Annotated in this window: 101 protein-coding genes and 1 pseudogene (1 of these 102 running past the window's edge); 42 read left to right on the top strand and 60 right to left on the bottom strand. The window is 56.4% G+C overall.

Annotated features, from left to right (window positions below):
* Positions 1 to 54: the 5' end (the start) of a cupin domain-containing protein gene (locus tag H1S06_RS09680; protein ID WP_181739615.1), read on the bottom strand. 297 nt of this gene lie to the left of the window's left edge; 54 of the gene's 351 nt are visible here — the first part of the coding sequence; the start codon lies at positions 52 to 54; its stop codon lies off the left edge, out of view.
* 32 nt (positions 55 to 86) lie between these two features.
* A complete protein-coding gene (locus H1S06_RS09675; RefSeq protein WP_181739613.1) occupies positions 87 to 1,394 on the bottom strand; it encodes an NAD(P)/FAD-dependent oxidoreductase in 1,308 nt (435 codons plus the stop codon).
* A gap of 143 nt (positions 1,395 to 1,537) precedes the next feature.
* On the opposite strand from H1S06_RS09675, the gene H1S06_RS09670 reads away from it, so the two are divergent.
* Positions 1,538 to 2,515, top strand: a complete 978-nt coding sequence (locus H1S06_RS09670; protein WP_181739611.1) for a LysR family transcriptional regulator — start codon at positions 1,538 to 1,540, stop codon at positions 2,513 to 2,515.
* A gap of 1 nt (position 2,516) precedes the next feature.
* On the opposite strand, the gene gcvA is transcribed toward H1S06_RS09670, so the two are convergent.
* Entirely contained in the window at positions 2,517 to 3,440 is a 924-nt protein-coding gene (gene gcvA / locus H1S06_RS09665) for a transcriptional regulator GcvA (protein ID WP_181739609.1), read from the bottom strand.
* 117 nt (positions 3,441 to 3,557) lie between these two features.
* Positions 3,558 to 5,258 carry a BCCT family transporter gene (locus H1S06_RS09660; RefSeq protein WP_181739607.1) on the bottom strand — a complete coding sequence of 567 codons (1,701 nt, stop codon included), beginning with the start codon at positions 5,256 to 5,258 and terminating at the stop codon, positions 3,558 to 3,560.
* Between the two features lie 402 nt (positions 5,259 to 5,660).
* On the opposite strand from H1S06_RS09660, the gene H1S06_RS09655 reads away from it, so the two are divergent.
* The 4 genes and pseudogenes from H1S06_RS09655 (at position 5,661) to H1S06_RS09645 (ending at position 9,807) form a co-directional block, all read left to right on the top strand.
* Complete coding sequence (locus H1S06_RS09655) at positions 5,661 to 6,845, top strand: aromatic ring-hydroxylating oxygenase subunit alpha (RefSeq protein WP_220183835.1); 1,185 nt, start codon at positions 5,661 to 5,663, stop codon at positions 6,843 to 6,845.
* Between the two features lie 62 nt (positions 6,846 to 6,907).
* A complete protein-coding gene (locus H1S06_RS09650; RefSeq protein ID WP_181739605.1) occupies positions 6,908 to 8,350 on the top strand; it encodes an aldehyde dehydrogenase family protein in 1,443 nt (480 codons plus the stop codon).
* A 92-nt stretch (positions 8,351 to 8,442) separates the two neighbouring features.
* Positions 8,443 to 8,604: pseudogene (locus tag H1S06_RS15580) on the top strand (rubredoxin); the annotation flags it as partial.
* A complete protein-coding gene (locus tag H1S06_RS09645) occupies positions 8,593 to 9,807 on the top strand; it encodes an FAD-dependent oxidoreductase (protein ID WP_328515330.1) in 1,215 nt (404 codons plus the stop codon). The pseudogene H1S06_RS15580 and the gene H1S06_RS09645, both read left to right, overlap by 12 nt.
* Before the next feature lie 609 nt (positions 9,808 to 10,416).
* Here the strand turns inward: H1S06_RS09645 and H1S06_RS09640 are convergent.
* The gene (locus H1S06_RS09640; RefSeq protein WP_328515329.1) at positions 10,417 to 10,872 is read right to left on the bottom strand and encodes a GNAT family N-acetyltransferase; all 456 of its coding nucleotides are present in this window, start codon (positions 10,870 to 10,872) and stop codon (positions 10,417 to 10,419) included.
* On the opposite strand from H1S06_RS09640, the gene H1S06_RS09635 reads away from it, so the two are divergent.
* On the top strand, positions 10,814 to 11,299 hold the full coding sequence (locus tag H1S06_RS09635; RefSeq protein WP_181739868.1) for a hypothetical protein: 486 nt from the start codon (positions 10,814 to 10,816) through the stop codon (positions 11,297 to 11,299). The genes H1S06_RS09640 and H1S06_RS09635 overlap by 59 nt on opposite strands.
* Positions 11,300 to 11,446: 147 nt before the next feature.
* Here the strand turns inward: H1S06_RS09635 and H1S06_RS09630 are convergent, their stop codons facing one another.
* Positions 11,447 to 12,076 (bottom strand): hypothetical protein, encoded by a 630-nt coding sequence (locus tag H1S06_RS09630; protein WP_181739599.1) that lies wholly within the window; start codon positions 12,074 to 12,076, stop codon positions 11,447 to 11,449.
* A gap of 88 nt (positions 12,077 to 12,164) precedes the next feature.
* Positions 12,165 to 12,944, bottom strand: coding sequence for an FCD domain-containing protein (locus H1S06_RS09625; protein WP_181739597.1), 780 nt, complete (start codon positions 12,942 to 12,944; stop codon positions 12,165 to 12,167).
* A gap of 207 nt (positions 12,945 to 13,151) precedes the next feature.
* Here H1S06_RS09625 and H1S06_RS09620 point away from each other — a divergent pair, with 207 nt between their 5' ends.
* The 3 genes from H1S06_RS09620 to H1S06_RS09610 all read left to right on the top strand — a co-directional run bounded on the left by H1S06_RS09620 (position 13,152) and on the right by H1S06_RS09610 (position 18,874).
* Positions 13,152 to 14,846 carry an L-lactate permease gene (locus tag H1S06_RS09620; protein WP_181739596.1) on the top strand — a complete coding sequence of 565 codons (1,695 nt, stop codon included), beginning with the start codon at positions 13,152 to 13,154 and terminating at the stop codon, positions 14,844 to 14,846.
* Positions 14,847 to 14,910: 64 nt separating this feature from the next.
* Positions 14,911 to 16,053: an FMN-dependent L-lactate dehydrogenase LldD gene (gene lldD / locus H1S06_RS09615; protein ID WP_181739594.1), complete on the top strand. Its 1,143-nt coding sequence runs from the start codon at positions 14,911 to 14,913 to the stop codon at positions 16,051 to 16,053.
* 19 nt (positions 16,054 to 16,072) lie between these two features.
* Complete coding sequence (locus tag H1S06_RS09610) at positions 16,073 to 18,874, top strand: FAD-binding and (Fe-S)-binding domain-containing protein (protein ID WP_181739592.1); 2,802 nt, start codon at positions 16,073 to 16,075, stop codon at positions 18,872 to 18,874.
* 198 nt (positions 18,875 to 19,072) lie between these two features.
* Here H1S06_RS09610 and H1S06_RS09605 read toward each other — a convergent pair whose 3' ends face one another.
* Entirely contained in the window at positions 19,073 to 19,261 is a 189-nt protein-coding gene (locus H1S06_RS09605; RefSeq protein ID WP_255483006.1) for a cysteine-rich CWC family protein, read from the bottom strand.
* Between the two features lie 245 nt (positions 19,262 to 19,506).
* On the opposite strand from H1S06_RS09605, the gene H1S06_RS09600 reads away from it, so the two are divergent.
* Positions 19,507 to 20,073: a hypothetical protein gene (locus H1S06_RS09600; RefSeq protein WP_181739589.1), complete on the top strand. Its 567-nt coding sequence runs from the start codon at positions 19,507 to 19,509 to the stop codon at positions 20,071 to 20,073.
* Positions 20,074 to 20,083: 10 nt separating this feature from the next.
* On the opposite strand, the gene pdxR is transcribed toward H1S06_RS09600, so the two are convergent.
* Positions 20,084 to 21,541 carry a MocR-like pyridoxine biosynthesis transcription factor PdxR gene (gene pdxR / locus H1S06_RS09595; protein ID WP_181739587.1) on the bottom strand — a complete coding sequence of 486 codons (1,458 nt, stop codon included), beginning with the start codon at positions 21,539 to 21,541 and terminating at the stop codon, positions 20,084 to 20,086.
* Positions 21,542 to 21,650: 109 nt separating this feature from the next.
* On the opposite strand from pdxR, the gene H1S06_RS09590 reads away from it, so the two are divergent.
* Positions 21,651 to 22,427: an aldolase gene (locus tag H1S06_RS09590; RefSeq protein WP_181739585.1), complete on the top strand. Its 777-nt coding sequence runs from the start codon at positions 21,651 to 21,653 to the stop codon at positions 22,425 to 22,427.
* Positions 22,428 to 22,448: 21 nt separating this feature from the next.
* The gene (locus H1S06_RS09585; protein ID WP_181739583.1) at positions 22,449 to 23,327 is read left to right on the top strand and encodes a dihydrodipicolinate synthase family protein; all 879 of its coding nucleotides are present in this window, start codon (positions 22,449 to 22,451) and stop codon (positions 23,325 to 23,327) included.
* 132 nt (positions 23,328 to 23,459) lie between these two features.
* Here H1S06_RS09585 and H1S06_RS09580 read toward each other — a convergent pair whose 3' ends face one another.
* The 7 genes from H1S06_RS09580 to H1S06_RS09550 form a co-directional block, all read right to left on the bottom strand.
* Positions 23,460 to 26,279: an AAA domain-containing protein gene (locus H1S06_RS09580; protein WP_181739581.1), complete on the bottom strand. Its 2,820-nt coding sequence runs from the start codon at positions 26,277 to 26,279 to the stop codon at positions 23,460 to 23,462.
* A gap of 530 nt (positions 26,280 to 26,809) precedes the next feature.
* The gene (locus H1S06_RS09575) at positions 26,810 to 27,526 is read right to left on the bottom strand and encodes a YebC/PmpR family DNA-binding transcriptional regulator (RefSeq protein WP_181739579.1); all 717 of its coding nucleotides are present in this window, start codon (positions 27,524 to 27,526) and stop codon (positions 26,810 to 26,812) included.
* A gap of 183 nt (positions 27,527 to 27,709) precedes the next feature.
* Positions 27,710 to 30,250 carry a DEAD/DEAH box helicase gene (locus H1S06_RS09570; protein WP_181739577.1) on the bottom strand — a complete coding sequence of 847 codons (2,541 nt, stop codon included), beginning with the start codon at positions 30,248 to 30,250 and terminating at the stop codon, positions 27,710 to 27,712.
* Positions 30,251 to 30,255: 5 nt separating this feature from the next.
* Positions 30,256 to 31,182, bottom strand: a complete 927-nt coding sequence (locus H1S06_RS09565) for a HamA C-terminal domain-containing protein (protein WP_181739575.1) — start codon at positions 31,180 to 31,182, stop codon at positions 30,256 to 30,258.
* Between the two features lie 512 nt (positions 31,183 to 31,694).
* A complete protein-coding gene (locus H1S06_RS09560) occupies positions 31,695 to 32,876 on the bottom strand; it encodes a thiolase family protein (RefSeq protein ID WP_181739573.1) in 1,182 nt (393 codons plus the stop codon).
* Positions 32,877 to 32,954: 78 nt separating this feature from the next.
* Positions 32,955 to 34,106, bottom strand: a complete 1,152-nt coding sequence (locus H1S06_RS09555; RefSeq protein ID WP_181739571.1) for an acyl-CoA dehydrogenase family protein — start codon at positions 34,104 to 34,106, stop codon at positions 32,955 to 32,957.
* A gap of 31 nt (positions 34,107 to 34,137) precedes the next feature.
* Complete coding sequence (locus tag H1S06_RS09550) at positions 34,138 to 34,899, bottom strand: SDR family NAD(P)-dependent oxidoreductase (protein WP_181739569.1); 762 nt, start codon at positions 34,897 to 34,899, stop codon at positions 34,138 to 34,140.
* A gap of 273 nt (positions 34,900 to 35,172) precedes the next feature.
* Here H1S06_RS09550 and H1S06_RS09545 point away from each other — a divergent pair, with 273 nt between their 5' ends.
* A complete protein-coding gene (locus H1S06_RS09545) occupies positions 35,173 to 36,360 on the top strand; it encodes an acyl-CoA dehydrogenase (protein ID WP_181739567.1) in 1,188 nt (395 codons plus the stop codon).
* Here H1S06_RS09545 and H1S06_RS09540 read toward each other — a convergent pair.
* From H1S06_RS09540 to H1S06_RS09525, 4 genes are all read right to left on the bottom strand, one after another.
* Complete coding sequence (locus tag H1S06_RS09540) at positions 36,345 to 37,004, bottom strand: class I SAM-dependent methyltransferase (protein ID WP_181739565.1); 660 nt, start codon at positions 37,002 to 37,004, stop codon at positions 36,345 to 36,347. The genes H1S06_RS09545 and H1S06_RS09540 overlap by 16 nt on opposite strands.
* Positions 37,001 to 37,909, bottom strand: a complete 909-nt coding sequence (locus tag H1S06_RS09535; protein ID WP_181739563.1) for a bestrophin family protein — start codon at positions 37,907 to 37,909, stop codon at positions 37,001 to 37,003. The genes H1S06_RS09540 and H1S06_RS09535 overlap by 4 nt, the downstream gene beginning before the upstream one ends.
* A 66-nt stretch (positions 37,910 to 37,975) precedes the next feature.
* Positions 37,976 to 38,257: a hypothetical protein gene (locus tag H1S06_RS09530; RefSeq protein WP_181739561.1), complete on the bottom strand. Its 282-nt coding sequence runs from the start codon at positions 38,255 to 38,257 to the stop codon at positions 37,976 to 37,978.
* A gap of 476 nt (positions 38,258 to 38,733) precedes the next feature.
* The gene (locus tag H1S06_RS09525) at positions 38,734 to 40,902 is read right to left on the bottom strand and encodes an esterase-like activity of phytase family protein (RefSeq protein WP_181739559.1); all 2,169 of its coding nucleotides are present in this window, start codon (positions 40,900 to 40,902) and stop codon (positions 38,734 to 38,736) included.
* Positions 40,903 to 41,107: 205 nt separating this feature from the next.
* Between H1S06_RS09525 and H1S06_RS09520 the strand changes: the two genes are divergently transcribed.
* Both H1S06_RS09520 and H1S06_RS09515 read left to right on the top strand, forming a co-directional pair.
* A complete protein-coding gene (locus H1S06_RS09520) occupies positions 41,108 to 41,767 on the top strand; it encodes a YccT family protein (RefSeq protein ID WP_181739557.1) in 660 nt (219 codons plus the stop codon).
* 47 nt (positions 41,768 to 41,814) lie between these two features.
* Positions 41,815 to 42,747, top strand: coding sequence for a porin (locus H1S06_RS09515; protein ID WP_181739555.1), 933 nt, complete (start codon positions 41,815 to 41,817; stop codon positions 42,745 to 42,747).
* Positions 42,748 to 42,846: 99 nt separating this feature from the next.
* On the opposite strand, the gene H1S06_RS09510 is transcribed toward H1S06_RS09515, so the two are convergent.
* A complete protein-coding gene (locus H1S06_RS09510) occupies positions 42,847 to 44,484 on the bottom strand; it encodes an acyl-CoA synthetase (protein WP_181739553.1) in 1,638 nt (545 codons plus the stop codon).
* A 201-nt stretch (positions 44,485 to 44,685) separates the two neighbouring features.
* Here H1S06_RS09510 and H1S06_RS09505 point away from each other — a divergent pair, with 201 nt between their 5' ends.
* Positions 44,686 to 46,203: a PAS domain-containing sensor histidine kinase gene (locus H1S06_RS09505; RefSeq protein ID WP_181739551.1), complete on the top strand. Its 1,518-nt coding sequence runs from the start codon at positions 44,686 to 44,688 to the stop codon at positions 46,201 to 46,203.
* On the top strand, positions 46,200 to 46,808 hold the full coding sequence (locus tag H1S06_RS09500; RefSeq protein WP_181739549.1) for a response regulator transcription factor: 609 nt from the start codon (positions 46,200 to 46,202) through the stop codon (positions 46,806 to 46,808). Before H1S06_RS09505 ends, H1S06_RS09500 begins: the two co-directional genes overlap by 4 nt.
* On the opposite strand, the gene H1S06_RS09495 is transcribed toward H1S06_RS09500, so the two are convergent.
* Genes H1S06_RS09495 through H1S06_RS09485 form a run of 3 tightly spaced genes read right to left on the bottom strand, consistent with a single transcriptional unit; the run spans position 46,793 to position 49,722 of the window.
* Positions 46,793 to 47,617 carry an alpha/beta fold hydrolase gene (locus H1S06_RS09495; RefSeq protein ID WP_181739547.1) on the bottom strand — a complete coding sequence of 275 codons (825 nt, stop codon included), beginning with the start codon at positions 47,615 to 47,617 and terminating at the stop codon, positions 46,793 to 46,795. The two genes, H1S06_RS09500 and H1S06_RS09495, sit on opposite strands and share 16 nt — an antisense overlap.
* The gene (locus H1S06_RS09490; RefSeq protein ID WP_181739859.1) at positions 47,614 to 48,033 is read right to left on the bottom strand and encodes a PaaI family thioesterase; all 420 of its coding nucleotides are present in this window, start codon (positions 48,031 to 48,033) and stop codon (positions 47,614 to 47,616) included. Before H1S06_RS09490 ends, H1S06_RS09495 begins: the two co-directional genes overlap by 4 nt.
* 48 nt (positions 48,034 to 48,081) lie before the next feature.
* Positions 48,082 to 49,722 (bottom strand): AMP-binding protein, encoded by a 1,641-nt coding sequence (locus tag H1S06_RS09485; RefSeq protein ID WP_181739545.1) that lies wholly within the window; start codon positions 49,720 to 49,722, stop codon positions 48,082 to 48,084.
* Between the two features lie 226 nt (positions 49,723 to 49,948).
* Here H1S06_RS09485 and H1S06_RS09480 point away from each other — a divergent pair, with 226 nt between their 5' ends.
* From H1S06_RS09480 to dmeF, 3 genes are all read left to right on the top strand, one after another.
* Positions 49,949 to 50,425 (top strand): DUF523 domain-containing protein, encoded by a 477-nt coding sequence (locus H1S06_RS09480; RefSeq protein ID WP_181739543.1) that lies wholly within the window; start codon positions 49,949 to 49,951, stop codon positions 50,423 to 50,425.
* Positions 50,426 to 50,500: 75 nt separating this feature from the next.
* Positions 50,501 to 52,213 carry a proline--tRNA ligase gene (locus H1S06_RS09475; protein ID WP_181739541.1) on the top strand — a complete coding sequence of 571 codons (1,713 nt, stop codon included), beginning with the start codon at positions 50,501 to 50,503 and terminating at the stop codon, positions 52,211 to 52,213.
* Positions 52,214 to 52,336: 123 nt separating this feature from the next.
* Positions 52,337 to 53,311, top strand: coding sequence for a CDF family Co(II)/Ni(II) efflux transporter DmeF (gene dmeF, locus H1S06_RS09470; protein ID WP_181739539.1), 975 nt, complete (start codon positions 52,337 to 52,339; stop codon positions 53,309 to 53,311).
* A 4-nt stretch (positions 53,312 to 53,315) separates the two neighbouring features.
* Here the strand turns inward: dmeF and H1S06_RS09465 are convergent, their stop codons facing one another.
* The gene (locus H1S06_RS09465) at positions 53,316 to 53,915 is read right to left on the bottom strand and encodes a TetR/AcrR family transcriptional regulator (RefSeq protein ID WP_181739537.1); all 600 of its coding nucleotides are present in this window, start codon (positions 53,913 to 53,915) and stop codon (positions 53,316 to 53,318) included.
* A gap of 114 nt (positions 53,916 to 54,029) precedes the next feature.
* On the opposite strand from H1S06_RS09465, the gene H1S06_RS09460 reads away from it, so the two are divergent.
* On the top strand, positions 54,030 to 54,671 hold the full coding sequence (locus H1S06_RS09460) for a glutathione S-transferase family protein (RefSeq protein ID WP_181739535.1): 642 nt from the start codon (positions 54,030 to 54,032) through the stop codon (positions 54,669 to 54,671).
* Positions 54,672 to 54,741: 70 nt separating this feature from the next.
* Here the strand turns inward: H1S06_RS09460 and trpA are convergent, their stop codons facing one another.
* The gene (trpA, locus tag H1S06_RS09455; RefSeq protein WP_181739534.1) at positions 54,742 to 55,569 is read right to left on the bottom strand and encodes a tryptophan synthase subunit alpha; all 828 of its coding nucleotides are present in this window, start codon (positions 55,567 to 55,569) and stop codon (positions 54,742 to 54,744) included.
* A 10-nt stretch (positions 55,570 to 55,579) separates the two neighbouring features.
* The gene (gene trpB, locus H1S06_RS09450) at positions 55,580 to 56,794 is read right to left on the bottom strand and encodes a tryptophan synthase subunit beta (protein WP_181739532.1); all 1,215 of its coding nucleotides are present in this window, start codon (positions 56,792 to 56,794) and stop codon (positions 55,580 to 55,582) included.
* A gap of 103 nt (positions 56,795 to 56,897) precedes the next feature.
* On the opposite strand from trpB, the gene H1S06_RS09445 reads away from it, so the two are divergent.
* Entirely contained in the window at positions 56,898 to 57,776 is an 879-nt protein-coding gene (locus tag H1S06_RS09445) for a LysR family transcriptional regulator (RefSeq protein ID WP_181739530.1), read from the top strand.
* Here the strand turns inward: H1S06_RS09445 and H1S06_RS09440 are convergent.
* Together H1S06_RS09440 and H1S06_RS09435 are read right to left on the bottom strand one after the other, a co-directional pair.
* A complete protein-coding gene (locus H1S06_RS09440) occupies positions 57,766 to 58,044 on the bottom strand; it encodes an acylphosphatase (protein WP_181739528.1) in 279 nt (92 codons plus the stop codon). The genes H1S06_RS09445 and H1S06_RS09440 overlap by 11 nt on opposite strands.
* A 2-nt stretch (positions 58,045 to 58,046) precedes the next feature.
* Positions 58,047 to 59,288, bottom strand: coding sequence for a YihY family inner membrane protein (locus H1S06_RS09435; RefSeq protein WP_181739526.1), 1,242 nt, complete (start codon positions 59,286 to 59,288; stop codon positions 58,047 to 58,049).
* A gap of 82 nt (positions 59,289 to 59,370) precedes the next feature.
* Here H1S06_RS09435 and arsC point away from each other — a divergent pair, with 82 nt between their 5' ends.
* The 5 genes from arsC to H1S06_RS09410 all read left to right on the top strand — a co-directional run bounded on the left by arsC (position 59,371) and on the right by H1S06_RS09410 (position 63,411).
* Positions 59,371 to 59,721 (top strand): arsenate reductase (glutaredoxin), encoded by a 351-nt coding sequence (arsC, locus tag H1S06_RS09430; protein ID WP_181739524.1) that lies wholly within the window; start codon positions 59,371 to 59,373, stop codon positions 59,719 to 59,721.
* The gene (gene wrbA / locus H1S06_RS09425) at positions 59,718 to 60,326 is read left to right on the top strand and encodes an NAD(P)H:quinone oxidoreductase (protein ID WP_181739522.1); all 609 of its coding nucleotides are present in this window, start codon (positions 59,718 to 59,720) and stop codon (positions 60,324 to 60,326) included. Before arsC ends, wrbA (H1S06_RS09425) begins: the two co-directional genes overlap by 4 nt.
* Positions 60,326 to 60,715 (top strand): DUF2069 domain-containing protein, encoded by a 390-nt coding sequence (locus H1S06_RS09420; protein WP_255482984.1) that lies wholly within the window; start codon positions 60,326 to 60,328, stop codon positions 60,713 to 60,715. Before wrbA (H1S06_RS09425) ends, H1S06_RS09420 begins: the two co-directional genes overlap by 1 nt.
* On the top strand, positions 60,712 to 62,370 hold the full coding sequence (locus H1S06_RS09415; protein ID WP_181739518.1) for a SufS family cysteine desulfurase: 1,659 nt from the start codon (positions 60,712 to 60,714) through the stop codon (positions 62,368 to 62,370). Before H1S06_RS09420 ends, H1S06_RS09415 begins: the two co-directional genes overlap by 4 nt.
* Positions 62,371 to 62,490: 120 nt before the next feature.
* The gene (locus H1S06_RS09410) at positions 62,491 to 63,411 is read left to right on the top strand and encodes a LysR family transcriptional regulator (RefSeq protein WP_181739516.1); all 921 of its coding nucleotides are present in this window, start codon (positions 62,491 to 62,493) and stop codon (positions 63,409 to 63,411) included.
* A 67-nt stretch (positions 63,412 to 63,478) separates the two neighbouring features.
* Here the strand turns inward: H1S06_RS09410 and H1S06_RS09405 are convergent, their stop codons facing one another.
* The 3 genes from H1S06_RS09405 to H1S06_RS09395 form a co-directional block, all read right to left on the bottom strand.
* Complete coding sequence (locus H1S06_RS09405) at positions 63,479 to 64,912, bottom strand: aldehyde dehydrogenase family protein (protein ID WP_181739514.1); 1,434 nt, start codon at positions 64,910 to 64,912, stop codon at positions 63,479 to 63,481.
* A 123-nt stretch (positions 64,913 to 65,035) separates the two neighbouring features.
* Entirely contained in the window at positions 65,036 to 66,973 is a 1,938-nt protein-coding gene (locus H1S06_RS09400) for a DNA topoisomerase III (protein WP_181739512.1), read from the bottom strand.
* A 160-nt stretch (positions 66,974 to 67,133) separates the two neighbouring features.
* A complete protein-coding gene (locus H1S06_RS09395) occupies positions 67,134 to 68,084 on the bottom strand; it encodes an HsdM family class I SAM-dependent methyltransferase (protein WP_328515328.1) in 951 nt (316 codons plus the stop codon).
* Between the two features lie 206 nt (positions 68,085 to 68,290).
* Here H1S06_RS09395 and H1S06_RS09390 point away from each other — a divergent pair, with 206 nt between their 5' ends.
* The 4 genes from H1S06_RS09390 (at position 68,291) to chrA (ending at position 71,658) form a co-directional block, all read left to right on the top strand.
* Positions 68,291 to 68,737 (top strand): DoxX family protein, encoded by a 447-nt coding sequence (locus H1S06_RS09390; RefSeq protein ID WP_181739510.1) that lies wholly within the window; start codon positions 68,291 to 68,293, stop codon positions 68,735 to 68,737.
* Between the two features lie 45 nt (positions 68,738 to 68,782).
* Positions 68,783 to 69,775, top strand: a complete 993-nt coding sequence (locus H1S06_RS09385; RefSeq protein WP_181739508.1) for a glutathione S-transferase family protein — start codon at positions 68,783 to 68,785, stop codon at positions 69,773 to 69,775.
* Positions 69,772 to 70,371 (top strand): NAD(P)H:quinone oxidoreductase, encoded by a 600-nt coding sequence (gene wrbA / locus H1S06_RS09380; protein WP_181739506.1) that lies wholly within the window; start codon positions 69,772 to 69,774, stop codon positions 70,369 to 70,371. Before H1S06_RS09385 ends, wrbA (H1S06_RS09380) begins: the two co-directional genes overlap by 4 nt.
* A 96-nt stretch (positions 70,372 to 70,467) precedes the next feature.
* Positions 70,468 to 71,658: a chromate efflux transporter gene (gene chrA, locus H1S06_RS09375; RefSeq protein WP_181739504.1), complete on the top strand. Its 1,191-nt coding sequence runs from the start codon at positions 70,468 to 70,470 to the stop codon at positions 71,656 to 71,658.
* Positions 71,659 to 71,707: 49 nt separating this feature from the next.
* On the opposite strand, the gene H1S06_RS09370 is transcribed toward chrA, so the two are convergent.
* Complete coding sequence (locus tag H1S06_RS09370) at positions 71,708 to 72,196, bottom strand: Lrp/AsnC family transcriptional regulator (RefSeq protein ID WP_181739502.1); 489 nt, start codon at positions 72,194 to 72,196, stop codon at positions 71,708 to 71,710.
* 227 nt (positions 72,197 to 72,423) lie between these two features.
* On the opposite strand from H1S06_RS09370, the gene leuA reads away from it, so the two are divergent.
* Positions 72,424 to 74,121, top strand: coding sequence for a 2-isopropylmalate synthase (gene leuA, locus H1S06_RS09365; RefSeq protein WP_181739500.1), 1,698 nt, complete (start codon positions 72,424 to 72,426; stop codon positions 74,119 to 74,121).
* A 120-nt stretch (positions 74,122 to 74,241) separates the two neighbouring features.
* Here the strand turns inward: leuA and H1S06_RS09360 are convergent, their stop codons facing one another.
* Entirely contained in the window at positions 74,242 to 74,931 is a 690-nt protein-coding gene (locus tag H1S06_RS09360; RefSeq protein ID WP_220183834.1) for a hypothetical protein, read from the bottom strand.
* Between the two features lie 90 nt (positions 74,932 to 75,021).
* Entirely contained in the window at positions 75,022 to 75,390 is a 369-nt protein-coding gene (locus H1S06_RS09355) for a hypothetical protein (RefSeq protein WP_181739496.1), read from the bottom strand.
* A gap of 347 nt (positions 75,391 to 75,737) precedes the next feature.
* On the opposite strand from H1S06_RS09355, the gene H1S06_RS09350 reads away from it, so the two are divergent.
* Entirely contained in the window at positions 75,738 to 75,917 is a 180-nt protein-coding gene (locus H1S06_RS09350; RefSeq protein ID WP_181739494.1) for a hypothetical protein, read from the top strand.
* Positions 75,918 to 76,140: 223 nt separating this feature from the next.
* On the opposite strand, the gene H1S06_RS09345 is transcribed toward H1S06_RS09350, so the two are convergent.
* From H1S06_RS09345 to alaC, 5 genes are all read right to left on the bottom strand, one after another.
* Positions 76,141 to 76,338 (bottom strand): putative motility protein, encoded by a 198-nt coding sequence (locus H1S06_RS09345; protein WP_181739492.1) that lies wholly within the window; start codon positions 76,336 to 76,338, stop codon positions 76,141 to 76,143.
* 85 nt (positions 76,339 to 76,423) lie between these two features.
* Positions 76,424 to 79,285 (bottom strand): RNA polymerase-associated protein RapA, encoded by a 2,862-nt coding sequence (gene rapA, locus H1S06_RS09340; protein ID WP_181739490.1) that lies wholly within the window; start codon positions 79,283 to 79,285, stop codon positions 76,424 to 76,426.
* A gap of 84 nt (positions 79,286 to 79,369) precedes the next feature.
* Positions 79,370 to 79,945 carry a uracil-DNA glycosylase family protein gene (locus tag H1S06_RS09335; protein ID WP_181739488.1) on the bottom strand — a complete coding sequence of 192 codons (576 nt, stop codon included), beginning with the start codon at positions 79,943 to 79,945 and terminating at the stop codon, positions 79,370 to 79,372.
* Entirely contained in the window at positions 79,942 to 80,550 is a 609-nt protein-coding gene (locus H1S06_RS09330) for a GDSL-type esterase/lipase family protein (RefSeq protein WP_181739486.1), read from the bottom strand. The genes H1S06_RS09335 and H1S06_RS09330 overlap by 4 nt, the downstream gene beginning before the upstream one ends.
* 108 nt (positions 80,551 to 80,658) lie before the next feature.
* Positions 80,659 to 81,888 (bottom strand): alanine transaminase, encoded by a 1,230-nt coding sequence (gene alaC / locus H1S06_RS09325; RefSeq protein WP_181739484.1) that lies wholly within the window; start codon positions 81,886 to 81,888, stop codon positions 80,659 to 80,661.
* A gap of 397 nt (positions 81,889 to 82,285) precedes the next feature.
* On the opposite strand from alaC, the gene H1S06_RS09320 reads away from it, so the two are divergent.
* The 3 genes from H1S06_RS09320 to H1S06_RS09310 all read left to right on the top strand — a co-directional run bounded on the left by H1S06_RS09320 (position 82,286) and on the right by H1S06_RS09310 (position 87,565).
* Complete coding sequence (locus tag H1S06_RS09320) at positions 82,286 to 83,332, top strand: efflux RND transporter periplasmic adaptor subunit (RefSeq protein WP_181739482.1); 1,047 nt, start codon at positions 82,286 to 82,288, stop codon at positions 83,330 to 83,332.
* Entirely contained in the window at positions 83,329 to 86,547 is a 3,219-nt protein-coding gene (locus tag H1S06_RS09315; RefSeq protein ID WP_181739480.1) for an efflux RND transporter permease subunit, read from the top strand. Before H1S06_RS09320 ends, H1S06_RS09315 begins: the two co-directional genes overlap by 4 nt.
* Positions 86,548 to 86,614: 67 nt before the next feature.
* On the top strand, positions 86,615 to 87,565 hold the full coding sequence (locus tag H1S06_RS09310) for a 2-hydroxyacid dehydrogenase (protein WP_181739478.1): 951 nt from the start codon (positions 86,615 to 86,617) through the stop codon (positions 87,563 to 87,565).
* 3 nt (positions 87,566 to 87,568) lie between these two features.
* On the opposite strand, the gene H1S06_RS09305 is transcribed toward H1S06_RS09310, so the two are convergent.
* The 8 genes from H1S06_RS09305 to trmH all read right to left on the bottom strand — a co-directional run bounded on the left by H1S06_RS09305 (position 87,569) and on the right by trmH (position 101,203).
* Positions 87,569 to 91,294, bottom strand: coding sequence for a sensor domain-containing protein (locus H1S06_RS09305; RefSeq protein WP_181739476.1), 3,726 nt, complete (start codon positions 91,292 to 91,294; stop codon positions 87,569 to 87,571).
* 120 nt (positions 91,295 to 91,414) lie between these two features.
* Complete coding sequence (locus H1S06_RS09300; protein ID WP_181739474.1) at positions 91,415 to 92,260, bottom strand: MliC family protein; 846 nt, start codon at positions 92,258 to 92,260, stop codon at positions 91,415 to 91,417.
* A gap of 142 nt (positions 92,261 to 92,402) precedes the next feature.
* Positions 92,403 to 93,608: an L-2-hydroxyglutarate oxidase gene (gene lhgO, locus H1S06_RS09295; RefSeq protein ID WP_181739472.1), complete on the bottom strand. Its 1,206-nt coding sequence runs from the start codon at positions 93,606 to 93,608 to the stop codon at positions 92,403 to 92,405.
* A gap of 12 nt (positions 93,609 to 93,620) precedes the next feature.
* Positions 93,621 to 95,744, bottom strand: a complete 2,124-nt coding sequence (locus H1S06_RS09290; protein WP_181739470.1) for a TRAP transporter permease — start codon at positions 95,742 to 95,744, stop codon at positions 93,621 to 93,623.
* A gap of 71 nt (positions 95,745 to 95,815) precedes the next feature.
* The gene (locus tag H1S06_RS09285) at positions 95,816 to 96,844 is read right to left on the bottom strand and encodes a TAXI family TRAP transporter solute-binding subunit (RefSeq protein WP_181739468.1); all 1,029 of its coding nucleotides are present in this window, start codon (positions 96,842 to 96,844) and stop codon (positions 95,816 to 95,818) included.
* Positions 96,845 to 97,024: 180 nt separating this feature from the next.
* Positions 97,025 to 98,392, bottom strand: a complete 1,368-nt coding sequence (locus H1S06_RS09280; RefSeq protein ID WP_181739465.1) for a sigma-54-dependent transcriptional regulator — start codon at positions 98,390 to 98,392, stop codon at positions 97,025 to 97,027.
* Complete coding sequence (locus H1S06_RS09275) at positions 98,392 to 100,479, bottom strand: ATP-binding protein (protein WP_181739463.1); 2,088 nt, start codon at positions 100,477 to 100,479, stop codon at positions 98,392 to 98,394. The genes H1S06_RS09280 and H1S06_RS09275 overlap by 1 nt, the downstream gene beginning before the upstream one ends.
* A gap of 19 nt (positions 100,480 to 100,498) precedes the next feature.
* Positions 100,499 to 101,203 (bottom strand): tRNA (guanosine(18)-2'-O)-methyltransferase TrmH, encoded by a 705-nt coding sequence (gene trmH, locus H1S06_RS09270; RefSeq protein WP_181739461.1) that lies wholly within the window; start codon positions 101,201 to 101,203, stop codon positions 100,499 to 100,501.
* Between the two features lie 112 nt (positions 101,204 to 101,315).
* Here trmH and H1S06_RS09265 point away from each other — a divergent pair, with 112 nt between their 5' ends.
* Complete coding sequence (locus H1S06_RS09265; protein ID WP_181739459.1) at positions 101,316 to 102,179, top strand: prephenate dehydratase; 864 nt, start codon at positions 101,316 to 101,318, stop codon at positions 102,177 to 102,179.
* A gap of 270 nt (positions 102,180 to 102,449) precedes the next feature.
* Here H1S06_RS09265 and trhO read toward each other — a convergent pair whose 3' ends face one another.
* From trhO to hda, 4 genes are all read right to left on the bottom strand, one after another.
* Positions 102,450 to 103,439 carry an oxygen-dependent tRNA uridine(34) hydroxylase TrhO gene (gene trhO, locus H1S06_RS09260; protein WP_181739457.1) on the bottom strand — a complete coding sequence of 330 codons (990 nt, stop codon included), beginning with the start codon at positions 103,437 to 103,439 and terminating at the stop codon, positions 102,450 to 102,452.
* Positions 103,440 to 103,524: 85 nt separating this feature from the next.
* Positions 103,525 to 104,322 carry a tRNA cyclic N6-threonylcarbamoyladenosine(37) synthase TcdA gene (gene tcdA / locus H1S06_RS09255; protein WP_181739455.1) on the bottom strand — a complete coding sequence of 266 codons (798 nt, stop codon included), beginning with the start codon at positions 104,320 to 104,322 and terminating at the stop codon, positions 103,525 to 103,527.
* Entirely contained in the window at positions 104,315 to 104,539 is a 225-nt protein-coding gene (locus tag H1S06_RS09250; protein WP_181739454.1) for a C1 domain-containing protein, read from the bottom strand. The genes tcdA and H1S06_RS09250 overlap by 8 nt, the downstream gene beginning before the upstream one ends.
* 84 nt (positions 104,540 to 104,623) lie before the next feature.
* Positions 104,624 to 105,310, bottom strand: coding sequence for a DnaA regulatory inactivator Hda (gene hda, locus H1S06_RS09245; RefSeq protein ID WP_181739857.1), 687 nt, complete (start codon positions 105,308 to 105,310; stop codon positions 104,624 to 104,626).
* A 182-nt stretch (positions 105,311 to 105,492) separates the two neighbouring features.
* Between hda and purM the strand changes: the two genes are divergently transcribed.
* The 4 genes from purM to H1S06_RS09225 are packed head-to-tail and all read left to right on the top strand — an operon-like array spanning position 105,493 to position 108,187.
* The gene (gene purM / locus H1S06_RS09240; RefSeq protein WP_181739452.1) at positions 105,493 to 106,551 is read left to right on the top strand and encodes a phosphoribosylformylglycinamidine cyclo-ligase; all 1,059 of its coding nucleotides are present in this window, start codon (positions 105,493 to 105,495) and stop codon (positions 106,549 to 106,551) included.
* 1 nt (position 106,552) lies between these two features.
* On the top strand, positions 106,553 to 107,203 hold the full coding sequence (gene purN / locus H1S06_RS09235) for a phosphoribosylglycinamide formyltransferase (RefSeq protein ID WP_181739450.1): 651 nt from the start codon (positions 106,553 to 106,555) through the stop codon (positions 107,201 to 107,203).
* A 13-nt stretch (positions 107,204 to 107,216) separates the two neighbouring features.
* Positions 107,217 to 107,924 (top strand): DUF3108 domain-containing protein, encoded by a 708-nt coding sequence (locus H1S06_RS09230; RefSeq protein ID WP_181739448.1) that lies wholly within the window; start codon positions 107,217 to 107,219, stop codon positions 107,922 to 107,924.
* A complete protein-coding gene (locus H1S06_RS09225) occupies positions 107,921 to 108,187 on the top strand; it encodes a YfcL family protein (RefSeq protein WP_181739447.1) in 267 nt (88 codons plus the stop codon). The genes H1S06_RS09230 and H1S06_RS09225 overlap by 4 nt, the downstream gene beginning before the upstream one ends.
* 44 nt (positions 108,188 to 108,231) lie before the next feature.
* Here the strand turns inward: H1S06_RS09225 and H1S06_RS09220 are convergent, their stop codons facing one another.
* The 8 genes from H1S06_RS09220 to H1S06_RS09185 form a co-directional block, all read right to left on the bottom strand.
* Complete coding sequence (locus H1S06_RS09220; RefSeq protein ID WP_181739445.1) at positions 108,232 to 109,788, bottom strand: phospholipase D family protein; 1,557 nt, start codon at positions 109,786 to 109,788, stop codon at positions 108,232 to 108,234.
* 50 nt (positions 109,789 to 109,838) lie between these two features.
* A complete protein-coding gene (locus H1S06_RS09215; protein ID WP_181739443.1) occupies positions 109,839 to 110,258 on the bottom strand; it encodes a GNAT family N-acetyltransferase in 420 nt (139 codons plus the stop codon).
* A gap of 49 nt (positions 110,259 to 110,307) precedes the next feature.
* Positions 110,308 to 110,877, bottom strand: coding sequence for a 1-acyl-sn-glycerol-3-phosphate acyltransferase (locus H1S06_RS09210; protein WP_181739441.1), 570 nt, complete (start codon positions 110,875 to 110,877; stop codon positions 110,308 to 110,310).
* Positions 110,878 to 111,088: 211 nt separating this feature from the next.
* Positions 111,089 to 111,445, bottom strand: a complete 357-nt coding sequence (locus H1S06_RS09205; RefSeq protein ID WP_181739439.1) for a hypothetical protein — start codon at positions 111,443 to 111,445, stop codon at positions 111,089 to 111,091.
* Between the two features lie 337 nt (positions 111,446 to 111,782).
* A complete protein-coding gene (locus H1S06_RS09200; RefSeq protein WP_181739437.1) occupies positions 111,783 to 112,178 on the bottom strand; it encodes a hypothetical protein in 396 nt (131 codons plus the stop codon).
* Between the two features lie 210 nt (positions 112,179 to 112,388).
* Positions 112,389 to 112,751 (bottom strand): hypothetical protein, encoded by a 363-nt coding sequence (locus H1S06_RS09195; protein ID WP_181739435.1) that lies wholly within the window; start codon positions 112,749 to 112,751, stop codon positions 112,389 to 112,391.
* 32 nt (positions 112,752 to 112,783) lie between these two features.
* Positions 112,784 to 113,086: a hypothetical protein gene (locus H1S06_RS09190; RefSeq protein WP_181739433.1), complete on the bottom strand. Its 303-nt coding sequence runs from the start codon at positions 113,084 to 113,086 to the stop codon at positions 112,784 to 112,786.
* A gap of 158 nt (positions 113,087 to 113,244) precedes the next feature.
* Positions 113,245 to 113,643, bottom strand: a complete 399-nt coding sequence (locus H1S06_RS09185; RefSeq protein WP_181739431.1) for a GFA family protein — start codon at positions 113,641 to 113,643, stop codon at positions 113,245 to 113,247.
* A 188-nt stretch (positions 113,644 to 113,831) separates the two neighbouring features.
* On the opposite strand from H1S06_RS09185, the gene H1S06_RS09180 reads away from it, so the two are divergent.
* Positions 113,832 to 114,875, top strand: a complete 1,044-nt coding sequence (locus tag H1S06_RS09180; protein WP_181739429.1) for an IS110 family RNA-guided transposase — start codon at positions 113,832 to 113,834, stop codon at positions 114,873 to 114,875.
* Positions 114,876 to 115,343: the final 468 nt, after the last annotated feature.

The following is a 115,343-nucleotide window of genomic DNA, read 5'->3' as shown; positions in this document are numbered from 1 at the left end:
ACCACCACGGTGCATATAGGTCAGGCTGCTGCCTTTGATCAGTTTTGCAGACATGTTTTTCTCCATTAACAAGGATGAGTTGAACATCAGACTTCAGAACGGCTGGCAAATCGTGCCATTGCCAATCGCATCGGCACCCCGATGCGCAACAGAGGTTTCGGCGGCAGACGCGACGGACAGCCGGAAACATTTTGCATATCACACAACAAATCGCTGCGCCGACCACAGGCCATATCCGCCAGCATCATGCCGGAGATCGTGCCGCGAGCTGCACCCACACTCTGGTCACAGCAGGACGCAAAAATATTGCTTTCAAGTTCACCAAAGTAGGTTTCAAAATTGCCGGACAGCCCGCTGGCCCCGCCCCAGGTGTACTCAAACGCCACATCCGACAGCTGCGGATAGCGCTCATCGAAAGCCTTACGATGGCGAGCGGAGACCTGGGGGATCAATGCCTGCGGGGTGTTATAGTCATGGGCATAACGGTAGGAGTTGCGTACGATCAAGCGCCGATCCTGGGTCATGCGCAACGTGGTGCCCGCATGGTCTGCCGGCGTTATCCCCCAGTCGAGCCGTCCGCCATAACGTCGCAACTGCTCATCGGTCAGCGGAGCCGTCATGCTGGCAAAGGTCATGATCGGCAGAATACGATCCGCCATGTAACCCAGTTCGGCCGTGAAGATGTTGGTTCCGAGAATCAACTGGCGACACCGAATATGCGCCCGTCCGGCCATCAGTTCAAAACCGTCACGCGTACGCTTGATTGAGGTCACCGCCGTGTTCTCGGCGATCTCCACATTGTCCGGCATACTGTCGGCCAAGCCACGCATCAGGGCAGCCGGTTGCATCAACGCACCGCCCGGCGTGTGGATCGCTGCCGAATAGAAATCGGTGCCAAACACCGAGCGCATCTCCTCCCGACTCAGCCGCTGGTAGGCCTCGCCCCCCTGCTGCAGCAGCTGTTCATAATGATCCAGATGCTTGCGCCCGCGCGGCCCGACCGCTGCCTGATACTTACCGGCGTGAGACCATTGGCAGTCAATGCCGAAGTGCTCGATTTGCGTTTCCAGGTACTCCACGGCCACCCGGTTAAGACGCACGATTTTTTGCTTCAGCGCCTCGTTACCGCTTTCCAGATCACGCTTGTGCGGCTGATCGATCACAAAACCCGAGTTGCGCCCCGAAGCCCCCTGCCCAATCTTCAGCGCTTCGAGTAACAGCACCTTCGCATCAGGCCGGTTTTCCGCCATACGCCTCGCGGCGGCACAGCCTACAAAGCCTCCGCCTATCACCACCAGGTCGACCTGCCTGTCACCGTTCAGCGCGGGGAAATCGGATACCTGATCAAGCTGTTCATACCAGCCACAACGGCTGTCATATTGAGGAAGAATCATGATGGTGCCACTCGGCTTAAAGGATTCGATCACGGCGCAATTCGGTACGCCTCACACCATCGATTATTGCAGTCTGCATTAATTTATCTACAATAAATAACAATATCGACAAAATCTAAGATCAATCATTAATTAAACTTATAATGAAAGCCTCACCATTGATCGACACCCATGCCCTTGCCTGCTTTGTCTGTATCGCCGAGTCCGATTCGCTCACCGATGCCGCACAACGGCTGAATGTGACACAGTCCGCCGTCTCGCAAACGCTCAAGCAGCTGGAAACTCAACTCGGGACGGCACTGGTAATCCGACGTACCCGTCCCTTGCGCCTTACCGCAGCCGGCCAGGTATTAAAACAGCAGGCCGACACCCTGCTCGGCGACCTTCGTCGCCTGGCTAATCAGGTCCGCGGCGCGGCACAACAAGGCTTGATTCAGTGCCGCCTGGGGCTGGTAACCTCCTGTTCGGAAGTCTTCGGCAGCCGCCTGATTGCACAAATGGGAGCGCGCATCGAACAACTGACACTGCGCAGCGGGCTGACCCCTTCGCTGACCCAGTCGTTTCTCAATCGGGAAGTGGATATTCTGGTGTCCAATGCCCCCTTGCCTGACATTGACGGGCTGGAACGCCACCTGCTGTTCAGGGACCCTTTACTGCTGGCCATTCCCGAACATATCGACCTGCCGACCACGCCCCTGTCACGAGACACCTTGGCCCACCTGGCCCTGATGCATCCTTTGATCCGCTACGGGCGCAACACCCATATCGGCGCCATAACAGAAGTCGCACTCAGGCGCATGGGATTACTGGCTCAGGTACGTTATGAAACCGATGACACCCATACATTAATGCGGTTTGTGCAGGACGGACACAGTTGGGGCATCATCAGCGCACTCTGCCTGGCACAGGTTGCCCCCCATACCAGGGGGGTTCATTTGCTGCCACTGGATGACAGCCGACATGCACGCCATCTGCATTTGCTGGCCCGCCGAGATGAGCTGGGTGATATTCCGGCGACTATTGCCCGCCATATTCATCAGCAGATGCTGGGACCAGTGCTGGGCGACCTGCAACACCATGCCCCCTGGCTGGAATACCATGCCCTGGAACCGGCCGAATAACTCAGACCGACACACCGGTTGCCATCTGCTCCGCCGTAACCAATTCCAGCAACCATACCCGGAATTCATCCACACCGGGCTTACGGCGGAAGGTCATCTCCGGTTCCAGCATGTAGAAACAGGCTTCGGTGTTGAGTTCGGTCGGCACCGGTCGAACCAGCAGGCCACTGTCCAGGTAATTGCAGATCAGCTGCTCCCAGCCCAGCGCCACCCCCTGCCCGTTCAGGGCGGCCTGAATCAGCATTGGGTAGTTATTGAGGTTGAGTCGCCGTTTGGGCGGTGCCGGCTTGAGATCGACTTGCTGAAACCACTCGGTCCAACCCAGCCAGTCCTTGTCGGAATCCAGCCACAGCAGCGTGGTCGAGAAGATTTCTTCAGGCACATCCAGCTCCTGCCGTTCGAGGAACTGCGGGCTGCACACCGGAAATACCCGCTCCCGAAACAGCGGCGTGGCATCCATATCCGCCGGTGGCTTGCGGTAGTAGAACAACGCTACGTCAAATTCGGACGGCCGCACCCCTTTCAGGGTGTCATTGGCAAAAATGCGCACATCGATATCGGGGTGACGCTCCTGAAAGTCCGCCAGTCGCGGCAACAGCCAAAGCGACGCCATGGCGTTGGAGGTCACGACCGTGATCTGCTTGTTGTCCTGCCACTGCAGCACCTCTCCGGTGGCATTGGCCAGCAGCTGCAGCGATTGCTGCACACTGAAGAAGTAGTCCTCGCCGGTCTGGGTCAGCGACAGGCTGCGCTTGTCGCGGATAAAAAGCGAGCGCCCCAAGTAGTCTTCAAGGTGGCGAATCTGGCGGCTAACGGCCCCCTGAGTCACACTCAACTCAATCGCCGCCTGGGTAAAACTGAGGTGTCGGGCGGCCGCTTCAAAGGCCACCAGACTGTTGAGGGGGGGCAGTGGTTTGATTTTCAACTGCGGTATCTCTGTCAGGTTGGGTCATTATTATTGTGAAGGGCCCGACAGACGGGCCCTTGTTACACTGTATTATAGAAAGGATCGGGATAACGAGCCCAGCGCGTCCGTCACTTTTCAGTCACCGCTGGCCCTGAGCAATACCGGCGCCGGTTCCAGCCGATTGCCGGCTTCGGCACGCGCTTCGAACCGCTCCACCGACGGGGTGGGTACCGGTGCCCGATGGCCCGGCAAGGGCGCCAGCACCGGATCTTCCTGTCGCAGCGCTTTGATGAGCGCGATGGACATGACCAGGGTCAGCACGGCGATCGGCAGACCCGCTGCAATCGAGGCGGTCTGCACCGCCTTGAGGCCACCTGCATAAAGCAGTCCCCCGGCAATGAATGCCTGCATCACGCCCCAGACCACACGCAGCACCATCGGCGGCTCGGGACTGCCACGCGAGTTCAGAGTACAGAGCACCAGCGTACCCGAGTCGGCCGAGGTGATGAAGTAGGTCGCCAGCAGCAACACCACCATCAAACTCAGCATCTCACCCAGAAAACCCTCATCGATCTTTTCAAACAGCGTGAACACCGCCGATGTAGTTTCTGCCTTGGTCGCCAGCAGAATGTCGCCGCCCTTGAACTCGGCATCCGCGCCAACCAGTTCACCGGATTCCACCTGCGCCTGATGCGCCAGCCGATCATTCTGCTCCATTTTCAGGGCTGAGCCACCAAACACGGACATCCAGACAAAAGTGACCAGTGTGGGCACAATCAAGGCCCCCATGATCAGCTCGCGGATGGTGCGGCCACGGGAGATACGCGCAATGAACATGCCCACGAACGGTGACCAGGTCATCCACCAGGGCCAGTAGAACGCGGTCCACCAGTTCTGCCAGCCGCTGTCATCCTGAGCATCGCTCCAGATACTGAGCGATACGATGTTGCCCAGATAGTCACCAGTGCCTTCAATCAGGGTGTGCAGAATGTAGCGGGTCGGACCCACGGCCAATACCACCAGCACCAGCAAAATCGACAGCAGCATGTTCCACTCGGACAGCAGACGGATACCACGGCCAACGCCGGACAAGACAGACAGAATGGCCAGGAAACTGATCAGGCCGATCATGATCAGCTGGTTACCCACGCTGATCTCCATCCCCAGCACATTGTTCAAGCCGGAGTTCATCTGAATCACGCCCAGCCCCAGCGACTGGGACACACCAAAGGCGGTAATGGCGACCGTCAGGATGTCGACGGTGTGACCGATGGGACCGTAGATGCGATCGCCGATCAACGGATACAGCACCGAGCGCATGGTCAGCGGCAGCCCCTTGCGGTAGGCAAAGTAGGCCATGGTCAGCGCCACGATGATGAAGATTGCCCAGGGATGGAGGCCCCAGTGGAAGAAGGTGATCCGCATCGCCGTCTGGGCCGCTTCATTGCTGAGCCCCGCTTCGGCAAACGGATTACCGGCGTAGTGCCACATCGGCTCGGCCACCGACCAGAAGATCAAGCCAATACCCATGCCACCGCTGAACAGCATCGCCAGCCAGGAACGGTAGCTGAACTCAGGGGTTTCATCGTCCCGCCCCAGGCGGATATGACCAAAACGGCTAAACATCAACCAAACCAGCAGACAGAGTACGCCGCTAACAAGGCTCAGGTAGAACCATTTGAAGTTGTTGAGGATGCTGTCAGACACCTGCTGGAAGAAAGCGCCCGCCTCCTTCGCCATCAGGCCACAGAAAATCACGAAGCCAATGACCAGGATCTTGGAAATGATCGTGACCGTGGGATCGATGCCCCGCACAAGGCCGGAGTCGTTTTTCATTGGGTCGTCTCCATCTAATTATTATTGTCGGCACCCGGCCAGGCCGGGTGCGGCTACCACCCGAACCCGAGGCTCAGCGGTAACAACCACATGCGTGCAACATGCAGTGGAAGCATCCTGCGGAAAATATTGACCTGCATCAAACTAATTTTGCGAATGGGTTAATGAGCTTTGGTAATGACTCTGTAATCAGCCCTGATCATTACGCACATGCAAAAACGAGCGTTCCGGGAGGGTCATGAGTTTTTGTAATGCATGCAGGGCGTAAAAATCGTTTGTGACGAATGTGTGTCTATCCCAATATCTGCTCCACAGGCAGCCGGTATTTCCTTGAGCCCTGTCAATGCAACCGGCTTTTTTTAAAACACCCAAGCCATCACTGGCGGTATGTGGAGAGACATCATGACAATAACATCTCACACCATCCCGATGACCACCCTGGACGACGTGCGCAAGCCTCTGGCTACAGCTGCCGGCATGCCCAATGCGGTCTACACCGACGAAACGCTGTTCAAGCTGGAACGCGACGAAGTACTGGGCAAAACCTGGGCCGCCCTTGGCTTCACCAGTGACCTGCCGACCAACGGCTTTGCCAAGCCGGTCGATTTCATGGGCCTGCCGCTGGCGATCATGCGCAACCGCGACGGCGAGTACAAGGTGTTCCACAACGTCTGCAGCCACCGCGGCATGATCCTGCTGACCGAAGAAACCGAAGTGGAAGGCATGGTGCGCTGCCCCTACCACTCCTGGACCTACGACCTGAATGGCAACCTGAAAGGCACCCCGCACATCGGCGGCGTCGGCGTTCACAAGGCAGAAGGCTTTGTCTGCGAGAAGCATGGCTTGCGCGAAGTACGTTCCCATGTGTGGGCCGGCATGGTGTTCATCAACCTGTCCGGTGATGCCCAGCCGTTCGCAGAACATATCGAGCCGCTGATACAGCGCTGGAGCGAGTTCTGTGGCAAGGATGGCTGGGACAACCTGCACATCGCGCCAACCGGCAGCCAGATGCAACTGGAAGTGAACTGCAACTGGAAACTGGCGATCGAAAATTACTGCGAAGCCTACCATTTGCCCTGGGTACACCCGAGCCTGAACACCTACTCGCCGCTGGATCAGCACTACAACCTGATCATCAACGACGACATGTCCGGTCAGGGCAGCTACAACTACAACCTGTCCGACGTGGCCGGTACCCGTCTGCCGCGCTTCCCGAGCTGGCCACAGGACCGCCTGCGTCATGCCGAGTACGTGTCGCTGTACCCCAACGTGATGCTGGGCATGCAGGCGGATCACTTCTTCGCCATCATTCTGGAGCCGCGCAAGAAGGACGTCACCGTCGAAAACCTGCGCCTGTTCTACGTCGGTGAAGAGGCCTGTGGTGACGAGTACGCCGCCTGCCGCCACTCCCAGCTGGAAGCCTGGAAAGTGGTCTTCGGTGAAGACATCTTTGCCGTTGAAGGCATGCAGGCGGGACGCCAGTCACCGGGCTTCACCGGCGGTGTGTTCTCGCCGGTACTGGACGGCCCGACCCACCACTTCCACGGCTGGGTTGCCGACAAGTACGCCGCCATCAACAACGACTGATCCATGACGGGACCGATCCGGCGGTGCGCCGGGTCGGCCACTGACGGACGAAGGACAGAATTATGCTGAACAACGAAAATCACTGGCTCAACTTCATCGGCGGTGAATGGCGCGACAGCGCAACCCGGATTGAAGTCCGAGACCCCTCTACCGACAGCGTGTTTGCCACCATCGCCAGCGCTACGCTGGACGATGCTGAAGATGCCGTGCAGGCCGCACGCACATGCGTCAAATCCGGCGTCTTGACCCGCCAGCGTCCGGCGCGTCGCTCCGAGCTGATGTACCGTATCGGTCAGGAGATCCGCAAGCTGGTCGAAGAAGGTGCCGTGCTGGCCTCCCGCGAAAACGGCAAATCCGTCAATGACGCCCGCGACGAGTTCGAAGAAGCCGCACGCTACTTCGAGTACTACGCCGGCATGACCGACAAGATCGAAGGCAAGTCGATCCCGCTGGGTGAAGACTATGTCGACTTCACCACCTACGAGCCTCAGGGCATCTCGGTGCAGATCGTGCCCTGGAACTTCCCGGTCTCCATCTGCGCTCGCTCCCTGGCTCCGGCCCTGGCCGCCGGCAACGCGGTGATCGTCAAGTCGCCGGAAATCTCGCCGCTGGCGATCACCCTGCTGGCGACAGCCTGCGAACGTGCCGGCCTGCCCAAGGGCGCGCTGAGCGTGCTGGCCGGTCCCGGCCGCAAGATCGGTGCCGCGCTGGTGTCCCACACGGAAACCAACCAGATCGTGTTCACCGGCTCGGTGCCGACCGGTCGCTCCATCATGCGGGATGCGGCCGAGAACTCGGTTCCCTGCATCATGGAACTGGGCGGCAAGTCCGCCGCTGTGGCTTTCCCGGATGCCGATTTGGACCAGCTGATCAGCAGCGTGCGCTGGGGCATTTTCTTCAACGCCGGTCAGGTTTGCTCCGCCATGTCGCGCCTGCTGGTTCACCGCGACATCTATGATGAAGTCGTCGGTCGCGTTGCCGAACTGGCCACCGGCCTGAGTATCGGCGCCGGCAAGGACAACCCGGATCTGACACCCGTCGTCTCCATGCAGCAGCGTGACGGCATCCTCAAGATCTGTGCTGACGCCATCGAAGACGGTGCCCGTCTGGTCTGCGGCGGCAGTGCCGTTGAGGGCCTGCCCGGTGCCTTCGTACAGCCGACTGTATTCGCGGACGTGACCACCGAGATGCGCCTGTTCACCGAAGAGGTGTTCGGTCCGGTGATCGCCATCACGCCGTTTGATACCGAGGAAGAAGCCTTCGAACTGGCCAACGCCACCGACTACGGTCTGGTTGCGGGTGTGTTCACCCAGGACATCAGCCGTGCCATGCGCGCCTCCCAGGCACTGGATGCGGGTCAGGTGTTCGTCAACGAATGGTTTGCCGGCGGCATCGAAACGCCGTTCGGCGGCAACCGCCTCTCCGGCTACGGCCGCGAGAAGGGTCAGGAAGCCCTGTACAGCTATGTGCGTACCAAGAACGTCGCCATTCGTGTCGCTCGCTAAGCGCACAGATGTTCAAAAGCGTTAACTGCAACAGAAAAAAGGGTGCCGTCACGGCGGCGCCCCTCTCTAATAAGAAAAGGTAGGGCCGAATCATGAAAAAGTGGTTATGTGTCGTTTGCGGACTTATTTATGACGAAGCCAAGGGTTGGCCAGCTGACGGAATCGCTCCGGGCACCCGTTGGGAAGACGTACCCGACGACTGGAAATGTCCCGACTGTCTGGTCGGCAAGGCCGATTTCGAAATGATGGAGATCCGCCAGGACCTGAAAGTCGAGGTGCCGGTTATCAATGTCGCCACCCAGCAGCCGCCGATCGTCATCATTGGCACCGGTTACGCCGGTTACGGCCTGGCAGAGGCGCTGCGCCAGCGCGACCAACAGACACCGATCATCATGTTCACCGCAGACGACGGTCACAACTACTCCAAGCCGGGCCTGTCCACCGCCTTCACCCGCGACAAGGCCGCCGCCGAGCTAGTGACGGAAACCCCGCTGGCGATCGAGGCCCGACTCAACATCCGCATCCATACCCGTTGCCCGGTGTATGGCATCGATGCGAAGAACAAGACCCTGTCCACCGCCTCCGGCGAACTGACCTACGGCAAACTGGTACTGGCCCAAGGCGCCGCACCAATCCGCCTGCCGCTGAAGGGCGATGGCGCCAACGACGTGATCAGCGTGAACGATCTGCAGGACTACCGCCGCTTCCGCGAACGCCTGCAGGGCCGCAAGCACGTCAGCATCATCGGCAACGGCCTGATCGGCTGTGAATTCGCCAACGATCTGGCCAACGCCGGTATTGAAGTGGACGTCATCGGCCTATCGGCCTGGTCAATGGATCGTCTGATCCCGCAGGCCGTGGGTGAGCAGCTGCAAAGCCGCCTGCAGGACAAGGGCGTACGCTGGCGCCTGAACACCACCGTGGCTTCGGTTGAGCGTGAAGGTGAAGGCTATCGGCTGACACTGGAAAACGGCGACCGCATCGACACCGACCTTGTGCTGTCGGCGGTGGGCCTCAGGGCGCGTACCGAACTGGCGGCCGCCGCCGGTGCCGAGGTGAATCGCGGCATCAAGATCAACGGTGGCCTGAGAACCAGCCTGCCGGACGTCTTCGCCATCGGTGACTGTGCCGAAATCAACGGCCAGTTGCTGCCCTATCTGGCCCCGATCAATGCCGCCCTGCCGGCACTGGCCGATGGCCTGCTGGGACGCCCGACCATGGCGCATTACCCGCTGATGCCGGTGATCGTGAAAACCCCCGCCTGCCCGCTGACGCTGCAGGCACCCGCCGCTGATCTGGATGGTGATTGGCAGATCGAACAGACCGATCGCGGCACCCGAGCCCTGTTCATCGACGCCCAGCAGCTGCTGCAGGGCTTTGTCCTCACCGATGAACTGGGCAGTGAGCGCCAGTACTGGCTGGACCGCATGGGCAGTCCGCTGGAACAGGTGGCTTAACAGGCAGACTCGATATACCTGTCTCTTCCCCGACGCAGGAAGCGTTGTTCTTTGCCAGTCAGCCGAAAGGCTGGCTGGCGTTTTTATATCCCCCGGCACCGAGTTAACTTCACACTGGCTGGCTACACAGACTTGAATTGTCTTTCCATGCCGGCTTTCCTAATTCGCGCTCAACCTTGCAGACGAGCTGCCACATCGGCAGAAGTCGGGACTCAGTTACGCCATCGCTCTGAACTTACTGAACCTGATCGCGCTGGGTATGAATTACGATTTCTAAACTGGCGGATTAAAAAGCTCGACACCCCTGACCTTACTTTACCCCTTCAGTGAGGTTCCGGGTGTTGAGTTTATAATCACGAAAATACCCGACAAGGTACTTTCCTGTTCCTGTGCACTTATGGGTGCTTTGGGGAACCTGCCTAGGCTCAAAACACGGCATACCGGCCAACCGACATACCAGGCCACCACTTCAAAACATAGATCCCAAACCAGAAACAGCAACAGGCGTACAACACCGCCCAGCAAGCGCAGCAGTCCCCCTGAAGTCGCCTTCTACCAACTCTTCCATGACAACTCCTCACATACACATCACAACTATCAGTAAAGCTTTTAACGCTGCACCCGATACAACCTCACCGGCCGATCATGAAACTCAACCAGACGGTAATCGCTGAACCCTGCTTTCTCCGCCACCCTGAGCGAGGCGTGATGCTCGGGCTCGATAATCACCACAACAGATTCAAGTGCAAGCCCAGAAAAGGCGTAATCCATTACGCCCCTGACAGCTTCGGTGGCGAAGCCCTGATGCCAGAATTGACGGGCCAGGCGGTAGCCCAGATTGATCTCCTGCTGCCCTTCAACCGGCTCGGGACTTACCCCGCAGAACCCCACCAGCTGACCACTGGCCTTTTCTTGCAGAGCCCAGGGGCCAAAGCCGTGCGCTTCATAGCTCGACCGACACCAATCATAAAACTGACGCAACATCGGCTTCTGCTCACCATCTTGAATGGCAGGCGCTCTCGGGCTGGGCCTGGCCGGTGTTCTGGGGTATGTCGGCCTGTCCATTGTCATGCTGGCACTATTTGCCCGCCACCCCGGCACCCGACTCACCTGCGTTGCCATCCTGCAACTGGTGATTATCGGTCCGGAGCTGATTCTGGCACTGGATGATACCCTGCTGATGCTCAAGCTGGGTGAACATGCCGCCTTGGTGCTGATTACGCTTCATACCCTGATCATGGTGTTTGTCTATCCACAATACGGCCACCGTCTGTTGCCGTACGCAACCTGGAGCCTGGTGCCACTGCTGCTGGCATTGGCCATGCTATGGTTTGAACGTGACCATGCATTCGCATACAGCCAAATCAGCCCCAGAGATTTTGAGCTACACAACTGCACCAGCCAATCCGTCCATCCCCGCGGTTACGATCGCGCTGTTACCTATCAAACCTGTGATGTCCGGTTGTTCATGGGCGGGACATGCACGAACTGAACGGCATGATCGTTCCCTATAGCACCATCGATCACATGGAAGTGCGCCATGCGCTGTTTGATCATTACCGGATGCGTGTCCACGATACGGAAAAGGCCCCGGACTGATTGATCCGCCTGGGGCCGGTAACACATTATCCGCAGCTGGCTATTGCGATGGCCGTTCAGTGACTGACGGATCAGCACGATTGCCATTCATCTTGATCGGACGAATATGGGTGATGCGGTAAGGCTTGCCCAGCTTTTGCAGCCCTGCATGGATCATGTTGGTATTGACCATGGCCCGGCTGGGCGGATGGAAGCGGCTGCCATCCTTGAGGACGATGACATTGCCGTACAGGCATTTGTAAAACGGGCCCGGAGCCCAGTTTTGTTCCGTTCCAATGCACTCGACGCGGGACAGCGGCAGGAAGAAAGAGGCCTCCAGCGATTCATCCGGCGAGCGCCAATCCAACCCCGAGCGATCCAGAGTCACCGTCCACTCCCCCGGCGTTGCCAACGTGACCAGAGCGGTCTTCAAGGCAGACCAGCACAGCAGGCTCCAGAGCATGACAAACAGGATGATCATCTCCATGGGAATCTCAAACTCAATCATGCCCCAGCCCAGCAGCAACATTATAACCACCATGATGCAAAAGCCGATCAGGTTATGGCGCCCGAGTGTTTTGGTATCACAGGTCTGAACCAATGGAAACTCGATCAGCGCCAACTCCTTTTCTGTCGCCGGTCCTTTGGAAAAGGCGAACGGGGTACCTTTTATTGCCTTGCTAAATGACATTATCCACCTGTCAAAGTCCGTTTTTCGGGGACCGCCACCATCAGCCCCCTCTGCAACAGGGTAGCAAAGGGTTCCTTAACACCCTCATTCAGCCAAAGGCTTCACGCCGCTCACGTCGAAGGGCACGCGCCTGTCGCTGGCTTTCTTCCAGGCGTTCCTGCAACACCTCTTGAACATAGTTGATGTGTTCACTGGCAATCCGTTTCGCCGTGTCGGCCTGTCCCTGCATAATAGCTTCAAAAAGCGCTTTATGCTGCTGAATCAACATGTTACGAGACTCATCTCGCAAGGCATACATGCCACCGATGTTGGTGACGACGTTGCGCTTCAACAGGTCAAACAGACACCGAATGGTGTGCAGCAATATGACATTGTGACTGGCCTCGGCGATGGCCAAGTGAAAACGGGCATCCGCAGCCCCTTCCTCGGCGCGTGAGGCTTTGCCTTCCTGTGCATAGCAGGCCTGAAGCTCGTCAAAAGCTTGCTGCAGCTGCTCCCGATCAGGCGCAGTGGCACGAAGTGCCGCATAGTACGCACAATCGGCCTCAAGTGTGTGGCGGAATTCAAGCAGATCGCGATGCGATTCGGGGTGAGCTTCCAGCAGCCCCAGCAGAGGATCACTGAAACTGGAGCCAAGCGATTCACTGACATAGTTGCCACCGCCCTGGCGGCTGACCAGCAGCCCCTTGGCCACCATTTTCTGCACGGCCTCACGCAGTGACGGACGGGACACGCCAAATTCTTCAGCCATCACCCGCTCTGCCGGCAGCTTTTCTCCGGCCTGCAGGGTGCCCTCCAGAATCATGGTTTCTACCTGTTCAACGATCTTATCGGATAGCCGTTTCTGGCGTACCACACCTACATCCATTACTTGCCTCTTTGGTCTTACCAATCCTGCGAGAGAGAGTACCTCTCGAGGATATTTGGATCAACCGCAAGCACCCAACCACTACCAAAGTCCAAGCAGACTCTGTTTGACATGGGCAAAGCTCTTTCTTAATCTGATCAAATCAGATTGTAAATTGGTATTACCAATTAGAGCAAGTCCGATAAAAAATAACTACAGGAGCGCTCCATGTCTTCGGGATTCCTCGCACTGCTGGCTTTTACCCCCATCCTTCTGGCTGGCATTCTACTGCTGGGTCTGCGTTGGCCGGCACGCCGTGCCATGCCTCTGGTCTATCTGACCAGCGCAGCAATCGCACTCTTCGGATGGGATATGAGTTTCAACCGGGTGGCAGCTTCAACCCTGCAGGGCCTGATCGTAACGGTCAGCCTGTTGTGGATTATCTTCGGCGCCATCTTCCTGCTGAACACGCTTAAACATTCCGGCGCCATCACGGTGATTCGTGCCGGTTTTACCACCATCAGTCCTGACCGCCGAATTCAGGCGATTATCATCGCCTGGCTATTTGGCTGCTTCATTGAAGGCGCATCCGGATTCGGCACCCCGGCCGCCATTGCTGCCCCTCTGCTGGTCGCAATCGGCTTCCCCGCCATGGCAGCGGTACTGATGGGCATGCTGGTACAAAGCACACCGGTTTCCTTCGGTGCGGTGGGTACTCCGATCATAGTCGGGGTCAGCACAGGTCTGGACCAGGCAACCATTACGGATCAGCTGGTCGCCAACGGCTCCAGTTGGGACGCCTATCTGCAACTGATCACCAGCGAAGTCGCGGTGATTCACGCACTGGTCGGTACGCTTATGCCGCTGATCATGGTACTCATGCTGGTACGCTTCTTCGGCCGTGACCGCAGCTGGCGCGCGGTCTTTGAGGTGCTGCCCTTTGCACTCTTTGCCGGTATCTGTGTCACCCTGCCCTACATGCTGACCGGTATCCTGCTGGGACCCGAGTTCCCGTCACTGATGGGTGGACTGATCGGCCTGGGCATCGTGACCACTGCAGCACGTGCAGGCTTCCTGGTACCCAAGAAAACCTGGGATTTTGCTGACCGCACCGAATGGCCCGAGACCTGGATGGGCAGCATCGAAATGAAGCTGGAAGACCTGACCGCGCGTCCGATGAGCGGACTGCGGGCTTGGCTGCCCTACCTGCTGGTAGGTGCCCTGCTGGTGGTCAGCCGCGTCTTCCCTGAAGTGACTGCTCTGTTCAAATCGGTCTCCATCGGCTTTAGCGACCTGCTGGGCGAAACCGGCGTCAACGCAGGTTTCCAGCCCCTGTACCTGCCGGGCGGCATCCTGGTGATGGTCGTCGCCGCCACCTTCTTCCTGCATCGGATGACGCTGAGCGAACTGGGCAAGGCCGCCAAAGAGTCCGGCGGCATCCTGCTCAGCGCGGGGTTTGTATTGCTGTTTACTGTACCAATGGTACGAATCTTGATTAACTCGGGTGTAAACGCCTCGGACCTGCCCAGCATGCCGATTGTCATGGCCCGCTATGTGGCTGATACCATGGGTAGCATCTATCCGCTGTTTGCCCCGATGACCGGAGCACTGGGAGCCTTCCTGGCAGGCTCCAATACGGTATCGAACATGATGTTCAGCCAGTTCCAGTTCGGTGTCGCCAGTAACCTGGGCCTGTCCACCGCCCTGGTCGTCGCCGGCCAGGCCGTAGGTGCGGCAGCGGGCAACATGATCGCCATCCACAATGTGGTGGCAGCATCGGCAACAGTCGGCCTGCTGGGCCGCGAAGGCGCAACCCTGCGCAGAACCATCTGGCCAACCCTGTATTATGTTTTGCTGAGTGGCATCATCACCCTGCTTGGTGTCCTCGTATTTGATTTCAGCGACCCCTTGCTGGGCCACTGAGCACTGTCGATGCCCGGTATGGCTTGCCGGGCATCGACCTGTACAGTTTTCAGGAGAATCTGAAATGATCATCTCTGCTTCAACCGATTATCGTGCAGCAGCCAAACGACGCCTTCCTCCGTTTCTATTCCACTATATCGACGGCGGCTCCTATAGCGAGCACACCCTGAAGCGTAATGTTGGCGACCTTGCCGATATCGAACTGCGCCAGCGCGTCTTGAACGACATGTCCGAACTGGACCTGCAAACGCAGCTGTTCGACGAAACCCTGAGCCTGCCGGTCGCACTCTCACCGGTCGGTCTGACCGGCATGTACGCTCGGCGCGGCGAGGTTCAGGCCGCACGTGCAGCAGCCTCAAAAGGCATTCCGTTTACACTGTCGACAGTATCGGTGTGCCCCATTGAAGAAGTCGCACCCGCCTGCAGCCGCCCGCTGTGGTTTCAGTTGTATGTACTGAAAGACCGGGGCTTCATGAAAAACGTACTGGAGCGCGCCAAGGCTGCCGGTGTCACCACGCTGGTCTTCACCGTCGACATGCCGGTACCGGGTGCCCGTTATCGGGATGCGCATTCAGGCATGAGCGGCCCCGGAGCTTCCGTTCGCCGCATTGCCCAAGCGATGGTCCACCCGCAGTGGGCCTGGGACGTGGGACTACTGGGCAAGCCACATGACTTGGGCAACATTTCGACTTACCGTGGCAACCCGACCGGACTGGAAGACTACATAGGCTGGCTGGGCGACAACTTTGATCCCTCCGTCTGCTGGAAGGATCTGGAATGGATTCGTGAATTCTGGGATGGTCCCATGATCATCAAGGGCATCCTTGACCCCCAGGACGCGCGCGACGCCGTCAGTTTTGGTGCCGATGGCATCGTCGTCTCCAACCACGGCGGCCGTCAGCTTGACGGCGTATTGTCCAGCGCACGTGCTCTGCCGCCCATTGCCGACGCCGTAAAGGGCGACCTGAAAATACTGGTCGACTCGGGCATACGGACAGGTCTTGACGTGGTTCGCATGCTGGCGCTGGGTGCGGACTGCACCATGCTTGGCCGCGCATTTGTCTACGCCCTGGCCGCTGCAGGCGAAGCCGGTGTTGCCAATGTGCTGGATCTGATCGAGAAAGAGATGCGCGTTGCCATGGTGCTGACGGGCGCTCGCAGCATTGCCGATATCAATCCCGGCCTGCTGGTCCAAAACGCACAGTAACCCCTGATACGGAGAGAGCATGAACCTGCCCGCTGAGTTTATAACCGGTATTCACCATTTGATTCCGGCTGAAAGGCGCTTTGATGACCCCCTGTCGACGCTGGCGTTCGGCACGGATGCCAGCTTTTATCGCCTGATTCCCAAGCTGGTGCTACGGGTTGAAGCCGAGAACGAGGTGGTCGGCATCCTGCGTCTGGCGACGGCTCACCAGGTGCCGGTAACCTTCCGCGCTGCGGGCACCAGCCTCTCCGGGCAGGCGATCAGCGATTCCGTATTGATTGTACTGGGCGATTACTGGAACGGACGCGAAATACGCGACAACGGCTCCCAAATCAAGTTGCAGCCCGGCGTAATCGGCGCGCAGGCCAATGCTGCCCTGGCGCCGCTGGGCCGCAAGATCGGGCCCGACCCGGCTTCCATCAACGCCTGTAAAATCGGCGGCATCGTCGCCAACAATGCCAGCGGCATGTGCTGTGGCACTGCCCAGAACAGTTACCACACACTGGCGGGCATGCGACTGATTCTGGCGGACGGCTCATCCGTTGACAGTGAAGATACTGCCAGCGTTGCCGCTTTCCGCGCCAGCCATGCCGACCTGCTGGAACGGCTGGCGCAACTGGGCCGTGACACACGAGCCAACACCAAACTCGCCGACATGATTCGGCACAAGTACCGCCTGAAGAACACCACCGGTCTGTCTCTTAACGCCCTGACCGACTTCGACGAACCGCTGGATATTCTGACCCACCTGATGGTGGGCTCGGAAGGTACCCTGGGCTTTATCAGCTCGGTGACGTACAACACCGTTCCCGAATATCCGCATAAGGCCAGCGCACTCATCGTCTTTCCCGATGTCGCCACCTGCTGCAATGCCGTCACCACGCTCAAGCAGCAACCGGTCGCGGCGGCGGAACTGCTTGACCGTCGCAGCCTGCGCTCCGTACAGGAGCAGCCGGGCCTGCCCGAATGGATTGCAGGACTATCCGACAACGCCTGTGCGCTGCTGATTGAATCACGAGCGGCCAGCCATAGCCTGTTACATGAACAACTGGCCCATATTCGCACAGCCCTGCAGCCCTTCCCGGTCGAGCAACAGGTTGATTTTACCGAAGACCCGACCGTGTCCGGTCAGCTATGGGCCGTCCGCAAGGGCACCTTCCCGGCCGTGGGGGCCGTGCGCCCGACCGGCACCACCGTTATCATCGAGGATGTCACTTTCCCGATTGATCAGCTGGCCATCGGGGTTAATCGCCTGACCGAACTGTTCGAGCGCCATCACTACGATGAAGCGATCATTTTCGGCCACGCACTGGAAGGCAACCTGCACTTCGTTTTCACCCAACGTTTCGACAACCCGGAGCAGGTTGAGCGCTACGAGGCCTTTATGGCCGATGTTGCCAGCCTGGTTGCCACCGAGTTCGGCGGCTCTCTGAAGGCCGAGCACGGCACCGGACGCAACATGGCACCCTTTGTCGAGCTTGAATGGGGCAGCGAAGCCTGGCAGCTGATGTGGACGCTCAAGCGACTGCTCGACCCCAACGGGATTCTGAATCCGGATGTTGTTCTGTCCGAAGATCCCGATATTCATTTGAAAAACCTCAAGCCACTGCCGGCAGCCGACCCCATTGTCGACAAATGTATCGAATGCGGTTTCTGCGAACCGGTCTGCCCCAGCAATGGCCTGACTCTGACCCCCAGACAGCGCATCGTGATCTGGCGTGACATTCAGGCCCGCAAACGTGCCGACATTGATACCCGCGAGCTGGAAACCGCCTTCCAGTACCAGGGCATCGACAGCTGTGCCGCCACCGGCCTGTGCGCCCGTAACTGCCCGGTTGGCATTAATACCGGCGATTTGGTGCGTCAGCTGCGTGCGGAGCAAACGGATCACCCCCGCACGGCCAACTGGCTGGCAGAACACTTTGCCAAGGCGCTCACCGGGGTACGACTAACCCTGAAAGCGGCTGATATGACACACCGGCTGCTGGGCGCACCGCGCCTGCAACGCTGGAGTCAAACCCTCAACCGTCTGTCAGGAGAGCGCCTCCCTGCATGGAACCCGGCGCTGCCACAACCGGTCAAATTGATTGACCCGGCACGTCCCACCAACAGCCCTCGCCCCCGTGTGGTATACCTGCCCTCCTGCGTATCACGTACCATGGGGCCCTCCGCTTCAGATACGGAACAGACCCCTCTGATCAGCAAGACCCGCTCGCTGCTGGAAAAGGCCGGCTACGAAGTGGTCATTCCGAATCCTGCCGACAACCTGTGCTGCGGCCAGCCCTTTGCGTCCAAAGGCTACCCGGAACAGGCTTCACGCAAGCGCCAGGAATTAATGGATGCCTTGTACGCGGCCAGTCGCAACGGCCAGGACCCGATCTATTGCGATACCAGTCCCTGCACCCTGAGCCTGGTGAAAGAAGAAACGAATGGTCTGGATATTTACGATCCCGTGCGTTTTATCCGCACGCATCTGTTCGACCGCCTGACCTTCACCCCTCAGGATGAAGCCGTCGCCGTCCATGTCACCTGCAGCACTCAGCATTTGGGGGAAGGCCAGGCCCTGATCGAGATTGCCCGCCGCTGCAGCAACAACGTAGTCGTGCCCGAAGGTATTCATTGCTGTGGTTTTGCCGGAGACAAGGGGTTTAACCTGCCGGAACTGAATGATCACGCCCTGCGGACGCTCAAGCCTGTCGTACAGCACTGCAGTGAAGGCATTTCCACCAGCCGTACCTGCGAAATCGGCCTGTCCAGCCACAGTGGTGTGGACTACCACAGTCTGGTATATCTGGTTGACCGGGTAACCGCACCCGCGTGACAGCAAGCGGTATCGAAAAGGACGTTACGAGATATTGTCAGGTCAGGATCTGCAAACAGATCCTGACCATTTCAGAAGTAACTGAAAGTTTTGCCGGAGAACAGAAGAGCAGGCCCCTGAAGCTTCCTTCAAGCAGTTCATCCATTCGCTTTCTTTCCCCTTCTATATATCCTGAGTGCATAAGCACCTGCAGTGCGATTATTCTGGTGAATGCCGCTTTTGAAACGCGAGTACGCACGACCGGCACACACAGGCCTTGCGCCTCAACTCGTCGGGAATCTGTGACAACAACTCTTCCGGGAACTGTATCGATGGATCATTGCACCAGCAGGTCTTTTCCACGTCCTGCGATGACAGGTTCACACATGCATTTTCCTGTCGGCACAATGGACAGACCAAGGGATCGATATTATGTTGGCTCAACGTGTTACTCCGGCAAGGCTTCAAGCTGCATAGTGTATACGAACGGCATGACCGTCGTATTCCTCTGACGGAGTAAAGCCAAGCTCAGGACATCTGCTCCAAGTGAAAACTTGGCTGCCTGTATAAGAGCAGACAAAAATCCAGCGTTAATAACTTCACCTACGGCCATTTAACCTGATCATCTGACTTCCGTTTGGAGCCCAGAAAACATGAGCACCCATATTCCATCCGTCGTTTTTACACTCGACCGCAATAGCTCATATACCGATGAACTCTATGGTGGCCAGCTATATGAGCTGTTGGACAAGGCCTCTTGTCATCAACAGGAGTATGATTTCAGGTGCTATAACTTCAGACATGAAGCACACATCGATGCTGTGCTCGCGTTATGCACGGCAGAACACCTGCACGGGCTGGACTTTATCGGGCAGGAGCTGGCGGTTATCACCGGCCATCAGCTGAATACGGCCTATACATCACTGCAAAGTATCATCGTTCTGATCGAGGCGGCATTGGAACAGAACGACCTGACAAGATTAGGCCCGCTGACCGAGGTCTGCGGCTTTCAGCCCAATGAAGAACCCACCATCGACGTGATCAAACATGCCTTCCAGGCGGTTGGTGACTTAAGCGATGTGTGCCCGCACAACACTGGCGGCGATGATGCCAGAAACGTGCTGACATCACTGTTCGATTACATCCGGTCCCTGCATGAAATAGTCGGCAACTGTCTTCGTCAGCAGCGTGTTCTGGTCTATTTTCATCATCCTGCGTGAAAGGCGGTTGTTAGCCCGCCAACACCTCCGCCAACTGTTCCACTGACTGCGTTATCTCGGCCTTAATCAACGCCCCGAACCCGAACCTCAAATGCGTCGGCGACACCTGATCATCGGTATAGACACTGCTCAGCGTCGAGTCCTTGCCCGGCAGGCTCTCCAGCTGCCGGCCCTGCACCAGCTTTGAGATATCGACCCAAATCGCCATGCCGCCCGTAGGCAGGGTAAAGGAGACCTGATCGCCGAACACCCGCACAAACTCCTCTGCTGCGAAGTTGCGTCGGGCCTCGTACTCCTTGCGCGTCTTGCGGATATGACGCCGCACTTCACCGGACTCCATCAGGCTGGACAGCACCAGCTCGGTGACCGCATTGCCCTGGCGATCGATCAGGATGATTTCCTGTGCGGCGCGCTCGATAAAGCGGGTATCCGCCGCGATGTAACCCAGCCTCAGCCCCGGCGCAAACACCTTGGACATCGAGCCGATATGCACTACGTTCTCGGCATTGGGCAGGCTGGCCAGCGGCGGGATCGGGTTGGTTTCATAGTGAAACTCGTGGTCATAATCGTCCTCCAGCACCGCAAATTTGTGTGCCTTGGAAAGCTCCAGCAGCGCCAGCCGCCGGTCCATGGGCAGGCAGACGGTGGTGGGATACTGGTGATGCGGGGTGACATAGATCGCGGCCACGGTATGCTCGGCCAGCAACTCGCGCAGATGGTCGATATCCAGCCCCTGATCATCGAGCTTGCACTTCAGCACCTTGAACCCGTTCGACTCGAAGGCCGCACGGGCCGGCAGGTAACAGAGCTCTTCCATCACGATGGCGCCCTTGCGCGGGTCCAGAATGCGGGAGGCAAGATAGATCCCCATCTGGCTGCCCCTGACAATGCACACCTGCTCCGCCGAGCAGTTCATGAAGCGGTCGCCGGACAGCATCTTCGCCACCGACTGGCGCAGTTCAATGCTGCCCTTGGGATCGCCATAGCCCAGTCGGGAATTACGGCTCAGGTCGATACAGACCCGTCGATAGGTGCGCGCCAGCAGTTCATAAGGAATCAGCCGGGAGTCCGGCGTGCCGTCATTGGTGACCGGGATGGCATTGTAGGAGAGTGCATCCTGATAGAGGATCTCCACCAGCTCCGAGGCGGACCGGGTCCTGTCGCTGCTGTTGACCAACTGCCGGTCCGAGGTCGACAGGCCCTGCTCGGGCAGCGTCTCGGAGACAAAGGTGCCAGACCGCTGCCGCGTCACCAGCCAGCCCTGGGCCTCCAGTTCCTCATACACCTGCTGCACGGTCTTGCGGTTCACGCCCAGCTGCTCCGCCAGGGAACGCGAGCCCGGCAGCATGCTCCCCGGCGGCAGCCGCCCTTCGGTGATATCCGCCGTCAACGTATTGAGCAGTTTTGAATGCAGCGTCTTGCCGGGGCTGTCCTCCAGCCACAACTGCGTTTCCCAGGGTCTTAACATGCCAGCCTCCGCTCTGGACCAGAAAACTTATCAAAACTGGTCCTTATGACCGGTCCAGACTAGCGATATCGTGCCCCCCATGTCAAAGCGGATACCAAGGAGCACACAGATGAAGACCGCGACCACCAGCAAGCAGGCGCTGATGCAGAGCGCCGAACGCGATATGCAACGACTGATCGAGGACATGGAGCTGAGCGACCGTGAGAAGCTCGCGCTGACCTGTCGCATCCTGTTCGACAAGGGCCACGACTCCGGTCTGGCGGGCCAGATCACCTGTCGTACCGATCAGCCCGACACCTTCCTGACCCAGCGACTGGGGCTGGGGTTTGACGAGATCACCGCCGACAACCTGATCGCGGTCGACCATGACCTCAAGCCGCTGGCGGGCGAAGGCATGCCCAACCCGGCCAACCGCTTCCATACCTGGATCTATAAAGAGCATCCGGAGGTGAACTGCATCATCCACACCCACCCGACCCATGTGGCGGCGCTGTCCATGCTGGAAGTGCCACTGGTGATCTCCCAGATGGACACCTCCGCCCTGTACGACGACTGCTCCTTCGTCGCCGACTGGCCCGGCGTGCCGGTGGGCAATGAGGAAGGCGTACTGATCTCCAACGCCCTGGGCAACAACCGCGCCGTGTTCCTCGCCCACCATGGCCAGCTGGTCACCGGCAAGACCATCGAAGAAGCCTGCAACCTGGCCGTACTGATCGAGCGCGCCGCCCAGCTGCAGCTGCTGGCGATGGCCGCCGGCGAGATCAAGCCGCTGCCGCACGCACTGGCCAGCGAAGCGCACGACTGGGTATCCACCGACAAGCGCAACAAAGTGAATTTTGCCTACTACGCACGCCAGGCACTGAAACACCACACCGACTGCATTTAACCCCCATTTGAGGAGAACAACATGAACCTGACAGGCATTATTGGCTACCCGGTCACCCCCTTTAGCCAGGACAACAAACAGATTGATCTCGACAAGCTCGGCCGCGTCATCGATGTGCTGCTGGAAGCCAAGGTGGATGCCATCGCCGCCCTGGGCAGCGCCGGTGAAGCCGCCTATCTGAGCGAAGCGGAATGGAGGCAGGTCGCCGAGTACACGGTGCAGCATGTGGCCGGCAAGGTGCCGGTGATCATCGGCATTGCCGAGCTGACCACCGCGCAGGCCGTCAACTACGCCCAGCATGCCCACCAGATCGGCGCGGACATGATCATGCTCTCGCCGTTCTCCTACTACAAACTGAGCGAAGCCGAGATCTTCCAGCACTACGACACCGTCGCCAGCGCCAGCCCGCTGCCGATCATGATCTACAACAATCCCGCCACCTGCGGCGTGGACATGTCGCCCGCGTTCATGCTCAGCATGGTCGAACGCATCCCGACGGCGAGCATGATCAAGGAAAGCACCGGCGACATTCAGCGCATGCACAAGATCCACACCCTGTCGGATGGCAAGGTGCCCTTCTTCAACGGCTGCAACCACATGGCGCTGGAAGCCCTCAACGCCGGTGCCAGCGGCTGGTGTACGGCCGCCCCCGGCCTGATCGGCGACAAGCCGAAGCAGCTGTTCGATGCCATCAAGCAAGGCGAAAACGAAAAGGCCCAGGCGCTGTTCTACCAGCAGTATGAGTTTCTGGAGTTTATCGTGTCGTCGGGTCTGGCCGCGGCGGTGAAATCCGGGCTGGCACTGCAGGGCATGGATGCGGGTGAACCACGTAAGCCATTGCTGCCGTTGAATGAACAGGAACAGCAGCGGCTTCAAGGCATGTTGGATGGGCTTGCTTAAAAGCAGATAACACCGAAAAAGGCTTATACCCAAGCTGAGTATAAGCCTTTGATCTTGGCATGATTTACAAATGCTTTATTGCACCCGTGCTGCAACCGGGGATATTGTTATTTCCCCGGATATGAGCCTCGCTCAGATCTCGGTGGATAGAACTGAAACTGACACATTATTTTCATGCCTGCTTCCAATGTCAGATTGTGAAGGTTTGCTGGTGATATCAGCCTGATCGGTATCGGGCAACACCGACCCTATCGCTGATTGAATGAAGTGTTTGATCTTCGCTTCAATATGGCTATCGACTGTATTCAGACGCAGCAGTGGCAAGCCACCTTTCTGCAGGATACTATTCTTCAGAGCATCCCACTCACGCTGCTGTGGCGCAGCATGGCTTGCCCCATCCACTTCAATGACAGCCAAAGGTTTTTTTCCAACCCTGTAATAGAGCACAAAGTCACAACGGCTTCGGCCTTGCATAAATCCACGTTCGCTTTCTGTTAATGCGATATTCCCTCGGGAAACCAGCTGATTCAGTGCAATTTCCCTATGGAAAGTGATCGATTCGAACTGCTTCGACAACAGACACTCGCGTAAAATCTGAGCGACAATCTGTTCCGATTTATAGTTCGAGTCGCTCTTCCTTAACCGGGCATTCAAGCTTTCCAATGAACGATCATATTCCGAGTAAAGCAGGTCAAATGCCGATACAACCGGTGACTGGTAGATCTGTGAACCCGCCTCAGCGTAGTACTCTATATAGCGGATCAACGCTGCTATAGGCCCATTTGAAGTACTGAACACATCCTCGCCGGTTACCAGAGTGAACATCTGCTTTGCCCTGGATACCGCGACGTTGACCAGGTGGGGGTCATCAACAAAATTCAGATTGCGCTGATTACTACTCTTTTTATCCAACACCGTGGAGAAAACAATCTCATCACATTCCCGGCCCTGAAACTTGTGGGTGGTGGCTTTAACAAAATCATCAGAGAGCCGTGATTTGGATAGATCTACCTGCGCATTATAAGGTGCGATAAAACCGCGACTTCTGGCTTCATCCCACATACTGGCTTCACCCTGCGCCAAAACCTGGGTTAATGAGTCCAGCTCACGCTGATTCAAATATCCACGACTGTGATTGCCTTTAGCGGTTACGATTAGTCGAAGCACCTCTTCCCCGGCATCCCGAGTCATCGGAATCAGCTGATTATCATAGAATTGCTGATTGCAGAACTGAATAATGCGGGGATGGCAACGATAGTGCTCTTTTAACAGTGTTACGGGCACCTGATCACCAAATACCTGCAGGCAAGAGTCCAGCAAACTGAGGCTGTCGCAGTCATATCGGGTATCAGGAGCAGCAAGCCCGGTCGGGGTAAATACAGGCGGCAGTTGCTTTCTATCCCCGACGATCACCAGGTTACGGGCACAGCCCAGCGCAAGAATGCCCGGTACAATATCCTGCTGAGAGGCCTCATCAATAATGACGTAGTCAAGTATTGTCCCTTTTTTCAGCGAGTTAACGATTGAGTGGGTGCTGCTTCCAACAATAGGGTATCGCCGCAGGAAACCATCCATCTGATTGCGATAGGTCTTGGACGTGTACAGCTCAGCAGGCCAGTTGCGTCGAGACAGTTCAGCTTTCAAGCAGGCCATGGAAGACTCGGTTACGCGAGCCAGCAGCTCATCAAAGTGCCCACGCTCCAGCAGCGTTTCACAAGCCTCCAGGGCCTCCTTTTTTTCACTCAGCGCACATTCGTAATAACGCCGCTGCAAAGCATCCATAAAGGCCTGTCGCTTCTCGGGCCTATTAATTGACCCCGTGCGAAAAATTCTGAAATTCAACCAGAGCGCGATACGGTCCTTCAGCCTGAGTGGCTTGTCCCCCAACAGCGTCAGGTATGCCATCAGGTCCAGATGCTGTTTCGTTGTAAGGCGATACTTTTGCAGTGTCTGGCTACTCAGTGAGAGGCTATTGGCATCCAGATTATCCGCCTGCCATTGCAGCAAATGCCTTTGCTCAATGGTCAACTCATCAATCTCGGCCTGCAAGCCGGCAACACTGTTACGCGCTTCCAGTAACGCCTTGAGCTGTGTTACCTCTTCATCAACCTGCGTTAAATTTGGCCCCTCATGTAACCGCTGCTCACGTAATGGCTGCTGGCCCATGAAGAATGCTTCACGTTTATCCTTGCTCCCCAGCCTGGCGACCAGATAATCCAGGCCATTCTGTTCCAGCTTTTCATAGATATTCTCAACCGCCGTATTGTTATTGGAAAGGATCGCGACCGTTTCCCCGCGCATCAGGATATTGGCAAGAATATTCAGAATGGTCTGCGTCTTTCCGGTGCCCGGAGGCCCTTCAATGATGCTAACCTGAGATGAAAAAACCCTGGCTACCGCTGCCATCTGACTCTCATTGATTCCAAAAGGAAACAACAATGGATCAGAGTTATCTCTGCTGCTGTTTAGCCCGTTACAATATGCACTGAGCACCGTTCCAGCATGCTCTGGCAACGCCTCCAGCTGCTTCACCACGTTGTTGGCAATGCCCTTGTCTTTCTCTCGCTTCGCCTGCTCAACCCTGCATTGCGCAACTGATACAAAATACTTGAAAGTATCACCGCTCTTGATGGCAGTTTTATCCACCAGCCGAATATCTGACATATTCATCAGGCAGGCTGTTTCATTACCTGGATACTGCACAACACCATACTTTTTTCCATAGACCTCGACGCGCTCAACATTGGAAAAAGTACAGCTATCCTTTTTGGCCAACAGCTTATTTTCATGTATCTCCTTCGGTATAACTTCACACTCACAAAGTGGACGACTATAAGATTTTCCGGACGGAAAAAAACACGTCAGGAACAGGCCTTTCTGAGGAAATTTCCGTATCTTCCAATCACTGATCTGCCGGGTTTTCTCCTGACCATTTACAAAAATCCGTACCATATCTTTATAAAGCCACTTGGGTCATTGAAATAAAAAATTGCCGCTATAAATCACAAAGCCATAAAAATATTGCGGAATGGATATAAGCATTAAAATACAATCCATAAACCAAAAATCCATGTTTTGATTTATATTTCCGCAGAAAAATAGCGCTTCAGGAAACTATAAATCTTACTTGGCCTTGCGCCAGGTCCAAATGCCATTAGTTTTTATATAAATCATATTTTTTAGACACGAGCCCTCTCCCTGCCGATGCGGCCGCCAACGTCCTGCCGGCGGACTATCCAGACTCTACCAATATATAAACATTAAGCAACGCACAAAAAGGCTAATACGACCCAGTTACAGAACACGCATAAACTTCATGCCCTGTCTGCCGTCAACGTGACCCTTATCAATGGCTACTCACACAGGTGAAGGCTCATGCGCTGGTCGACCTGACAATACCGGGCATAAACAAAAAAGAGGTGCCACGGCACCTCCCATTGCCCCCGGATTGCGGGGCGGTATTCAGAGTACAGTCAGCCCATTCAGGACTCGACGTTGTGGTACACCTGCTGTACATCATCCAGATCGTTCAGCATCGCCAGAAACTTATCGAACAGTGCCACATCGTCGCCACTGAGGGTGGTGTAGCTCTGCGGGATGAACTGGATCTCATCAACGTCGAAATCGATATCGCCGAAGCGCTCGATCAGGGCGGTCTTGGCCTTGAAGTATTCAGTGTTGGGCGCGAAGACGGTAATTTTGCCGTCTTCAAGTTCGATATCGGTGACGTCCACATCCCCTTCCATCAGCGCTTCAAGCACGGCTTCTTCATCATCGCCGGCAAAGACGAAAATGGCGCAGTGATCGAACATGTGGCTGACGCTGCCCTGAGTACCGATCTTGCACTTGGTCTTGGTAAACGCCTGGCGCACATCGCCAAAGGTGCGGTTGGGGTTATCGGTCAGACATTCGATGATCGCCATGCTACCACCGGGACCATAACCTTCGTAACGCGCCGGAGAGTAGTCTTCGCCGCCACCACCCTTGGCCTTGTCGAGCGCCTTGTCGATAACGTGCCCTGGAACCTGATCCTTCTTCGCACGATCGATCAGACCGCGCAGCGCCAGGTTGCCATCGGGGTCAACCCCGCCCGACTTGGCCGTGACATAGATTTCGCGCCCGTAACGGCTATAGAGCTTGGCTTTCATGTCCGAGGTCTTGGCCATCGACTCTTTGCGGTTCTGATACGCTCTGCCCATGGGCTGAATTCTCCGATATTTATCTTTAAGGTGGTGATTTTACTGCGATACGCGCAGGCTGGGTACTGTGTATTTCAGCCGTTTTTCGCACCTCTTCATCAGGGGTAACTTAACTGTCTACTGTTCGTGGGTAACTCGGTCATCTAACGTCTAAATCAGGTGCGCCGTAGGTGCCACCTGGGTTTAACTGTTAGCAACAGCTAGCCGCACACTCTTGCCTTGCATTCTTAGAATTTCTTGTTTGCACAAACTAGGCATTTGTAGATTTCTAACATCCATCACCTTGATTTTATTAAAGTACTCATCAATATCTAATGCTTCAGGAATAGCATCTGAAACATTTGAAAGGTGAAGTGCAGAAAATCGGGAAAGGCCCATAGCCATGATATTCAGAGCTTTCTTTTCGCAGGAGCCAAATTCCAAATATATATGATATGGCTCCAGTTCAATGTCTTCGGGATCAATTCCTTTGTGTGTTAAAAAAAGCCTTAATACATCATTGTATGCAGAGAAATATTTAACCATTTTGAATCTTATATCGTGATCTAAAACATCCAAATAATCTCTAATTATTGTGGAAGGTTTTTTGTTCGGTTGCCTTCCCCTAACAAATTTAACACGTTCCCCAATAAGCTCACCTAACGGTTTACCCCATATCCAGCTATAAGCCAGGAAGCTAATTAAATTTTTATAGCTTTGGGATAACTCCCACTCAAAGCAATCTATAAAAACATCAATGACATTTTCCATCTTTCTTTTAGCCCCTGCTGTATATGGGCTAATAAGTAGATATTCTTCAAGATGCTCTGTTGTCAATAAAAAATTGTATACCCTCTGCAGGTGATCAGGTCTTATTCCTTTATTTTTTTCAATGATTTCCGAAGGAAGGTCGACAATCATTTGAGATATTGCTGATATAGTTTTATCAAGGTTTTCAGAGTTTTCATCTGTTCTATAGGCTTCAATAGAAGAATGATTTTCTGAGTAATGATAATCTTGGTATAGTTTACTAAATGCCATCTCCGCTTCGTCAATATTCTTTCCAGATCCGATATTTTCAGAAAGAAGATCTTGGATTAGTGACCCACCATCAGTCATAACCGTGCTTATCGCAGAGGATATTTCTTGTAATTTATCACCTTCGTAAGAATTATTATCCCAAGTTGACGGCCTTATACACCAAATATTACCGTGAAATTCTTTTAGCAACCTACCGGCACGCCCGGATAAATTTAGAAAATCTGATCGTGACATTGGACTGTCACCAGATCTAGGGTTCTCGATTATTATATGCTTAGCAGGTAAATTAACCCCTTGCAAAAGGGTACTGGTACAACAGATAAACTTTATTTCATCATTTTTAAAAAGTGTTTCAATTCCAGATCTAACTATAGAAGGCATTTTTCCATAGTGAAACCCCACACCAGACTCTAAGCACTCAATTAAAGGGTACTCTGGGTGGATTTCTTTTTTTAGGAAATCAATAAATAGTTTTATATCGAGGCTCGGCACGTAATCTTTAATAGTTTCGCTGATTTCTTTTGCTACTGACTCAGCATCAGATGGCCCGTTTGCGAATATTATAACAGATTCACCATTCTTTGAAATTTCACATGCTAAATTCGCTTTCTGAATGGATTTACTCCCCCTAAACTTGAAATCAACAGCTCTATTTCCAAGCGATAGTTTCTTTCCATCACTTAACAAATGAAAACTTATTTCTTTTGTTTTTCCACGAACATCTGATGCAAGAATTATATTTTGAGAAACTGGAGATATAGTCTCAGTAAAAAACTTTCCGTTATCTGATATGTTGAAAATATTAAAGAAATACCCTGGGTTTTTAATAAGTGGGCTCGCAAATAATATTTCTGTACTGGGGTATTTCTTCAATAGGTAATCAATAGCGCTCTGTAGGAGTATACCTCGCTTACCTTTTTGAATCTCATGAGCTTCATCAACTATCAAAGATGTTATGACAGGCATTTCATCTGCTGCATCATTCAAATAGTTCATTAAACGCTCTTGAGTGAGGACATAAACAACCCCATTTTGAGACCTTTCTTTAGAAATAGAAAGTGGGGCTGTTCTAATAACTATATCATCAAGTTTATATTGTCTCAGTGAATCCCTGATTCTATTAGAGACCTCAGCAATCAATGCTCTGGTCGGCACTATATAAACAATGCACTGAGAATCTTTTTCTCTCAATTTTTTTATGAGGTTTAGCCCAAGTACAAAAGATTTTCCTGCGGATGTTGGTGCAGAGATACTTAAAGCTTTCTCTTCTTGCAAGGAACTATAGAAATTATATTGAAAATCAGTAAGCTGTATTGATTCTTCGTCAATAAAAACAGAGTTTTCTATTTCTCTACTTAAACATTCCAACTTCAAAAAGTTTGGTATCTTTTTACCTGAGAAATTGAAACGTTCTCTTAGAAGTTGCCGGCCTGGGAAATTACCTAGCCTTGACATTATGACTTCTGCAGAACTCAATAGCTTGGAATCATCACCTGACCGTACTTCTATAATCCTTGTAATGATTTCATATGCAAGAATTTTATCTTCAGCCTCATCCGAGAGAGCCAAAATAGATGCATGCCCCAATAACTGATTAATTTCGGTTGCTTCTAAAGGTTTTTCATTGTTTATAGGGTTTCCAGGTAGCTGATTTTGCGTGCTATGGACTTGAAGTTTTTCTATTACATTTTTTATGTTATTCATAGCAATCAATCAAGCGCCTCATTGAATGCATTTCTAAAATCGACAACTGATGGAAATGGAAGAAAAAAAACATCGAATACCAGATATTTTTTTTCGAATTTATCGAGTTTACTTTGTAAAAGTCCGACTAAATTTACAGCGTTAGACAATAGCTCACTTTCAAATCTACTTATCAAGTTACCATGGGGTTCTGATAACACATCATCATAACCTTTATAGTCATATCCAATCAGACAAGCATGATTAACTCTTACATTTGCACCTGGGTTTCCATTGATAAAGAGTTGTGAAATTTCATGCTTTACTGCTTCATCAGCATATTTAAAGTGCTTTGTCACCATGTTGAATTCATGTTCGTACATTTTTATATCATGAAAATCATTAACACTTTTTAACGCTGACGTTATTGCATCAGAAATTTTCTTATAAAGCTTTGACTCCCCGAAATAGAAATCAACAACTCCTAATTCTTCGTTCCACCTTGCATGAATTCCATCTGACCCTTTCACTTCATCTTTATGGTTTGTTTTAAGCTCCATCTTTGACACAATTTGTGGGGCCTTTAGGACTGCTTCCATAAGAAAGTACAGCAATGTTTCTCCAGCTTCTCCTGTTTTATCAGGGGAATCATCTGATATCTCTGGATGTCTGAACAAACTTCTTGCTTCTTTAGTTAAAAGAGTTGATTGCCTAGCAGTTAAAGTCTCATCTCTATTTTTAGCCGATAGACAATAGTCGATAATGTAGGCATATAAGGTATCAGCCAATGCTTTAACCATCGGCTGCTTGTTTCCATCAAATTTCAAGTAATGAAATCTAACCGTAGCTTCAATGCCAGTTAATTTCAGATCATGCTCAACCACATTTATACAATTTGAAAAATCTGGAGTTTCAACCGAAATCTTTTCTGCAATATTCTTTACTAATTCCATTCAACTTAGATTCCATATAAATGAAGTTGTACTGAACTTGCGACATACTCAAGCTTTTAAGACTCTCTTAATGAGAGTGTCCGATCTCATAATAGTTTTTATCGGGTATACTTTTTAATCCTTAGATCAACCTATTTTTATATAGCTTCTAAAAAGACCAAAAATTATATCCGCGCAAACGCTCCCGACTATCCGGGTATCGGCCAATACGACGCATAACAAAGATCAAGCCAAAAATGGCTTTCTGAAGAAGAAAAGAAACAACAGAACTACAACTAACCATCCCTGCCATTGACCCATCCCCTTTTCCCTGTCATTGCGGCCGCCGACTTCCTGCTGGCGGATTATTAGACTTTACCAATATGTACCCATAAGGCAACGCACAAAAAGACTAATACTGCCCTGTTACAGTGCGCTTTCAGTTGTCCTGCCTGGGCACTCCTCGATCTCCAAACGAAAAAAAGGCCACCAATCGGTGGCCTCAAAGGCAGAGATGTGCAAGTTAAGGCGTATCAGAGCAGCTCGACTGCGACGGCTGTCGCTTCGCCACCACCGATACAGAGGGATGCAACCCCTTTCTTCAGGCCGCGCTGCTTAAGGGCGTTGAGCAGCGTGACGAGAATGCGTGAGCCGGAGGAACCGATCGGGTGCCCGAGGGCGCAGGCGCCGCCGTAGACGTTGACCTTGTCGGCATCCAGGCCCATTTCGTTGATTGCCAGCAGGGAGACTACGGCGAAGGCTTCGTTGATCTCGTACAGATCCACGTCGTCCTTGCTCCAGCCCGCCTTGTCCAGCACCTTCTGGATGGCGCCGATCGGGGCGATGGTGAATTCGGCGGGCAGCTGGGCGTGGGTGGAGTGCGCCACGATACGCGCCAGCGGCTTGACGCCGCGCTTGTCGGCTTCGGCCTGGGTGGCCAGTACCAGTGCAGAACCACCGTCGCTGATGGAGCTGGAGTTGGCAGCAGTAACGGTGCCGTCCTTCTTGAACGCCGGCTTCAGCTGCGGAATCTTGTCCGGACGGGCGTTGCCCGGCTGTTCGTCGGTATCGACAACGGTGTCGCCCTTGCGGCCCTGGATGGTGACCGGTGCGATCTCGTCCTTGAACCAGCCGTTCTCGATGGCGGCAACGGCCTTGCTCAGGGAGCCGATAGCGAAGTTGTCCATCGCTTCACGGGTGATGTTGTACTCATCAGCGGAGCGCTGTGCGAATACGCCCATCAGGCCGCCTTCGTAGGCGTCTTCCAGGCCGTCGAAGAACATGGAGTCGATCACCTGGCCGTGGCCCATGCGCATGCCGGCACGGGCTTTCGGCAGCATGTAAGGTGCCTGGCTCATGTTTTCCATGCCGCCGGCGATCATGATGTCAGCGCTGCCCGCCTTGATCTGGTCATGGGCCAGCATTACGGCCTTCATGCCGGAACCGCACATCTTGTTGATGGTGGTCGCGCCAGCCGCATCCGGGATGCCCGCCTTGCGAGAGGCCTGACGGGCCGGGGCCTGACCCAGTGCGCCGGGCAGTACGCAGCCCATGATCACTTCGTCGATATCGCTCGGCTGCAGGCCGGCACGCTCGATGGCCGCTTCGATCGCGACGGCACCCAGGTCCGGTGAGCGCACGTCGCTCAGGGAACCCATCATGCCGCCCATGGGAGTACGGGCCGCGCCCAGAATCACAATGCTGTTGTCTGACATCTTCTTGCTCCTGATAATTCGCTTTTATTCTGTCGCTTTATTCGATGCTGCTGTCGGTTCAGTTAGCGTCCATCACCATTAACGGCCAAGCACCGAGCGCGCGATCACTTCCTTCATCACCTCAGAGGTGCCGCCGTAGATGCGCTGCACACGGGCGTCGATGAAGGCACGCGAGATCGGGTATTCGGTGGTGTAGCCGTAGCCGCCGAACAGCTGCAGGCAGCCATCGGCCACGCGGCACTGCATCTCGGTGGCGGTGTACTTGGCCATGGAGGCGGTCGCCGCATCCAGTTCGCCACGGGAGTACTCGGCGATGCACTGGTCCACGAACGCCTTGTTGACGCGGTAGTCGGTTTCCATCTCGGCGATGCGGAAGCGGGTGTTCTGCAACTCCTTCAGCTTCTGGCCAAACAGGGTGCGTTCGTCGGCATACTGGATGGTCATGTCCAGCGAGCCGCGCGCCGCGCCGACACCGATGGCACCGATCACCAGACGTTCACGGGCCAGTTCCTGCATCAGGTACATGAAGCCCTTGCCCTCTTCGCCCAGCAGTGCGGACTTGGGCACGCGCATGTTCTCGAAGAACAGCTCGGAGGTATCGCCGGAGTGCTGGCCGATCTTCTCCAGGTTGCGACCCTTGGCGTAACCCGGCAGCGTGGTGTCGACCAGGAACAGGCTGACGCCCTTGGCGCCGGCCGCCGGATCGGTCTTGGCCGCGACGATCACCATGTCGGCGTGCTGGCCGTTGGTGATGAAGGTCTTGGAGCCGTTGATCACGTACTCGTCACCGTCCAGCACCGCCGTGGTACGCAGCGCCGCCAGATCACTGCCGGCACCCGGCTCGGTCATGGCGATGGCGCCGACCACGTCACCGGACACCATGCCCGGCAACCAGCGGTCTTTCTGTTCGTCGTTGCCGATATGGGCGATATAGGGCGCCACGATATCGGAGTGCACCATCACGTTGGTGGCCAGGGCACCGTAGCCCAGGCGCGCCATCTCGGTGACCAGCATCACGGAGTATTCAAAGGGCACACCGCAGCCGCCGTGGGCTTCGGGGGCGTCGACGCAGAGCAGGCCTGCTTCGCCCAGGGTACGCCAGAGTTCACGCGGGGTGATCTCGTCCTTTTCCCACTGTTCGTAATGCGGTGCCACTTCGCGCTCCAGTGCGCGCAGCACCATTTCGCGAAAGAGTTCCAGTTCTTCCTGGTCGATTACAGCTGCATTCATCTCGCTCACCTTCTTTTACTCTTCCATCGGCTTACTTCGGTGCCATGCGCAGGGCGCAATCCAGGCGGATGGTTTCGCCATTGAGCAGCGGGTTCTTCACGATCTGCTCAACCAGCATGCCGTATTCGTCCGGATGACCCAGACGCTGCGGGAACGGCAGAGTGGCTGCCAGGCTGTCCTGCACTTCCTGCGGGAAGCCGGACATCATCGGGGTCAGGAACAGACCCGGTGCGATGGTGTTCACACGCACGCCCTGGCGCGCCAGCTCACGTGCCGCCTGCAGGGTCATGGCCACAACGCCGCCCTTGGAGGCGCTGTAGGCCACCTGACCGATCTGGCCTTCGTAGGCGGCGATGGACGCAGTAGAGATAATCACGCCGCGCTCGCCATCGGCGTTCGGTTCGCGGGTCGCCATGTCGGCAGCAGCCAGACGCAGAATGTTGAAGCTGCCGACCAGGTTGACCTGAATGACCTTGTCAAAGTTCTCCAGCGGCATGGGGCCTTCCTTGCCGACGATCTTGCCGGCCGGGGCGATACCGGCGCAGTTGACGGCGATGCCGCAAGCGCCATGGACTTCACGTGCCACCGCAAAGGCCGCTTCTGCGCTTTCGGCAGAGGAAACGTCGCAACGCACGAAGATGCCGCCCAGTTCTTCGGCGATCTCGCGACCGCGCTCTTCATTCAGGTCGAAGATGGCAACCTTGGCACCGGCGGCGGCCAGTGCACGGGCAGCGCCCTCGCCCAGACCTGAAGCACCACCGGTTACAACTGCGGGTACGTTTTTGAAATCCATAACACTCTCACCTTGGTTATTCGTCTGGCTGCCGCTACCGCGACAGCTCTTTATAAGGGAATGACCTAAGTGTGTATCAGGATGGGGACCGCCACCATGACAATATTCGGCAGCAAATTTGGCAAAAATCGACAGTTCAGGCGAGGAAATGATTGGGGAGATGATCTGACGAGCCTCCTCTACAGTTGGCGGAGCCTTTTGAACAATACTAAGGTTAGAGTACGGTCAAAAGCCTTTGTTTTAGTTGTACGGTCATAAGTCGGGAGCATGTTGATGGCAGCACACGCCTACTTCAATTGGGATGACCCCTTGTTGCTGGAACAGCAACTGACCGCAGAAGAGCGCCAGATCCGCGACGCAGCCCGCGCCTACTGCCAGCAGTCATTGCAGCCGCGTGTCCTCGGGGCCTTTCGCGAGGAGCGTTTCGACCGGAAGATCATGACAGAAATGGGGGAAATGGGCCTGCTCGGCCCTACCGTTGCCGAAGAATATGGCGGTGCCGGTGTCGGCCATGTCGCCTATGGCCTGATCGCCCGCGAAGTGGAGCGCGTCGACTCCGGCTACCGCTCAGCCATGAGCGTACAGTCCTCGCTGGTGATGTACCCCATCGAAGCCTATGGTTCCGAAGAGCAGAAGCGTAAGTACCTGCCCAAACTCGCCAGCGGCGAATGGGTCGGTTGCTTCGGCCTGACCGAGCCGGACCACGGTTCAGACCCCGGTTCCATGATTACCCGCGCCATGAAAGTGGATGGCGGCTATCGGCTGACCGGTCAAAAGATGTGGATTACCAACAGCCCCGTCGCCGACCTGGCCGTTGTCTGGGCCAAGTCTGAAGCCCATGACGGCAAGATCCGCGGCTTTATCGTCGAACGTGGTACCGAAGGATTCTCGACCCCCAAGATCGAAGGCAAGCTGAGCCTGCGCGCCAGCATCACCGGCGAAATTGTGCTGGATGAGGCCTTCGTACCCGAAGAAAACCTGCTGCCCAATGCCAGCGGCCTGGCCGGTCCCTTTGGCTGCCTGAACAAGGCTCGCTTCGGCATCGCCTGGGGCGCCATGGGGGCTGCCGAGTTCTGCTGGCATGCGGCACGCCGGTACACACTCGATCGCAAGCAGTTCAACCGCCCCCTGGCCGCGAACCAGCTGATCCAGCTGAAACTGGCCAACATGCAGACCGAAATTTCGCTGGGACTGCAGGGCGCACTGCAGATCGGCCGCCTGATGGACAGCGGCAACTGGGCACCGGAGATGGTCTCGCTGATCAAGCGCAACAACTGCGGCAAGGCGCTGGATGTGGCACGCATGTCCCGTGACATGCACGGCGGCAATGGCATTTCCGAAGAGTACGGCGTGATGCGCCACCTAATGAACCTGGAAACCGTGAATACTTACGAGGGCACCCAGGATATCCACGCGCTTATTCTAGGGCGAGCACAGACCGGGATTCAGGCGTTTTTTTGAATCTCGACCATTTTGCAAAAACACACCACATCCCCGTGCGGATACTCGGGCACGCAGCCCCAGCGCTGCCCGAGCCAGGCAAAGCTCTCCTCCGCAAAGAAGGTGATGTGGGTGGGGTCATTACGGTAATGCCAGCTGCGAAAGCGCTCGTCATCCAGTACTCGCTTGGTCTGCAGCACCAGCAGGCCACCCGGCTTTAACCCTGACCACAGTCGATCCAGAATCGGCAAGGGGTCGGCCAGATGTTCGATGACTTCGGTGCTGGTGACAAAATCATACCTGTCCGCCCAGACACGCTCGTCCGGACAGTAGTATTTATCGTACTGCGCCATGTCGTAACCGGCTTCGCGGGCCATGGCCACCAAGGCCGGACCAGGGCCACAACCGAAATCCAGCCCCCTGGCCGGCGCGGGCAGGCGCTGTAGCACCTCATTGAAAGCGCGTGACAGAAAGCGACGGTAGCCTGGGTCATCAACCGCGTTTTCATGATCGTCATACACTGCCTTTTCAGCCTTGTCAGACAAACGCTGTGTCGGATCAAGATGCACCAGGCGACAGGACTCACACCGATGGTAGGTCCGCTGTCGACACTCTATCCGATACAGTCTGTCGGCGCCGCACAGCGGGCAGTTCTGAGCACTCATTGCAGCTGAAACTTCACCGGCTGCAGCAACTCCGGAGCCGGATCACCCAGTGCTTCGGCCACACTGATTTCATGAATCCGACAAATCGCATCCAGCGGCAGGTCATTGGTATGGCGACCGAAGGGAAACTCCATCTGTTCCGACAGGCGGTCCAGACCAAAGAAGGTATACGCTACAATCGCCGTAAACACCGGCGTAAACCAGCCTGCCACGCCCACCATGCCGAACGGCAACAGATAACAGTAGATATAGGCCGTCCGGTGCGCCAGCAAAGTATAGGCAAACGGCAGGGGGGTGTGCGCAATACGTTCGGATGCGGCCTGTACGCTACTCAGACCATACAGATGCTTATCCAGCGCGGCCGCCGCAATCGTATCCAGCCGCCCCGCTTTCAATTCATCCGCAATCAGCGCTCCGGCCTGCTGCAGCATGAACTCGGCCGGGTTACGTTTGCTCAACGCCTGACTGATCAGCCCCGCCGGCAGATCGCCAGGCAGCTCAGCCTGCACGTTTTCCCCCCGCAGCTGACCGCGCAACAGGTGCGCATGGGCCAGCACGTTCAGCAGCAAGCGACGGCGCGGTGCTTCAGCCAGGTAGATGCCACTGGTGCGGGCCAGGCTGCGGATTTCATACACCATCTGCCCCCATTGTTTGCGCCCTTCCCACCAACGGTCATAGGTGGCGGTGTTGCGAATACTGAGCAGTATCGACAGCGCTATCCCCATCAGGGTAAACGGCAGTAATGTATATTCGATCACGCCATCCAGGTAATGGTGGCGCGCCACCCACGTGATAATGGCGGAGAAACAGCCGGCAAAGATAATATGCGGCATGACATGGGGCAGTACCGACCCTTTCCAGGCCAGCATCAGTCCCAGGGCACCCGGGCGTTTACGAACGATCATGAAATGAAGCTCCCGAACAGCTGGAGGGCACAGATAGTGTCACAGCTGACCGGGATAGGAAAGGCATCAGGCGCGGGACATGGCTCGACGGCGGGTATGAACCCCCTGCTTGAGCTTGTTCAGGCGCGAGATTCTGGCAATAACCAGCAACTCAACCACTCCCGCCACAATCAGAATATCAAAGACATTCGACTGATCGGCCAGGACGGAGTGAATGGAGGCACCCTCTCCTGTTGCCAATGCATAAATACAAACTGCGATAACCAGCGTAGCCGCTATCGAGATCAAATTGTATTTGAACAGATGTCGCTTGATCTCGGCGACTGACTCACGCTTGCTTCGTCTCATTGCGTGCTCCTTTTATAGTTCATTATTTGACCAGTTAAAGCGAGCGCTATTGTGTGCCTCACTTCCCACTCCCACTAGAGTGCCAATAAGAGACACATATCAGCCAAATAATTAAACACACGTTATAAAAGGGGATTTACCATGGAGATTCGGGTCATGACCCGGACGATATTCATTTTATATTCAGCAACAGAAGCGCCAAAAATAGCTGAATTTTCACCAAAAAAAACCATAAAACCTTTTTTATCAGATAGTTACGATTATTATTCTCTATTTGCAACAATCCTGGGCCAGCCCAGAACACTGTCTCAACCTGAACAAACGCTCAGGGATACGTTGAAAAATGGCGACAAGGCAAAATGGAAACTTTCCGTTTTTGCCTCATTCAGCCTGCTCGCTGCAGCTCACACACAAAAAAGGCTGCCCGCAGGCAGCCTCTTATCTTCAATCGATCCGTATCGACAACGGAGCCCCGGTTACAGTGGCCCCAGCTTCAACCAGAGGGTTTCGCCCGAGCTGTCATCTACGCCGTCATTGTCGGTCACCAGATAGGCGTTGCCCCCGGCATCAATCGCGAACCCTTCAATCTTGTCATTGATGTAACCATTCAAGGATGCCAGATCGGGGATCAGATCACGCACCAGTGCCTTGTTCACCACCGGCAACGCCTGCTCCAGCGATGCCGGTTTCAGCTCCGACAACGCCACCTTGTACAGCCGCTTGATCGACGCCTTGTCGCCAATCTGGTTATCACGCTCGATCACATACAGGTGGTCATCGTGCAGCTCCAGTTCAGACAGGCCAACCCAGCCTTCCGTTACCGGCTCCAGCGGGTAATGCACAGCTCCCCACTGCTCGGTCTTCAGGTTATAGGCCAACAGCTTGGTATGGTTGGCCGGGTCATCCGCCCAGGGGCGCTGGATCGCAACCCACAGCGTGTCACCCGACAGCACGATACCTTCGGCACCAAAACGCATCTCATACGGCATCAATGCCTCGGGCAGCGCGATCGTCCGGGTAATGTCACCAGCGGCATTCACCTGGTAGAGCGCATGCGGCACGTCCTTTTTGGCGTTGCCTTCGGAAGCCAGCCAGAAACCGCCCTGGCCATCCGTTACAATACCTTCCAGGTCCAGTTTCTCGGCGACCTTGCCATCGCGCTTGATCTCGGTCACGGCAGTGATTTTGGCCGGATGTGCATTCGCATCGATCGTAAAAATGCGCGGCTGTGACTTGTAGAAGCTGTCATTCACGGCATACAGAATACCGGTCTGCTTCGGGTCGGCGGTCAGTCCCGACAACGCGCCCCAGCCGATCGGCAGACCGGCGGAATCATCACCCGACACCAGCTGCGGGTAGTCCGCCGCTTTGGCAGACAGCTCAAACAGCATGACATGCGCACGAGCGCCGCCATCTTCAAGCAGATCCTTTTCATTGGCGCTGATCAACAGACCGCGCTCTGGAATGGCCACCGCCGACTCGGGCGCAATACCGGACGGCAGCAACTGCACAAATTCAGGGTCGGTGCCGGTATCACGGTAAACACCAATCACGGAACCACGCTCGGACAGTACAAAAATAAAGGTTTCATCGCCAAAACGGGCCACCTCCAAACCTTCCGGCTCGCCACCCTTCTTGCCTGAACGCTTGTCAGGATAATGCCCTGCACGAATGACTTCATGCTCAAAAGACGCACCCGACTCAAACAGCAACCGCCCATCCTTATGGAAAATGCTGAAGCCGCGCGCACCGCCGTTGTAGTCACCTTCGTTAGCAATCACGAAGCGGTCGTCATCCAGCCATTTGACGGCATCCGGCTCGCGCAGCACATTCTGCTGGCTTTCAGTAAAAATCAGTGCGCCATCTTTTTTCGTATCGATATTCTGCAGATCGACACTGCCGGCGGAGAAGTGATTGAGCACCTTGCCGGTAGCCGCTTCAACCACTGCCAAGTGGTTGTTTTCCTGCAGCGTGACCACGATTTCGCCACGACCGTTGAAGTCGACAAATTCGGGCTCGGGGTCTGTCGGAGCGATCTCGGCCAGACCGGTCAGGTCCACGCGTTTGAGATTGGCACAATCCAGCTGATCGTCCTTGATCGGCACAATTACCAGATCACCGGCAGGCATTTGGGGCAACTGCCCGTCATTCAGGTCTTCGTCACGCTCGTTTTCGATCGCGACCGCGACATATTTCCCATCCCGAGACACGGCAACCGAATCGGGCTGGCCACCCAAATCGCAGCGGCTTTCAATCGTCTGGCTCTGCGGTGAAACCAGCGCCAGAAAACCGGACGGCTCCACAAAGCTTTTCGAGGTATTCACCGCCGTAACAACCTTGTTGCCGAAAGCGCTGACAGAGGTCGGCTCACCTGACAGATCAACAAACCCGGCAGGCTTCGGCTGATCCGCTTGGCGGATATCCACCAGGCCAAGACCTCCACGCGGGCTGTCCGAATACACCAGCATTTGCCCATCCGCCGTTGCCGTGATGATTTCAGCGGATGTTTCCTGCTGCATATTGTCGGCCGCAAGGTTTTGGCTGACAGGAAAGCTTGCAATTCGATTGAACTGATCTGCGTGAGCAGCGCCTGCCGCCGCAATAGCCAGCGCCAACGCAGAGAGTCGAGAAGCAAAAGGCTGCATGGTTCGGAACACCTTGTATGAATGAAAAGGCGCACCCTAAAACAGGAAAATGACAATAATATGATGCTAGTAATACGCCTGTTTAATATTATGTTTTTATGACAGCCATTCAATCAAAACATTAATATAAAATAAACAGATATGTAACATTCAAAAAATACCATGCACCCCACTTTTAAGAACCGCTACACGCTTGGTGCATTCAATGAAAAAATCTATAACCTGCCTGCTGGCAACCTGCGCATTATATCCGGCAGTCTCTTTTGCCGATATAGAAATTAAACCATCAAACGGTGTGGGTATTCTTGCAATTAATGGCAAGGCGGTTGAGACGAAAACCTTTTTCTCCGATTTGCCCGAGCTGAAAGCCAAAAACGGCACGACTCAAATCGTAGTTGAATATACCGCCGAGATCACTGAATCCGCCGATGATTATGTTCTTGAAGACAGCGACACCTTTGTCCTCACCTTCAAGGCAGCCGACACGACAGTGCGCGTTCAGGCCCCTGAAATCAGCAACCGCTACGATCTGAAATCCTTCAACCGTAATGCCGACTGGCGCCTGCTGGATGACCGGGGCAACCCCCTGTCTTTCACTTGGGGCAAGCTTGAAAAGGAAGGTTTCCAGCTGGGTCGGGATTATGAAAAAGAGCTGGAAGAGTTTAACAGCACTGATACCCAGGCAGCCGTTAAGTCGCTCAATACGGAAACCCACAGTTTCAATAAAAGCGTGCCGACCTCTCAGCCACCAAGCAACGTTCACCCGGATCAAAAAATGGTCGGGCAGATGCTTGAATATTGGTATGAACAGGCAAGCGACGAAACAAAGAATAATTTCAAGAACTGGTTAGAAACCGGTCAGTAAATCCATCTTTATTATTATACAAAATATATGAACCTGGAGTCTCGCACATGAAAAAGCTTCTTCTGGCTGTTGCAGTATCTGTTGCCGCCGGCTCTGCCAGCGCCGCTACCATTTATGAAGGTAAGGGCCTGACCTACACACTGAACGGCGACCTGCAAATTCAGTTCCGTAAAGAAGTTGGCAAAGATGAACATACTGACATCGAGTTCGATGACCTCGAACTGAAAAACCATGTCAGCTATGACCTGGGTAACGACATGACCGCGTTCGGTCGTATCGACTTCGGTTTCAAAAATGCAGCCGACGGCAAATACGATGACGGCAGCAACCTGGAAGAAGCCTACCTGGGTATGTCGTTCGGCAACACCTCTATCTCTTTCGGTAAGCAGAACTTTGCATCCGACGAGTTCGGTATTGAAGAAGCCTACGAAATGGAGTCCAAGAACGACCGTTTCGATGCCATGGGAACCTCCGGTGACGACACCATCCGTCTGGACGTAGAACTGGCCAACGCCTACATTGTCGCTTCCTATGAAATGGATGCCGAAGGCGAAGCCAGCGAAAACGGCGAATATTTCGACCTGTTCGCATCCACCGAATTCAACAACATCACACTGGCTGCCGCCTACCAGAATGCTACCGAAAGCATTGGTGCCGAAGATTTTGATACCTGGGGTGTCAGCGCCGCTTACGACGCAGGTTTCGCGACTTTCGCCATTGATTACAGCACCACCGACGATGTTGCCGACCAGTACAACGTTGCCAGCGTCTTCGCCGTTGCGCCGACTACCAAAATGGCCATCGGTGTTATTGATACCGACTTCGACAGCATCAACAAGGAAGATTTCACCGAGTGGTACGCCAACGTTACTTACAAGTTCCCGACTCAGAAAAACGTCAGCCTGTTCGCAGAAATCGCCGACACTGACCAGAGCAACTCAGACATGGGCTACCTGGCTGGTATGCGCTTGAAGTTCTAAGGACTGGAACGGCGCAGCAGACCTACCCCTTCGGGTCTGCTGTGTTCAAGTTACCACCGGCCCTTATGGGCCGGTTTTTTTTGCCATACAACGGCCGCCTTACTCGGCCTCATTGGCCTGAGTGCGCAACACAAACTTCTGGATTTTGCCTGTTGAGGTTTTCGGCAGATCGCAGAATACAATACGCTTGGGTGCCTTGAAACGGGCCATATTGTCACGGCAGAACTCGATTATTTCAGCTTCGGACACATCCGCTCCTACCTTCAAGGTTACGAATGCGCAAGGCACTTCGCCCCACTTCTCGTCCTGCTGAGCCACCACGGCCGCTTCCATTACCTGAGGATGACGATACAACACATCTTCCACCTCGATACTGGAGATATTTTCCCCACCCGAGATGATGATGTCTTTCGAGCGGTCCTTGATTTCAACGTAACCGTCCGCGTGCCATACCGCCAGATCACCCGAGTGGAACCAGCCACCCTCGAATGCCTTGTCGGTCGTACTCGGGTTTTTCAAATACCCCTTCATGACCAGGTTGCCGCGCATCATGATTTCACCGATGGTTTTGCCATCCTGAGGCACCGGCTCCAGTGTTTGCGGGTTCGCGACCAGAATGTCTTCAAGCATGGGGGCCTTGACTCCCTGACGCGACTTGAGACGTGCGCGCTCCTCGATCGGCAGTTCATCCCACTTGTCATGCCAGGCACAAACGACACAAGGCCCGTAGGTTTCGGTCAGGCCGTACACATGCGTGACGCCAAAGCCCATTTTCTCCATGCCTTCGATCACCGACGCCGGCGGTGCCGCACCCGCCGTCATCACCTTGACCTGATGGGTAATGCCCGCTTTCAGCTCGGCGGATGCATTGTTAAGCATGTTCAGGACGATCGGAGCACCACAGAAGTGATCCACCTTCTCTTCCTTGATCAAGGTATAGATATCATCCGCACGCACATGTCGCAGACAGACGTTGACACCGGCCGCCGCGGCTACCGACCAGGGGAAACACCAGCCGTTGCAATGGAACATCGGCAGTGTCCACAGGTACACGGGGCCATCGCCCATGTTCCAGGACACAATATTGCTGATCGCGTTCAGATAGGCACCGCGGTGGTGGTACACGACGCCCTTGGGATCACCGGTGGTACCCGAGGTATAGTTCAGCGTGATGGAATCCCATTCGTCAGCCGGTAGCGCCCATGTAAAGTCAGGATCGCCGCCGGCGATGAAAGCTTCATAATCCATTTCACCGATCAACTCGCCGCCTTCATAGGAAGGATCGTCAATGTCGATCACGATCGGATTGATACGTGCAATCTTGATGGCGCGTGCAATCACTTCAGAGAACTCGCGATCCACGATAATGACCTTGGCCTCGCCATGCTGCAAAATGAAAGCGATCGCTTCGGCATCCAGTCGGATATTCATCGCATTGAGCACGGCGCCAATCATCGGTACGCCAAAATGCGCTTCAAACACTTCCGGCAGGTTCGGAGCCATCACCGCAACCGTATCACCCTTGCCAATACCGCGCTGAGTCAGCGCACTGGCCAGACGACGGCAACGACTGTAGGTTTCGGCCCAATTGCGACGAACCTGATGATGCACAACAGCCGTACGCTCCGGATAAACGGCGGCGGTGCGGGCAATGAAACTCAAGGGGGACAATGTCGCGTAGTTGGCCGGGTTCTGCTCCAGCCCCAGCATGTAAGGATTGTGGTCAGTCTTTGTCATTATTTATTCCTCTCCACCGGCAAAAAGGGGGAGCCATCCTCGGTTGATTTGATTCCATCCACTCCCTCAATCATACGTATTTTCCCTTATTACACAATAGGCCCCAATCGTCATACCATTAGCGCCAATCACGGCCTTCAGACCCCGCCTGATGCCACCTGTAACGTGCAGGCAAACAGACGCTGCGACAAAGGAAAGGGTATGCAACCACTGGAGCAGGAATTGAAGCGCTGCCTGGAAGAGGCCGATCGATACCGCCTGCTGGCAGAGCAGTCCACCGACATGATTTCGCGGCACACGCCAACGCCCGAGTGGACATTTATTGATGTAAACCCGGCTATTGAGCGGGTGCTGGGCTACCGCCCCGAAGAGATCATCGGCACCCCCGGCTATGACCTTTTCCATCCCGATGATGCCGATAACCTGATCAAGCGAGCGGAGTCGGTCCGTTACCGCCGCGGCATGTACACCAATATTTACCGTTTTCAGCATCGTGACGGTCATTATATCTGGCTGGAAACCACCAGCCGCACCATCCGGGATGAACACGGCAAGCCACTGGAGATCATCTGTGTCTCGCGCGATGTTACCGAGCGTGAATTGGCCCAGCAGGCCACCCGCCGGTTGGCCCGGGTCGTGGAGGCTTCGTCCGACCTGATCCTGTTCTGCAATCACCGTACGCTGCAACTGACCTACATGAACGAGACGGCCTATCGCACCTTCGGTGCCGAACGGGAAAACCTGGCGGTGTTCTATCTGAATCAGATGTTCCCACAGGATATCCTGCACACCCTGGTCGAACCGGCCCTGCAGCATGCGGCGTTGTACGGCACCTGGTATGGCAGCATTCCGCTGTACCCGGCCGGTAATCCCGGTCGCATCGCCGAAATCCGCGAAATCATCGCCCACCGCAATCGGGCGGAAAACATGCAGGTGGAGTACTACTCGATCATTGCACGCGATATAACGCTGAAACGGCAGGCCGAGGAAAAGGCCAAACGCCAGCAGCTGGAAATGGCCCATATGTCACGCCTGTTGTCGGTCGGCGAAATGGCCACAGAACTGGCCCACGAGGTCAACCAGCCATTGGCGACCATTATCAATTATTGCAATGGCACCTTCCGTCGACTGGAGGAAGGCCGGATCACCGAAATCGGTCAGGTCACACGCGCCATGGAACTGATTTCAACGCAGGCACGGCGTGCTTCCGAGATCATCAAGCGCATGCGCCGCTTTGTGCGCCATACCGAGTTTCAGCGCATCAGCTTTCCTATCAACGATACCTGTGTCGAGGTAACCCGTTTCCTCAATCAGGAAGCGATTGATCACGATATCCGTTTCGAATTCGATCTTGACGAGCAGAACCCGGTGATTGAAGCCGACCGTCTGCAGATCGAGCAGGTTCTGCTGAACCTGCTCCGTAATGCGATCGAAGCCTACAACGAGTATCCCCTGCGCCCTCGACCGGTTAAGATTCGCACCCGAATCGAGGGCCGACGGCTACAGGTTAGCGTGTCGGACCAGGGACCGGGCATCGATCAGGCACAATTGAAGACGCTGTTTGAGCCCTTTTCCACCACCAAGGAAAATGGCCTGGGAATGGGGCTGTCGATTTCGCATACAATTATAGAAAGCCATTCCGGCCGCCTCTGGGTTGAGAGCGACGGCCAGAAAGGTACGTCTTTCCATTTTCAACTCCCGCTCAAGGGGCAGGCATGAGTATCAGTAACACAACGGTTTTCATCATCGACGACGACGCCGACTTTCGCGAATCGGTTCAGTGGCTGCTGGAGCCCACTCCCTACACAATAGAAAGCCATGCATCCGCACAGGACTTTCTGGATGCTTACGATCAGCGCCCGGGCTGCATGCTGCTGGATGTTCGCATGCCGGAGATCAACGGGTTGGCACTGCAACAGATCATGCAGGAGCGTGATATTCGCCTTCCGGTGATCATCCTGACCGGGCACGGTGATGTGCCCATGGCCGTTACGGCCATGAAAAACGGTGCGCTGGATTTTCTGGAAAAGCCCTTTGATGACGATGTGTTGTTGAAGCTGGTCGAACGCGCCATGCAGGAAGCGGAGCTGCGTTTCAGTCAGCAGAATATCGAGCGCGAACTGCGCGAGCTGTACAACACGCTCAGCCGACGCGAGCGCGAGGTCATGGATCTGGTGGTCACCGGCAACTCCAACCGTGAAATTGCCGAAACGCTGGGCATCAGCCCGAAAACGGTGGAAGTCCACCGTTCACGGGTTATGGGCAAAATGCGCGCGGAAAGCCTGGCCCAACTGGTGCAAATGCAGCATCAACTGGCAGGCTGATCCGCCGCCATCAATCGAACACGGCGCAGAAAGTCGACGGTCTGCGCCAACACCTCCTGCGGTTTTTCCAGATGCGGCACATGTCCGCAGTCATCGATGAAACAGGCCTCGGCGTGGTCTCCGATCACGGCACAGGCATCCGTTACCTGTTCGGGCACGCCATATTCATCCCGATCCCCCTGCATGATCAGGGCCGGGCAGCGAATCCGTGAAAGCTGCGGTTTCAGGTCCAGATTCTCGTAACAGGACGGACGCAGCCAGGTTTCCGACCAGGCGCGAAAAATAAGGTCCGTACGCTCGCCATGGTAACGCGCCAGACGCTCCGGCAGGTCAGTGGTACGGTAGCGCTCCGCCGCCTCCCGAATGCCGTCCAGGGTTAAATGGTCAACGTAGATATGCGCCGCGAGGGTGATCATCGCAACCACCTGATCAGGGCAACTGGCCGCACCGATCTGGGCAATGGAGCCGCCATCGCTGTGACCGAAAAGTATGACCTGCTCCAGTTCCAGTTGATCCAGTAGCCGCGGCAGCCAGACCTCCCCTTCGTCCAGCAGGTAATCATCTGGCCGAGGCAAGGTAATGGCTGTCGAACGCCCATAGCCGCGACGCTCAAAGATCAGAACATTCAGTCCGGTTGCCTGTGCCAGCAGCTCCGGAAAACGTTTCCACATGTCGATGCAGCCCAGCGCCTCATGCAGCAACAGAATAACCGGCTTGCCTTGTCCCGATGGCTGACGTCCCCAGCGCAGTTGCAGACAGACATCATCATGCAAGCGGACCTGCTCGTCCTGCCACTCAATACCGCTCATGCTTCCTCCGGAATCGAATATGTAATGGTTGCATGGGCTACCGGCGCCTGATCGCCATCCGAACGCACATAGACCTCACCCACACCAAGGCGCTTGCCGACCTTGAGCATTTCCGCTCGCGCCAGCAGATCCGCATCCGGTCTAGGTTTGCGCAGGAAATTGATATTGAGGTTGGTGGTCACCGCCAGCGCCACCGGGCCGATTCGGCTCAGCAGCGCGGCATACAGCGCCACATCTGCCAGCCCCATCATGGTCGGTCCTGAAACAGTGCCACCCGGTCGCAAGTGATCATCGCCAACCGACAAGCGCATTTCGGCCCAACCATCCCCCAGACGTTCAAGCTGTCCATACTGCTCTCCCTGTGGGAAATGATCCTGCAGAAACAGCTGCAGCTCCTCCAAATTCATGGCCTGCATCGTTGATTCCTTGTTATTCATTGTTCCCCCTTCTGCCTCAAACCACACCTATTGATCCGCTTCTTCGCGCGCCCGGTTGCGCAGCACAAAACGCTGAATCTTTCCGCTCGGGGTTTTGGGCAACACCGGTACAAATTCGATCTCGCGCGGAAAGGCGTGTGTCGACAGACGATTACGCACCAACTCCTTGAGTTCATCGGCCATATTTTCATCGGCTTCAAAGCCGGGCTTGACCACGACATAGGCCTTGATCGCTGACCCTCGAGCGCTATCAGGCTTGCCAACCACACCGGATTCCGCCACCGCCGGATGCTCCAGCAAGGTACTTTCCACATCGGCCGGTCCAACCCGATAACCGGAGGTGGTGATAATATCGTCATCTCGACCGGTAAATGAAAAGCTGCCGTCGCCATGGCTGATCACCACATCCCCGGTCAGGTAGTAACGGTCATGAAAAGGATTGTTTTCACCCCAGGTATATCCCTGAAAGAAGAACAACGGCGAACGTTTGACATCAACAGCCAACTGCCCCGTTTCACCGGCCGCTACTTCTCGGAAGTCGCCATCCAACGCTACAACGCGATGGCCTGGTAACGAAAAACCCATCGATCCTGCTCGGACCGGGTGTGACAAGGCATGGTGGTTGCAGCAGGTCATGCCGGTTTCGGTCTGTCCATAATGATCCATGACCGGACATCCCAGACGCCGTCCAACCCAGTTGATGACCTCCGGGTTGAGCGGTTCCCCGCCACTGCTGGCCACCCTGAGTCCCAGGTGCTCATCGCCCCCCGGCTGCTGGTCGTACGCCATCAACAGACGATAGGCGCTCGGTGCTGCGGCCAAATTGGTAATTCGGTAGCGCCGAATCATTGCGTAGGTACTGTCCGGAGTGAAACCATTTTCGTTGAAATGCGTTGTCGCCCCCAACAGCAACGGGCCCAGTACGGCATAGTAGAGTCCATAGGCCCAACCCGGATCAGCCACATTCCAGTAACGATCCTCAGGCTGCAGATCAATGGCGTAGCGCATATAGACGTAGAAGGAAAGCAGGGCACGTGCCGGAACGGCGACCCCCTTGGACTTGCCAACGGTACCGGACGTGAACATCTGCAAAATAGGGTCGTCGGCCTGTACCAGCACCGGCTCGAAGCGATCCGACTGGGCCTGCATCTGCTGGTGGTAATCCAGATCCTGATGATCGTCTTCCGCTGATACACGCACAATGGGGGGACAGCACTGCACGCCATCCAGCTTGAAGCGGTTCTGATCATCCGTAACCACCAGCCGGGTGTCAGCCTTGTCCAATCGGTATTCGATTGCTCCCAGTCCGAAAGCGGTAAACAGCGGCTGGTACACGGCACCGGCTCGCAAGGTGCCCAGTATTACCACCAGCAATTCAGGCGTACGGGGCAATAACCCGGCAACCCGATCCCCCTTGCCCACACCTTGCTGCGTGAGCAGGTTGGCAAAGCGCGCGGCGGCTCGTTGCAGACGTGCGAAGCTCCAGCTTTCCGGCTCCCGCTCCACGCCTTCGTATCTGAGTGCTATACGTTCCGGATCGGACGCCCACTGATCACAGACTTCTTGACACACATTGATGCCAACGGACAGGTCCCCCGTCAGTACGTCCCGGGCCAGCCGTTCAACATCAAACTCATCATGGAACGGCTGATAAGCCTGTTTGTTCATGGGGCTCTTCCCTCTTTTTATCTTTATTATTGGAATTGAGACGCTATGCTTTCCCTTAAGGGATATCCCGAATATATAGTCGCTTGCCGTTTACGTAAACCTTGTCGGCTGTTTTCGTTACCCGAAACGCCACAGGGCCTGACTTTGGTTGTATTGCGCCAACGCAACACTGCCGTAAGATACGCACGCTAAAATAACAACAATCGTAACACTGCAAGAGTACATCATGGCTAAAGTATTGGTCAGCGCCTGCCTTATGGGTGCTAAAGTGCGTTATGACGGGCGCGACAATCTGCTCAACCACCCGGTTCTTGAACGCTGGCACCAACAGGGACGATTGGTCGCCGCCTGCCCCGAAACACTCGGAGGCCTGCCCACTCCCAGGGCCCCCGCCGAAATCCAGACTCGATTTCCCATTTTGATCACCACCGACGCCGATGACGACGTGACCCCGGAGTTCCTGAGCGGGGCCGAACAGACACTGGAACTGGCTCGCGACCATGACTGCTGCTGTGCCCTGATGAAAGCTCGCAGCCCGTCCTGTGGCAACCAGGAAATCTATGACGGCAGTTTTTCCGGCACCCTGACAACCGCACCCGGCGTAGCCGCCGATGAGTTGTTGCGGAATGGCATTCCGGTATTTAATGAACACCAGATCGACGAACTGATCGAGTTCGTCACCCAGTACTGCAAGGCGGCTTGAGACAGGCCACTTGTTCGCCTGACGCCGGCCCCCTAGAATGGGGGCCATTTTCATCATTAGACGGACCCTGGTTCTATGCGAGCAAGCCAATTTCTGATTGCAACCCTGAAAGAGACTCCTTCCGATGCCGAGGTGATCAGCCATCAGCTCATGCTGCGTGCGGGGATGATCCGCAAAGTTGCGGCCGGGCTCTACAGCTGGTTGCCACTGGGCCTGCGTACGCTGCGCAAGGTCGAGCGCATTGTGCGTGAGGAGATGGATGCCGCGGGCGGCCAGGAAGTGCTGATGCCGGCCATTCAACCGGCCGAGCTCTGGGAAGAATCCGGTCGTTGGGAACAGTACGGTCCCGAGCTGCTGCGTGTTAACGACCGCCACAGCCGTGAGTTCTGCGTCGGCCCGACCCACGAAGAAGTGATTACCGATCTGGTTCGCCGTGAAATCAAGAGCTACAAGCAACTGCCGGCCAACTTCTATCAGATTCAGACCAAGTTCCGTGACGAAATCCGTCCCCGCTTCGGTGTGATGCGCTCGCGTGAATTTATCATGAAAGACGCGTACTCCTTCCACACCAACAGTGAGTCTCTGGTCGACACCTACAAGGTGATGCACCAGGCCTACACCAACATTTTCACCCGTCTGGGTCTGGACTTCCGGCCGGTACTGGCGGACAACGGTTCCATCGGCGGTGAGTCATCCCATGAGTTCCACGTCCTGGCTCAATCCGGTGAGGACGATATCGCCTTTTCCGACAGCAGCGACTACGCCGCCAACGTGGAAATGGCCGAAGCGCTGGCACTGGGCGAACGTCAGGCCGCCAGTGAAGACATGCGTCTGACCGACACCCCGAATGCCAAGACCATCGCCGAGCTGGTTGAACAGTTCAACCTGCCGATCGAAAAAACCGTCAAGACGCTGATCGTCGCCGCCAGCGAAGATATCGAAGCCGACTTCGTTGCCCTGCTGGTGCGTGGCGATCACGAGCTGAACGAAATCAAGGCCGAAAAACTGCCGCAGGTGGAAGTTCCGCTGCGTTTCGCCACCGACGAAGAGATCCGTCAGATCGTCGGCGCCGGTCCCGGCTCTCTGGGTCCGATCAATCTGCCGATTCCCTGCATTATTGACCGCAGCGTTGCAACCCTGTCCGATTTCGCTGCCGGTGCCAACATTGATGACAAGCACTACTTCGGCATCAACTGGGAACGCGACCTGCCGACGCCGGAAGTCGCCGACATCCGTAACGTGGTGGAAGGCGACCCCAGCCCCTGCGGCCAAGGCCACATCCAGATCCGTCGCGGTATCGAAGTGGGCCATATCTTCCAGCTCGGCACCAAGTACTCCGAAGCGATGAATGCCACCGTACTGGACGAGAACGGCAAGGCAGCCGTCATGGCCATGGGCTGCTACGGTATTGGTGTGACCCGCGCAGTGGCAGCGGCCATCGAGCAGAACTTCGACGACAACGGCATTATCTGGCCGGAAGCACTGGCGCCGTTCAACGTGGCGCTGGTACCGCTGAACTACGACAAGTCGGACGAGGTTCGCGCCAAGGCTGACGAGCTGTACGACGCTCTGCGCAAGGCCGGTGTTGATGTGCTGCTGGATGACCGCAAGGAGCGTCCGGGCGTCAAGTTCGCCGACATGGAGCTGATGGGTCTGCCGCACCGCCTGGTGATCTCGGACCGTGGTCTGAAGAATGGCACTCTGGAATACAAGGGCCGTCGTGATGCCGACTCACAGGATATCTCGGTCGATACTGCCCTGGAATTCCTGCGTAGCCAGATGAGCTGATTCCTCGGGGTGCCCGACCAACGTTTGGGCACCCGCTTCACCCGCCCCGCACCGCCTCTCGCTTTACCCGAATCCCTGATACACTCGTGAGCTTCACCTGTGTAATCGATTTTCGGAGTTGTTATGTCCAAACAGGCCCCCTCCTCCCTGGAATGTCAGACGGCTGATCGCCTTCAGCATCCGCACGACTTCGGTCAGGGGCACAAACGCAAGGCCGAACAGCGCGCCACTCTGGTCACCCTGCTGACACTGGTCACCATGCTGGCAGAAGTCATCGCCGGCCTTGTCACCGGCTCCATGGCGCTGCTGGCTGACGGTATTCACATGGCGGGACACGCAATGGCATTAGGCCTGGCTGCACTCGCCTACTACCTGTCGCGCCGCCACGCTCACGACCGCCGCCTGAGCCTGGGCAGCGGCAAGATTGCCGACCTGGCCGCCTATACCAGTGCATTGCTGCTGGGTGTCTCGACACTCTGGCTGATTTACGAGTCGATTAATCGACTACTGACGCCAACCGAACTGATGCCCCAGGAAGCGATGATCGTGGCGATCATTGGCCTGGCAGTAAACCTGCTGTCTGTCTGGCTGCTATCCGGCCGACACGAGCACCATCACGGCCATAGCCACAGCGAACATGCACACGAACACCACGAGGACTCGAATCTGCGTGCCGCTCTGGTACATATCATGGCCGATGTCCTCACCTCCGTTGCCGCCATTGTCGGCCTGGCCGCTGCCTGGCTGTGGGGGTGGACCTGGCTGGATCCGGTAATTGCACTGGTCGCTTCGTTGATCATTCTGCGCTGGTCCTGGGGACTGCTGCGCCAGACTTCCGGCGTACTGCTGGATCGGGAGGGCCCCGATACGATCCGCCATGCAGCACTCGAACAACTGTGCAAGCACGGTGATACCACCATCGTCGACCTGCATGTCTGGTCGGTCGGGCAGGGAGCATGGACACTGGTTGCCGCCGTGGTGACCCATGGCAATACGACGCCAGAAGAATACCGTGCCGGCTTGTGCGCGATTGAAAACCTGCACCACCCCATTATCGAGGTCAACTACTGCCGCAACTGTACCCGCGCAGCAGGCTGACGCCTCATCCGCCTCGGTCGGAGTCCTTCGGAACCCGGCCGGGGACACCATTCCGAACCGGCACCGACGCCGTCTCCGACAAGGCACCTGCACGACAGGCCGCCAACACCTCTTCCGCCAGTACCGGATCGTTCAGCGCCCGCGCAACCGCCACACCACCCACCATCAGCACCACTGTTCTCAGCGCTGCTTCATTGAACTCCGCATCAGGCGCGCCAGAAACCTTGGCCACCAATGCACTGAATACCTGCGTGTAGCTGTCCCGTATCGGCTGGTCGCGCTGACCAATATCCGATACCAGAAACGCCAGCGGACAGCTTCCTTTCTCCCGTCCAAGGTGCTCGGGGCTCAGATAGCGCCGAATCAGCGCCTCGACATCGGCCGGATGCTGCACGCCCATGCGCCGTGCGGCCGAGAGAATCGCTTCGGAATACAGTTCCTGCTTGGAGCGAAAGTGGGCATAAAAGGCACCTCGGGTCATACCTGCATCCTGCATCACCTGATCGATACTGATCCGTTCAAAACCGAACGCGGTGAACAGTCGCTCGGCACTGAGCAATATACGGTCACGACTCTCGGCACGACGGGTGCTGGGCCAGGGCATACCAATCCTCCTGCTTGATTCCGGCACAGCATGCCACAGAACAAAAATATGTTCTTTAACATATTTTGACCTCACACCAGACTGCTGCCATTCCCAACACACAGGAAACTCCCCATGGAAAACAGCGTCTACATATTTGCGCCAACCTTCAGCAGCTTTGCCCGCTCGGTCATGCTCTGCTGCGAGGAAAAAGGCATCCCCTATACCTGTGGCATGGCTCCCAGCGGCACGGAGATCAGCTCCAAGAGCCCTGAGCACCTTGCCATTCATCCCTATGGCAAGCTACCGGCGCTGCTGCATGACGGCCAGATTCTGCTGGAAACCAGCACCATCTGCCGCTACCTGGATGCGCGCTTTGAGGGTCCTGCCCTGCAACCTGCGGACCCGCTTGAACGCGCTCGTGTGGATGAGCGCAGTGCCGAAATTGCACTCTATATCGACCAGGCGCTACTGCGCGATATCGTGCTGGAGTTCGCATTTCCCAAGGGTGCAGACGGCCAGGTTCGTCTGGATCAGGTACAGAAAAAGCTGCCGGCCGCCCGCTTCGCACTGATGCGGGTGCGCAAACTGCTGGCAGACAACCTGTTCATCGGCGGACGGCACTACAGCATGGCCGATGCACTGCTGACGCCGATTCTGGACTATATCGACAAGCTGCCGCTGGGTAATGAGCTGCTTGGGAGCGGTGTAGTGAAGGAGTATCTGGAACGGATGCGTCAGCGCCCCTCGGGACAGAAGGTGCTGAATATGGTTTGAGTCAAACGCAAACATCCCGGACCGGCAGCACCTGTCTGCAGATCCGGGATTGAAGGCCATCTTGAGCCGCTTACTGTCGTGCGCTGCGTACTGCCGCCGACAGGTCACGCGTCAGCGCCAGCACGGCCCGAGTCCCCGCTTCCGGCGTATCGGCCTTGGCGATACAGTCGATCAGGGCCGATCCGACCACGACACCGTCGGCAAAATGGGCAATACGTGCTGCCTGCTCCGGGGTGCGGATACCGAAACCGACACCGATCGGAATATCGGTGTGAGCCCGAATCGCTTCGACTTCAGTCTGGACCTTTTCCGGTGTCGGTGCTGCCGAACCGGTCACGCCGGTGCTGGAGACGTAATACAGGAAGCCCGAGGTATTGGTCAGCACACCCGGCAGACGCTTGGCATCGGTCGTCGGGGTGGCCAGACGAATGAAGTGGATGCCCGCTTCACGCGCCGGAATGCACAATTCATCATCATGCTCCGGCGGCAGGTCCACCACGATCAGACCATCCACGCCCTCTTCCGCCGCCTCTTCCAGAAAGCGCTTCACGCCGTAGCGGTAGATCGGGTTGTAGTAGCCCATCAGGATCACCGGGGTATCCTGATCCTGTTCACGCAGAATACGCACCATCTGCAGCGTCTTCAGCATATCCTGACCCGCCGCCAGTGAACGCTGGTTGGCCAGCTGAATAGCCGGACCGTCCGCCATCGGGTCGGTGAACGGCATGCCCAGTTCGATCACATCGGCACCCGCTTCCGGCAGGCCCAGCAAGATATCCAGGCTGTTGGCATAATCCGGGTCCCCGGCCGTGATGAAGGTCACCAGTGCGGCACGGCTCTCCTCTTTCAGCGCGGCAAAACGGCGTTCCAGTCGGCTTGCATGTGTATTTGCAGTCATTGTGTTCCCCTCAGTCCGCCAGTTCGTGCGCCAGATGTTCGGTTACGGTGGTCATGTCCTTGTCGCCACGGCCACTCAGGTTGACCACAATGATGTGATCCTTCGGCAGCGTGGGTGCCAGTTTCAGTACATGCGCCAGCGCGTGGGACGATTCCAGTGCCGGAATAATGCCTTCGTATTTGCACAGTGCCTTGAACCCCTCCAAAGCTTCCTGGTCGGTCACAGCGACATACTCGACACGCTTGATATCGTGCAACCAGGCGTGTTCCGGGCCGATACCCGGATAGTCCAGACCGGCGGAAATGGAATGTGCATCCTGAATCTGGCCATCCTCGGACTGCAGCAGGAAGGTACGGTTGCCGTGCAGCACACCCGGCTCCCCCCCCTTGAGGCTGGCCGCGTGGCGCTTGTCGAGGCCTTCACCGCCCGCTTCAACGCCGATCATATGCACGGAGACATCATCCAGGAACGGGTGGAACAGCCCCATGGCGTTGGAGCCGCCACCGATACAGGCCACCAGCGTATCCGGCAGACGTCCTTCCTTCGCCATGATCTGACGGCGCGTTTCTTCACCGATCACGGCCTGGAAGTCGCGCACCAGCGCCGGATAGGGGTGCGGCCCCGCCACAGTGCCGATGATATAGAAGGTGTTGTCCACGTTGGTCACCCAGTCCCGCAGCGCTTCGTTCATGGCATCCTTCAAGGTACCGGTACCACTGGTCACCGGAATCACCTCGGCACCCAGCAGCTTCATGCGCTGTACGTTGGGCTGCTGGCGATGAATGTCCGTACTGCCCATGTAGATCACGCACTCCAGGCCAAAGCGCGCCGCAACGGTGGCCGTGGCCACGCCGTGCATACCGGCGCCGGTTTCGGCAATGATGCGCTTTTTGCCCATGCGCTTGGCCAGCAGAATCTGACCCAGGCAGTTATTGATCTTGTGTGCGCCGGTGTGATTCAGATCTTCACGCTTGAGGTAGATCTTGGCACCGCCCAGTGCTTCGGTCAGGCGTTCGGCCAGATAGAGCGGCGTTTCACGCCCCACGAAATCCTTGCGCAGGACTTCCAGCTCGGCATGAAACTCGGGATCCTGCTTGGCCTTTTCATACTCGGCCTGCAGATCCAGAATCAGTGGCATCAGGGTTTCGGCAACAAAGCGGCCCCCAAAGCGGCCAAAGAATCCGCTGGTATCGGGACCCTGTCGCAGGGTATTTCGGGTGCTCATGGGTGCGGCTCCATTATTCGTTTTGATGGATTCAGTCTAGAGCATGCAGCGGTTGGAAAAAATCGATAAAATCACACTTTACCGTGAGAAAAAGTAACAGCATATGTCATCCGTTCTGCCATCACTGAATGCCTTGCGGGCCTTCGACACCACGGCTCGTACGCTCAACATGACCGCCGCCGCCGAACAGCTCCATGTCACGCATGGTGCGGTCAGCCGACAGATCAGACTGCTTGAGGAACAGCTGGAAACCCGGCTGTTCGAGCGGGCAGGAAGAGGGGTTCGACTGACCTCGGCAGGCGCGCGACTGGCCGCGACGACTCAACAGGTTTTCTCGCAACTGGAACAGACCTGCGACCAGCTGCGCCGAGAAGCAAAAGGAGCCCCCTTTGTGCTGGGCTGTTCCGGCAGCTTTCTCGCGCGCTGGTTTATTCCCCGACTGGATCAGCTGAAACACGACTGCCCCGGTCTGGAGCTGCATCTGACTGCTGCCGACGAGGACAAGCCCATCCGTACCGGTGTGGATGCAACCCTGCGCTTTGCAACTCCGCCCTGGCCCGATGACCATCAGGTGATCAGCCTGGCACCTGAACGCATCGGCCCGGTGCTGCGCCCGGACCTGTTGCCCGACACGCTCCCCTGTACACCGGCCACTCTGCTCCGACTGCCACTGCTGGAAACACTGTCACGCCCTCAGGCCTGGCCGCAATGGTGCCGCCAGCAAAAGCTTCATCCCCGGCAGTTGAGCATTGCACAGTCATTTGAACATCTGAATTACATGCTGGAAGCGGCTCTGGTTGGCCTGGGCGTGGCCATTGCGCCGGCCTATCTCGTGGAGGAGGATTTAAGAACGGGACGCCTGATCGCCCCCTGGGGGTTTATCGAGACGGATGCACGGCTGTCATTATGGCTGCCGGACAGGGTGCAGGACCCCCGCGCCCGGCAACTGGCCGATTGGCTGCAGCGTATGCTCAATCCATGATCACGAAGCCTGTCAGCTCCGCGTCATGATCAAGATCAGTTGCCACAACCTCCGCTACATTGGCCAGTTCAGGCCCGCGACTGAGCCAGGCCTCTACGTGCCGCACCGCTTTTTCGTCGCCGCACAACATCGCCTCGACCCGCCCGTCCGGCAAGTTGCGGACCCAGCCCGTTACCGCACCGGCTTCGGCCTGTTCGCGGGTAAAATGACGAAACCAGACGCCCTGAACTCGCCCACTGATCAACGCATGTACACAGATTTTTGCCATCGTTAGTCCTGCACCTGCTCCAGAGTCGGAATATGCCCTCGACGGTAGAGATCCTGCAAACTGATATTAAGTACCACGCCACGCTGGCGCTGCAACATCTGCAGGCGACTGTGCAGCTCCTTTTGCCAGGGCTCGCTCTGATCCGACAAGGGATCTGGCAACGGCCAGGGCAACTCACGCTGCAGCTGCAGCAAAGTATAGCGGCTCAGATCACGGCTGAGCAGGTACTGACCGCCTTCCGTGCGCCGAATCAGACCAGCACTAATCAACAACTGCACATAGTCGTCCCAACGCCCCTGATCCAGTCCGGGCACTTCCTGCAACAACACCCGGTCCGATACCGGCTCGCCATCCTGCTGGGCAATCCAAAGCCGCTGCAGCAATGCCAGCACCGTGTACAGATGAGGTTCGCTCGTGCGGAAGGTATTAACGTGATGGACCGTCAGCAGCCGACTCAACTCGGCCCCCAGCAGCGTGATCGTCCAGCTGATGAAGATCCACACCAAAAACATCGGCACGGCGGCAAAAGCACCGTAGATCAGCTCATAAGACGGAAATTGCGTCACGAAAAGCGCAAATCCCCGCTTGGCCAGCTCAAACAGCACCGCCGCAAAAATCCCGCCGATGGCTGCACTGCGCAGTGGCACCCGGCAGTTGGGGACTGCCGCATACAGCAACATGAAGGCCAACGCCGAAAACAGCAAAGGCAGCAACGACAACAGCCGCGCCTTGCCCACCACTTCCGTGGCACTGGTAATAAAAGGCAGACTGGAGATGTAAGACGTCAGCAGCAGGCCCAGGCCGATCAGGATCGGCCCCAGGCTCAAGACTGCCCAGTACAGCAGGAAGCTGGATAACCCCTTGCGAGGCTCCGTCACGCGCCAGATACGATTGAACGCCGCTTCGATGTTTTTCATCATCATGATCGAGGTGATCACCAGAAAAACGATACCGATCACCGTCAGTTTCTGCGCCTGGCTGGCAAAAGTACTGAGATACTCCTGCACCACCATCCCGGTTGCAGGTACAAAGTTCTCAAAGATCCACCCCTGAACCTGCTCGCCGACTCCTCTGAAGTTGGGCACCGCCGCCAGCATGGAATAGGACACCGTCATCAAAGGCACCACGGCAAACAACGTGGTATAGGTTAATGCCGATGCATTCAAAATGCCCTGATTGCTCTGATACTGTCGCGCCAGGGCTCGAATGAACACCAGAATCGCCGACCAGCTTCCCTTCTGCATACACTCTCTCTTAACTAATCAATGCTCTGCCCTATACAATAGAGCGCTCATCAGCCTATTTAAAGCCTGAAACGGAGCTGTCATGTCGATTACCATCTATCACAACCCGCGTTGTTCGAAGTCTCGTGAAACTCTGAAACTGCTTCAGGAGCGCGGCATTGAACCCGAGATCCGTGAATATCTCAAGGATGTTCCCAGCGCCAACGAACTCAAGTCTGTACTGGCAGCCCTGGCAATCGCGCCCCGCGACCTGCTGCGCACCAAAGAAGCCGAATACAAGGAAGCCGGTCTGGACAATCCGGACCTGGACGATGATGCCATTATCCAGGCCATGACCGAATATCCCAGGCTGATCGAGCGGCCCATCGTGATCAATGGCGAAACCGCCCGCATCGGTCGCCCACCGGAGTCCGTTTTGGAGATCATCGCGTGAGTCAGCCTTACGTTCTGGTCCTTTACTACAGCCGCAACGGCGCCACCCGAGAGCTGGCACGCCAGATCGCACGTGGCGTGGAAGAGGCCGGCGTGGAAGCGCGCCTGCGTACCGTCCCGTCCGTTTCAGCCCAGTGTGAAGCGACCGAGCCCGCCGTACCCGAGTCCGGTGCCGTTTACTGCACCGAAGCGGATTTGGCCCAATGTGCCGGTCTGGCTCTGGGCAGCCCGACCCGTTTCGGCAATATGGCGGCACCGATGAAGTACTTCATCGACTCCACCAGCAGCCTGTGGCTGTCCGGTGCCCTGATCGACAAACCCGCCTGTGTGTTCAGCTCCAGCTCAAGCCTGCATGGCGGCCAGGAAAGCACGCTGCTAAGCATGATGCTGCCATTGCTGCACCATGGCATGGTGCTGGCAGGCCTGCCCTACAGCGCCAGCGAACTGCTGGAGACCACTCGTGGCGGCACTCCCTATGGCGCCACCCATGTCAGCGGCAGCAACGGCGATGCTTCTCTGGATGCGCTGGAAGCCTCACTCGCCCAACAACAGGGCAAGCGCCTGGGCCAACTGGCCCTGAACCTGCTGCATAAGGAACCTGCTTGATGCAATCACTGGCAACCAAAACCCGTATCAGTCGCGCACTGGTCCTGCTGAGCTATTTCGGCCTGTTGCTGCTGTTCAGCCTCTGGTATCTCTGGCTGGTGCCGGCACAGGGTGATCACCCTTGGGTCATCTGGCTGGTCCATCTGGTGCCACTGCTGGCCTTTGCTCCCGTCATTATCAAGGGCAGCCCTCGCGGACACGCCTGGCTCTGTTTTGTCTTGCTGCTCTATTTTCTCGAAGCCGTCATTGCCGCCCTGATTCCCCCGCCGACACGCTGGCTGGGTCTGGCAGACTGTGCCCTGCTGATCACGCTGTTCACATCGGCAATGCTGTACACACGCTGGCGCAGCCAGCTGGACCGAGCGCTTGCCTCTGGTAATACCGCGTGACCCCTGCCGACCCGAAACGCTGGCGACGCGACTTCCCGCTGCTGTCCGTACGCGCTCACGGGCAGCCGCTGGTCTACCTGGACAACGCCGCCACCACACAAAAACCACGCACCGTGATCGATACTGTCAGCCGGTTTTACAAAACCGGCAACGCCAACGTTCATCGCGGCAGTCATGCACTCTCGGCACAAGCCACAGCAGCGTTTGAGCAGGCTCGCAGTACTGTGGCCCACTGGCTGGGCATTGAAGACAGCGCAACTCTGATCTGGACCCGAGGCACCACCGAAGCCATCAACCTGGTAGCCCACAGCTGGGGCGCACAACATCTCCGCAAGGGCGACCTTATTCTGCTGATGCAAAGCGCTCACCACGCCAATATCGTGCCTTGGCAGATGCTGGCCGCCAGCCGTGAAGTCCGAATTGAAGCGATCCCGCTGCAAGCCGATGGGGATATCGACCACGAAGCCTATCACCGCCTGCTGGAGCAACGGCCGGTACTGGTGGCTCTGGGTCAGGTGTCCAACGCGCTGGGCACCATTTACCCCATCACTGACCTGTGTCGCGAGGCAAAGGCCGCCGGCGCGACGGTTCTGGTTGATGGGGCTCAGGCCCTGCCTCATTTCGACATCGACCTGAACACGCTGGGCTGCGACTTCTACGCGTTTTCCGGTCATAAGGTGTTTGGCCCCACCGGTATTGGTGCGCTTTGGGGACGCCGTGAACTGCTCGAATCCATGCCGCCCTGGCAAGGAGGCGGCGAGATGATCGAACACGTCAGTTTTGACGCCACCACCTATGCCGGACTGCCCTTCAAATTTGAAGCCGGCACTCCCAATATCGCGGGCGCAATCGGTCTGTCCGCCGCCATTCACTACCTGAACGCCCAGGATCGTGTCGCGATGGATGCCCATGAGCAGTCACTGCTGGATCATGCGCTCGACTGTTGCAGCCAGATCCCCGGCTTTCGCCCGATTCCGTCCGGTGCCCGGCGTGTCAGCCTGGTGTCGTTCGAGCTGGAAGGGCATCATCAACAGGATGTGGCTCATTGGCTGGACCAGCAAGGGATTGCGGTCCGGGCCGGGCATCACTGCGCCATGCCGCTGATGCAATCACTTGGCCTGCCCGGCACGCTGCGTGCGTCTTTTGCCTTCTACAATACGCATCAGGAAGCCGAGCATCTGGCACTGGCTCTGGAACAGCTGGTCCAGAGCCAGAAAACCACGCTTCCCGTTGCAGATTTGGAACAAAGCAACTACCAAAACGCGATAAAAGGCGTATACTCTGCAACAGACTGGACCAGTCGCTACCAAGCCCTGATGCGCTTGGGGCAGGCAACTCCGCCCTTGCCCCCGGCCCTCAAGCAGGACTGCTACCTGCTGCCTGGCTGTGAATCCCGGGTATGGCTCATCACCGAGCTGGATGCCAATGGACTCCTGAACTGTCGCGCCGATGCCGATGCACGTATTCTACGTGCCCTGCTGGGTTTGCTGCTGAGTCAGGTCAATGGCCTGACGCCCGAGCAGCTGCTGTCCACCGACCTCGAAGGAAAACTGAGTCAACTCGATATTCAGCGACACCTGAGCCCGTCTCGGGGCAACGGACTACGGTCAATTATCCGTAGCCTGCAGGCATTTGCACACAAACTGGATCATTAACAGAGTGTTGAAAGGCACAACCGAGATGGCCGACAGATGGCACGACGCCTCTCGGCCCTGTCGATAGCTTTCAACGGCCTGCCCAGCCCCGGCGCTGCCGATTACGTTCTGGAGTACTAGATGAATCTTAACGATCTGAGTCTATTTATACGCGTGGTTGAAACCGGTAGTTTCACCGCCGCAGCCGAAAGCCTTAATGTACAGAAGTCCACCATCAGCCGCCGTATTGCCCAGCTGGAAGACACCCTGGGTATCCGCCTGATTCAGCGCACCACCCGAAAACTCAAGCTGACCCCCGAGGGCGAGGAACTGTTTTCCCGAGCCCAGCCACTGGTGGACGACCTGGAAGCGGTACAAGACGATATCAGCGCTTCCAAAACCGAACTGCGGGGCCGCCTGCGCCTGACCATGCCCACCGAGATTGGCGTTTTCATGATGAACGACGTCATTTCGAGCTTCATGGAAGCTTACCCCCGCATTGAAGTGGATGTGGAGCTGAGTACCCGCACCGTCGATCTGATCGAAGAAGGGGTCGACCTGACCCTGCGCCTGGGCCCCCTGCCCAACTCCAGCCTGATCGCCCGCCATATAGCGGGATTGCGCCGCGGCCTGTTCGCGACACCAGAGTACATTGAAAAGAACGGCATGCCACACACACCGGACGATCTGGCCCGCCATCAGTGCATTACGCTGCTCAAGCCATTCGACCATCTGCGTTTCATCAACTGGAACAATCATGAACCAGTGACAATGGGTGGACGCCTGCGCACCAACAGCCTGAGCTTCGTCCGCGAGATGGTATTACAGGGGCATGGCATCGGCCGTCTGCCGGAAGTGTTCTGCAGCGACCTGATTGAAAATGGCACGATTGTCCGCGTCTTGAGCGACTACAACCTGGAACCGCTGGAGATCAACGCCCTGTATGCCAGCCGCCGCAACCTGAACCCGCGTGTGCGCGCTTTCCTGGACCATATGACCGAACGCCTGCGTGACCATCCCTGGGTGCAGAGCCGTCTGGTTCACCTGGCAGGACACCACTAAGGCTATCGGCACCCACGAAACCGCTTCCGAACCCAGTCCGGAAGCGGTGTTCATATCGTGCGTGGGATCACTCCCAGCCAGTAACAACCTTCACTTCCAGGAACTCTTCCAACCCCCAGGGGCCGCCCTCACGACCGTTACCGGACTGCTTGTAACCCCCGAAAGGCGCTCCGCCACCCAGCATCTCGCCATTCATTTGGACCATGCCGGAACGCAGTTTTCGCGCCACCCGCCGAGCCTTGTCAGCATCCTGAGTCTGCACGTAGTGGGTCAGTCCATAGGGGCTGTCATTGGCAATCCGCAGCGCCTCCTCTTCGGTATCGAAGGGTATGATCGACAGCACCGGACCAAAGATTTCCTCACGGGCGATGCTCATCTCGTTGGTGACATCGGCGAACACGGTCGGGCGGACGAAGTAGCCTTCGCTCATGCCGTCCGGCTTGCCGAGACCACCAGCAACCAGACGCGCGCCCTCGTCAATACCCTGCTGAATCAGCCCCTGGATCTTGTCGAACTGGGCAGCCGAGACCACAGGACCAATATGCTTGCCTTCCAGTGACGCCTGATTGACCTCGGTTTTCGCCGCCACTTCGATCGCGGTCTGTACTGCCTGCTCGTAGATTGAACGCTCCACCAGCATGCGCGTCGGCGCATTACAGGACTGGCCGGAGTTCATGAAGCAGTGACGCACACCGCGTACCACCGCCTTCTCGTCCGCATCGGCGAAGACGATGTTGGCCCCCTTGCCGCCCAGTTCCAGGCTGACCCGCTTCACAGTGTCAGCGGCATTCTTGGAGATGGCGATACCGGCGCGCGTGGAGCCGGTGAAGGAGATCATGTCCACCTCCGGGTGGCCGGACAGCTGAGTGCCCACACCCGGGCCATCACCGTTGACCAGGTTGAATACGCCCGCCGGGAAACCGGCTTCATCGATCATCTCGGCAAACAGCATCGCCGACAACGGCGCAATCTCGGACGGCTTGAGCACCATGGTGCAGCCGGCGGCCAACGCGGCAACGACCTTCAGCGTGACCTGATTCATCGGCCAGTTCCACGGCGTGATCAAGCCACAGACGCCGATCGGCTCACGCAGGATCTGATTGCCCGGCGCATGCTCGCCCAGCGGCTGCTCAAACTCATAGTTGCGCAGCACGCGCATGAAGTTTTTCAGGTGGTTGGCGCCCGTCCCCCACTGAGCAGTCTGCGCCAGCGCGATGGGCGCGCCCATCTCCAGCGAGATCGCCTCAGCCATCTCGGCAGAACGCGATTTGTACAGGGTATAAAGCTTTTCCAGCAATGCCAGGCGTTCTTCCTTGCCGGTTTGGCTCCAGCTGTCGAACGCCTGACGGGCAGACGACACTGCCGCATCGGTATCGGCCTGACTGCCCAGAGAGATCACCGCGCAAACCGACTCGGTGGACGGATCGATCACTTCACAGTCTCGTGGCTGCAGCGGTGCGACCCACTGGCCGTTAATATAGAATTCGCGTTTTTCCAGCATGCTCTGGGCCTCTGTTGTTATAACTCTTGTTGTCAGTTTGGTTGTCGCAGTGCAGATACTTAACCTGTTAACAGCCAAGAGTACCGATTCCCGGCAACAAGGTCACGAACCAGCGGACAGGATTCAACTGCTTTTGGCTGTCTTGCGCCGCCCGGTACTGGCCGCTTTCTTGCGCCCATAACCACCTTTTTTGCCCCTGCTTCCCCGTGCCGGCGCCTTGATGCCGCTGAGCGCTTCGGGCCGAATCTGCCCGATCAGCTGCGGCAGCGCCTCCTGCAGCGGATGCATGAAGCCCTGATAGTTGAACGTCTTGCGGCTAATCGCATCGAGCTGGGACTCCCAGTGCGCGGTCATGTCCGGTCGGCTCAACTCCTCCGGCAGTGCCGCGATCAGCGCCTTGCCCGCATCCGTGGCGTGGATCTGCTTGCCCTGTCGCTGCAAAAAGCCGCGCTTGAACAACAGCTCGATGATGCCCGCCCGCGTCGCCTCGGTACCCAGGCCATCGGTTTCACGCAGCACCTTGCGCAGTTCCGCATCCTGCACAAAGCGGGCAATACCGGTCATGGCCGACAGCAGGCTGGCGTCATTGAACGCCTTCGGCGGCTGGGTCATTTTTTCCAGCAGCTCGCCCCGCTCACAGTGCAATTGCTCACCCACCTTGAGCGGTGGCAACTGGCCTTCGTCCTCCTCCTGCGCCTCCTTGCCCATCAGCGCCTTCCAGCCCGGCTCGGTGATCTGGCGCACCTTGGCCAGGAACTGACCACCGGCGATTTCCACTTCCACACGACGGTCGGCATAGCGACAGGGCGGGTAGAACTGCATCAGGTACTGACGTGCGATCTGGCTGTAGACCTGCAGTTCGGCCCGACTGAGCCGCTCCGGCGAGGCCGCCTTGCTAGTGGGGATGATCGCGTGGTGGGCTTCCACTTTCTTGTCGTTCCAAGCCTTGGATTTGAGGCTCAGATCGGCATTCTGCACCGCCGTTGCCAGCTCCGGCTGGGTACGGGCGATCGCCTGAGAGACTTTCGCCGCCTCGGCAAAGTGCTCGGCGGGCAGATAGCGGCAGTCGGAACGCGGATAGGTGATCAGCTGGTGCTTCTCATACAGTGACTGGGCGGCGTCCAGCACCTGCTGGGCATTGAGGCCGAAGCGCTTGGCGCAGTCGATCTGCAGCGCCGACAGGTTATAGGGCAGGGGCACCGCCTGCTGGCCGGTCTTGCGTTCGTCCTTGGTGACCACGCCCGGCTGGCCCGTGATGCGCTGCACCACGTTCTCGGCCAGCGGCTTCGACAACACCCGTCCCTCTTCATCCTGAAAGCGGGCACAGGCTTCGCTGGGTTGCCAGCGGGCGGTAAAACGCTCGCCGCGCGCCGTCAGCAGGTGTGCATCCACCTCGTAATAGGGCTTGGGCACAAAAACATCAATCTCGGCATCACGCTGCACCACCAGCCCCAGTATCGGCGTCTGCACTCGCCCCACCGACAGTACGCCATCGTAGCCGGCACCCCGCCCTTTTACGGTCAAGGCACGCGTCATGTTGATGCCGAACAGCCAATCGGCACGTGAACGCGCCAGCGCCGAGACCGACAAGGGGACAAACTCCCTGTTGGGCTTCAAACGAGCGATGGCACGACGCACCGCATCCGGGTTGAGGTCCGAAATCAGGCAGCGCTGCACCTGGGCGCGCTTGGTCTGAGGCACCTTGAGGAAATCGATCACCTCGTCCACCAGCAACTGGCCTTCGCGGTCCGGGTCACCGGCGTGGATGATCTGATCGGCCGACTTGACCAGCTTGCGCAACACCGACAGCTGCTTGCTCACGCCGCTGCGCGGTTTCAGCTGCCACTCCTGGGGCACTATCGGCAGATGTTCCAGTCGCCACTGCTTGTACGCCGGGTCATAGGCATCCGGCTCGGCCTGTTCCAGCAGATGACCGATACACCAGCTCACCACCTGATCACCGCCGCAGCGGATCATCCCCTCCTCCTTTTTCTGAGGGCCGGGCAGAACGGCGGCGATGGCACGGGCAAGACTGGGTTTTTCGGCGATGTAGAGCTTCATGGATCTCGAATGCTGGACAGTGAAAGCCGATAGGGTAAGAGATCAACCTCAATAAGTCGACAAAAGACTGGATAAATAAACAGTCTTGGGTATTGCCCCGGTTGATCCTTATGCCAATCTTCAAGTTGCGGCTCAGTATCCGTCAGCCGCAATGACAAGGCTACTTTGTCGCCAGACCGGCCAGCACTTCCCGGAAGCTGCGCAACCCGGCCTCCAGGTTTTCGATAATTTCTTCGGCCAACTCATCCGGTTCCGGCAGGTTATCCAGGTCGGTCAGGCTTTGGTCTTTCAGCCAGAAAATATCCAGGCTGGCTTTATCACGGGCAATCAACTCTTCGTAACTGTATTGACGCCAGCGCCCCTCCGGGTTGCTTTCAGGGTGCCAGGTTGCCGTGCGCTCGGCCGGGTTCTTCGGATTGTAGCAATCGATAAACGCCTGCAAATCTTCAAAGCGCATCGGCTTTTTCTTCAGCGTATGGTGAATATTGGTCCGATAATCATAGAACCAGACTGACTGGGTCCAGGGCTCGGGGCTGGCCGGCTTGTTGTCGAAGAAGAGTACATTCGCCTTTACCCCCTGGGCGTAGAAAATGCCCGTCGGCAAACGCAGGATGGTGTGCAGATTCGTGGTTTCCAGCAGTTTGTTGCGAACAGTTTCACCGGCACCGCCTTCAAACAGGACGTTGTCCGGCACTACAATCGCGGCCTTGCCGGTGGTTTTCAGCATACTGCGAATATGCTGCACAAAGTTGAGCTGCTTGTTGGACGTCGTATCCCAGAAGTCCTGACGGTTGTAGGTCAGCTCATCCTTTTCCTGCTCACCCTCTTCGTTGGTAAAGCTCATGGAGCTTTTCTTGCCAAAAGACTGCTCCTCGACCGTGGTAATTTTCTCGCCCCAGTCTTCCGGCTTGGCTTCGATCACCCCCACAGCCTGCTTGCCGACGAAGAGCACATAGTCAGCAGGACCAACATCGGTTTGATATTCACGCACCGCCACACCCAGTGACGCCGAAAAATCGATTCGGGTTTTGTCCTGCACCACCCAACCCGCGTTTTCAAGCTGGGTATCGATCACATCACGGGATTTCTGCTCCGGGGTCTGGTTTACCACTGTCATATCCTTTGAGCTTTAGCCTGTACGCACCATAAAGCCTGCAGAATAGCACGATTTTCATTACTTTAAGTGCAGGACGGGAGATGTGAGATCCGGCAAAACACATTTAAAAAACTGATCAATAAACCCAACCAGGCACGATGTTTTATCAATTTCAGGCTGACTATAGTGAACTCATCCTAACGAACACCCGGAGAAACACGATGAACGCCTCTCTGATTACTCGCCTGCTGGTAACCTCAAACAGTCTTGCGCCTCTGGCCCTGCGTATACCCGCAGGCATCATTTTCATGGCCCACGGCGGCCAGAAACTGTTCGGCGCTTTTGGCGGCTACGGCCTTGAAGGCACCGGACAGTGGATGGCCTCCATCGGGCTGGAGCCCGGCTACCTGATGGCGTTGCTGGCCGGCAGTGCCGAATTCTTCGGCGGTCTGGCGATCCTGATCGGTCTGCTGGTTCGTCCGGCGGCCGCCGCGCTGGCCTTTGCCATGCTGGTCGCCATCTTCGCCGTCCATATCGGCAACGGCCTGTTCATGAGCAACAACGGCTACGAGTTCGGCCTGGCTCTGCTGGCGATCTCCGTTTCCCTGCTAATCAGCGGTGGCGGTGCCCTCTCTGCCGACCGTGTCTTGAGCCGGCGCCAAACCTGAATCCTGGCCGCCCCAGCCTGAACCAATCAAGTGGAGGAAAGCACCATGGGCTTGCTGATTGATGGCCACTGGGTTGACCAGTGGTATGACACTGAATCCACCCAGGGTCGCTTCGTGCGCACCCAGTCACAGTTCCGCCATTGGATCACCGCCGACGGCCAGCCCGGCCCCAGTGGCGAAGGCGGCTTCAAGGCCGAGGCCGGGCGTTACCATCTCTATGTATCCCTGGCCTGCCCCTGGGCGCATCGGGTGTTGATCTTGCGTGTGCTCAAGGGACTGGAGTCGATGATCTCGGTGTCCGTGGTCAACAGCTACATGGGCGACCACGGCTGGACCTTCGCGCCAGAGCCGGGTGCAACCGGCGATGAGTTGTACGGCCTCGACTACCTGTACCAGCTTTATCAAAAGGCCGATCCCGACTACTCGGGCCGCGTCACCGTACCGGTACTCTGGGACAAGCATCGACAGACCATCGTCAGTAACGAGTCCGCCGAGATCATCCGCATGCTGAACTCGGCCTTCGATGATGTGGGGGCCAAGCCCGGCGACTACTACCCTGCCAACCTGCGCAGCGAGATCGATGCCCTGAATAACAGCGTCTACGACCGCATCAACAACGGCGTGTACAAGGCAGGATTTGCCACCTCGCAGCAGGCCTACGAGCAGGCGGTTTATCCGCTGTTCGAAACTTTGGATGCACTGGAACTGCGCCTGAGTCAGCAGCGTTATCTTCTGGGAGAGCAAATCACCGAGGCCGACTGGCGTCTGTTTACCACTCTTGTACGCTTCGATGCCGTCTATTACGGTCATTTCAAATGCAACCTGAAGCGACTCGTGGACTACCCCAATCTCTGGGCCTATGTGCGCGAGCTGTATCAGTGGCCAGGCATCAGCGCCACCGTTAATCTGAACCACATCAAAGACCATTATTATCGCAGTCACCACAGTATTAACCCGACAGCCGTGGTGCCTGCCGGGCCGGTACTGGACTTTAAGCAACCCCACCAACGCGTCTACATGCAAGGAAATCATTCATGAGCAAGATCCTCGTTCTCTACTACTCCTCTTACGGTCACGTTGAAACCCTGGCCAATGCGATTGCAGAAGGTGCCATGTCTGTCGAGGGCAGCGAAGTCGTCATCAAGCGCGTACCGGAATTGATGCCGGATGATGTCGCCCGCAACGCCGGTGTCAAAATGGACCAGTCTGCACCTCTGGCCGACCCCAAGGAGCTGGCGGAATACGATGCCATCATTTTCGGGACGCCGACGCGCTTCGGCAACATGGCCAGCCAGATGCGCAACTTCCTTGATCAGACCGGCGGCCTTTGGGCACAGGGAGCTTTGATCGGCAAGGTTGGCAGCGTGTTTATCAGCACCGGCACCGGCGGCGGTAACGAAACCACCATTCAGTCATTCCATACCACGCTGTTTCATCACGGCATGGTGGTTGTCGGCATGCCCTATGCGTTGCCGGAAATGACCGACATCAGCGCTGTACACGGCGGATCACCGCTGGGGGCTTCAACGGTTGCCGGCAGCGACGGTTCACGCAGCCCCAGCCAACAGGAATTCGCCATGGCACACTATCAGGGAGCACATGTCGCCCGCATCGCCGCCAAACTGAGCGCCTGAACGACTGCGAGCCGATAAGGTATCGGCTCGCGCATATTCACAAAACTGCAATCATTGCATCGCTAAACTAACGGTTTTACCGTTATGCGACCTGCCATGTCGAGCGAAAAAACTCACGACTCCTTTTTCACAATCCTGCTGATTTTTCTGCGCTTGGGTTTAACCAGCTTTGGTGGCCCTGTTGCCCACCTGGGCTATTTCCGTGAAGAGTTCGTTCAGCGCCGTCGCTGGCTCAGCGAACAAAGCTATGCTGATCTGGTCGCGCTCTGTCAATTTCTACCGGGCCCTGCCAGCAGCCAGGTGGGGCTGGCACTGGGGCTATCCCGTGGCGGCTTCAGGGGGGCTCTGGCCGCCTGGTGCGGCTTTACCCTGCCCTCCGCACTGTTACTGATTGTCGTCGCCTATGGCGTTATGGCTCCCGGCACAGGCCTGCCCGCCGGTGTCATACACGGACTGAAGCTCATTGCCGTTGCAGTCGTGATTCAGGCTGTCTGGGGGATGGGGCAAACTCTGTGCCGCGGCAAAAAGGAAATCACGCTCATGCTGGTATCCGCCTGCAGCCTGCTGCTGCTCCCCGCTGTCTGGCTGCAACCGCTGGTCCTGCTGCTGGCGGGCATCTCGGGGCTGTTCCTGTTCAAAAACCATGTACTTCCCGACACGGCACACCTTCCGGTTCAGGTCTCGCGTCGGCCCGGCATCCTGCTGCTGGGACTGTTTTTTACACTGCTGTTTCTGCTGCCCATACTTGCCAGCACACAGTCATGGCCTGGGCTGCATCTGTTTGATCTGTTTTACCGCGCAGGCTCACTGGTATTTGGCGGCGGGCATGTCGTCTTGCCCCTGCTGCAGGCTGAAACGGTGTTGCCAGGCCATGTCAGCAACGATGCATTCATGGCCGGTTATGGTGCCGCACAAGCGGTTCCGGGCCCTCTTTTCACCTTTGCCGCCTACTTGGGCAGCAGCATGCAGCAGTGGCCGGGCTGGCAGGGTGGACTGATCGCCCTGATCGCCATTTTCACGCCCTCATTTCTGCTGGTAGCCGGGGTGTTACCGTTCTGGGATCAGCTGCGCCGTAACCGATCCATACGCGCCGCACTGACCGCAGTTAACGCCGCCGTCGTCGGCCTGCTGCTGGCCGCGCTCTACAATCCGATCTGGACCGGCAGCGTCAGCTCGCCCACCGACTTTGCACTGGTACTGATCGCGGTTGCCGCGCTGCAGGTCTGGAAATGTCCGGTATGGCTGCTGGTGCCGCTGTTCGCGCTGGGCGGTTTCATCGCCTTCTGAACCCTGTCTCGTCAGGGATCAATGTGCTGTCAGCGCATACCGTCACCCGTCAACGCAGTCCTGTTGGTACACCTCGCTCCAACACTCGCCGCAGGACAAAGCTGGAGTGAACGCCGGTCACTCCATCGATGCGGGTGATTTTGTGCAGCAGCAGGTCATGATAGTCATCCATGTCTTTCACCAGCACACGCAGCTGATAGTCTGCATCCTGCCCGGTGATAATCAGGCATTCCAATACCTGTGGCAGATCGGCAATGGCACGCTCGAAGTTTTCAAACCGCTCTGGCGTATGCCGGTCCATGGAAATATGCAGCACCACCATCAGGTTCAAACCCAGACGTTTGGCATCCACCAATGCCCGATAACCGGTGATCAGACCGCTCTCTTCCAGCGCTTTCACTCGACGCAGACAGGGCGAGGGAGACAGACCTATTCGGTCTGCCAGCTCCTGATTACTGATACGTCCATCACGTTGCAAATTGTCCAGAATGGCACGATCGTAGCGATCAAGTACCGGCATACGCAGACTATCAGACATATTATTGCTCAAAACTTTAATATTGTGACTTTGGTTGCCAAAAATACCGCAAACAATGGCAATTTAGCAATCCTTCACCTCCGTTGTTGCCTTAACATATCTCCATCTTAAAGGTTAGGGTCCGCTGGTAAACGTCAGGTTGCCTTACCCAGGCAGCTGAAGGCGGTGACAATCCTTACCCAGGATTCGACTCAGCGGTCCATCCCACAACAATGGAGAGCAACACCATGGCAAGTGCCCATTTCAACCATCGCAAATATCAGCCGGTCGAACCCGTCACCGGCTTTACCCGTACCTGGCCCGATCGTCAGGTGACTGCGGCCCCCATGTGGGCCAGTGTCGACCTGCGTGATGGTAACCAGGCACTACTGGAGCCCATGAACGTGGCCCAGAAACAGCGCCTGTGGCACTTGCTGGTTAAGCTCGGCATCAAGGAAATTGAGGTCGGTTTTCCCTCTGCCAGCCAACCCGACTACGATTTCACTCGTTGGCTGATTGAAGAAAACCAGATCCCTGACGATGTACGCATTCAAGTGCTGGTACAGGCGCGTGAAGAGTTGATCGCCAAGACATTCGAGGCTTTGAAGGGCGTCAAGCAAGCGGTCATCCATGTATACAACTCGACCTCACGCGTCCAGCGCGAGCGCGTGTTCGGCATGGATCGTGAGCAGATCAAAAGTATTGCCGTTCAGGGTGCGACCTGGGTCAGGCAATATGCCGAACAGTACCCGGAAACCGAATGGACCTTCGAATACTCACCCGAAAGCTTCACCAGTACCGAGGTCGAGTATGCCGTCGAGGTGTGTGAAGCTGTCATGGATGTCTGGCAGCCAACACCGGAACAGCGCTGCATTCTGAATCTGCCGACGACTGTTGAAGTAGGGCCTCCAAACCACTTCGCCGACCAGGTCGAGTATTTCTGCCAGCACCTGAGCCGTCGTGACTGTGCCATCATCTCGGTACATACCCACAATGACCGTGGCGGTGCTGTCGCTTCGGCGGAGCTGGCATTGATGGCGGGCGCAGATCGCGTCGAAGGTACCCTGCTCGGCAACGGTGAGCGCACCGGCAACATGGATATCGTCACCCTGGCGATCAACCTGTACAGCCAGGGCATAGACCCTCAGCTGGACCTGTCCAACCCGGATGAAATCATCCAGACCTGCACCGAGTGCACCGGCCTGCCGATTCACCCACGCCATCCCTGGATTGGTGAACTGGTATACACCGCATTTTCAGGCAGCCACCAGGATGCGATTCGCAAGTCACTCAAACAACAACAGACCGACGAGCACTGGCAAGTCGCTTATCTGCCAATCGATCCTGCCGACTTGGGACGAGATTATCAGGCCGTCATCCGCGTCAACAGCCAATCAGGCAAAGGCGGCATGACATTCCTGCTGGAGCGGGATTTCGGCATCAGTCTCCCCCGCTGGATGCAGCTGGAGCTGGCCCCGGTCGTACAGAGCACAACCGAGCAGCAGGGTGGCGAGATCGACAGCCAGACCATACATGACCTGCTGATCAAACATTTTGTGCAGGACAAGACACCGATCAGCCTGAACGGCTATCGCATTGAACGCAGCAACGCTGCCGAAACATTATCAGCCGATATCAGTATCGAAGGTGAAAACATCTGCATCGAAGGGGATGGAAAAGGTGCCATGGCGGCATTTATCAACGCCTGGCAAAGCCGGACCGGCCTCAGCATTCATGTGGTCGACTATGCCGAACATGCCATGGGAGAAGGCTCTGATGTTGCCGCTGCCGCCTATGTTCAGCTGAACATTGATGGCCAGCGCGTCGGCGGCATGGCCGTGGATGCCGACACTGTAAGCGCATCCTTGAAGGCAGTCGTCTCCGGCCTGAACCGCTCGGGCAAGGTTGCAGAACTGTCGAAGCAAACACAGGCCTGCAGCGCCTGATCCCAGAGCCCCAGGGATACCAAAGGTGTCCCTGGGGCTCTATTAAACTCCACACGGCTCATATGAGTTCTTACCGTTAATACATACCTTCGAGCTGCCAGCTTTGGATTACACCATGACTCAAAAGCCGGGCATACCCAAGCGCCTTTCCAATTCCAGCCAGGGAATTTCGCACCATGACTCCTGTTCTGGCCATTGATCCGGCGGCACGGTCAAATCAACCGGAGCTGAAAGCTCCAGCTTTTCACCTGAGAACTCCTGTTCCAGGATGTATTCAGTACTGGGGGCGCGAACAATGTGCAATTCTCTGCGAGGTTCGAAAGAGCTGGAAAGTGCATTTTCGCCCTCCATTTCAAGCGCAATGCTTTCATGGTCATAAATAACCAATACTCGATCATCATCCATGCGCAGGAAGTATATAAGCCCACCATGCTCCGGTTCTTTAAATCGCTTGGCCTCTATAACATTATAGGTTTCATCCAGCACTTTACCGCCACTAATATCTTGCCGAAGTGCTTCACTGGGATCTGGCCAATTTCGAACCCACTGCACACTTGAACAAATAGCGTATAGCCCACAAACCGGCGCCAACAGGCTGACAACACCTAATGCATATGGGCTTCTCATACCCACTTCCAGATTAACCAAAAGGTGAATCAACCACGCCAAAATCAACCAGCCAAGCACCATCCCCAGCATGCTTGCAGCCCAAAGTACGAGTGCATTTTGAGCACCTTCCATCCAGCGCTTAAATTTTGATGGTGTACATGCAAGCAATTCGACCAGGAACTTGCGTTCCTTGTCAGTCATTTTACGTTCAGTCGTTCGTCGCTTCATGGCTCACTCGGACATTGGTCCTACCCACAAAATATCGGCACCATTGTCAATGGTTAACCATAGTTATGGTTTCCATTCAGCCAGCATATGAAAGCGTTTTATCAAGTCTTGTATTTTTGAGCTTTCACAACCGTCGTTTTCAATCATTTCATATACTAACTGTTCGATTTTTTCACCACCGATATTTAGCACTGCTTGCGCTTGATCGCTGGAAAGGTCAGGATTCTGATTTCTAAGCTCGGTTAACGCAAAAACAGATACCATCTGATAGTTTGCCAAAAAAGATGTTAGCTCTTCTTCTTTTGTGTTTATACATTTTTCTGCAGCCACACCAGACAATGTGAAATGCTCATATATTTTTAAAATATCAGACTCTTCAGCTGAGGCTTCAGCCGAAAAGAACAGAATTAATAGCATGGCGAATTTCTTCATGGTTCCTTCCATATCGGGCTAACTGTAGATACCAGGGATGTTGTTCACGCCGGTTAAGTTCGAGATGCCGGTTATCGCCAAACAATCAGCATAGAGCAACCGGCATGAGCAACCAGCACCAGAATGCCCGAACTGCGCCTCATATTCGAGCCCTAATCGTTGATCGGAGTAGAACCCGAAACCCGTTTTATCTGAAACTGGACATGTCACACAGCACGCCCGTTTGACCTCAGGGCAATTTCAATATATGGTATGCTTTGTATATACAAAATACAGTGTGTGTTTAGCATTTGTAATTGGCTGTGTTTACTTTACTCTATAGCCACCAGCCCGGCCGGAGTCGTGAAATGAGTGGCAGGAAGAAAAGCAAAACCAAAAACAGCCAGCTCGTCATTCGTATTAATGATGAAGAGCGAGACCGGTTCGTTGCCCTGTGTGACGACCTGGATACCAGTGCCGCACGCGAAATTCGGCATTTTATTCGCCGCTTTCTGGCTGAACATCAGTCCGATGCGGCTGAAGAATGACAACAACTGATAAGGTAAGGAGTGCCACCATGGCCCAGATGAAAACTAAAGAAGTCAAAAAACTGATCAAAGCCCGCAAAGCGAAAATCGCAAAGCACGAAGGCAAGCTGAAAAAGCTGAACAAGCTGCTGAAAAAAGCCAATTAATCGGCTGCAGCCATAAAAAAAGACGCCTCAGGGCGTCTTTTTTGTTATCTGTAACACCGACTAAAGCCGAGAGTTTTTCACACGCGGATATCAACCCGGTGCCCCAATGCACCTTCAGGCTTGGCAACAGCGACCGGGGCGGCACTTTCAATCAACTGCAGCGCCTGCTGACCCACGGCTTCCATCTGGTCTTTTACGACACTATTCACTTTTGCCGCATGTTCGGTTTGAGTCTGGAGATGGCTCATGCCGGTACTCATCGCCGCAATATCCATTACGCCTCCTGGGTTGCGTCAATTTATGGAGACAGTCTACACCGAAAAGCAGACTGTCGTCTGATTTAAATCAGCCAATCCAGCCTTACTCACGCACCAAAATGACCCGAATAGCATCCAACTTCAGCTCCATTGCCTGCAATGCGGACTCCATCTGCTCGGTATCAGCGACCATGGCATCCAGCTCTTCCTGACGGATCATCGGATTCACTTGGGCCAATGCCACCAGGCGATCATACTCGGCAGCCCGCTGCTGCCGCAGCTTGTCCAGCGCCTGCTCCCGCAATGCCTTCACCCGTGTATCCAGCGTACCTTCGGCGGCCTTGAGCTGCTGTGCTACCTGTTCCCGCGCCAGGCGTACCATTTTCTGCCCGGTAGCACGGCTGACGGTCTGCAAAAGCTGGTTCAACGGCTCATGTCCCAGTGCCCCAGCCAGATCTCGCCCTTCCGGGTCAACCAGCATGCGCACGCTGCCCGACGGCAGGTAACGCTCCAGCTGCAGGTAGCGCGGTGCGGCACAGCGCAGTTCGTATACCAGCTCCAGCAACAAGGTACCGGCCTGCAATGGCGGCAGCTTGAGTGTACACACCGTACAATTGCCAAGCTCTCCGGTGCTGATCAGCTCCATGGTGCCGGTCAGCAGCGGGTGCTCCCAGCTCATGAACTGTATGTCTTCACGCGACAGAGCACGCTCGCGATTAAAGGTCAGTGTAACACCATCCTCCGGCAACCCCGGCAGCTGGCACAGCATATGCTCGCCCGGATGCAGCACCAAACCGTCCGGGCCGTGCGGTTGGATATCCACACCGAAACGGTCAAAAAGCTTTTCGGCAAATGCCTGCAACTGCTCGCTGCTTTCAGCTGCGGCAACTTCATCCAACAGAAGGCCGGCACGCTGCGGGTGACAGCTACTGACTTCAAGCAGGCGATCACGGCCACGTGACAGGTCATGCTCCAGATTTTCTCGTGCCTGTCGTGTTTCAGTAATCAGGGCTTCCAGAGAGACGACATCATCCGGCGCATTCAGACACTGCAACAGTTGAGGCGCGAAACGACGGTAAAGCGCATCACCAACGGCACAGACGCGTCCGAATGCGTCCAGGCCTTCATCATACCAACGCAGCAGTGCCTCGGACGTACCGCCCTCGTACACCGGCACATGGATCTGGATATCTTCGCGCTGGCCAATACGGTCCAGGCGGCCGATACGCTGCTCCAGCAGATCAGGCGTCAACGGCAAGTCAAACAGCACCAGGTGATGGGCAAACTGGAAGTTACGTCCCTCACTGCCAATCTCGGAGCAGACCAGCACCTGCGCCCCCAGCTCCTCTTCAGCGAAGTAGGCGGCAGCACGGTCGCGGTTCACCAGGCTCAGTCCCTCGTGGAATACCGCCGAGCGTATGCCTTCACGCAGATTCAGCTGATCTTCCAGTGCCACGGCCGTATCGGCATGAGCACAGATGACCAGTACCTTCTCGCTACGGTTCTGTTTCAGCCACTCCACCAGCCATTCGACACGGGTATCGGCATCAATCCAGTCACTCCCCATGATTTTTTCGGGATGCAGCCAACTTTCTGGAGCCACTTCTTCATCAAACAGCGCCAGTTCCGGTGGCATATCCAACCGCTGCGTCTGCAGTTGACGCTGCGGAAAGCCGGCCACTGTGTCACGGGTATTGCGGAACAGCACCCGTCCTGTGCCCTGGCGATCGATCAATTGACGAATCAGCTCGTCCAGCGCCGCCGGCCGGGTATCGGCATCCAGCTGCAACCAACGGGTAATGGCCTCAGCCCCCAAGCGCTCAGCCAGCGCAGACTGCAAATCGGCATCAGCAGCCAATACCTGGCTACCCTGCCCACCCAGCAACGGTTCGATCAGATTATTAAGCTGCAGATAAGCATGCTCTTCGTTCAGGAACTGCTGCAGATCAGGGTAGCGCGCCGGATCAAGCAGGCGCAGACGGGCAAAGTGTCCCTCAGGCCCCAGCTGCTCCGGTGTGGCCGTCAACAGCAGCACCCCGGGGGTTTTCTGTGCCAGCGCTTCGATGCACAGATAGGCGTGGCTCGGTGCTTCCTCGCTCCACCCCAGATGGTGGGCTTCGTCCACCACCAGAATATCCCAACCGGCAGCTTCCGCCTGCACCTGACGCGCCTCGGAACGGGTCAACAGTGATAGCGGGCAGATCACCAGCTGACCGCTTTCGAAAGGATTATCCTGGCCGCTGGCTTCAATTTCAGCACATCGCGCTTCATCCAGCAGGGTAAACATCAGATTAAAGCGACGCAGCATCTCCACCAGCCACTGATGCACCAGTGTATCCGGCACAACCACCAGCACCCGACGCGCACGCCCACTGATCAGGCGCTGGTGCAGTACCAGGCCTGCCTCAATGGTTTTACCCAAGCCTACCTCATCCGCCAGCAGTGCTCGCGGTGCCATGCGACCGCTCAACTCACTGGCAATGTAGAACTGGTGCGGTAACAGTTGCACACGCGCTCCCAGAAGACCGTAGGCGGACGATGACCGCAAGCGGTGCTGACGCTCCAACGTTGCTACACGTAGTTTGAACAGACCGTTACGGTCCAGTTGACCGGCAAACAGGCGCTCCTGAGGCTTGCTGAAGTGAACGGCACTGTCCAGCTCCAGTTCGGGCAGAATCACTTCTTCACCGGCGTCGTTCACACCCCGGTAGATGAAGCACTGGTTGTGCTCAAAACGTTCTGCGATGTCCATTTCATCACCGAGCACATTACTGACCCTGTCGCCCGGCTCATAAGCCACTCGACTCAACGGCGCATTATCGGCGGCGTAGGTACGTGTCTCTTCTGCCGCTGGAAAGCGGATCTCGACACGACGGTTTACATATTCAACCACGATACCGAGCCCCAGCTCGGCTTCGCTGTTACTGATCCAACGTTGTCCGGGTACGAATGGCGCTTGTGACAAAATGTGACTCCCCTAAATTCAGGGCGGCAATTTTAGGCGTTCAGCCCTCAAGACTCAAAGCCTTGAGCGATCTCTTATGCATATTCATGCCCGAAGACGCTCAATACGCTCTTTCAGCTCCGGCAATAACACCTTTTCAAACCAGGGATTACGCCGTAACCAGAGATTATTGCGCGGACTCGGGTGTGGCAAGGGCAACTGCTCAGGCCCGTATGCACGCCAATTTCTGACACGCTCTGTAACACTGCCGCCCTTGCCCAGATACCATTCCTGAGCATAACGCCCCACCAGAAGGGTCAATTCCAGATTCGGCAACTGGTCCAGCAATTTTTGCCGCCAGGCCGGTGCGCACTCGGGGCGTGGCGGGTTATCACCCGAGCGACCACGGCCGGGATAACAGAACCCCATCGGCAGTATGGCAACCTGGACAGGATCATAAAAAACCTCCCGACTCACGCCCAACCAGTCACGCAAACGGTCACCGCTGGGATCGTTGAACGGAATACCGGTCTCATGCACTTTCAGTCCCGGCGCTTGCCCCACGATAAGCAAGCGAGCCCTCACATCAGCCTGCACTACCGGTCGAGGCCCCAATGGCAAAACATCGGCACAGATCCGACAGGCCCTGACCTCCTGCAGCAACTCTGCTAACGCGCTCACAAAGCGCCCTCCTTCTGCAGCGTTGCATGGATACCTTCGGCCAGAGCGCGATAGCCTTGCGCATTCAGATGGACGGCATCGGACTTCATCGCCGAATCTCTCAGCAAGCCGGACAACAGGTCTTCAATAAAGACCAGATCATGCCGTTCCGCCAACTCGGCATACAGTGGCGCCGCATCAGAAAACAGCTTTTTCTCCGGTACGCCCAGCAGTACGACCTCAACACCCCGAGACCTCGCCAGCCGAATCATGGCATCCAGGTTGTTTTCCAGCTCGGTCACGGACTGGTTGCGCAGAATGTCATTGCCGCCATGCAACAGGATCAACACGTCTGGGCGCACCCGCGACAGCTCGGCAGGCAAGCGTTCCAGTCCTCGGGCCGACACCTCGCCGGAGATCCCGGCCGACTCGACATGACGACCGCTCAGCCGAGCCAATACCGACGGGTAGCTGTCCGCTGCCGGTACGCCCATGCCGACGGTGAGGCTGTCACCAAAGGCCAGAATAACCGCCTGCTCATCCAGCAGCTCCAGGCGCTCATCACTGCACCCCTGTATCAGCCCTATACCCATCCACAAAATCATGATGCGCAGCAGATTCCGCATGTCACCACTCCTTGCCATCACAGAAAAATGTATTGCCTTCACCGATAGATCATTGGCGATCAGCTGACATAAAAAACCGCTGTCTGGCAGCGGTTTTTTTAGCAATGTTTACTCCTGACCGGCCGAAGCCTGCACACCATCCTTGCGCAGCATCGCCTTGATGCCTCTCACGGCCTGGCGAATACGATCCTTGTTTTCGATCAAGGCAAACCGTACATAGTCGTCGCCATACTCACCAAAGCCGATTCCCGGCGACACGCACACCTTGGCATCGGCCAGCAATTTCTTGGAAAATTCCAGCGACCCCAACCGTCGATACTCGTCGGGAATCCTGGCCCATACATACATGGAGGCCTTGGGGTTATCGACCATCCAGCCTGCTTCGTGCAGCCCTTTCACCAGCACATTACGGCGCTGACGGTATTGTTCGGCAATATCGCGCACGCACTGCTGATCCCCTTCCAGCGCCGCGATCGCCGCGACCTGCAGGGGCGTGAAGGTGCCGTAGTCATGGTAACTCTTGATCCGCGCCAGGGCATGTACCAGTTCCTTGTTGCCGACCATGAAACCGATACGCCAGCCCGCCATATTGTAGCTTTTGGACAGGGTAAAAAACTCCACCGCCACGTCCTTGGCGCCCGGCACCTGCATGATCGAAGGTGCGGTCCAGCCGTCATACACGATATCGGCATAGGCCAGATCGTGTATGACGATAATGTCATACTGTTTGGCCAGCGCTACCACACGCTCGAAGAAATCCAGCTCGACACATTGAGCCGTGGGGTTGGACGGGAAACCCAGAATAATCATCTTCGGCTTGGGGATGGATTCGCGAATCGCCCGCTCCAGCTCAACAAAGAAGTCAACGCCCGGCACCAGCGGCACTGAGCGCACCTGAGCGCCGGCAATCACCGCCCCGTAAATATGAATCGGATAACTCGGATTGGGCACCAGCACAGTGTCGCCGTGGTCCAGGGTCGCCAGCATCAGATGCGCCAGCCCTTCCTTGGATCCGATGGTAACAATGGCTTCGTCTTCCGGATCGATCTCGACCTGGTAACGATCTTCATACCAGCGTGAAATGGCACGGCGCAGACGCGGAATACCGCGCGAGGTGGAATAGCCATGGGTATCGTCTCGCTGGGCCACGGCACACAGCTTTTCGACGATATGCGGTGGCGTGGCGCCATCCGGGTTGCCCATGCTGAAGTCGATGATGTCCTCGCCACGGCGACGGGCGGCCATCTTCAGCTCGGCGGTGATGTTGAATACGTAGGGGGGCAGGCGATCGATACGGGAAAAATGGCGTACGGGACGCACACCGGTCTTGTCTGTCATGTCAACCTCGATAAAACGTCAGCGCCCGGAACCGTCCGAGCGACGCCGGCCATGTCTTCATGGCCGTGTATCGAGACTAAACCCTCTCCCGCCTTTTCGCCAGCCTTAATCAGGCGTATGTTCCGCCAGCTTCTGTTTCACAAAGCCTTGAGCTTGCCCTAGGCCTCCTGTTCGGTCACACCGGCCGCCAGAGTTTCCCGTTTGCGGGCCTCATGGGCCGCCCTTTCATCGGGGTTGGCCAGCATACGGTCACGAAAACGCTGCTGGTTGCGGTGCTCTTCGACGCTATACTGATCGACGTAATGGTATCAGACAAATCTCTTCCGACTCGATTGACCTCGCGACCTCTTTTATATGAATATCAACTAATATTAAAAACATCCCGAGGAGCGGCACCATGATTTTGCTGCGTACCCTGCCCCTGCTACTGTCCTTGCTGGCACCTCTTCTGCTGGCGGCCGAAATCCCCGTCCCTTCAAACATTGTCGTGCAACGCCAGGCCCTCGAAGAGCACCTGCTGCTGGATGGCGTCATCGAAGCCGTACAGCAAAGCACCGTTTCGGCCCAGACCAGCGGTCGTGTTACCGCCCTGCCCTTCGACGTGGACGATTCCGTCCCCGCCGGCGCACTGATCGTGCAACTGGAGGACAGCGAGCAACAGGCCCGCTTCAGCCAGGCACAGGCTGGACTCGCCGAAGCCCGGGCGGGGCTGACCGACGCACGTCAGCAGTTCGCCCGCGTCCAGTCCCTGCATGAGCGCAAGCTGGTCGCCAACCAGGCACTGGACCAGGCCCGCAACCAGCTCAATGCCGCTCAGGCGCGGCTGGCCCGCGCCGATGCAGGACTGGCCGAAGCACAACAGCAGCTCGATTACACCCGCATCACCGCACCCTACGGCGGTATCCTGACCGAGCGTCATGTGGAGCTGGGCGAAAGCGTTAACCCGGGGCAGCCGCTGCTGACCGGCCTGTCGCTGCAGCACCTGCGCGTGGTGGTGGATCTGCCGCAGCAATATGCCGGGCTGGCCCGCGAACAGCGCCGCGCCCTTGTAGCCCTGCCCGATGGCCGTGCGCTGGAAACCGGCGAAATGACCTTCTACCCCTACGCCGACCCGGCTACCCACACCTTTCGCCTGCGTATGCCGCTGACCGAACCGGGCGGTCAACTGTACCCAGGCATGCTGGTCAAGGTCAGTGTACCGGTGGCCACCCGCGAAGCATTGTGGATTCCCGCTGACGCCATCCTGCATCGCAGTGAGCTGCGCGCCGTCTTCGTACTGGATGACCAGGATACGCCTCGCCTGCGCCAGATTCGTACCGGTGTGCGTAACGGTGACCAGGTAGAAGTACTGGCCGGATTGAAGGCGGGTGAACATATCGTCGCTCATCCTCTTGATCTCAGCGGTGCCGCCGAGCTGCATCCGGTTGAGGAGACTGCCCAATGAGCCAGCCCTTGCCACCGGTCGGCCCGTCCGGCGCAATTGCCCGCGTATTTCAGGATTCAAAACTCACCCCGCTGCTGACTCTGCTCGCCATACTGCTCGGCGCTCTGGTGCTGGTGTTCACGCCCAAAGAAGAGGAACCACAGATCGATGTCACCCTGGCCGACATCATCGTCGCCCTGCCCGGCGCCAGTGTCACCGAGGTGGAGAGCGTCATCGCTACACCCGCCGAACAGGTGATGAGCGAGATCGAAGGGGTCAAGCATGTCTATTCCGTATCCCGCCAGGGGATGGCGGTGATCACGGTGCAATTCAAGGTCGGCGTCACCCGGCAGGAAGCGCTGGTACGACTGTACAATCAGGTCTATTCCAATCAGGACTGGCTGCCGGCCGATCTGGGTGCCACCCAGCCGCTGATCAAGCCACGCAGCATTGATGACGTGCCGATCATGTCGCTGACCCTGTACGATCCGCAACAGCGCTATGCTGGCACCGAACTGACCCGTATGGCGCACATGCTGGAGGTAGCGCTCAAGCGCATCCCCGGCACTCGCGACATTTACACCGTGGGCGGAGTACCGGATCGGGTGGATATCCGTTTCGATCCGGCGCTGCTCGCCGGCCACAGCCTGACCCTGGACGACATTGCAATGGCACTGCAGGCCGCCAACGCCAGTTCCCAGGATTTGCGCACAACACAGAATAGCCTGTCGATCCCGGTCCAGGCCGGTCAGCTGCTGGAGCAGGTCGATGATGTGCGCAACCTGGTCGTGGGCATGCATCAGGGCGCGGCGGTATTCATGCGCGACATCGCCGAGGTCAGTCGGGGCGAAACGGTGCCGGACCAGAGCGTCATGCTCGGCTTCGGACCCGGCAAGGCCGATCATCGCTCGGGAGAGATCGGCCAGATTTACCCGGCCGTCACCCTGGCCATCGCCAAGCAGCCAGGACAAAACGCGATCAATATCACCACCGCCATCGAGGAACGGCTGGAACTGTTGCGCAACCGCGCTCTGCCGGAAGGCGTGGAACTGGTGATCACCCGCAACTACGGCGAGACGGCTTCAGCCAAGGCGGAAAAGCTGATCTCCGACCTGATCTCGGCCACCGTCTGCGTGGTGCTGCTGGTGCTGGCCGCCATGGGCTGGCGTCAGGCCACCATCGTCGGCATCGCCGTGCTGGTGACCCTGCTGCTGACGCTGGTGTTTTCCTGGGCCTGGGGCTTTACCCTGAACCGGGTATCCCTGTTCGCACTGATCTTCTCCATCGGCATTCTGGTCGATGACGGCATCGTCATCACCGAGAACATCAACCGCCGCATCCAGAACTCCACCCACAAGATCCGCGACATCATCCCCGTGGCCGTGGACGAAGTGGGCACCCCGACCATCATGGCCAGTCTGACCATTATGGCGGCGTTGCTGCCGATGGCGTTCGTCACCGGTTTGATGGGGCCTTATATGAGCCCCATTCCAATCAACGCCTCCGCCGGCATGGTGCTGTCGCAGATCGTGGCTTTCGTGGTCGCGCCCTGGCTGGCGATGCGGCTACTGCATCATCGCAAGGGCGAAGTAGAGGAAACCGGCAGCTCCGCCGATGGCGTCAGCCCGGTATCGCTGAAAATCTTCCGTTTCGTACTCACCCCGTTTCTGGGTGACCACAACTGGCGACGCCGCTTGCTCAGTCTGGGTGTCATCGGCCTGATGCTGCTGTCGATGGCCTTGCCGGTGTACCAGTTCGTCATCCTCAAGATGCTGCCGTTCGACAACAAGTCCGAGCTGCAGGTAGTGGTCGACATGCCGGAATCAACGCCGATGGAAGAGACCCAGCGGCTGTTGCTGGCACTCGGCGCCTATCTGGAGACAGTGCCCGAAGTAACCAACTGGCAGAGCTATGCCGGTACCGCCTCGCCGATCAACTTCAACGGACTGGTGCGCCAGTACTATCTGCGTAGCGACCCCTGGCACGGCGATCTGCAAGTCAATCTGGTGGCCGATACTGACCGTGAGCAGCAATCACACGACATTGCCACCTCGCTGCGCGCCCCCCTGCAGGCCATTGCCAAGCCCTTTGGTGCTGCGGTGAAGATTGTCGAGATCCCGCCCGGCCCGCCGGTGCTGTCGCCACTGGTGGCCGAGATCTATGCTGCCGACGAGCCGCGCCGCACGGCGCTGGCACAACAAGTCGCTGCTCAGATGCACCAGGTCGAAGGACTGGTTGATATCGACACCACGCTGGAAGCGCCGGTGCAGCAGTGGCAGGTCGTCATCGACCGCGCCCGTGCCGCCCGTTACGGCGTTGCTCAGGGACAGGTGGTACAGGCCCTGCAGACCGCACTGGGCGGCAGCACCCAGAGCTACCTGCATGACGCGCACGCCAAGTATCCGGTGCCGATCCGGGTGATCCTCAACGAGGGCGACAAGGCCCAGGCCTCGGCACTGCTGTCGCTGCAGGTGCGCAACCGTGACGGGCAGCTGATTCCGCTGGCCAGTATCGCCCGCATCGAGCCGACCGCATGGCCCGGTGCCCGCTACCACAAGGACCTGCTGCCGGTGACCTATGTCACTGCCGATATGGCCGGCGCCATCGACTCGCCCTTGTATGGCATGTTCGCCATGGTGGAGCGACTGGGGCAGTTGGAAGGCGCGCCGGAACAGTTCTTCATCCAGCAACCGCCGCTGCCGGAACTGGGCACACTGAAATGGGACGGCGAGTGGCAAATCACCTATGAAACCTTCCGCGACATGGGCATCGCCTACAGCGTCGGCATCTTCATGATCTTCCTGCTGCTGGTGGCACAGTTCCGTTCCTACGTGCTGCCGCTGGTGATCATGGCCCCGATCCCGCTGACCCTGATCGGCATCCTGCCGGGCCATGCCCTGCTGGGGCGGGAGTTCACCGCCACCAGTATGATCGGCATGATCGCCCTGGCCGGCATTATCGTGCGCAACTCCATCCTGCTGGTGGTGTTTATCCGTCAGCTGCTGGATGAGGGCTCCTCGCTGGAAGAAGCCGTGGTGCTGGCCGGTGCCGTTCGCATCAAACCGATTGCGCTGACCGCCATTTCGGCCATGGTTGGTGCCTATTTCATCCTGCATGATCCGATCTTCAACGGGCTCGCCATCTCGCTGGTATTTGGGCTGACCATGTCCACGCTGCTCACCATTATTGTGGTTCCCCTGCTGTTCTATGCGCTGGCTCGCCGTCACTGGCTCTGATTGACCCCGGGCCCTCAGCCGCTAAGATGAGGGCCCGAAAGCCAACTGCCGACCGACTGGACCTGATATGAAAGCTGTTTTTCTGGATACACAAAGTCTGGATGACCTGGACCTCTCCCCGCTTGCAGACTGCGTTGAAACGCTGGTCTGTTATCCGACCACCTCCCCGGAACAGGTCGCTGAGCGCATTGCCGGTTTTGAGCTGGTCATCACCAACAAGGTCGTGCTGGATGCCGATCTCATCCGTAATGCAGACTCGCTGCAGCTGATTTGCGTCGTTGCCACCGGCGTTAACACTATCGACCTGACGGCCGCCACTGCACGTGGCATCACGGTCTGCAACTCGCAAGGCTACGGCGTACAGTCCGTTGCACAGCATGTACTGAGCCTGATGCTGGCGTTGCACACACGACTGCTGGACTATGACCGAGCGGTACGCCGGGGCGACTGGAACCGCTCCAGTCAGTTCTGCCTGCTGGACTACCCGATTCTGGAACTCAATGGACGTACGCTGGGGATTGTCGGTTACGGTGCCCTGGGGCAGGAGGTCGCACGTCTAGCCCGCTGCTTCGGTATGCAGGTCATGATCGCGGCTCGCCCCGGCAGCACCAGCATTCCGGCCGACCGGGTAGCACTGGAGACGGTGTTGAGCCAGGCCGATGTCATCAGTCTGCACTGCCCTCTGACCGAAGCAACACATCATTTGATCGATGCTCCCGCTCTGGCCCGCATGAAAGCCGGCAGCTTCCTGATCAATGCCGCACGCGGCGGTATCGTCGATGAAACAGCGCTCAAGGATGCTCTGTGCTCGGGACATTTGGGTGGAGCGGCCACGGATGTACTCAGCGAAGAGCCTCCTCGTCAGGGCAACATACTGCTGGACCCGGCCATTCCGAATCTGATTATCACCCCTCATTCGGCCTGGGGCAGTGTGCAGGCACGTCAAACCATTATCGAACAGACCGTCGAAAACATTCGCGGCTTTCTCCAGCAGACCTCCGTCCGACGCGTCAATTAAAGCTCAGTCCTCCGCCGGACAAGAGCGGCGACTCAACCATGCCGGCAACGCCTCTGCCGGCATGGGCCGGGCAATCGCATACCCCTGCCCCAACTCGCATCCCAACGCCAGCAGTTCACGGCAATGCTGTTCAGTCTCGACGCCTTCCGCGATCACCTCTCGCTTGAAAGCATCAGCCAACTGAATGACTCCGGTCAAAATGGCCAGATCATCCTGATCGGCCAGCATGTCATGGACAAAACTGCGGTCGATCTTGAGCACTTCGGCAGGCAGACGTTTGAGGTAGGTCAAGGACGAGTAACCGGTCCCGAAATCATCCAGCGCAAAGCGAATGCCCAGTGCCTTACAGGCATGAATGACCGTCGACACGTAGTCCACATCATCCAGCGCGGTTGTTTCCAGAATTTCGAGCTCCAAATCACCGCTGCGGATATCAGGCCGACGCTCCAGCAGCACGCCCAAATGCTCAACAAAGTCGGGCTGCTGCAGGTGAATCGCGTCAATATTGGCACTGATCGGTATTTCCAGCCCCTGACCGCGCCATGCCAGTATTTGATCCAGCACGGTTTCCAGCACCCAGTTGCCGATATCCACGGCCAGATACTGATTTTCAATCACCGGCAGAAAATCGGCCGGCATCAACAAGCCCCGCTCCGGGTGCTGCCAGCGGATCAGCGCCTCGCACCCCACCAGCGCACCGGTGCGCATATTCACCTTGGGCTGGTAGTACAGCACCAGCTCTTCCCGCTCCAACGCCATAGCAATGCGGGTCAGGCTGTCATGCTGACTGCGCAGGGCACGGTCGCGCTCCACATCAAACAACTGATAACGATTTTTACCGGCCTGTTTCGCCTGATACATTGCCTGATCGGCCTGGCGCAACAACTGATCGGCATCGAGACTGTCCTGCTGGGGGTAAAAGGCAACCCCGATGCTGGCCGATACCTTGAGCTCCAAACCATCGAATCGAACCGGCTCCGATACCACGTCCAGCAGACGGCGAATCACCGGCAGGCTGGCTTCGGTATTATCCAGGTCCACCAGAACCGCCACGAATTCATCGCCACCCAGACGGCCCAGGGTATCCTCCTGCCGTATTTCCTGTTGCATGCGGCCAGCCAGACGTACCAGCAACCGATCCCCGACGGCATGACTGTAATTGTCATTCACCGATTTGAACCCGTCCAGATCTATAAACAACGTAGCGATATTGCGCTGCCGCCGCTGTGCCAACGCCATCGCCTGCTGCAACCGATCCGCCAGCAGGGTGCGGTTGGGCAGGCCGGTCAACGCATCAAAATGGGCGATCCGCTCCAGCTCCCGCTGATGCTGCTTGAACGGCGTAATGTCGGACATCAGAGAGACATAGCCCTGCAATACGCCCTGCTCATCGTGAAAGGCGTTGATCTTTTGCAGCACGGCGTAACGCTCACCCGTGGGACGCACATTCCAGGCTTCTCCCTTCCAGCTACCGAAGTTGCGTAACTGCTGCCACAGTGTATCCAGGCTGCCCGGAGTGCCATGCAGTGTATTCATGAAACTCAATGAGCGTCCGACGGCCTGCTCGGCCGCATACCCAGTGGTGCGAGTGAAGGCTCCGTTGACCGACAGGATCTGGCCCGCCACATCCGCAATCATGATGCTTTCATCCGCATTGTCGAATACGCTGGCCGACAGGCGCAATTCGCCTTCCACCTGTTGCCGCTGGCGCACATTCACCAACAGGTCCGCAAAGAGCCGGAGCAGCCCTCCCGTATGTGACGAGAACAGATTCACACGCTGCCTCGACACCACGCCGACAAAGCCCGTGCAGATGCCATTGTTCATTAACGGCTGGTCCACCAGGCACTTGACGGATTTGCGCTTTAACACTTCGGCCACAAGAGGTTCATTCAACCGGCTTGTGTCTTCTACAACCACGGCCTCACCGCGTTGGTGGTGATCCAGCCAAACCGGCAATCGCGCTACCGGCAGTCGCTGCAGCAGTTCCTTCTCGGTCGGCATGTCCTCTGTGCACCACTCGTGTGTCATAGAAACCACCCCGGCCGCATGGTCATAGGCGAACAGATAACAACTGTCGGCGCCGATGAATTCGCCGATCTCGTGCAGAGCGTCCTGAATGGCCTTATCCACTTCCGACAGACTCAGGTTGATGAAACGACTGGAGAATCTCAGCACGATCTGACGATAGGCATCGGTCTTTTCCAGACGTCGCTCCACGGCCGAGCGCTGCATTTCAGCATCAACCCGCTCCACGAATACGCCCATTAGCTCCCGTGCCAGCTCCGCCTGCAACAGTGGCTTGCGTCCCAGTCCGACCAGAATTCCCATCGGCTGTTGCCGCTTGTCCAGTAACGAACTGCCGATATAGGAGCGAACCCCCATTTCGCCCAACAGCGGGTCTGCGGGATACATCTCCGCAACCTTGTCAGGGTAGACCGCATGTGCCGTCTTCATGACATTGCTGCACGGCGTTCCCTGCAAGGAATAGTCAAAGGGCTGCATCTCGCCATCGGAGGTGCATCCCACACACACTTCCACTCGGTCATGATGCGACGACAGCTGGCCGACAAAGACATAATCCAGCCCCAGCGCCTGCCGCAGATGACAACAGACGGCCAGGTAAAACGCATCTCCGGTCAGGGGTGCAAATTCGCCTGCCAGCGCACCCAGCGCCGCCTGCACAACATGCTGGCGCGTGACGTCCTGAACGGTTCCAACCGTAACACGTTCACACCCATCATCCAGGCAATGGCTCTCACTTCGAACATGCACATGCTTGACCCGCCCGTCCGGCATCAGCAACCGATGCTCCAGGTCATAGGGCATGCCTTGATCAATGGCATCCGCATAGCGCCGCTTGACCCGCTCCATATCGTCAGGATGAATGCGCTCCATCGCTTGCCGCAACGGCTGCTCGAAGGTTTCGCTTTCCAGTTCCAGAATATTTTTCATCTCCCTGGAACAGTGAATCTGTCGTGCCTGCTGATCCAGCCGCCAGCTGCCGACACGCGCAATACGCTGCGCACTTTCCAGCTGGTGGCGGCTGTCGCTCAACGCCTTGTTCGTAGCGCGTGTTCTCTTTTCCAGTTCTCGTCGCCGCCCGATATTGCGTACCAGCAGAACAATTACCAGTGCCTGCGCCAACAGCGCACCTGCCAGCGTCCATTGCAGCCATCGTTGCCCCCTTTCAATCTCATCCAGCTGGGCATCCACCATACTTTCCAGAGCTTGCTGATAACGCCACAACTCGTCCTGCGGGTGCCGCTCCGGCGTCACATCGCTGATAACCGAGTACAGCAGAGTTTGACCGTCAAACAGGTAGGGCCGTGAATGCACGGCAACCAGGCGGGTCTCGCCATTGGCCAATCGGTGCCGGAAGATAAAATAGTTGCGTCCTTCAGAACGGGCCAGTGCGCGCTCGCTGGCAATCTGCTCCGAGGTAAAGGTATTGATTTGCTGAATATGCATGTCGGACAACCGCTGGCGGTCATAGCCATAAAAACGTGCCGCCGCCGCGTTGGCCATGCGAATCTGGCCGCTGACGGGATCGATCAGCAACATGGGAAGAGCGGCCTCGCTGAACACCTGTTCAAACGCGGGCCCTCTGGCGAGAAACTGTTCAGCCTGCGCAACCGACACGGTCTTCGTGATGGCCAGCCAAGACAGCCACAAGAGCAGAAAAATGCGCAGATAGTTCGGGAACGAGCGAGGTACTGGGGAGATCAAGTCAAATGGCTCCGACAGCAGTTCTTGTTTCAATACACGCTACAGAAGAAAACCTGTATGAACAAGAACAGATTGCTGTCGCAGCCCGGCTCAGCCCTGTCGGGCTTGACCGACATCAAATCACTTCTGAGTACATTCCATTTCGGGCGCATCGGCACCCCAACGAATCAATGCACCGCCACGGCGCTCCCACAGAGAAGCATTACGTCCCTGATACTTCGCCCCACTGGCTGCAGGCTGGTTGTACATCAGTGACACGCTGTCGCCATGCTCAACAATGACAGTGCTCGGCTCGGTCTGGAAGTAGGTCGCCACGAACTCATTGCCGGGATTACCGCCGCACTGATAGCGCACCGGCTCCGAATGCTCAACCAGTCGATACTGCGCCTGCAGAGCCGCTATCCGCAGCCGATATTGGCTATCGACACACTGTTCAGGGTTACCGCTTTTCCAGCACTCGTCGCGCCCTTTGATCCAGCCACGTTGCTCAGCCTGCAGCACCTTGCGTCCCTGCCCTTCGGTCAGCGCCAGCGACTGCTGGTATACATCACCGAGCTGGCGATCCAGTGCCGACAATTCGGCACTATTGCACACCTGCTTTTCTGCTGCGCTCAACGTGTCAGCATCACACTCAAACGAGGGGCCCTGAGCCGTGCCCTGACGTTGCCTCAGCAGTTGTTCAACCTTGCCACACCACGCCGGACTGGACAGTTCAGGCATATCGGCAGCACCGCGCACTCCCAGTTTGAACTCAACCACCGATTTCCACTCGTCCGATCCCCAGTCGGGACCATGCCCCTGGCCATCACCGGTTCCGACACGCTGCTCCACGGATTCATACCAGGCATCCGTGCAGGCAACCGAGCCCGTCGGTTGTGCCCTGTCAGAAACGGACTGTTTGGGTGCCGACGCGACACACCCCAGGGTTGAAGCCACTGCCAACGAAAGTGCTAGCCAACGAAACATAGACAAACTCCTTGTGCTGAAAAGTCCACTCGAGTGATCCAGCAGACTTTATAATGCCGCTCTCGGGATTTCAAAATAAAAAAGCCCTGTCTACCACATGGCGGACAGGGCAAAGAATATCCCAGGCAAAGGGAATGACAGCTTAAGAAATACCGCGTTCGGCCACCTGATCAACGATATGTGCGCCGATCGGAATCGCCGAGGTTGCCGCCGGAGAGGGCGCATTGCATACCACCAGCGCTCGCTCGGTATTTACGAACAAAAAGTCGTCTACCAGCGAGCCATCCCGAGCAACGGCCTGAGCACGCACCCCGGCCGGGTAGGCACGCAGGTCATCCAGCGTCAGCTGCGGGCAGTACTTGCGTACCTGCTCCAGATAACCGCGCCGAAACAGGCTGTTTTTCATTTCCACCAACCCCGGCTTGAGGTTGCGTGCCAGCATTTTCAGCAGCCCCGGATAGGTCAACATTTCAGCCATATCCCGTACGCTGATGTCCGTTTTGCGATAGCCTTCACGCTTGAAAGCCAGTACTGCATTGGGTCCGACCGTAACGGTACCATCGATCATCCGGGTCAGGTGCACCCCCAGGAACGGCAGATCAGGATCGGGGATCGGATAGATCAAGTGGTTAACGATCTGATTATGCTGCGGCGGCAACAGGAAGTACTCCCCGCGAAACGGTATGATCTTGAACTCCGGCACCTGACCCAACATGCGAACAATGCGGTCGGACATCAAGCCGGCACAGGCCACCATAAAGTTGCCTGCAAAGCGCTCCTGCTCGGTCTCCACTTCCACGCTGTCCGCCAGTTCGCGGATGTTGCGCACTTCAGCGTCATAACGCACCTCCCCGCCATCGGCTGCCACCAGCTCGGCCATTTTCTCACAGATGCGCGTATAGCTGACAATACCGGTTGACGGGACGAAAATACCGCCCACTCCGGTAATGTTCGGCTCCCGCGCCTTGAGCTGCTCGGCATTCAGTACTTCGATAGGCAGCTCATTCTCGGCACAACGCCCGATGAGGCCCTGCATCCGCTCCAGCTCCAGCTCATTGGTGGCCACCAATAACTTGCCACACTCATCAAACGGAATGTCATGCTCGCGACAAAACGCTTTGGTGGCCTCATTACCCTCTTTGCAAAAACGCGCCTTCATGCTGCCCGGCGTGTAATACACCCCGGCGTGAATAACGCCCGAGTTATGGCCGGTCTGGTGTTGTGCCGGGCTATTTTCCTTTTCCAGAACCAGCACCCGTTTACCGGGAAAACGCTGTTGTAATTGGCGGGCCGTGGACAGGCCAAGAATGCCGCCACCGATCACGATAAAATCAAAGCTACTCTGCATCACTTAATCCCTTCAAACGGCTTCAGCCGGCGTCAAACGACGGCTGTACATAAACAGGGCGACAAAGGCCGCGGCGGCAATCAGGTCATAGACCAGGTGACCATGCGGATAGAGCAGGCCTATGGCACAAACGCCACTGAACAGGCGCAGGGCAAGGTTCAACGGCCCTTCAAGATAGCCTTCCATGAATCCGACAAAGGCATACAGACCCAAAATGCCGAAAATGAATACGGTAATCACTTCATCCGGGCTGCCACCGATAAAGCCGGTATAGGCGAACAGCAGCGGAACAATGTACAGCCCCTTGGCGATCTTCCATGCGGTGAAACCGGTCATCATCGGCGGCGTGCGCGCAATGGCCGCTGCCGCAAACGCGGTCAGACAGACCGGCGGCGTTACGTTGGAGTCCTGTGACAACCAGAAGATGATCATGTGGGCCGCCAGCAGAATCATCGCCAGCTTGTCGGCATCAATGGCCTGATCCAGCAGCTGACCCTTGAAGTCGGATGGAATTTGTTCCACCAACGCAACGGCCTGTGCTTCACTCATCGGTGCAGCCAACGCCGTCAGACTGTTCGGGTCTACCAGCATGAAGATGGCACGCGCGGTTTCCGGCAGATTGCCGTTTACGATCAGCTCGATCAGTTCGCGTTCGGCCATCAGGCTGTACAACGCCGGAGCCGAGAGCGTAGCCAGTACGATATAGGCAGCCGTTACCGGCAGCCCCATACCCAGCACCAGCGAAGCCAGCGCTACCAGCACCAGGGTAATCAGCAAGCTGCCACCGGCCCAGTCGGTTACCATCAGCGAGAACGTATTGCCGATACCGGTCATGGCCACCACATTGACCACCAGGCCAACGGCAACCAGCAACATGGCGGTCGTGGCCATGTTTTTCGATCCTTGCGCCAACGCGTCAAAGATATCCCGGAGCCCCATTTTCTTCGGCGAAATCCAGGAAGCCAGCACAACCGCAATAATGGAGATGCCTGCCGCATAGGTCGGGGTAAAGCCGTAAATCAGCAACGCCACCAGTACCACCAGCGGCAGCAGGCAGTGCCAGCCCTCTTTCAGCACCTCTTTCACCGGACGGACATTCATCTCAACCGCATGTGCATGGCTGCGGCGCGCCTCTACACGCACATAAAAGCCGACCGACAGGAAATACAGCAACGCCGGCAGCGCCGCAATGGCGATAATTTCCACATAGGGAATCTGGGTATAGGATGCCATGATAAAGGCTCCCGCCCCCATGACCGGTGGCATCAGCTGACCACCAGTGGAAGCTGCCGCCTCGACACCAGCAGCGAAACGCGCCGGGAACCCCGCCTTGCGCATCAATGGAATGGTGATCACACCGGTCGATACGGTATTCGCCACCGATGAGCCCGAAACCGAGCCCATCAGGCCGGATCCCAGTACTGCCACAAAACCGGGCCCCCCGATCATGCGACCGGCAGCACAGCGCGACAATTCGATAATAAAATCACCTGCACCGGACTTCACCAAAAAGGCGCCGAACAGGATAAACATGAACACATAGGTCCAGGAAATGCGGGCAATGGAGCCGAACATGCCCTCGGACGAGAAATAGCTGCGATACAGCACGGTTTCCAGGCTCAGGCCCGGAAAGTTGAACATGCCATCGATGTACTGCCCCCACCAGAATACATAGGTGAGCGAAAACAGGATCAGCGACGGAATGAACCAGCCGGTGGTCCGACGCGTCATCTCCAGCGCGACCAGAATGGCAGCAACGGCCACGACCCAGTCCGTGGTATTGAAATGCACGCCGCGCGCGTAAAGCGCATCTTCAAACAGGATCAGGTAAACCGTCGTTCCCAATGCTACCAGGCCGATCAATACATCGACCGCGATACTCCAGCGTGTATCCCCGTGCTTTTTCGACAGCGGCACCATAAGGGCGCACATCAGTGCAAAGCCGGAAAAATGAATGGCCGACACCCAGAGTTCAGACAGGGTGCCCAGCGTATTGAAATAGATATGAGCCAACGCGAACAGAACTCCGGCCCAGTAAACGAAGCGGCCGGTACCGCCTTGTTCGCTGCGCTGGGTCAGCTCCATCGCCTTCAGTTTCTCGGCGGTCTGTTGGTCGGTTTGAGTGGAAGCAGACATCACGTCATTCCTGATTGCTTGTTTCTAGGGGGAGACGATCGGCCAAAAATGGCCGATCGCGACCGAGACGCTTATTCGGCGATCAGATGGTCCGGGATGACAACGCCCACTTCACGGTAGTAGCGCACAGCACCCGGGTGCAGCGGCACCGGCAGGCCTTCAATCGCTTTTTCAAGCGCCATTGCCTTGGTGGCTTTGTGGATGCTGTTCAGGAACGGCAGGTTTTCATAAATGGTTTTGGTCAGCAGATACACGTCTTCTTCGCTGATATCATCACGCACCGCCAGGAAGTTGGGCTGCGCCATCGTGTTGATATCGCGGGTCTGACCCGGATAGGTATTGGCCGGAATCACATAGCGGGTCCACAGCTTGTAGCTGCCGTTGGCCTGCGCCATCTGCTCATCGGTAAAGTCCAGCACACGGATATCTTCGCCCATGGCTGCATAAGCGCGGGTGATGGCAGAGGCCGGCACGCCAGCCGGAATATTCATGCCGTCGATGGTGCCGTTCTGCAGTGCGTCAGCTGACGGACCATATCCCATGTAGGCCAGATTGAAGGCATCGGCATTGATGCCCAGGTTGCCAAGAATCGTGCGCCCCGACCCTTCGGTGCCGGAGTTTTTCTTACCGATGGAAAACTTTTCGCCTTCCAGCGCCGCCAGGTCGCTGATTGTACCGCTCTGGGCATATTTGCCACGTACAACAAAGTGCTCCACGTTCTGCCACAGCATGCTGACGGAGCGCAGCTTTTCCTGTTTGCCGGAGGCTTCCATCGCGCCTTCGCCGTTCCAGGCCCAGGCACCATAAAGGCCCTGTAGAATGGCGAACTGGGCTTCGTTTTCACGCAACAACTTGATGTTTTCACCCGAACCGGCCGAGTTGATGGCCGACATGGAGATTCCCTGAGTCGGCTCCAGTTTCACCTTGGTCAGGGTCGCCAGTGCTACGCCCACCGGATAGTAGGTTCCGCCCGTTGAAGCGGTTGCCATGATGTACGAGCGGTTCTCGGCTGCCTGCACCAGCATGGAGGATGTCGCCACCGCACCCAGCGTCAGTGTCAGGCCCAGCGCCTTGATCAGCGTACGTTTACCTTGATTCATAGTGTGTTCCTTATACCTGTTGTCAGTTTTGTTTGTTGTAGTGACAGGCAGATATTGCAGGAAACGGGCCAACATTAATCAAATCATAAGCATTTGAATTTATTGACAATAATATTCATGGAACGATTAAATAAGCAAAAAACGGCCGATATAACCCCATACCGATAAGCCGTTTTTCGCCTATGAAGCCGTAAAATCGCTCCGATTCAGACCGTACCGCTGCATTTTCTGGTTCAGCGTACGCCTGGGCAGGTCCAACATTTCCATCACTGCCTTGATATTGCCCTGATGTTCTTCGAGCGCAGCGCGAATCAACCGCGACTCGTATTCTGCAACCTGTACCGCCAATGGCAGAGACTGACGACTCATGACCGGCGCACTCTGCATCGGCTGCTGACGCGACAACAGCTCCACCAGACTGGCACGCGGATCAATGCCATAACGGATCGCGATGTTTTTCAACTCACGCACGTTACCGGGCCAGGCGTAGGACTGCAGCGCATCCAGGTCATGGTCTGACAATGGCCGTGGCTCACGATCATAATCCAGCGCGCCCCGCCGCACATAATAGGCAAACAGCAGCGGCACATCCTCGATACGCTCTCGCAGCGGAGGGATATGCAGCTCTGACACATTCAGGCGATAGAACAGATCCTCACGAAAATTGGGGTCCTCACGCAGGTCCACCTTCGCGGCAGCCACGACTCTGAGATCAACCGAGATCGGCTTATTGGCCCCCAGCCGCTCGATTACATGTTCCTGCAGCGCACGTAACATTTTGATCTGCAAATGCTGCGGCATGCTTTCGATCTCATCCAGGAACAGGGTGCCGCCACTGGCATATTCAAACTTGCCGATACGGCGTTTGGCCGCGTGAGTAAACGCCCCTGCCTCATGACCGAAGAGTTCGCTTTCGATCAAGTTTTCCGGGATCGCACCGCAGTTGATCGGCACAAAGGCATGTTTGCTGCGCTTGCTGTACTCATGCAGACACTGGGTAATCAGCTCCTTGCCGGTACCGGTTTCACCATACACGATCACATTGGTATCCAGCTCCGCCAACGCCAGAATTTCCCGGCGCAACCGCTGAATCGCCGGAGATACGCCAATCATGCGCCCATCCAACCCGCTTTGCGTCGCCAAATTCTGCTGCAGGCGCAGATTTTCCAGCGTCAGGCGCCGCTTCTCGCAGGCCCGGTGAATCCGCTCAACCAGGCGATCCGGCACATACGGCTTTTCAATGAAGTCATAGGCTCCGTTCCGCATGGCCGCCGTCGCCATATCCACATCGCCATGGGCGGTCAGCAAGATGACCGGCATATCCGGCGCACGCACCAGACTTTCCTGCATTAACTGCAAACCATCCATGCCCGGCATGCGTACATCCGTCAGCAGAATGCCTGCACTGGCAGGGTCGATCTGCTCCAGTGCATCTTCCGCACGGCTGAAGCTCCTGACCTCAAAGCCTGACAGCTCGAGCCATTGCGCCGTCGCCTCACGCACCATCGCCTCATCATCCACCAGCAGCACCAGCCCGTGCGTACTCATTATGCCTTCACCTCGCTATTGCCCTGATCTGCGGCTGCATACAGCGGCACTTTAATCCGAAAACAGGCGCCTTCGGAGGTATCCAGAATACGGATATCACCTCCCAAGTCCCGCAGAATACTGCTGACAATGGCCAAGCCCAGACCCAACCCCTGCCCGACCTCTTTGGTCGTAAAAAACGGTTCGAACAGCTGCTCCCGAATATCGGCATCAATACCGGGGCCGTTATCTCTCACATCAAAGATGATCGACCGCTCCCCGGTATTGACCAGCTCCAGCCACAAATGATGAGGGCCCGGCAGAGACGACATGGCATCACAGGCATTCTTGATCAAGTTGATCAGCACCTGTTCGTAACGTGCATTGTCACCCGCCACCAACAGGTCGACAGGTGGCGGCGTGTAATGCAGCTGCAGCGCCAGCTCTTCAAAACGCCCCCTGAACATTTGCAGCACCTGAGTTGTCACCTGCTGCAGCGATACCGGCTCGATCCGCTCCGGCTTACGGTACGCAAAGATTTTCAACTGCCCGGTAATCAGCGCCATGCGGTCCAGCATCTGCTCCTGCTGCTTCAGATTCTTGTTCAGAGCCTCGGGCTGCGCCAACAGACGCTCGGCAATGGCCAGATAGGTACGCATGGCCGTCATGGGCTGGTTCAATTCGTGGACAACCGATGCCGACATCCGTCCCAAGGCCGCCAGCTTCCCGGCCTGCACCAGCTCGGCCTGCGCTTCTTCCAGCGCCCGAGTACGGGCTACCACTTTCTGCTCCAGCGATTCATTGGCCTCGCGCAACGCCTGCTCCAGACGCTTGCGCCGGCTGATATCGATGACCGTCACCAGGTAGCCAAGTTCGGGATGGTGCGTCATCTGCCGAATTGAGACCATCATCGGAAAGGCACTGCCGTCGCCACGCTGCCCCACCGCTTCCAGCCCCGTCAACGGTCGAAAGCGATCCGTGCCCAGCGCCCCCAAAGCCTGCTTCAGAGGCAAGGCCGTGAAGCCTTCTCCCAACAGCCGCAGAATCGACTGGTTGCGAATATGCTCCACCGAAACACCGAAAATCTGCATCGCCATCGGATTGATCAACTGCACCTGACCGCAGGGGTCAACATGAATCAGCCCTACCTGGGCAGTATTGATAATGTCGCGCTGCTGCTGCTCGCTACGCGCGCGTTCCTGCATTCGCTCCAGCTGCAGGCGGCGTTTCTGTCGCGATTCGCGCAGGTACAGCAGCAATAGCCCCAGGGCCACACCACCCCCCAGCACACTGCCGCCCACCACGCGGGCACGATATTGCGCGGGCCGTATGTCGGTCAGAACCGAGACGCTCCACCCCAAATCATCCAGTTGCACCGATTGTTGCAACGACACGCCCGCATCTCCCCTGACCCGCTCCAGCACCGTGCCATTATTCAGCTCCAGCGGCGCTTCACGGGTTTGCGGCCAGTGCGTGTCCGACTTGAAAATCAACTGCCCATCGGCAGCACGTATCACCAGCGGATACTCAATGGCCAGCTGCTCGCGCAGCTGCGACATATCCAGCCGCATCACCGCCACACCCGCGAGACGGTCGGTATAAACCGGCGCCGACATGTACAAACGCGCATACCCCTGAGGAGCATAAAACTGCAATTCAAACCCCTGCTCACCGGCAATAGCCTGCCGGAAGTAGCCCTGATCCCGCTGAGACTCGAGCGGGAACGCCTGCTCCTCGCGCCAGTTGCTGAAAGCCAGGGGCTTGCCCTCTGCATCCAGCACAAACAGCGCCGAGGAGCCCGCGACCAGATTGATCTGCTCCAGCACTCGGTTAACGGTTGCCTGATGTGTCGATTCAGGCTGCAGCAGCCGATGAACATCCGTATTTTGTGTCAGCAGGAACGGCAGGTAGCTGTACTGGTCCAACGCCAGACGCATCTGACTGATACTGGTCAGCAGACGGTCCGATCCCTGCACCTGCAAGCGTGCGAGTGCCCAGTCCCGCGACCAGGACCCGGCGAACCAGGCCAGCCCGGCCACCAGCAGTATGTACAGAAAGGCCAGGCCACCGATGGAGTAGCTTGAACGCCCCGACGTCTCACGGGCCATGAAGAATCCTCGCAGGGTATCAATCCGCTGTTTGTGCAGGCGCGGTGCCCGCTGTCACCTGGTCGTTCCATTCGCCGGGGGCCAGCATTTCACCCCGCTCGTCATATTCAGGATACGCCAGATTCTGGCGATGGCAGAACTCGGCCACTTTCGGATAACGCGCTTCAAACATCTTGCGAGCGATCCAGGCAACCGGCATCCGCGCCCGGTCATAGAACCCGGCTTTCAAGCGCTGATCAATCACTTCAGCCAGGATAATACCGGCCGCCGTCGACACATTCAGCGAGCTGACCACACCCTGCATCGGGATAATGATATGCCGATCAGCCTGCTCGGCAGCGCGGGGGCTGATACCCTCTTTTTCTGCTCCCATCACGATGGCGCAAGGCTCGGTATAGTCCACTTCGCGATAGGGAACAGCCTGCTCCGAGAAGTGCGCCGCGTAAACTTTCATACCCCGAGCCCGCACCCCCTCAATGGCAAGATCCAGCGTATCGTGCAGCGCCGTGTCCACCCAACGATCCGACCCCAGTGCGGTACCCCGGTACTGTTGATACCCCTCCTTGGGCTTAACCACCTGCACTTCGGCGATGCCTGCCGCATCGCAATTGCGAATCAGGGCCGCAATATTGCGGGACTTGTGTACCTGCTCGGCGATCAGAGTCAGATCAGGTTGACGACGCTGTAATACAGCCAGCAATTTTTGTTCACGTTCCGGGGTCATAGGCGCTCCTCCAACGGGCGGCAACAGTAGCAAATGCGGATATTTTTTTCAGCCGACACGCCAGCTGTGCCATAATGCTGTCCTTGTTTTTTTCAGCCAATGTATGGATACCATGACTCAGAACACTACCATCGCCTATCAAGGCTACCAGGGTGCCTACTCACACCTGGCCTGTCGTCGCGTTCATCCCGAACTGACCCCGAAAGCCTGTGAGTCCTTTGTAGAAGCGATGTTTATGGTGGAGCGCGGCGACGCTCACCTGGCCATGATTCCGCTGGAAAACTCCACTGCCGGTCGCGTGGAAGAGATCTACCGACTGATGCCCAAAACGCGCCTGCACGTGATCGGCGAGCACTTTGAGCCGGTCAACCACTGCCTGCTCGCGCTGCCCGGCACACGTCTGGAAGATATCAAAACCGTCTCTTCACACCCCCAGGCACTGGCCCAGTGCGCCGAAAACCTGCGTTCGCTGGGTATTACCCCCATCGCAGCACTGGACACCGCCGGCTCGGCTGCCGAGCTGGCCGAGCAACAACAGCCCGGTCACGCGGCCATCGCATCAAGCCTGGCAGCAGAACTCTATGGTCTGGAAATTCTGAAGGAAAACTTCCAGGATAAAAACGGCAATACCACCCGCTTCTTTATCCTTTCCAAGGATCAGATGATCCCGCCTCTGGAACCGGAGGTACGCTACATGACCTCGCTGATGTTCCGCGTCCGCAACATTCCGGCCGCGTTGTACAAGGCTCTGGGCGGCTTCGCCACCAATGGCGTCAATATGGTCAAACTGGAAAGCTATATGGCTTCGGAAACCATGAAAGTTTCCAGCTTCCACCTGGACGTGGAAGGACACCCTCACCAGCAGGCAATGAAATTCGCCATGCAGGAGCTGCACTTCTTTGCCGAAGAGGTCCGCGTCATCGGCACCTACGAAGCACACCCCTTCCGCCTCAGCCATATGAACCTGGAGCTGTAAGCTCGCAGCGGACATGGCACCACGCGCCCGCTATCGGCGGGCGCTATTGCTGCGACGCACAAAATACCGGCGGCATTAGAACATATTCATCTAAGCACCCCATTGTGCGCCGCACAAAAAAAGGCGATAGTTAAACCGTCCTGGCAACAGGGCGCGAGAGAACTCTGCTCGTCTTCAACATCTCTCGCTTTTCCGTTTCCAACTCTGGCCGTTTTGAGTTGTATGCACTTTGTTGCCCCTCTTCTCTGAAGAGGGGCTTTTTTTTATCGCTCAATCAAGTGCTTGGCGCTTTTTCTGTGCTTCCCGATGTTCAGCCTTCAGCTGCCGACGCTGTTCGATAACCGTATTGGCATCCGCTCCCAGATGCGCCTCGCCACGTTCACGCGCCAACTGCGTCTGCTTTTCGCGCTGCACAAAACGCTCACGCTGACGATCGGTCAGGCGATCATGACAATGCGGGCAGCTGACGCCCTTCTGATACTTGTCGCTGGCCTTGTCGTCCTCGGTAATCGGCATGCGGCAAGCGTGGCACTGGTCGTAGTCACCCTTTTCCAGACTGTGATTAACCGACACTCGGTTGTCGAAGACAAAACACTCGCCCTCCCACATCGTCTGCTCTTCCGGCACCTCTTCGAGGTATTTCAGAATGCCGCCTTCCAGGTGGTATACCTCGTCGAAACCCTGCTCTTTCAGGTAGGCGGTCGACTTCTCGCAACGGATGCCGCCGGTGCAGAACATCGCCACCTTCTTGTGCTTCTGCGGATCCAAGTTATCCTGCACATACTGCGGGAATTCACGGAAGGTATCAGTCTGCGGGTTGACCGCATTCTTAAAGGTCCCGATCTGCACTTCGTAGTCGTTTCGGGTGTCGACCAGAATGACGTCCGGATCGGAGATCAGCGCGTTCCAGTCCTGCGGTTTGACATAGGTGCCCACCACACGCTTGGGATCAATCCCTTCGACCCCCATGGTCACGATCTCTTTTTTCAACTTGACCTTGGTGCGGTAGAAGGGATTGCTCTCGTCGAAGGATTCCTTGTACCCCAATTCAGCCAGGCGCGGATCGGACTGGAGCCAGGCCAGGACGGCATCAATACCCTCACGGCTGCCGGCAATGGTGCCGTTAATACCCTCTTTCGCCAGCAGCAAAGTGCCGCGCACTCCCTGCTCGACCATCAGGTCATACAGCGGCTGACGCAGCTGCTCAAAGTTTTCCAGAGTCACGAATTTATACAGTGCACAGACGACGGTGCTGGACATGGTATGTTCCTGTTCTTGCGGTCCGGAGCGTAAATCCGGAGCATGACTGACGGAGCCGCCTTCAAAACAGGCGGCCCCTGGTGAATCAGAGCGCCAGCTCTCGCGCTGCTCGCTCCTGAAGCTTTTTCAATACACGCGACACGGCCACAAAGCCGAAGGTCGCGGTCACACATGTGGTGGCACCAAAGCCACCGGCACAATCGAGTCGCGTGCCGTTTTCCATCACGCTCTTCTGCTGACAGACACTCCCGTCAGGCTGAGGATAGCGCAACTGCTCTTCTGAATAGACACACTCAACGGCAAACCGACGACCACTGCTGCTGAACCGATAATGCCGACGCAGGAAAGAACGCACCTTGGCCGCCAGAGGGTCCGTTTGAGTACGCGTCAGATCCGCAACCCGGATCAGCGTTGGATCAACCTGACCGCCCGCTCCCCCGATAGTAATCACCGGCACCTTATGCCGCTTGCACCAGGCAATAATGGCCGCCTTGTCCTTGACACTGTCAATCGCATCAACGACATAGCTCAAATCATCATGCAGCAGCTCGTCCAGATTGTCGCGACAGGCAAAGGCTTCGATCTCGTGTACCAGACAATCAGGGTTGATATCACGAATACGATCCGCCATCACCGCCACCTTGGACTGCCCGACCGTCGATGCCAGCGCATGCAGCTGGCGATTGGTATTGGTCACACAGACATCATCCAGGTCAATCAGCGAAATTTCGCCGATGCCGGATCGAGCCAGCGCTTCCGCAACCCAGGAGCCAACACCGCCGATACCGATAACGGCAACATGCGAGCGCTGAAACAGAGCCAGTCCGTCCAGACCGTACAAACGGGCCGTACCCCCAAAGCGCTGAGCAATGGCCTCATTCATCGTCAAATGCATCCTCGGTCAACTCGGTCAGAATCGTTTCTCCGCACTGACTGCATTTACCTTCGATAAAGACGATACCAAAGAGTTCATATTCTTCGGGATCACGCATTCCCAGCCCCAGCTGCTGACAGTGATCACACCAGGTGTCCGTCAGAAAAAGCTGCTGTTCTTCAGGACTCCTCAGGCTGAAATCTCGCGGCACGCGGCTTTCGCTCATAGTTCAATAACCATTTCAGAATGTGCATGAAAATTCGGCAGACGGTGCACCGCCACTACCCGTCAGCAGCGGACATCCGATGATTCACCAGCCCATCACCTGTTTGACGAAGGGTACGGTTATCTTGCGCTGTGCGCTCAGAGAGGCCACATCCAGCTTATCCAGCGTCACCAGCAGATGCGCCATATTGCGACTGCCATGATGCATCAGATAACGGATAACATCATCACCCAACTGCAAACCCCGCGCCTGTGCACGTGCCTTCAGCGCCACCACTTTGGTATCGTCATCCAGCGACTGCAACTGGAACACCATGCCCCAATTCAGGCGAGACTCCAGGTCCGCCAGCTTGATGCCCAACTTGGCAGGCGGCAGGTTGGCCGCAATAATCAGCACATGGCCATTGGCCCGCATGCGATTATACAGATGGAACAGGGCCTCTTCCCACGCGGCATGACCGGCAACCTGTTCCAGATTGTCGATACAGACCAGATCCAGCTGGTCAAAGTCTTCCAGTATGCGTGGGCCGTAATCTTTCAGTTCGGCCAGAGGAAGGTACACCGCGCTGCGGCGCACCGGATCGGAAGCGTGGCAACAGGACTGCAACAGGTGCGAACATCCCGTGCCGGCATGCCCCCATATGTAAAGGTACTGTTCGCCGAAGCCGGACGCAGCCTTCTCCAACGCGGCACAGACCAGTCCGTTGCGACCACGCACGAAATTTTCAAAGCGGGCATCGTCGCGAAGACCAATCCCAAGAGGCAACTGCATAGGAGCAGCGGTACGGCTTTTGTCTTTCTGTGTCACTGCAAGCGTCTTAATGGTTCAGAAAACCGAGTTTTACATCCGGCCAATAAATGACGCGCGTAACTCTAACACAGAGCGCCCGCAACCTGATAAACTAGCGTGATATTTTTTACCGATTATTTATCGCTTTAAAGGTTGACTCTCCCATGTCTACAGGTTCTGAAAAAACTTCCCTGAGCTACAAGGATGCCGGCGTTGATATTGATGCAGGTAACGCCCTGGTCGAACGTATCAAAGGCGTCGCCAAACGCACTGCCCGTCCTGAAGTCATGGGTGGACTGGGTGGTTTCGGTGCCCTGTGCGAATTGCCGGCCGGCTACAAGCAGCCCGTACTGGTTTCCGGTACCGACGGTGTTGGCACCAAACTGCGCCTGGCCATGGAGCTGAACAAGCACGACACTATCGGGATTGACCTGGTTGCCATGTGTGTCAACGACCTGGTGGTCGCCGGTGCAGAACCGCTGCTGTTCCTGGATTATTACGCCACCGGCAGCCTGAACGTGGATATGGCCGCCGATGTGGTAACCGGTATCGGTGCCGGCTGTGAACTGTCAGGCGCCGCTCTGGTCGGTGGCGAAACCGCCGAAATGCCGGGCATGTACGAAGGTGACGACTACGATTTGGCCGGTTTCTGCGTCGGCGTGGTCGAAAAGGACGAAATCATTGACGGCAGCAAGGTCCAGGTGGGAGACACCCTGATCGGCCTGGCGTCCTCAGGCCCGCACTCCAACGGCTACTCGCTGATCCGCAAGATTCTGGAAGTCACCAGTGCCGACCTGCAACAGCCTATCGGCGACAAGACCCTGGCCGAAGCTCTGCTGGAGCCGACCCGTATCTACGTCAAGCCACTGCTCAAGCTGATTCGTGAATCTCAGGTTAACGCCCTGTCCCACATTACTGGCGGCGGCCTGCTGGAAAACATTCCGCGTGTACTGCCCGCCTCTGCCAAGGCCGTCATCGACGTCAAATCCTGGGACATGCCGCCGGTATTCACCTGGCTGCAGAAAGGTGGCAACGTAGAAACCCGTGAAATGTACCGCACTCTGAACTGCGGCGTAGGCATGGTCATCGCCGTACCGGCAGAAAAAGCCGATGAAGCGATCGCCCTGCTGCAGGCCGAAGGCGAAACCGCCTGGTTGATCGGCCAGATCGAAGCGGCCGATGCAGGCGAAGAACAGGTTGAACTACGCGGCCTGGAGGCCTGAGATGGCGCCAAAACGGATTGTAGTACTGATATCCGGCAGCGGCTCCAACCTGCAAGCCATTCTGGACCAGACGCTTGACGGACAGATCCGGGGCAATGTCGCGGCGGTGATCAGCAACCGCCCCGACGCCTACGGCCTGACCCGAGCCGAGCAGGCGGGCGTCGACGCCCGCCTGCTCGACCACAAACAGTTTGCCGACCGGGAAAGCTTTGATGCAGCACTGGTCGAACTGATCGACAGCTATCAACCCGACCTGGTGGTACTGGCCGGTTTCATGCGGATTCTGACGCCCGAACTGGTGCGGCACTATCACGGACGCCTGTTTAACATCCACCCCTCCCTGCTGCCCAAGTACAAAGGGCTGCATACGCACCAGCGCGCGCTGGAAGCGGGCGATGAGGAACACGGCTGCACGGTTCACTTTGTAACCGAGGAACTGGACGGAGGGCCGCTGGTCATACAGGCCAGGACCAATATCGTCCCCGGCGAAGATATCCAGAACCTGCAACAGCGCGTCCATCAACTGGAACACAAGATCTACCCACTGGCCGTTCAGTGGTTCTGCAACGATCGTCTCAAGCTCGGAGAAAGCGGCGTTCAACTTGATCATGAATGCCTGCCGGAATCCGGTTACCAATACACCACCCGCTAATCACGGAGGTTGTATGCGCCTGACACTCCCGACCCTGCTGACCGGCTGTCTGCTGGCCAGCCTGCCCGCCCATGCCGACACGTCTCACCTGCCGGCATTCAAGGCCACCTATACCACCGCCTTTGACATGGGCATTTCGCTCAGTGGCGAGGCGGTACGCGAGCTGAAACAGACCGAAGGCGGCCAATGGCGCTTCAACTCGGAAGCGTCTGCCATGATGGCCGGCATCAGCGAAACCACGCTGTTCAATTACCACCCCACCGAGCCGATTCAGCCCGTCAGCTACCGTTATCACCGCAAGGTACTGGGCAAGAGCCGCAAGGCGAATATCGACTTTGACTGGGCCAGCCAGTCGGTAACGACCGTCGTCAAGGACACACCCTGGAAAATGCAGGTGCCGGCCGGCACCCAGGACAAACTCAGCTACCAGCTGCAGCTGCGCCTCGATCTGCTGGCAGGCAAAGACAGCATGACCTATTCCGTAGCGGACGGCGGCAAGCTCAAGGAATATCAGTTCAAGGTCACCGGCGAAGAGGAAGTCGTCACGCCATACGGCCGCTACAACGCTGTACGCGTCATGCGTGACCGCGGCGAAGACGCCGACCGGGAAACCCTGCTCTGGCTGGCTCCCGATCTGGACTACCTGATCATTCGCCTGGAACAAACCGAGTCCGACGGCAAAACCTACGCCCTGCTGCTCAAAAACCTGGAGACGCCATGAGCGAAAGCCTTATCAACCTGATTGAGACCCGTCTTTTGGCCCGTGAACAGGCCGCACTGGAGCAGCCGGACGAGCTGTTCTATTGCAGCTACCTGATCAGCCACCTGAATCTGGTCGCCGCCGAACTGCCCGAGTCCGAAGAAGCTTTCTTGCACAACCTGCAAACCAGCCTGGACAGCGCCTTCACAGTTGACCAGCTCAGCAGCCAAGACAAATCCGGCATCCAGAACCTGTGGGATACCGTCTGCCTCGGCACTGCCTGAACCTCGGCAGCACGCAACATTCCCTTGCGTGCTGCTTTTATCGCCTACAATTGAGAATCAATCGGCAATACACGCAACAGCCCGACACCCAAACGCTGCCAAACACTGGTATATGGCTCAACATCAAAGACCACGGGCTGATCACCACTCCATCCATCCCAGCGCAGACGCTCACTGCCGAACGACCCTTGTTCCAACGAAACCCTGAAAGCAACCCGATCAATATCGTGCTCGAACCACTCCAGCATTTCCTGTGCGATCTCGGGCACTTCCAGCACAACGCCGACTTCTGAATTCTCCACCAGAGAACGCGGATCCATATTCAGCGAGCCAATAAACACCTTCTCCCCATCCAGCACAAACGATTTGGCATGCAGACTGGCCTTGGACGAACCGGTAAAATTCCACCCCTCCCGCTTGGCTGGCGCTCTCACCTGACGGTTCATCTCGTACAACTCCACCCCCGCCCGCAACAACTCTCGCCGATAACGGGCATAGCCGACATGCACGACCGGCACATCGGTCGAAGCCAAAGAGTTGGTCAAAACCCTCACCCTCACGCCTCGCTCAACCAGGGCTTCCAAAAACTCGACACCTTCCCGGCCCGGTACAAAGTAGGGGGAAAATATCAGCAGACTCTTCTCCAGCTCCAGAAAATACGGCTCCAGCTCCCGGCTCAAATGCAGCTCGGTCTGACGCCGATCCGTTACCAGCTTGTCCGGATCATCAGACACCAGCCTGGCCTGCCCCCATACCAACGACAAGGAACCGGCATTCAACTGCTGCGTCAGCCAGGAATTGCGTAACGCATCAAAATAATACGCATAGTCGTGCGCATGCTGCTCAATATACTCCGAGGAGTAATGACGAAAACGCCGTGCCGCCAAGGCATCCAGCGGTGAATCCACCAACCGGGCAACAGGATAAGCCAGATCATGATTCCAATAGGCATCAAAAGAGCGGGCCGCATCTGTTGCAATCGGGCCAAAACCGACCACATCCAGATCACCAAAAGCCAACGCCGGATCCGCTTCAAAATACTCGTTGCCGATATTACGACCACCCAGGACCACCGCCTGCCCATCCACGATAAACAGCTTGTTGTGCATGCGACGGGTAACACTGCCAAAGCGGGTAATGAACTGTGACAACCGCCCCAGATGACGGCCAAAAGGATTGAAAATACGCACTTCAAAATTGGTCAGCGCAGCCAGCGCGGCCACACTCTCATCACGGCCTTCCAGCCCCATATCATCCACCAGCAACCTGACACGCACCCCGCGCTCGGCAGCCTTCACCAGCTCATCCAGGAACAGATGCCCGGTCATGTCATCGTGCAGCAGGTAATATTGAGCATCAATGCTCTGCTCGGCTTCGCGCGCCAACGCGACACGCGCTACAAAGGCATCAATACCGCTATCCAATAGCTGGAAGCCAGAAACATCAGCCGCCAGCCCGGCTGCCGAGACACGGCCAAGACGGGTATCTTCCGTGTCGGCCAGCTGATAAGACTCCAGACGCCCCGTATTCTCGGGCAGACCTGCGCACCCACCCAGCAGCAGTCCCAACGAACCAACCACGGCTCCCCAATAATTGGACACGATGCACTCCTATGGCTGTTGATGAGTCCGACTCAAGTAGCCCACAGTCATTACAGATATTTTTCCATATGTACATGAGGGATCCCGGCATCCATGAAAACATCCCCATACCGGGAAAATCCCAGCGTGCCATAGAAATCAATCGCATGGGTTTGCGCCCCCAGGTACACACGCTCACAGCCTGCCCGCGCCGCTTCCTCCATCAAAGCGGACACGACTTTGGCTCCCAGGCCCCGCCCCCTGAACGCTTTCAGGATGGCAATGCGCCCAATGTGCCCATCTGCCAGTATACGTCCGGTCCCAACGGGACGATCGTCAGCCATGACCAAGACATGCACGGCCGCCACATCCAGATCATCAAACTCCAGCTCTTTCGGCACCTTCTGCTCCCGAATGAACACCTCTTCGCGCACAGCCCGAATAGCCTCCGCATTCGGCTCTCGAAAATCGACTTTGATCAGGGTGTACATAACGCCTCTCAATTCTACTTCTCAACCCGACATTCTTCCGCCCGGCCTGTCAAATTTTGATGTAGCGCTCCGGATGTTTCGGCGACACTCCGTTATAAAAGTCCAGTATCGTCCGCAAATCTTTATCCAAATCCCCACTGGGATACACCACCTTCCCGACACCGGCCTCTTTCTTATCATAATCAAGATAGCCCAACAGTATCGGTACATTCGCCTTTAAAGCTACCCGATAAAAACCGGTTTTCCAGCGCGTTGCAGGTGCCCGACTGGCCTCCGGCGTGACCAGTACCGTAATCTCTTCCGCAGCGTCAATATAGCGGGCCATCTCCTCAACCATGTCAAGCCGCCGTTCTCCTGCCTTCTTGACTGTACGGTCGATGGGAATGGCTCCCAAAGATGACAACAACAGACTGACCGGGAAAATCATCCACTCTTTTTTGATGGTGAACCTCGGGTTCGGCAGTCCCATATAGGAATAGGCTGCCACCAGATAGATAAAATCCCAGTTGCTGGTATGCGGAGCCCCAACCATAACGCATTTTTTGATATCGGCAGGTGGCTTCGAGACGATTGACCATTTATTGAATTTGAAAATCAGTCTGCACAAGAGTTTGAACATAACACTCCATAACAAAAAACAAGATGCCGGAGCATACTACCTTGACCTGCGCGACCAACGGAAGCTTTCGCCGCACTCGACTGCTCATGCCGGCCCTGCCTGTACTATTGCCGATGCCAGGCCCGCGCCACGTACTTCACCCGCACCGCTGGCCATTGAGACCAGGCATAGAAAGCACAGCAAACATCCTTCACTTTTTCATAACTCATCATCAAAGCCCGGCATTATACTGCTTCACCACATCATAAAATGCGGGCCTCACCTGAATGCTGCCATTGGTATCCACAACGGGAAGATCATATCGTCTTGTGGCAATTCCGGCGGCTTCCATCCTGGAATGTAAAACATCAGCTGTAGCTTTTTCATCAACGACAAAATATTCATACTTTATTCCGGACGCCGCCAAATCAGCTACCATTTTTCTTGTAATGCTACAGGAATCACGCCCATAGACCGCAACATAAGGCTCTTCATATAATGGTTTAATTTCATTTCCTCTATGTTTTTCCCATAGTTGAAAAGAACCAAATGCAATAATGGCAAATAATATAATTTTATTAACCGTCATGACTGAATCATAAAACCCAAAAATAAATATATTATGAAAATGTTTATTTATTGTTCTAACTCTAGATGCGAATGATAAACACGTTTTTAACGCAATTTCGGTATTCGATACTCCGGTGGCATTTGGAGAAATGACAATTAAAAATGGGACCCAGTTGGCCCTCTATCTCATAGCCCACCCTTTCACACAAACACTTTCCTGTTCGCTTACTCAAAGGACTACCTCCCTGCATGCCAAAAGAATAACGCATCAAAACGTCCACTTTTTTAACTTCGACCTCATTTGGAAAATCAAAGTGCATAAAGCAACTCATCAATAATGACATGAAGCTTACACACTAAATATCGCAATAAAAATGACCGCAATACGTCAGAGATGAGTTTGAAACTGGTGCTTTCCTCAAAGAAAACCCACCTAAAGCCTGCTCATAGACCAATACAAGTATGTTTGCATCTAAAGATCTGGATCTTATATGAGCTATATCTGACTTGCTGATTTTTATGCCGGACAGGTAACCAGGGTCAAAGTCTATTGTTTCAATAAAATCTTCATCTAAATATGGGCCAATATTGCTTAGCATATTATGGGATGGATTCCTATCCTCCCAAGCCGCGTACTCCTCATCAGAAGCTGACTCTGATGGCTCAGCCTCCCATTGAGGCTGAGAGTAAAGACAGGCTTCCTCAATACTTTCGAATGTGCCTGAGAAGACATAAACAGTTGTTGCAGACATCGGTTAACCCCCTCCTTGGATAGGATTCCAAATGGATCCATTAGCTGCCACATCCCGCATGGTGATAAAGTTGCTTGGTAAAAAGCGCCGGGTTGGTTTTGTATCTCTCCTTCATCGCCATAATGGGTGGCATGGACTTCAGCGCTGACTGCGGCAGTTGATGATTATATTGCGGTCCGAACCGCATAACGGCTGAAATGCTGCAACTTACTATGCATGCTGAGCCACCTTGCGAGATGCCACAATGAAAATGATGAGCGGCAGCCATATCACAATAGCCAGAACTGCCGCTTTGAAGCTATAGGGCGCAAACATTACCCCGTAGACCGCCCACGCCGGAAGGTTGAGCCAGGCCGACACAATGTCAGATGCCCAAAACCCCTGACAGTGAAAACCAATCACCATTGCATCAGTAAGATAGCAACCAGCAGATGCAGCGGTCAGCTCCCCACGCCCGATGAATACTGCGACCAGGATATCTGCCAGCACGGCCAAACCGACCAATGCCAGCGCTCCACCTGATAGTTTTTTGGCGATTGGCCAGCTCATCATCCTGCATAACAGTCTATTCATAATAGTCCATTACCTTATAATAATTATAAAATCTAGTCTCCCGCACAAACCACCTTTTGGTTTGTCCTAACGGCAATACTGAAAAAGCTTGATAATCGGAGGATGAGTAATTTAAATTGTGTATTTAAATGAATATTTAATGCATTCAATTTTAACAGCTCAAATATAAGATCGCTCGCTTCAGCAGAAGAAAAAACAACATCCCCATAAAAATTTAAATGTATTTTATTTAACTGAGGATACTCTTTTTCATCGCCATTGATCATGGATAGTATGTATTCCTCTTGAGCATCAATCGAATCATGCTCGCTACCGATGTACATATCAAAAGCCATTCATTTTCCCTGTTTTATAACGCCTTTATAACCATATGGGACGTGACACCGCTGCCTCTTTAAATGCTCGCACTCCACTGCAACGTGGTTATATTCAACGCTGAGTGAAGCGGCAGCTGAAGGCCGTCCGCCTTACTAAGCAACGGGTGATCACTGTTTCAGTCATACCCCGCATTCTGAGGCAGATCATCCATGATTTCGAACCAGGGTGCCTTACTGCCGACGAACACGTGGCGCTCGGCTTTTACTCCAGGGTCGGTATCGAGTGTGCCAAGAGGGAAACCAAAGATCTCAGGTGCTGCATCGAATCTCGTGTATAGACTGGAGCCGCAGTTTGAGCAGAAGCCTTTGTGTTCACCTGGAGAGGATTCATAGAACTTCAGTAATGCCTGACCTTTGACCGTATTCCAAGCCGAGGATTGCACCTTAGCGCGAGTTCTGAACGCAGAGGCATGATGTTTGCGACACATTGAACAGTGACAGTTCAGAACATCGGTCAGCGGACCGTTAATTTCGTACTGAATTCCCCCGCAGAGACAACTACCTGTTTGCTTCATTGATGCACCTCCTTGTGTGATAACGTGTATAATAATGCCGTGCGAAGGAGCCGAAAAAGCGTAGCTTTTGAAGACCCCAATGAGCACAGAACGATCTTGAGCACTTGATACTGATTGAGCCTTCTCCCCCAGCTCAGCGGTTAACCCGCTAAGCTGGATGGCGACCAAGCACAAAAAGGAGAAGACTCATGAACTTCTACCATAGCACTCATCAGTATTATTGCGGTATCGATCTGCATGCCCGCAGCCTCTACGTATGTATCCTCGATCAATCAAACGAAACTCTGCTACATAAGGAAATCCCCGCCAATCCCGAAGCTCTGTGCCGTTTGATCGAACCCTATCGCACTGATCTGGTGATCGGCGTCGAATGCATGCATTGCTGGTACTGGGTTGCTGATTTCTGCGAGGACAACGGCATTACGTTTATTCTTGGTCACGCTCTGTATATGCGTGCTATTCATGGTGGTAAAACCAAGAACGATCGTATCGACTCCTATAAAATCGCAGCCCTGATGCGCGGCGGTAATTTTCCCTTGGCCTATGTCTATCCCAGGGTCATGCGTGCTACCCGGGACTTGCTGCGTCGTCGCACCCATATCGTCCGCCACGGTGCCGAACTGAAAGCCCATGTTATCAACACGACCAGCCAGTACAATTTGCCGCCCAACAAGGTCAATCTGAAAACAGCCGGTGCTCGCAAACAGTTAAGGAGCACCTTTGACCAGCCGGAAGTCCAACGCAATATCGATCTGGATATGACAATCCTGGACTGCTATTCCCAGGAGCTTTACCGCTTGGAGCGGTTCATCGAACAGCAAGCCAAACAACACAACCCTTTGTATCTACAGGTGCTGCGAACAGTACCGGGTATTGGTCGAGTGCTGGCTCTGACCATTCTGTATGAAATTGGCGATATTCAGCGTTTCGATTCGGTGCAGAAATTTGCCTCCTATGCCCGCCTGGTCAAATGCAAGGCCGAGTCCACCGGTAAGAGCTACGGCACTCAGGGTAACAAGATAGGCAACGCTCATCTGAAATGGGCGTTCTCCGAGGCGGCTGTGCTGTATTTGAAAGGCAATCCCAAGGCACAACGTTACCTCCAGCGGCTGCAGAAACGAATGAGCAAGGCCAAGGCTCTATCAGCACTGGCTCACAAGTTAGGCCGAGCGGTGTACTTCATGTTAAAGAACGGGACGGTATTCAATGAACAACGATTCTTAGCGGGTTAGTCACGCAGCGGGGTGAGCCTAAAGCCTAACTGGATCTTTCCAGAGCGTATCCAAAGCCGGTGTCTGCTGACTGATCCTTGAGATCCAAACCGGTTTTGTACGCCGCTTTGAAGCGCGTTCACTTGATTAGCCGCTCCGCTGGCGTGCATCAATGCCCTGAGCCAGTGCGCTTACACCGGTCCTGAGCCTGAATCTAACTGGAGCCTGTGCAACCTGTCATTTGAATAGTGCCGGAGGCCGGTTAACCGATGAATGTCTAGCGCCCCTGACCACCCCAAGGAGCCGAACCGGTCAGGCCACGGTGTTCAACCGTGATAAGAGAGCCTCTATATGTGTTTGCTGTAAGTGCATGAACAGCCGACTCAGACAGACGAAGTAGTCGCCCTCGTTCAGGGTTTTGTATTGGCTGCTCATGCAGCCAATGAAAATACTATTGCCTATTGACACCGAGAAGGCTCATATGTGTTA

The sequence above is a fragment of the Marinobacterium marinum genome (assembly GCF_013868415.1).
Taxonomy (GTDB): domain Bacteria; phylum Pseudomonadota; class Gammaproteobacteria; order Pseudomonadales; family Balneatricaceae; genus Marinobacterium; species Marinobacterium marinum.
Note: the sequence above shows the minus strand (reverse complement) of the source record. Positions and strands in the feature narration are given on the sequence as shown.

Coding starts and splice junctions, on each gene's coding strand:
- H1S06_RS09540 (WP_181739565.1), bottom strand. CDS start 37,004: ATGAGTGCTCAGAACTGCCCGCTGTGCGGCGCCGACAGACTGTATCGG.
- H1S06_RS09250 (WP_181739454.1), bottom strand. CDS start 104,539: ATGAGCGAAAGCCGCGTGCCGCGAGATTTCAGCCTGAGGAGTCCTGAA.
- H1S06_RS09510 (WP_181739553.1), bottom strand. CDS start 44,484: ATGACAAAGACTGACCACAATCCTTACATGCTGGGGCTGGAGCAGAAC.
- H1S06_RS09390 (WP_181739510.1), top strand. CDS start 68,291: ATGAACGCCTCTCTGATTACTCGCCTGCTGGTAACCTCAAACAGTCTT.
- H1S06_RS09370 (WP_181739502.1), bottom strand. CDS start 72,196: ATGTCTGATAGTCTGCGTATGCCGGTACTTGATCGCTACGATCGTGCC.
- H1S06_RS09670 (WP_181739611.1), top strand. CDS start 1,538: ATGAAAGCCTCACCATTGATCGACACCCATGCCCTTGCCTGCTTTGTC.
- H1S06_RS09570 (WP_181739577.1), bottom strand. CDS start 30,250: ATGAATAACATAAAAAATGTAATAGAAAAACTTCAAGTCCATAGCACG.
- H1S06_RS09410 (WP_181739516.1), top strand. CDS start 62,491: ATGAATCTTAACGATCTGAGTCTATTTATACGCGTGGTTGAAACCGGT.
- H1S06_RS09440 (WP_181739528.1), bottom strand. CDS start 58,044: ATGGCAAAAATCTGTGTACATGCGTTGATCAGTGGGCGAGTTCAGGGC.
- H1S06_RS09600 (WP_181739589.1), top strand. CDS start 19,507: ATGAGCACCCATATTCCATCCGTCGTTTTTACACTCGACCGCAATAGC.
- H1S06_RS09180 (WP_181739429.1), top strand. CDS start 113,832: ATGAACTTCTACCATAGCACTCATCAGTATTATTGCGGTATCGATCTG.
- H1S06_RS09660 (WP_181739607.1), bottom strand. CDS start 5,258: ATGAAAAACGACTCCGGCCTTGTGCGGGGCATCGATCCCACGGTCACG.
- H1S06_RS09655 (WP_220183835.1), top strand. CDS start 5,661: ATGACAATAACATCTCACACCATCCCGATGACCACCCTGGACGACGTG.
- H1S06_RS09480 (WP_181739543.1), top strand. CDS start 49,949: ATGGCTAAAGTATTGGTCAGCGCCTGCCTTATGGGTGCTAAAGTGCGT.
- H1S06_RS09320 (WP_181739482.1), top strand. CDS start 82,286: ATGATTTTGCTGCGTACCCTGCCCCTGCTACTGTCCTTGCTGGCACCT.
- H1S06_RS09630 (WP_181739599.1), bottom strand. CDS start 12,076: ATGTCATTTAGCAAGGCAATAAAAGGTACCCCGTTCGCCTTTTCCAAA.
- H1S06_RS09535 (WP_181739563.1), bottom strand. CDS start 37,909: ATGATCGTTCGTAAACGCCCGGGTGCCCTGGGACTGATGCTGGCCTGG.
- H1S06_RS09575 (WP_181739579.1), bottom strand. CDS start 27,526: ATGGGCAGAGCGTATCAGAACCGCAAAGAGTCGATGGCCAAGACCTCG.
- dmeF (WP_181739539.1), top strand. CDS start 52,337: ATGTCCAAACAGGCCCCCTCCTCCCTGGAATGTCAGACGGCTGATCGC.
- H1S06_RS09465 (WP_181739537.1), bottom strand. CDS start 53,915: ATGCCCTGGCCCAGCACCCGTCGTGCCGAGAGTCGTGACCGTATATTG.
- H1S06_RS09640 (WP_328515329.1), bottom strand. CDS start 10,872: ATGGACAGGCCGACATACCCCAGAACACCGGCCAGGCCCAGCCCGAGA.
- H1S06_RS09185 (WP_181739431.1), bottom strand. CDS start 113,643: ATGAAGCAAACAGGTAGTTGTCTCTGCGGGGGAATTCAGTACGAAATT.
- H1S06_RS09460 (WP_181739535.1), top strand. CDS start 54,030: ATGGAAAACAGCGTCTACATATTTGCGCCAACCTTCAGCAGCTTTGCC.
- pdxR (WP_181739587.1), bottom strand. CDS start 21,541: ATGTTAAGACCCTGGGAAACGCAGTTGTGGCTGGAGGACAGCCCCGGC.
- H1S06_RS09215 (WP_181739443.1), bottom strand. CDS start 110,258: ATGTACACCCTGATCAAAGTCGATTTTCGAGAGCCGAATGCGGAGGCT.
- H1S06_RS09500 (WP_181739549.1), top strand. CDS start 46,200: ATGAGTATCAGTAACACAACGGTTTTCATCATCGACGACGACGCCGAC.
- H1S06_RS09520 (WP_181739557.1), top strand. CDS start 41,108: ATGAAAAAATCTATAACCTGCCTGCTGGCAACCTGCGCATTATATCCG.
- H1S06_RS09580 (WP_181739581.1), bottom strand. CDS start 26,279: ATGGTACGGATTTTTGTAAATGGTCAGGAGAAAACCCGGCAGATCAGT.
- trpA (WP_181739534.1), bottom strand. CDS start 55,569: ATGACTGCAAATACACATGCAAGCCGACTGGAACGCCGTTTTGCCGCG.
- hda (WP_181739857.1), bottom strand. CDS start 105,310: ATGCAGTTGCCTCTTGGGATTGGTCTTCGCGACGATGCCCGCTTTGAA.
- H1S06_RS09475 (WP_181739541.1), top strand. CDS start 50,501: ATGCGAGCAAGCCAATTTCTGATTGCAACCCTGAAAGAGACTCCTTCC.
- H1S06_RS09225 (WP_181739447.1), top strand. CDS start 107,921: ATGAGCGAAAGCCTTATCAACCTGATTGAGACCCGTCTTTTGGCCCGT.
- trhO (WP_181739457.1), bottom strand. CDS start 103,439: ATGTCCAGCACCGTCGTCTGTGCACTGTATAAATTCGTGACTCTGGAA.
- H1S06_RS09385 (WP_181739508.1), top strand. CDS start 68,783: ATGGGCTTGCTGATTGATGGCCACTGGGTTGACCAGTGGTATGACACT.
- purM (WP_181739452.1), top strand. CDS start 105,493: ATGTCTACAGGTTCTGAAAAAACTTCCCTGAGCTACAAGGATGCCGGC.
- H1S06_RS09280 (WP_181739465.1), bottom strand. CDS start 98,392: ATGAGTACGCACGGGCTGGTGCTGCTGGTGGATGATGAGGCGATGGTG.
- lldD (WP_181739594.1), top strand. CDS start 14,911: ATGATCATCTCTGCTTCAACCGATTATCGTGCAGCAGCCAAACGACGC.
- alaC (WP_181739484.1), bottom strand. CDS start 81,888: ATGACAGACAAGACCGGTGTGCGTCCCGTACGCCATTTTTCCCGTATC.
- H1S06_RS09360 (WP_220183834.1), bottom strand. CDS start 74,931: ATGACTGACAAGGAACGCAAGTTCCTGGTCGAATTGCTTGCATGTACA.
- H1S06_RS09210 (WP_181739441.1), bottom strand. CDS start 110,877: ATGTTCAAACTCTTGTGCAGACTGATTTTCAAATTCAATAAATGGTCA.
- H1S06_RS09585 (WP_181739583.1), top strand. CDS start 22,449: ATGAACCTGACAGGCATTATTGGCTACCCGGTCACCCCCTTTAGCCAG.
- chrA (WP_181739504.1), top strand. CDS start 70,468: ATGTCGAGCGAAAAAACTCACGACTCCTTTTTCACAATCCTGCTGATT.
- H1S06_RS09545 (WP_181739567.1), top strand. CDS start 35,173: ATGGCAGCACACGCCTACTTCAATTGGGATGACCCCTTGTTGCTGGAA.
- H1S06_RS09645 (WP_328515330.1), top strand. CDS start 8,593: ATGATGGAGATCCGCCAGGACCTGAAAGTCGAGGTGCCGGTTATCAAT.
- H1S06_RS09195 (WP_181739435.1), bottom strand. CDS start 112,751: ATGAATAGACTGTTATGCAGGATGATGAGCTGGCCAATCGCCAAAAAA.
- H1S06_RS09310 (WP_181739478.1), top strand. CDS start 86,615: ATGAAAGCTGTTTTTCTGGATACACAAAGTCTGGATGACCTGGACCTC.
- H1S06_RS09675 (WP_181739613.1), bottom strand. CDS start 1,394: ATGATTCTTCCTCAATATGACAGCCGTTGTGGCTGGTATGAACAGCTT.
- H1S06_RS09275 (WP_181739463.1), bottom strand. CDS start 100,479: ATGGCCCGTGAGACGTCGGGGCGTTCAAGCTACTCCATCGGTGGCCTG.
- H1S06_RS09525 (WP_181739559.1), bottom strand. CDS start 40,902: ATGCAGCCTTTTGCTTCTCGACTCTCTGCGTTGGCGCTGGCTATTGCG.
- H1S06_RS09550 (WP_181739569.1), bottom strand. CDS start 34,899: ATGGATTTCAAAAACGTACCCGCAGTTGTAACCGGTGGTGCTTCAGGT.
- H1S06_RS09405 (WP_181739514.1), bottom strand. CDS start 64,912: ATGCTGGAAAAACGCGAATTCTATATTAACGGCCAGTGGGTCGCACCG.
- H1S06_RS09490 (WP_181739859.1), bottom strand. CDS start 48,033: ATGCAGGCCATGAATTTGGAGGAGCTGCAGCTGTTTCTGCAGGATCAT.
- lhgO (WP_181739472.1), bottom strand. CDS start 93,608: ATGCAGAGTAGCTTTGATTTTATCGTGATCGGTGGCGGCATTCTTGGC.
- wrbA (WP_181739506.1), top strand. CDS start 69,772: ATGAGCAAGATCCTCGTTCTCTACTACTCCTCTTACGGTCACGTTGAA.
- H1S06_RS09400 (WP_181739512.1), bottom strand. CDS start 66,973: ATGAAGCTCTACATCGCCGAAAAACCCAGTCTTGCCCGTGCCATCGCC.
- H1S06_RS09300 (WP_181739474.1), bottom strand. CDS start 92,260: ATGTTTCGTTGGCTAGCACTTTCGTTGGCAGTGGCTTCAACCCTGGGG.
- H1S06_RS09285 (WP_181739468.1), bottom strand. CDS start 96,844: ATGAATCAAGGTAAACGTACGCTGATCAAGGCGCTGGGCCTGACACTG.
- trmH (WP_181739461.1), bottom strand. CDS start 101,203: ATGACCCCGGAACGTGAACAAAAATTGCTGGCTGTATTACAGCGTCGT.
- tcdA (WP_181739455.1), bottom strand. CDS start 104,322: ATGAATGAGGCCATTGCTCAGCGCTTTGGGGGTACGGCCCGTTTGTAC.
- H1S06_RS09445 (WP_181739530.1), top strand. CDS start 56,898: ATGTCATCCGTTCTGCCATCACTGAATGCCTTGCGGGCCTTCGACACC.
- H1S06_RS09290 (WP_181739470.1), bottom strand. CDS start 95,744: ATGTCTGCTTCCACTCAAACCGACCAACAGACCGCCGAGAAACTGAAG.
- H1S06_RS09485 (WP_181739545.1), bottom strand. CDS start 49,722: ATGAACAAACAGGCTTATCAGCCGTTCCATGATGAGTTTGATGTTGAA.
- H1S06_RS09610 (WP_181739592.1), top strand. CDS start 16,073: ATGAACCTGCCCGCTGAGTTTATAACCGGTATTCACCATTTGATTCCG.
- H1S06_RS09620 (WP_181739596.1), top strand. CDS start 13,152: ATGTCTTCGGGATTCCTCGCACTGCTGGCTTTTACCCCCATCCTTCTG.
- H1S06_RS09590 (WP_181739585.1), top strand. CDS start 21,651: ATGAAGACCGCGACCACCAGCAAGCAGGCGCTGATGCAGAGCGCCGAA.
- H1S06_RS09190 (WP_181739433.1), bottom strand. CDS start 113,086: ATGGCTTTTGATATGTACATCGGTAGCGAGCATGATTCGATTGATGCT.
- H1S06_RS09330 (WP_181739486.1), bottom strand. CDS start 80,550: ATGCGGAATCTGCTGCGCATCATGATTTTGTGGATGGGTATAGGGCTG.
- H1S06_RS09515 (WP_181739555.1), top strand. CDS start 41,815: ATGAAAAAGCTTCTTCTGGCTGTTGCAGTATCTGTTGCCGCCGGCTCT.
- leuA (WP_181739500.1), top strand. CDS start 72,424: ATGGCAAGTGCCCATTTCAACCATCGCAAATATCAGCCGGTCGAACCC.
- H1S06_RS09345 (WP_181739492.1), bottom strand. CDS start 76,338: ATGGATATTGCGGCGATGAGTACCGGCATGAGCCATCTCCAGACTCAA.
- H1S06_RS09555 (WP_181739571.1), bottom strand. CDS start 34,106: ATGAATGCAGCTGTAATCGACCAGGAAGAACTGGAACTCTTTCGCGAA.
- H1S06_RS09650 (WP_181739605.1), top strand. CDS start 6,908: ATGCTGAACAACGAAAATCACTGGCTCAACTTCATCGGCGGTGAATGG.
- H1S06_RS09205 (WP_181739439.1), bottom strand. CDS start 111,445: ATGACGGTTAATAAAATTATATTATTTGCCATTATTGCATTTGGTTCT.
- purN (WP_181739450.1), top strand. CDS start 106,553: ATGGCGCCAAAACGGATTGTAGTACTGATATCCGGCAGCGGCTCCAAC.
- H1S06_RS09420 (WP_255482984.1), top strand. CDS start 60,326: ATGCAATCACTGGCAACCAAAACCCGTATCAGTCGCGCACTGGTCCTG.
- H1S06_RS09200 (WP_181739437.1), bottom strand. CDS start 112,178: ATGTCTGCAACAACTGTTTATGTCTTCTCAGGCACATTCGAAAGTATT.
- arsC (WP_181739524.1), top strand. CDS start 59,371: ATGTCGATTACCATCTATCACAACCCGCGTTGTTCGAAGTCTCGTGAA.
- H1S06_RS09315 (WP_181739480.1), top strand. CDS start 83,329: ATGAGCCAGCCCTTGCCACCGGTCGGCCCGTCCGGCGCAATTGCCCGC.
- H1S06_RS09635 (WP_181739868.1), top strand. CDS start 10,814: ATGGCAGGCGCTCTCGGGCTGGGCCTGGCCGGTGTTCTGGGGTATGTC.
- H1S06_RS09350 (WP_181739494.1), top strand. CDS start 75,738: ATGAGTGGCAGGAAGAAAAGCAAAACCAAAAACAGCCAGCTCGTCATT.
- H1S06_RS09495 (WP_181739547.1), bottom strand. CDS start 47,617: ATGAGCGGTATTGAGTGGCAGGACGAGCAGGTCCGCTTGCATGATGAT.
- trpB (WP_181739532.1), bottom strand. CDS start 56,794: ATGAGCACCCGAAATACCCTGCGACAGGGTCCCGATACCAGCGGATTC.
- H1S06_RS09625 (WP_181739597.1), bottom strand. CDS start 12,944: ATGGATGTAGGTGTGGTACGCCAGAAACGGCTATCCGATAAGATCGTT.
- H1S06_RS09435 (WP_181739526.1), bottom strand. CDS start 59,288: ATGCAGAAGGGAAGCTGGTCGGCGATTCTGGTGTTCATTCGAGCCCTG.
- H1S06_RS09230 (WP_181739448.1), top strand. CDS start 107,217: ATGCGCCTGACACTCCCGACCCTGCTGACCGGCTGTCTGCTGGCCAGC.
- H1S06_RS09560 (WP_181739573.1), bottom strand. CDS start 32,876: ATGTCAGACAACAGCATTGTGATTCTGGGCGCGGCCCGTACTCCCATG.
- H1S06_RS09355 (WP_181739496.1), bottom strand. CDS start 75,390: ATGAAGAAATTCGCCATGCTATTAATTCTGTTCTTTTCGGCTGAAGCC.
- H1S06_RS09530 (WP_181739561.1), bottom strand. CDS start 38,257: ATGAGACGAAGCAAGCGTGAGTCAGTCGCCGAGATCAAGCGACATCTG.
- H1S06_RS09505 (WP_181739551.1), top strand. CDS start 44,686: ATGCAACCACTGGAGCAGGAATTGAAGCGCTGCCTGGAAGAGGCCGAT.
- H1S06_RS09265 (WP_181739459.1), top strand. CDS start 101,316: ATGACTCAGAACACTACCATCGCCTATCAAGGCTACCAGGGTGCCTAC.
- H1S06_RS09565 (WP_181739575.1), bottom strand. CDS start 31,182: ATGGAATTAGTAAAGAATATTGCAGAAAAGATTTCGGTTGAAACTCCA.